Here is a 115,343-nt window from a genome sequence, read left to right as displayed (position 1 = left end):
CTGATCGGCAAGGTGCATGGCGTCCTCTATTGCGCGGGCGCCTACGATCCGATGCCCGCGCAAGAGTGGGATGCCGACAAGGTTGAACTGATCTGTGACGTGAACTTCATGGGGGCCATTCGTGTGGTCGGCCGTGTGGTGCCTCAGATGGTTGCTGCCAACGAGGGGCATATTGTGCTGATCGGCTCTCTCGCCGGTCATACGGGCCTTCCCGGCGCCACCGGTTATGGCGCTTCCAAATCCGCCGTTATGCATATGGCGGAAAACCTCCAGGCGGATCTGTTCCAGACCCCGATAAAGGTTCAGGTGATCAACCCCGGTTTCATCAAGACCCGGCTAACCGAAAAAAACGACTTCAACATGCCCATGATCCAGACCCCGGAAGAAGCGGCAGAGGCCTGCATAAAAGCAATGAAAAACGGGCGCTTCAGCACCAGTTTTCCGACGCCATTTGCTTGGGTGTTTACCATCGGCAAGCATCTGCCGCGAAAGCTGTTCCTGCGCCTGATGGGGGCCGGTAAATGAGCGCGCCACAGCATATCGTTATTATTGGCGCCTCCGGCGGTATCGGATCGGCATTGGTGGATCACTACGCGGCGCGCTCCCCCGCCAGCCTGACCGCAGTGGCCCGTAGCGCGTTGCCATCGCGCCCCGAAATCGACAGTCACCAGGTGGACATCACCGACGAAGCACAGCTTACCGAGCTGGCCGGCGCTCTGCGCAGCCGGGGGATTGCACCGGATCTTGTGCTTGTCGCAACCGGGGTGCTCTCCGATGAGACGGGTCTCAGGCCCGAAAAAAGCTACCGCCAGCAGGATGCCGAGGCCTTCCGGAAAGTATTTGAAATAAATACTTTCGCCCCCGCCAGCGTTGCCAAACACCTATTGCCGATCATGCCACGCAAAGGGCGTGCGGTCTTTGCAGCGCTGTCAGCGCGGGTCGGATCGATCAGCGACAATGGCCTTGGCGGCTGGCATGCCTATCGCGCATCAAAAGCGGCGCTGAATATGCTTATCCGCAACTACGCGATCGAGACAGCGCGCAGCAATGACCAGATGATCTGCGTCGGGCTGCACCCCGGCACGGTGCGAACACCGCTTTCGGGTCCCTTCTCCAAAAACGTCTCTGAGAGTGCTTTGTTCGAGCCGGCCCAATCCGCAGCATATCTGGCCAAGGTCATCGACGGCCTGTCCCCCGGTGACAGCGGACGGGTATTTGACTGGGCGGGCAAGGAAATCCCGGCCTGATAGGTGCCGGGCGGACAGGATCACCCTGTCCGGACTTGCCCAGCCGATCCGCATCATGCGACAGTTGGGCGATCCCGCACACCATGGCTTGCCCGCATCCCGATGTGCCTGCTGTCCACAGGAAATCGCCACCTTGAAATCTGTTCGGCTTCGCCTCCTTCTGCTCGCGCTCCTGCCGCTCAGCGTGGTGATGCCGCTGCTTCTGGTCGTGGCGATGGCCAGGTGGAACGCCGACTATGACAACGTCCTGATCGTCAACGTGGAAAGCGACCTGAAAATCGCTGACCAATACCTGCGGCAGCTACAGGCAAACAGCGGCGATGATCTGGCGGCCATCGCCAGTTCGACCCAATTTGCCAAGGTACTGCGCGCGCCGCTACAGGATCAGCTGAGGTTTCTGGATCAACGCAGACAGGCGCTCAGGCTCGATTTCCTCTACTACCTGCCGATGCGCAACATTGACCGTGATGCCCGCCGCTGGCCGGTCATCAGCCGCGCCGCCCAAGGGGATCTGGCCTCGGAAATCGACATCTTCGCTGCCGCAGATCTTGATGTGATCTCTGCCGACCTGCGCAACCGCGCCCGCATTCCGCTGATCGAAACCGAAGCTGCCGCGCCCACCACCCGCCCCGCCGAAGATCGCGGCATGGTGATCCATTCTGCCGCCCCAGTGACGACCCCCGGCAGCGAAGGCGTGCTGGTGGCCGGGAGGCTACTGAACCGGGATCTGGATTTCATCGATACGATCAACGCCTTGGTTTATCTCGGCGACAGTCACCGGATCAGCCGCAAGGGCACCGCCACGCTGTTTCTGGATGACACCCGTATTTCCACCAATGTCCGCCTGTTCGAGGATGTCCGCGCCCTTGGAACCCGCGTTTCGCAAGCCGTACGGGATGCTGTTCTTGGTGACGGGCAGACCTGGCTCGATCGCGCCTTTGTTGTGAACGACTGGTATATCTCCGGCTATCTGCCACTGACCGACAGTTTCGGAAAACGGGTCGGCATGCTTTATGTGGGCTTCCTTGAGGCGCCGTTTGCCGCGGCCAAAGTCTCCGCGTATTGGACCGTTGTTCTGTCTTTCCTATCGGTTCTGCTACTCTCGGCGCCGCTGTTTTTATGGCTGGCCAAAGGGATCTTTGCGCCACTGGAGCAGATGAGCCACACCATGGCCCGTGTGGAGCGTGGCGATTTGGCCGCCCGCAATGGAAATGTGGGGCGGCACGATGAAATCGGTCAGGTCGCGGCCCATCTTGATAGTCTGCTGGACCAGGTACAGGACCGCGATCAAAAACTGCGCGACTGGGCGGGTGAGCTGAACGCCCGCGTTGACCAGCGCACTGCGGAACTGCGCGCCGCCAATGAAAAACTGGAAGCCACCTATAAGCAACTGGTGATGAGCGAAAAACTCGCCTCGATTGGGGAGATCACTGCCGGTGTCGCCCATGAGATCAACAACCCGATCGCGGTCATTCAGGGCAACGTCGATGTGATGCGGATGACACTGGGATCTGCAACAGAGGAGGTGGAAACGGAGCTGGCACTGATCGACGATCAGATCCTGCGGATCAGCGCCATCGTCGGCAAACTGTTGCAATTCGCCCGCCCGACCGAATTCGGCACCTTTGAGGAACGCCTGGATCTGGCACCGGTGGTGTCCGACTGTTTGGTGCTGGTGGACCACGTGGTGACCAAACAGGACATCGCCGTTACCAAACAGTTCGGCGAGACACCGGCGGTCCGCATTGATCCCGGCGAGCTGCAACAGGTGGTGATCAATCTGATCCTAAACGCCGTGCAGGCGATGGAGGGCTCCGGCCAGCTCTTGCTGACCTTGCGCGAGATGGATCGGGACAATGTCAGCGGTGCCTGCCTCGAGGTTGCAGATACCGGATCAGGCATTGCGGCGAAAGATCTGCCCTCAGTCTTCAACCCGTTCTACACCACCAAACTGGGCGAAGGCACTGGTTTGGGTTTGTCGATCAGCCAGACCCTGATTCAACGCGCAGGCGGGGTAATCTCGGCCGAGAACCGTGTTGAAGATGGGAAAATCGTCGGCGCTGTTTTCTCAATCTGGTTGCCCGCGGTCGAGGCGACGTCCTAGGCACAAGACCCCAAGCCACAAACGGCAGGCGCATCGCCCGCCGCTCTCTCTCAGATCAAAGACCCCAGCTTGCGCATTTGCGATCCACCGTCTTGCGCGAGACACCCAGCCTGCGGGCTGCCTCTGCCCTGTTGCCCTCGCAGGCGTCCAGAACATGCATGATGTGGCGTTGCATCACCAGATCCAGCGTATCCATCGCGGCTGAACCAGTCACCGCTCCGGTGCCTGCAAACTCCTCTGGAAAGGCGCCCAGAATGACCGAGCGTTCGATCAGATTGCGCAATTCGCGCACATTGCCGGGCCAGTGGTAGCGGCTGAATTTCAGCAGGGTATCCGCGTCCAGTTCAAGCGCGGGCATCGCCAGCGTGGTGGAAAACTGCTCCATGAAGAGCGCGGCCAGTTCCACAATATCCTCAACCCGCTCACTCAGCGGCGGCATCTGGATATTCACAACGTTGATCCGGTGGTACAGATCCGCCCGGAACCGTCCTTCGGCCACCGCCTGTTGCAAATCGGCATTGGTGGCAAACAGGAACCGCAGGTTCAGCGGGATGTCGCGTTCGGCACCAACCGGGCGGATGCGCTGATCCTCCAGCACCCGCAACAGGGCCGCCTGCACCTGCTCCGGCATCTGCGCCACCTCATCCAGGAACAGCGTCCCCCCATCGGCATAGAGAAACAGCCCGTCCTGACGGCGGTCCTGCGCATCGACCACCCCGAACAGCTCATGCGCAATCCGGTCTGGGGCGATGGCGGCGCAATTCACCGCGACAAAGGGTTTTTCCGCCCGGTCCGACAGCGAATGCAGCGTCCGCGCGGCGATTTCTTTGCCCGTCCCGCTGGCACCCGTGAACAGAACTGGTGTGGGCAGAGGCGCCAGCCGGGTGATCATGTCACGCGCGGTCTGAATGGCAGGGGATTTGCCCAACAGCCGCCCCCGTGCTGCCGTGCCTTCGGCTGACAGCGCATGCTTCAGCAGATAGTTTTCCCGCCGCAGATGTTTGCGATCCAGCGCGCGAGCCACGGAATTCAGAATCTGATTGGCGCGAAACGGTTTCAGCACGAAATCCGCGACGCCGACCCTTAGGGCCTGAATGGCGGTTTCCAGATCCGCATAGGCGGTGACCAGCACCGTGTCCGCAAACAGGCCGACCTTATGCTGCTCCTGCACCCACTCAAGCCCGGTTTTCCCCGGCATGATATTATCAAGGATGATCAGGTCGAAATGCGCCTGATCCAAGATGTTCGAAGCCTCTGCAGCCGAAGCCGCCTGCTCCACCCGTTTGCAGCGAGGGGTCAGGATTTTGGTCATGAAATTGCGCATGCCAGGTTCGTCGTCGATCACCAGTATCGACGCACCGGCAAGGTTTTCCCCATATTCGTCGCGGGGTGGCGGTGCGGTTGTCAGCACGGTCAATCCAGTCGAACAGAAGGTCCGGAATGCACCTCTTGCGAGGCAAACCCTGCCTGATCCAGCGCAAAATTCGCACCGGCGGCAATCACGATGATGGCGGCAAATCCCGTCAACATGGCTTTCATTTGGTCACTTCTCCACCTTGGTTGCGCGTTTCAGAAACGCAATCAAATCACGCCGGTCCTGCGGATCGGTAATCCGCTGCATCGGCATTTTGGACCCCGGAATATAGTGATCCGGGCCCAGATCGAAGAGGGCATCAATCGTCGCCTCTCCCCAGATTATATCAGATCCATCAAGGACCTCTGAATAGCGGTAACCTGCCAGCGTTCCCGCCGGGCGGCCAAAGACATTGTAAAGACTTGGCCCCGCCTTGCGGCTGTCTTCGGGGCCAAGCGCATGGCAGATGGAACATTTGCGCATAAACTGCCGCTCTCCGTTGGTCATCGTGGCCGGATCCTTCAGGAACCCGCGATTGCCTGCCATCTGCGCCTCTGTCTCTCCCATCAGCGCGACTGGCCAGCCATAGGCCAGATCATCCAATCCCGCGGCCCAGACCGTCCGCCCGTCCGGTGCAAACTCCAGTGCCCAGACCGGCCCATCACGGGTGGCGCGAAAATCTGCGCTGATGCGCCAGGTCTCCGTATCTACCATCATGATATAGCCCTGCCCGTCCCCAACGGCGAGCCGTGCTGTACCTTCGTGATATGCCATCGCCAAAATAGGCCGCCGTTCCAGCGTAAAATCCGCTACCGGATCGCCGGTCTGACTGTCAACAACGCGGGTGGCACCATCCACAGCCCCATAGGCCAGCCAATCACCATCCGGCCCCAGCACCAGCTGGTTGATGCCAAAGCCCTGATCCACCAGCCGACGTGGCGAGCGGTCGGCATCCTCGTAGACGAGGATCTGCCCACTCATAGTGGCCGCATAGACAGCCCCGTCCGCTCCGACAGCCACATCGTTGACGCCGCTGCCAACCTTGATCCGCTGTTCGGAGCCATCGCCAAGCGGCCAAAGGCCGATTTCCCCATCCCAGCTGCCCGACACAAGGGTGTCACGGTCCGGTGTCACCGCAAGCGCCCGGATCTTGCCCAGATGCCGCCCGATCAACTCCCCTGTATTGCTGCCCTGAGGCCAGAGGTAGAGCGCAAAATCATCCCCTGCGGAGACCAACCGCCCGGCATCCATGAACGCAAGCGCGGTAACAGCCGCTTCGTGGGCCTCCAGCCAACGCGGGCTGCGGTCACGCCATAGGCCAATCGCATTGTCGAAACTGCCCGTCGCCACCTGCCCCTCCGGCGAAACCGCCAGCGCCATGACCGGCCCGCCGTGCCCCTTCAATGTGGTGAACTCATCTGCGTCAGCGTGATCACCGACGACCATCAGCGACAGCGCTGCCGCACCGCAAATAGCGCAGGTTTTGCGGGACACATCGGCGAGTGCTGACATGTGGCGGGCCACCGCCGGTCACTCTGCAGGTGTTGCGCCCTTGGCGCCACCGCTGCTCGTACCGTCCGGGGTGACTTCGCCCTTTTCACGCATCTCGTCCAACCAGAGAGAATGGTGCTGATGCGCCCAGGCTTCGTCGACATCGCCGCTGCCCATGGCGTCAAACGCGCCCTCCATACCAAGCGAACCGATATAGATATGTGCCAGAATGATCGCCATCAGCACAAAGCTGAGAATCGCGTGCCAGCTCTGCGCCAGCTGCATTTCCTCCTGCGGTGCCAGCTCAACCGGCAGCGTGCCATAGCCCACAAGCTGCGGCAGCCCCAGATCGTTCAAAATACCAAAAGTCTTGGCAAAGAGCTGGATTTCAAACGGGAACAGCAATGACAGGCCCGAGAGAGAAATAGAGGCGCCAAAGACAATCACCGACCAGAAGATCAGTTTCTGGCCAAAGTTGAATTTCTTGGCTGGCGGGTGTGATTTGCCCACGATGCCGCCCATTTGGCGGATCCACACCAGATCGGTCCGGTTCGGAATATTATGGGCGACCCACATGACAAACACCATGACCAGCGCCAGCATAAAGGCCCAGGAGACGTTGTTATGCACCCATTTGCTCCAGATCAGCAGGCCTGCATTGATCTCCTTGCCCAGATAGGGCGCGATCACCATGCGACCGAACAGGCTGGCCAACCCCGTGAGGCCAAGCAAGATAAATGACCCCGCCAGCATCCAATGGGCAAAGCGTTCAATGAACTGAAACCGTGTCACGCTGCGCCCGGTTGCGGGCTCGTCAATGCGGATGCGACCGCGCAGCAGATAAAACAGGGCCAGCGCCGCGATTGTTCCCAGCAGCAGCCAACCGCCATAGGTGCGCAGCGGTCCTTCCCGGAAGGTCAGCCAGCGCATACCTCCATCCTGCACAAGCACGGTGGCCACATCGCCCCCGGCCGAGACCCTTAGGTCAGCAGCATTATAGCGGATCGCGCGCCACAGCTCGGGATCTGATGCCCCGCCAAGCGTGCCCAGTTGCTCGGTCAACCCGGCCCCCAAAGCCGCGGCGCCCGTGTCATCGCTGCGAAAGCTGTCGTCGATCTTCTCCCCGCGCTGCCGCGCCAGAATATCCTCAAGCGTCTGCGCCCCGCCCGTGGCACTGCGGTCCGGCACAGTGTTCGCCGCAGGGGCATCCGGGGCGTCCTGCGCCGCAGCGATCCCAGCCATCAACGTCAGCTGCATCAGAATAGCAAAGGCGATGCGCAGCATGGGCCACACTCCTTCATGGGTTGTCTTGAAAACTGAATAAGTAAACAGGACGGCCCGCGCGGGCGGGCCATCCCATCATGTCAAAGGAGGCTGTGATCAGCCGCCCTTCTGGTCATAGGCTGTCCCCCAGCCCCAGGCACCGGAGCCGAAGCCGCGCGCCACAACACGTTCGCGGTAGACGGCTGAGACGACATCACCGTCCCCGGCCAGCAGTGCCTTGGTGGAGCACATTTCGGCGCAGATGGGCAGCTTGCCCTCGGCGATCCGATTGCGGCCGTATTTGGAGAATTCCGCATTGGAATGCGTCTCCTCAGGGCCACCGGCGCAGAAGGTACATTTGTCCATCTTGCCACGGCTGCCAAAGTTGCCTGCCTGCGGATACTGCGGCGCGCCAAAGGGGCACGCGTAGAAGCAATAACCGCAACCAATGCAGAGATCCTTGGAGTGCAGGACCACGCCTTCTTCGTTCTGATAGAAACAATCGACCGGGCACACCGCCATACAGGGCGCGTCCGAGCAATGCATACAGGCGACCGAGATCGACCGCTCACCGGGCTTGCCATCATTGATGGTCACCACCCGACGCCGGTTGATACCCCAGGGCACCTCGTGCTCGTTCTTACAGGCCGTCACGCAGGCGTTGCATTCAATGCAGCGTTCGGCGTCACAGAGAAACTTCGCTCTTGCCATATCTCTTTCTCCTTATGCTGCGCTGATCTTGCAGAGAGTACACTTGGTCTCCTGCATCTGGGTCACGCTGTCGTAGCCATAGGTCTGTGCGACGTTGCAGCTCTCGCCCAGAACATAGGGGTCAGCGCCATCGGGGTATTTGTCGCGCAAATCCTCGCCTTGGTAATGACCGCCAAAGTGGAACGGCATGAAGGCAACGCCCTCTCCGACCCGCTCTGTGACCATGGCCATGACTTTGACCTTGCCGCCCTCCGGGCCTTCGACCCAGACCTGAGACCCATCCCGAATGCCGATATTGTTGGCATCACGCGGGTGCATTTCGACAAACATGTCTTGCTGCAATTCTGCCAGCCACGGGTTGGACCGGGTCTCTTCGCCGCCACCTTCGTATTCGACCAGGCGACCAGAGGTCAGGATGATCGGATATTCCTTGGAGACGTCGTTTTTCTGGATCGACGCATAGAGGGTCGGCAGCCGGTAGGAATGACGGTCCTCATATGTCGGGTAGTCTTCGACCAGATCCCGGCGGTTGGTGTAAAGCGGCTCGCGATGGATTGGCACCGGATCCGGGAAGGTCCAGACCACGGCACGGGCCTTGGCGTTGCCGAATGGCGCACATTCATGCGCAATCGCAACCCGCTGGATACCACCGGACAGATCCGTCTTCCAGTTCACCTTCGCAACCTTGTCGTCATAGTCCGACGGGAAGGGCGACATGCTTTGTTCACCAACCTCATGCGTGTAGTCGGCAAAGCCGTCCACTCCGGCTGCCTTGGCGATGAACGCCCGCTCACTCGCGGTCAGCTCGGTATGCCAGCCTAGATCCTTCAGCATCTGATAGGTGAACTCAGGGTAGCCGTCCTGAATATCAGAGCCAGCAGAATAGGCACCCTCGGCCAGAAGGTTGTCACCATCCCGTTCGACACCAAAGCGCGCGCGGAAGGTCAGGCCACCTTCGGAGACAGGTTTGGACATGTCATAAAGGTTGGGCGTCCCCGGGTGACCCATTTCAGCGGTGCCCCAGCAAGGCCAGGGCATACCGTAGTAATCCCCGTCAGCAGGCCCACCAATGGCACGCAACGTGGTGCGGTCAAAAGTGTGCTGATTGGCCATATGCGTTTTCATCCGCTCCGGCGATTGACCGGTGTAGCCGATGGTCCACATACCCTTGTTGAATTCGCGCGTGATGCTTTCGACATTCGGTGTTTCGGCATCTTCCATCTCGATATTGCGGAAGAACCGGTCGCCCCAGCCGAATTTATTCGCGAACTTGGCGATGATCACATGATCCGGCAGGCTCTCGAACAGCGGGTCGACGATCTTGTCACGCCACTGCAGGGACCGGTTAGACGCAGTGACCGAGCCACGGGTCTCGAACTGGGTGCAGGCGGGCAGCAGATAGACACCATCGGTGCGATCATGCAGCACGGCAGAGACGGTGGGATACGGGTCGACAACGACCAGCATGTCCAGCTTCTCCATCGCCGTCTTCATCTCCGTCATACGGGTCTGAGAGTTTGGCGCGTGGCCCCACAGAACCATGGCCCGCACATTGTTGGGCTGGTCCATGTTATCCTTGTCTTCAAGGATACCATCAATCCAGCGACTGACCGGGATACCCGTCAGGTTCTGCAGCGATTTATCCTTGCCGTCGGCACCTTTGATGGTGTCGAACTGACCGGCAAGCCATTCGCCGTCCTCACCCCAGACACGGCCCCAATGCGCCCAGGCGCCTTTGGACAGGCCATAGTAGCCGGGCAAAGTGTGGCTCAGAACGCCAAGGTCGGTTGCGCCCTGCACGTTGTCATGGCCGCGGAAGATATTGGTGCCGCCGCCCGATGTACCCATGTTCCCCAGCGCCAGCTGAAGGATGCAATAGGCGCGGGTGTTGTTGTTGCCGGTCGTATGCTGGGTGCCGCCCATACACCAGATCACGGTGCCGGGACGGTTGTTGGCCAGCGTCCGTGCCACGCGCTTGAGCTGGCTACCGGGGGTGCCGGTCACACGTTCGACTTCCTCGGGCGTCCACTTGGCAACTTCTTCGCGGATCTGATCCATACCCCAGACACGGGTGCGGATGAATTCCTTGTCTTCCCAGCTGTTGTCAAAGATGTGCCACAGGATCCCCCAGACCAGCGCCACATCGGTGCCGGGACGGAAGCGCACATATTCATCGGCATGGGCCGCCGTGCGGGTGAAGCGCGGATCGCAGACGATCAGCGGCGCGTTGTTCTGTTCCTTGGCCTTCAGCACGTGCAACAACGAGACGGGATGCGCCTCTGCCGGGTTGCCGCCGATAATGAAGATCGCCTTGGAGTTATGGATGTCATTGTAGCTGTTGGTCATGGCGCCGTAGCCCCATGTATTCGCAACACCTGCAACGGTGGTCGAGTGACAGATCCGCGCCTGATGGTCGACGTTATTGGTGCCCCAATAGGCCGCAAACTTGCGGAACAGATAGGCCTGTTCGTTGTTATGCTTGGCCGAGCCGAGCCAATAGACAGAATCCGGTCCGCTTTCTTCGCGGATCTGCATCATGCCGTCGCCGATCTCATTGATCGCCTGTTCCCAGCTGATGCGTTTCCATTCTCCGCCTTCTTTCTTCATCGGGTACTTCAGACGGCGTTCGCCATGGGCGTGTTCGCGCACAGATGCGCCTTTGGCGCAATGGGCACCAAGGTTAAAGGGGCTGTCCCATCCCGGTTCCTGACCGGTCCAGACGCCGTTTTGCACCTCTGCCACGACGGTACAGCCGACCGAACAATGAGTGCAGACGGATTTGATGGTCTCAACGGCACCGGCCGCAGCGGTTGCCGCATTAGCCTTGGTGACAGATCCACCTGTGGCGCTGATGGCGGCAAGGCCACCAATGGCCAAACCGGATCCACGCAAAAACGCGCGGCGGTCAACAGAGCTTTCTGCAACCTTGGACAGGATACTGGTCCGCTGGGGGCGTCGCGCAACCCCGTTGGTCTTTTTCCTAAGCATATGTTCCTCCCTTGCTTCCCTTACGGGTTCGCTGGGTTATCGGGGGCCTTTGGCAGTCGGGCGTCACGCAACCAGTCGCCGTGGGCGTTCATACATCACCGGTGTGTCAGAACCGGAGGCTGTCGTAGTAGGCGCGGGTATGCGCGGTGTCCTGCATCACCTCTGATGTCAGGTCTGGCTCGGCCGCCTCGGCCGTTCCGCCGGTCGTTGCAACCGCCACCGCCGCAATCGGCGTTGTGGTCGCTGCCAGCTTGAGAAAGTCGCGGCGGCTGGTGGCCTCCTCGGTCTTTCTGGTCATGTGATCCTCCTCCTCAAATGGTTGGTTCACGGGGTTATGGGCCGGCGCACCGGCCCGGCTCAGGCGGATTGCTCCGCGCTCATCCGAAATCCTTCGGCTTCGATTTCCATGAACACCCGGCCCACAGCACCGACAGCGGCATAAAGAACCGAGTTCTTGGCCGCCTCCAGATCGGAAAAGAAATGCCCGGCCCAGGGGCCGATATGTTTGTTGAAGAACTGTTTCTGGTCGCTCAACGGCGCGGCGTCCCCAAATCTGCCCGCAATCAGTGCCCCCATCATCTCCATCAGAGAGGCAATGTTGTCCTCCGGCTCATAGACGTTCTGGGCGCGGGTCATGCCCCGTACCGCCATGTCCTGCCGCAGGGCCGCCAGCGGTTTTTCATTCAGGAAACCTGTCAGATAGTAACTGGCATAGGGTAACAGTTCACCGCGCCCCATACCGATGAACAGCTTGTTGAATTCTCGCTCTGCGGCCGCCGGCTTGGTCAGCTTGGCCAGTTTCGCCAGCGCGTTGATGGCAGTGCCAAGATCGCTGTCATCCCCAGTCAGCGACGCCATCTGGGTCAGCAGCATCTCATCCGGCGGCGTCGCCAGCATCAGCCCCAGAAAGTTGTAGAGATCCGCGCGCAAACGATCCTCGTCGCGCGGTGCCGCCAGTGGTTGGGCGGTTGTCTCTGTCTGGATTTGCTCGGCGGTCATAGGTGTCTCCTCAACACGCGTGGTCTTTGGGGCATCTCTTTGGGGAACCTGCTGCCAGCGGCCTGCATCAGACCGAGGCAAAGGCAGATGTGTCGCGGCGACATCATGTGACGCCCCCGTCGCCATGGGTTTCGGCTGCGAAACGGAAGCGCATCCGCCGCGTGGCCGTTGGCGCAGGTTCGAGGTCTGAGACCACTGCTACAGCCGCATCCGCTGACACCTGCGCGGCATCCTGTGGCTCCACCTCGACCGCGTCCTCGGCTGAGCGCAGTGCCGTTGTTGGCGGGCGAGTGGTGGACATCGCAACCGCGGTTTCATCACCTGGATCCTCCTCAAGCGCCGCCACATCGGCCTCCTGCACATCGGCGATGTCCGTCTCGTCCGTCGCAGCCTCGGCGGTGGCGGCCTCTTCGGCTTGGCGCGCCAGCTCCTCAACATGGGCCGTCATGCCCTTGCCCACCTGATACGCGGTCTGGAGGTTCTCGATCACCATGGCGCTGTCAGAGAAATCCTCGCCGTAGTCCAAAAGGCCATCGACATTTGCGAGCACCGGATTGCTGATCCACAAACGACGAAGCGCGCGGGTCCGCAGCCGCGCCGGAATGGTCTCTTTCAGGAAAACGCTGAAATCATCCCCCTGCTGCATCTGATCCGGATCCGGAAGGTTCAGCTCTTCCAGGATCTCGGCGTCGCTCTTCTCCTCAAGCGCCTGCACTTCTGCCGCGCGTGCGGCGGCTGCGGCCTCGACGACCTCCGCCTGCTGCTCTGCCGCGACCTTCGCGCGTCGTTGGGACCAGAAATTACCCCCGCTCATGACAGGCGCGCCTTCTTCATCGTGGGTGACCGATAAACGTCGGTCAGCTGCGAAATGCGCGGATCCCCAATGCCGTCCTCATTCGCATCGGTTTTCACCCGATCCCGGCGCCGTTTCTTGAACGGCTCATCATGGAAATGCAGCTGTGCGAAATCCCGGATCCAGGCCACCAGCCCATCTGGCATCGGCACTTTTTCAACAAGATCCTCGCCGTTGTCAGCATAGTCCTGCGCCTCGTAGGGCGAGGCCGTCACCAAGAGCACATCCAGCGGCCGCTCCTCCGATGCGCCATCGCGCAGGATTACATAGATACAAGGCGGCTCGGCGGTCAGACCGTGCAGATAGGCCTCAGCTTCACTCCGGTGCAGCTCCAGCGGCAATGTGGCGGCGTGAAACTCGCTGATCTCACCCGCTTCACGCAGCAGCTGCCAATCCGCTGGCGCTGCCCCAGGCAGAACCGAGGTCACCTTCCACGACCAGCGCGCCCAACGCGTCACACCCGGCTGGCGCCGCACCACGACACCCAGCGGCATCACACACGTCTTTGCACTGCGATCTACGGTTTCGGCCAAGTCAAAGCCCTGCTCATGAATTCGGATGCACCAACAGTGCCGCATTCCCGAGCCGTGCCGAAAGATAACTTTTGCTGATGGCGCATTAAATCAACATCAATGGTCAAATTGACCAGCCGGATATGGCACCGCAGGACAGCCCGGACGAAAAGTCTATTTCGACTAATTCACTCAGGCTTAACGCTGGGACAACTCAGGCTGCCTGTGCCGCGAATCACCGGCTTGATTTGCCGGGAACAGAGCCCCCTTCACGTTGCGAATTGCGGTTTACCTGCTTGCGCAAACATGCCTAGTCTGAGCGCAAGGCGGCGGATTTACGCTGCCCTGAGCGACCACTGAATACACGGGGAACCCATGCCTAAGACATTGATTTTATGTGATTGTGCTGGATCGCAATCTATCGATTCCGAGGCATTGTCGGGCAGCACCGGCCTGCCCTGCTCCAAGCTTCATTCAGCGCTTTGCACAGACGAGATCGATCAGGCCGCTGCTGCCCTGACGCAGGGGGATGCAATTATTTGCTGCGCGCAGGAGCACCGTATTTTCGAGGCTCTGGCAGAAGAAATCGACGCCCCCGCACCAGGGTTCACCGACCTGCGCGACCGGGCCGGTTGGACCGCAGATACCGCCTCAACACTGCCCAAAATGACCGCCTTGATCGCCGAGGCGACGCTCGCTCCTGCTTCGGCCAAGACAATCGATATCCATTCCGAGGGGCTGTGCCTGATCCTCGGCGCGCCGGATGTGGCCTTTGCAGCGGCCGAACGCTTGCAGGACAGCCTTGCAGTCACGGTGCTGCTCGACACCCCGCATGATCCACCGCACAGCCGCGCCTATGACGTGATTTCCGGCCAGCTGCGCCATGCCAAGGGCGCATTGGGGCAATTCGCCGTCACCATCGATCAGCTGCAACAGCTGGATGTCACCGGGCGTAGCTGGACATGGGGCGAGGCCCGGAATGGCGGCCAGTCGATCTGCGATATCATTCTGGACCTGCGCGGCGGCCAACCCCTGTTTCCGGCCCCTGAAAAACGCGATGGCTACCTGCGGGCCGACCCAAAATCTGCCCCTGCCGTCGCTGAGGCTACCTTGGCCGCCAGTCAACTGGTCGGCATTTTTGAGAAGCCGCTTTATGTGCGGACCGAACCCCTGCTCTGCGCCCATTCGCGCGCAGGTCAGACCGGCTGCACCCGGTGCCTGGATATTTGCCCGACCGGCGCGATCAGCCCTGCTGGCGACCATGTCAGTATTGATCCGATGATCTGTGCCGGCTGCGGCTCTTGTGCCTCGCTCTGCCCCTCGGGGGCCATCACCTATGATGCGCCGCCGACAGATGCGCTGATGCGGCGCATTCAGACCCTGACCAAAACCTATCTTGACGCCGGGGGCCGCGCGCCTCGCTTGCTGGTGGTCGACAATCACGGCGGCGAGATGATCCAGCTGGCCGCACGTTGTGGCCGTGGTCTCCCCGCTGATGTGATCCCGCTGAATGTCGAAGCCCTCAACAGCTTTGGTCACGCAGAGACGTTGGCGGCGCTGGCCGCAGGGTGTGGCGAGGTTTCCATTCTCCTCTCACCACGCGCCGAGCGCGACGTCCAAGAGCATGAAATCGCCCTCGCTGCGGCCATTGCGGGACCGCATGTCCATCTGTTGGATGTGGCGGATCCCGATGCCCTAAGCGATCATCTGTTTGACGTCGCCGCGCCCCAGGTACAGGTCGAAACACTACAACGCCCGATGGGCACACGCCGCCAGATCACCCGCCAGGCCGCCAAAGCACTGGTACCAACGGCGGAAACGCTGCCGCTGCCCGAAGGCGCACCCTATGGTGCGGTGTTGGTGTCGTCCGATAACTGCACGCTGTGCCTCTCCTGTGTCTCGCTCTGCCCCTCTGGTGCGCTTGGCGACAATCCGGACCTGCCACAGCTGCGGTTTCAGGAGGATGCCTGCCTGCAATGCGGTCTCTGCGCCACGATCTGCCCTGAGGATGCCATCACCTATGAACCGCGCCTGAACCTCACCTCGGATGCGCTGTCACAAGCGGTTCTGCACGAGGAAGAACCCTTTGCCTGTGTCGAATGTGGATCACTGTTCGGGGTGAAATCAACCATCGACAAAATCACCGAGAAGCTGGCTGGGAAACATTCGATGTTTGCCAACCCGGATGCCGCACGGATGATCCAGATGTGCGACGACTGCCGCGTCAATGCGCAGTTCCACCAGCAGAATTCTCCGTTCGCGGGCGCGGATCGCCCCAAGGTCCGCACGACCGATGATTATCTCAGCAAGCGCAAGGACCATTGAGCCCAACGGACCAAGAGACAATGACGCCCCTATTTATGCTCCAGCGGCGCGCCCAGGTCCGCCGGGCTCAGTACCGCCACATAGGCCAGGATGTTCTCCAGCTCATCCAGAGTGATCTCCACCGGGACGATCGGCGAGGGTCGCGCCTCGTCGAAGGGCGGCGTGACCTCAGCGACCTGGGTAAAGGCGGGGTGCGGGTTCAAGGCATAGAACGCCTGAAACCGCTGCTCCCAATCCGCAAGGCTGCGCAGAACGTAAAACGACGGAGTCGAACCGATGCTGTTGATCCGTCCACCCTCATCCACCGCATGGCATCGCCCACAATGGATCTTGGACAAATCATACCCAAGCCCGGCGTCCCCTTCCCATGCGACCACCTCGACCTGCGCGGCGGCCTGTTCTGGTACTTGAAACATCTGTGTGCCGTCGGGGGCAAAGGCTGCAAGCGTGCGCCTGCCCACGTCAGAGGTCAGCCAATCCGCAAACCGCTGCGCCCCTGTGTGATCCGGGGTGATCAACTCCAGATGCCAAACAACGCCTTGCCCCGCCATGACCGGTTGACCAGTCTGCCCCAATGCGACCTCAGCCGTGGCAACCGTATCGACCAGTTCAACGCGTACCTGCGTTTTCAGGGAAAATCGGGGCAGCATGAACCCCAGCACCCCGGTGTCGATCAGCGCCTGCGGCGCAATCAGCCGGACCCTGCGCGGATCACTCTGTGCCATGGCAATCACCGGCTGCATCGAAACGGCAAATACCAGCAAGACCAGTATTCCCGCATATTTGCGCAAAAGAGTGCATACCCAGACCATATGAAATGCTAGGAAACCATCTACATCTTCGTCAAGAACTGTTGCAGTCGGGGCAAACGCCACCGCAGGTAACCAACCACAAACAAGACAGCTTGAAACAAGCTGGTAACAGGAAGGAGCAACCCCGGCGTGGCCCTCACTCGTGAAATCGTCCTCGAAGCGCTCAAGACCATCAAGGATCCCGTGTCCGGCAGCGATATCGTCGCCGCAGGCATTGTCCGCGCGCTCAATATTGAAGAGGACACGGTCCGCTTTGTTCTGGAAATTGATCCGGCAAAATCCGACATCTACACGCCCGTGCGCGATGAGGCCGACGCCAAGGTGACGGCGCTGCCCGGTGCAGGCAAAGTCTCAGCCATGCTGACCGCACATTCTGCCAAGGCGCCCCCGGATCTGAAGGGGAGCAAACCGGCTCAGCCCCAAGGTCCGCAGAAAATCCCAGGCGTGGATCGTATTATCGCAGTTGCCTCTGGCAAGGGCGGCGTTGGCAAATCCACTGTTTCGGCCAATATTGCCTGCGCTCTGGCGGCTCAGGGACGTCGTGTTGGACTGCTGGATGCCGATGTCTATGGCCCCTCGCAACCGCGGATGCTGGGTGTCTCTGGCCGCCCTGCCAGCCCCGATGGCAAGACCATTCTGCCGATGCGCAACCATGGCGTCACCATGATGTCTATCGGCCTGATGACCAACGAGGATCAGGCGGTTGTGTGGCGCGGTCCGATGCTGATGGGCGCTTTGCAGCAGATGATGATGCAGGTGCAATGGGGTGCGCTGGACGTGCTGATCGTCGACCTGCCGCCGGGCACTGGCGACGTGCAGATGACGCTGGCACAAAAGGCCCATGTGGACGGCGCCATCGTGGTTTCCACCCCACAGGACGTCGCCCTGATCGATGCCCGCAAGGGCATCGATATGTTCCAGAAACTCAACGTCCCGATCATTGGCATGGTGGAAAATATGTCCACCCATATCTGCTCCAACTGCGGGCATGAGGAACATGTCTTTGGCCATGGCGGCGTTGCGGCCGAAGCCGAAAAACTGAACGTGCCGCTGCTGGCAGAAATACCGCTGCATCTGGACGTACGTGTGGCCGCTGATGGCGGCGCGCCCATTGCGGTCAGCAAGCCCGACAGCGCGCAGGCCAAGGCGTTCCACGATCTGGCCGCCGATCTGATCGCCAAGGGTCAGGCCTGATCCGGTGGCGGACATGAGCGAACTGAGCTTTCCGCCTCTGATGGCAGGGTTGGCCCTCAGCGGCGCGGAGGATCCCTTTGCCTTTGCCTGTCAGAAGGCGGTGCTGGGCTGTGACGCCGGGTTGGTCGTGCATAACCTCGCGCATGACCGTTTGCAGGCGGCTCTCGTCTTTGCGCCAGAGGTGGCATTGCAGCACGCGATGACCATGCTGCCTGTCTGCGCTATCGCGTTGCAAAATGCCCTAGGCGCGCTGGCCCCGCCAGAAGTTGCCGTGCACCTGCAATGGGACGGCGGGTTGCGTATCAATGGCGGTCGTTGTGGCCGGTTGCGCGCCGCCGCCAGCACCACCACCCCGTCCGAGGTGCCAGACTGGCTGGTCATTGGCCTCGACCTGCCACTCTGGCCGCCGAGCGACGGGGAAACCGGCGATCGTCCCGAAGACACCGCGCTTTATGCCGAGGGCTGCGCTGATGTGGATGCCGGGCAATTGCTGGAAAGCTGGGCGCGCCACGCGCTGCACTGGATCAACCGTTGGGAAGACACCGGAGCAGAACCGGTTCACAGCACCTGGCGCGGGTTGGCGCAGGACATCGGCGAGACCATAACCCACGCGGGCCGGACCGGTACGTTTCTCGGGGTGGATGAGGACTTTGGCCTGCTTTTGCGGGACGAGACCACCACCCACATGATTCCCCTCACCACGCTACTGGAGACCCCATGATGCAGCTTGCCCGCGCCATTCACTTCGACGAAAGCGATCAGAACGTCTTTGCCAGCCCGGCCCGCACTGGCGAGTGGTGCATTTCCGGCGGGTTTGAGTTTTCCAACTGGGAAGAGGCGGATCTGACCGGCAAACAGCGCCAGGCCTTCGCAAATGGCTGGATGGGGCTGGAAACCGGCGGGCGCGCCACCTTTGTCGCGGTGACCAAGATCGAAGAGGGAGAATTGGCCACGCTCACCGATTTGCTGGCACAGCATTTTGTCAGCTACTATGGGGCCCCGAATGCGGACACCGCCCGCCCCGTGGCGGAGGAAGAGCTGGCCCATATGGCCGACCTCTGCGCGGATCACGCGCCCAACACCCTGCTGACCGTCATGCGCGAGCTGACAGATGCCGGTGTCAAGGAAAGCTATCGCGCGATTGAGGCACAGGACGCAGGGCTGGAGCAGTTCGCCATTCACGTGACGGACGACTGAACGCGCACGGCACACAAGGAAAAACGCCGCGCAAACCCGCGCGGCGTCTTCTATTTCATACACCAATCAGGGCGTAAGATCACTGCTGGGCGTTGAACACAAACAGTGCTTCGCCGTTGATCTGATAGCTGTTGATCAGCTCTTTGGCTTTGTCCGACACCAGCCAGGCTTCCAGATCGGCCACCAGATCCGTCTTCACATGCGGGTGCTTGTCCGGGTTCACTGGCAGATAGGCATATTGATTGAACAGCACGGGATCGCCGGAATAGAGCAGTGCCAGATCGCCCTTGTTGGCAAAGTTGAGCCAGCTTGCCCGGTCTGACATGATGTAGCCCCCCATGCCGGAGGCTGTATTCAGCGCAGCGCCCATACCTGCCCCCACAGCATTGTACCAATCGCCAAACCCTTCCGGGGAGAGATCGGCAGAGTTCCACAGGCTCAGCTCTTTCTTGTGAGTGCCGCTGTCATCGCCACGGCTGACAAAGGCCGCTTCCGAGGCGGCAACCTTCTGCAAGGCGTCGGCCGCAGAGCCTGCCTTTGCAACGCCCGCCGGGTCCGCCTTAGGGCCAACAAAGACGAAATCATTATACATGATCTCCCGGCGATGGGTGCCATTGCCCCCGGCCAGAAACGCCTCTTCCGCCTTTTTGGAGTGCACAAGGATCGCATCCACATCACCCGCTTCGCCAAGGCGGATCGCCTGACCGGTGCCCACCACCAACAGCTGCACCTCCAGCCCCAGATCGGCCTTGATCTCAGGCAGTAGAACCTCGGCCAGACCGGAGTTGTGGAAGGAGGTGGTCACCGCCAGCTTCATCTCCTCCGCCAGCGCAGCTGTTCCCATCGCCAGCGCGGCCAAAGCCCCCAGCATAATCCGTTTCATTCGACAATATCTCCTCTTAGAAATGCGCGTCCCTGTTCGGTATGCGGCCGGGCAAAAAACGCCTCCGCCGCTGAAAATTCGGCAATCTGGCCATGCAGTACAAACAGCACCTCGTCTGCCAGCCGCTGCGCCTGTCCCATATTGTGGGTCGACATGATCAGCCGGGTGCCCGACGCTGCCGCTTCGGTCAGTATTTCTTCAATCTCGCGGGTGGCTCGCCCATCGAGCGAGGCACAGGGTTCATCCAGAAACAACAACTGCGGCTTACGAATGAGCGCGCGCGCCAGGGCCAGTTTCTGCCGTTCCCCGCCAGACAGCAGAACAGCAGGCCGTTGCAATGCATCCCCGCCAAGCCCGATCCGCTCGGCCCAGATCTCAGCCTCCGCCAGCGCGACCTTGCGCGACACGCGATTCAGCCGCAGCGGATATGCGATATTCTCCACCACCGAGCGGCGCATCATCACCGGTGTCTGGAAGACAAAGGCCTGGCGCCGCTGGGCTTCCGCCATAGGACAGCCCCAGCTGATCCGCCCCTGCCCAAGCCGCAGAATACCATGCAGCATCTTCAGCAACGACGTTTTGCCCGACCCATTCGGCCCGATCACGATGGTCGTCCCCTGCCCGTCCAGCCGCAAATCCACCGGGCCGATCAGCGTCTTGCCGCGACGACGCACCTGCGCGGTTTCGACCACCAGCGGGAAAAGAGTGTTCGCCCCAGTCACCAACGCCCCTCACTTTCGGTCTTGCCCAGCCAGTGAATGGTCAAATTCACCGCCACCGCCAGCGCGATCAGCACAAAGCCAAGGCCAAGCGCCATGGCAAAATCCCCCTTGCCGGTTTCCAGCGCAATCGCCGTCGTCAGCACCCGTGTGGCGTGGTCGATATTGCCGCCCACGATCATGATCGCGCCGACCTCGCCAATGGCACGCCCGAATCCTGCCAGCGCCGCCGTCAGCAAGGCCCGCCGCCCATCCCAGAGCAGCGTGCAGATCCGTTGGAATTGACTGGCGTTCAGGGAAATCAGCAGGTCGTGGTAATCGCTCCACAGATCCCGCAGCGACTGATGCGCAATGGAGGCCACCAGTGGCACAATAATGATCACCTGCGCGATGATCATCGCGGTCGGAGTGAACAACAGCCCCAGCACGCCAAACGGTCCGGCCCGCGACAGCATCACATAGACCACAAGCCCAACGACCACCGGCGGCAGCCCCATCAGTGCATTGAGCACTGCAATAGTTGCCCGCCGCAACCGGAACCGTCGAACCGCCAACAAGGCCGCCAAGGGCAGCGCAATGACTGAAGCCACCAGCAACGCGGTCAAAGTGACCCGAAGCGAGCGCAGCGTAATCTCCACCAGATCGCTATCCAGCGTGACCACCAGCCAAAAGGCCTGGACCAATCCTTCCCAGAGATCAGACATGGAAGCGGATTTTCTCCCCTATGGGACCGGTCTTACCGCTTCCCTCTACTGCGTGTTGGTTCTGTGCAAACCACAATATCGAGCCGCCCAATAGACAAAAACGTCACCCATCGCGAAATTTGGACAAATTGACCCTGCCCCGTTTGCGCTGACATCACCGGACGGACACAAGGTCTCTGGCAGAAGCATCCACGCGGGTTGCCGATCCTGCCGGATTGACGCCGATCAAAGGCAGGAATTCCGCCCTTGATCGCAATTAAGTCGGGACACTTGCTTGCGTGCTAAATGCGAACATGAAACAAGATTTTCCCAAAGTGCCATCTCTGGCGCAGCTTTGAGGAAATGCCATGTTCGATCTGCAAACCATGCGCGATCAGCTCGCCAACCACTATGACCTTGCGCCAAATCCGGCTCTGGCCGAAGAGATGTCCGGGATCTACGCCAATATGGACCGGGTGGTGAACCCGATCGATTGGGCCACCTACGCGCCTTATGTTGCGGCCATTCTGGCCCTCAAGAAAGAGCGCAACGCCGTCATTCTGGCACATAATTACATGACACCGGAAATCTACCACGGGGTTGCAGATGTGGTGGGCGACAGCCTGCAGCTCGCTATGGAGGCCACCAAAGTCGAGGCCGACGTGATTGTGCAATGTGGCGTACATTTCATGGCCGAAACCTCGAAAATCCTGAGCCCCGACAAGATCGTGCTGATCCCCGATATGGAGGCCGGCTGCTCGCTGGCGGAATCGATCACTGCCGACGGCATCGCCGAGATGCGCGCAAAATATCCCGGCGCGCCGGTCGTGACCTATGTGAACACCACAGCCGAGGTCAAAGCCGCCTCCGATATCTGCTGTACCTCCTCCAACGCGGCCCAGATTGTGGCGGCAATGGAGAGCGAGACTGTGATCATGACGCCGGATCAGTATCTGGCGCAGAACATCGCCCAGCAGGTCCCGCAGAAAAACGTCGTCTGGTGGGAGGGCTCCTGCATCGTGCACGAGCAATACACCGCCAAGGATCTGCGTGACTTCCGCGAATGGAACCCCGGCACCCGGCTGATCGCCCACCCTGAATGCCCGCCGGATGTGGTGAATGAGGCCGATTTCTCCGGCTCCACCAGCGGCATCATCAAATATGTCACCGACGAAAAACCCGAAAAGGCGATGCTGATTACCGAATGTTCGATGGCCTCGAACATCGCAGATCAGCTGCCCGAGGTGGATTTTGTCGGCCCCTGCAACATGTGCCCCTACATGAAGAAGATCACGCTGGAGAAGATCCTCTGGTCGCTGCACACCATGTCGGAACCCGTTGAGGTAGATCCAAAAGTGGCAGAGCAGGCCCGCGTGGCGGTGCAGCGGATGATTGATCTCAGCCAGAAACTGGGGATCTGATCCTTGGACACCCCCGGTGCCAAACTGACCGATACGGCCGCAAATCAAGCAGAAGCTCAGGTCAGGGTTCAGGCCCTGACCGAAGCCACCGCCAGCTGTGACACCGACCGTGTGATCATTGTAGGTGCCGGCATGGCCGCGCTCTATGCCGCGCTTGAACTGGCGCCGCGCCCTGTTCTGATGATCTCGCCCGAGACCCTCGGCGAAGGCGCGAGTTCCGCCTGGGCGCAGGGCGGCGTTGCCGCAGCGATGGATCAGGCCGACAGCCCTGCCGCCCATGCCACCGACACGGTGCGCGCCGGTGCCGGAACGGTTGATGCCGAGGTCGCCGCCATGGTCACCAAGGTGGCGCAAGATCACATTCTGGACCTGACCGACCTTGGCACGCCTTTTGATCGCACTGCTGATGGTGGCTTTGTCATGAGCCGCGAGGCCGCGCATTCCGTCGCCCGGGTCGTACGTGTCAAAGGGGATCAGGCCGGCAGGCAGATCATGGAAACCCTGATCGCCGCCGTGCGGGCCACCCCTTCGGTTCAGGTGCACGAGGGTACCCAGGCCGTGCGGCTGGAGGTGGCAGACGACCGCGTCACCGGTGTCTGGGTCAGTGACGCCAGCGGCACCTCCGTTCCCGTGCTGATCCGTGCGCCCGCGATCCTGCTGGCAGGCGGCGGTTCCGGGGGGCTGTTTGCGCACACCACCAACCCGCCCCGCATCCGGGGCCAGGTGATCGGCTTTGCCGCCCGCGCCGGTGCCCGCATTGCCGATCCTGAATTTGTCCAGTTCCACCCCACCGCTTTTGATATTGGTGAAGACCCGGCACCGCTTGCCACCGAGGCGCTGCGCGGGGATGGCGCCACGCTGATCAACAAGGACGGCATCCGCTTCATGCTGGCCGCGCACCCGGACGCCGAATTGGCCCCTCGTGACATCGTCGCCCGCGCGATTTTTGCCGAAACGCAGGCTGGCCGCCGCCCGATGCTCGACACGCGCGACGCCTTGGGCGCCGAGGTGTTGACCCGTTTTCCAACCGTCGCGGAAACCTGTGCGCGTGCCGGTATTGATCCCGTTGCGGACCCTATCCCCGTTGCGGTTGCGGCCCATTATCACATGGGCGGCATCGACACCGACATGCAGGGCCGCGCCAGTCTCGCCCATCTCTGGGTCTGTGGCGAAGCCTCTTCAACCGGGCTGCATGGTGCCAACCGCCTCGCCTCCAACGGTCTGCTGGAGGCGCTGGTCTATGCCCGCACCGCCGCCCAGGACATTGCCGAGGCACTGGGTCCTAACCCCACGGAGACGGCCACCCCGCCAGAAGTCTCGCTGAGTTTTGCTCCCGCCACCACGCCTGCCGCCCCCGCCAGCGCCGTCGCTCGCCTGCGCGAGACGATGACGGCCCATGTCGGTGTCCGGCGGGACGAAGCCGGGCTGAAAACCGCTCTTGTCACCATCGAACAGCTGCTGACAGAGCACGGTGACGACGAGAGCTTTGCCAATATGTGCGCCACCGCCACGCTGATCGCCGCCGCCGCATTGGCCCGCCGCGAAAGCCGTGGTGGCCATTTCCGCGACGACTACCCTGAGGCAGACCCTGCGCAGGCCCATCGCACCCACATCACCCTCACCGAGGCCCGCGCCATCCGTGCCGCCGCCGTTCAGGATCCGACATGACCCCGTCTTTCGCCACTCTCCCCGATCTGATCATCGAACCGCTTGTCCGCGCTGCCCTGCTGGAAGACCTTGGCCAAAGCGGTGATGTCACCACCCGTGCCGTGATCCCGGCAGAGACCACCTACGAGGCGCGGCTCAATGCGCGCGACACCGGCGTGGTGTCGGGTATGCAGATTGCCCGCATCGCCTTTCACCTTGTCGATCCGACGCTCAAGATCGAAACCTTGGTGCAGGATGGCCAGCCCTGCACTCCCGGCCAGACATTGATGACCATCGCAGGCTCGGCCGCGTCTATTCTGTCGGGTGAACGTGTGGCGCTGAATTTTGCGGGCCGCCTCTCTGGCATCGCCAGTCTGACGGCCTCCTTCGTAGCTGAAACCGCGGGCACCAAGACCCGGATCACCTGTACTCGCAAGACCACCCCCGGCCTGCGCATGGTAGAGAAACAGGCGGTTCTGCATGGCGGCGGCTACAATCACCGCTATGGGCTGTCCGATGCGATCCTGATCAAGGACAACCATATCGCCGCCGCTGGTGGCGTTGCAGCCGTTCTGCACGCCGCAAGGGCCAATGTCAGCCATATGATGAAGGTCGAAATCGAAGTCGATACCCTCGCCCAATTGCAGGAAGTTCTGGAAACCGGCGGTGCCGATGTGGTGCTGCTCGACAATATGGACACGCCAACCCTGACGAAGGCTGTGGCGATGGCTAAGGGCCACCTCGTGACCGAAGCCTCCGGCAATATGCGCCGCGACCGTATTGCTGAGGTCTCCGCCACGGGTGTTGACTACATCTCCTCTGGTGCGCTGACCCATTCCGCGCAGACGCTGGATCTTGGCCTCGACTTCTGAGCCGACACACCGGATCTGACGTGTAAACGGGGGCGCTGAGGCCCCCGTTTTTGTTTCGCCTGATGTATCTGCTCATCCCCCATCGGGAATGTTATATGCCGCCTCGCGGATTGGGGTGGCCGACAGCATGATCACGCTGCCCACGTCCAGATTGCGCACCTCATATTGCGCACCGCTGGCGCCCGCTTGCACATCTTCCGGCAGATGCGCGCAGGCCTCTGGTGTCATCGCGCAGATCACCACATCCCGCCCGGTCAGCTGCGTCAGACGGAAGGCCACCGACAGATCATGCTGCAGGCCCGACTTCTCCCCCGACGGCAGCGACAGATAGGTGCCACTGACATAGATCGGGCCATCCGCCGGTGTGATCTGCGCCACCATCCTGCGGCTGTCCGCCTGCCAGGCCGTCACATCGCGATGTTGCAGCACATTGAACGCCAGATAGATCAGCGCGACAAAGGCCAGAAGATTGCGCCCGATGCGGTCCCAGCCCGCGCCACGCGCCGCCAGCTCCTGCGACATGAGCCCCAGGAGCACCGCATAGTAGAGCCAAACAAACCCGGAGACACGCGGCGGCAGGGTGATACCGGTCTTGATCGTCTGCACAAAAATCAACCCCATCCCAAGGCAGATCCCCGCCAGCGGATAGATCGCGCGCCAGGGATCGGATTTGCCGACCAGCCAGACGGCCCAGCCAAACAGCGCCATCTGAAATACGGTCAGCGGCAGGAAGTGGAACGACACCAGCGACGCAGAGCTGGTCAGAAAGCTCCCGATCAGGCCCATATTCTCCATTAATGACGCCAGATCATGGGCCGGGTTCGGCGTCCGCCACTCCGCCATCGGGATGCCAAAGACACCGTGGAACAGATAGTTCAGCGTATAGATCGACGCCATCGCCAGTGCGAAACACAGGATGAATAATCCCAACAACGCCGCCAGATCCTTCGCTGAACGTTGCGTATCGGCGCGGGTCAGACACAGCGCCAGCAGGAAAAACGGATAGGTGGTATAGGCGGTCAGCGCCAGCGGCACAAAGGGCACCAGCAGCCAGCGACACGTCCGATCTGACAGATGCGTGGTCGCCAACGCATAGATGGCAAGGATCGCCATGCCGGGGATCAACGTATTGAACCACAGTGAAATCAGCAGTGCCGGCGCAGACAACCCGGCAATCAGCGCCACCGCGCCCTTGCGCCATAGCGCCGCCTCCCCCCCCAGCGCATTATGCGCAAGGCATCCCAGAACCACCGCCCAAAGCGCGTTGTAGATCAGGTAGTTGCCCCAGCTTGGCAGCAGTGTTTCGCGCAAATGCCACAGATAGTTGACCCAACGCCCCTCAGTCAGGGTTTTAACGTAGTAGGTTTCCGCATCGCCAAACAGCGCAGGGTAATCATCGTGACGGATCAACGGGTCCGGCAGTTGAAACGCTGCCGCAATCAGCAGCCCGACAAAGGCCACCGCGATCGTCGCTGCCAAGGGCCAGACACCCTGTCGTGGCGCCACTACCGGGCTGTCCATCACCAGTGTCATCAGATTGTCCCTTTTGCTGAACCGGCACTCACCAGACCCGCAGCCCGTGCCTGTCGCGCAATGACAGCCGCACGCGCCTGGGCGATCTTAGTCACCATCGCCTCGGGCATCGCAGAGACAACACCCCGGCGCAACCGCCAGCCAATACTGCCTGCAGGCTGCACCTTCTGGCCTGCCGGGATCTCGGTTGCCAGGACCTCCTCAGGCAGGTCCACGCGCCCGGCCTCATTCACATAGAGAACCGTATTGTAACGATACCAGGGCTCCACGCCCGCCGCCTCTTTCAGGGCCGGGCGCACGCAGTCAAACGCGCGATAGCCCCGCGCGGCAAAGAGGTCCTGCCAAAAGGACAGCGGCTGTTCATTGATATGAAACTCGCCGCCCTGCCCCGGAACAGCCGCCGAAAACAGCACCCGGTCGGCATGGCGTGTCAGCCCCGCAACCAAGGTTTCGGAGGCCGCCGTCGGCAGATGCTCACCAACCTCCAGACTCTGCGCCAGCTCGAACCGCCGCCCCAGATCAAAATCTCCGGTCAGATCCGCCGCATGGTAACACGCCGCCGGGATCGCCAGACGGGCACGATCCACATAATCACCGTCCACCCCGGCGATGTCCTCAACGCCGGAACTTGCCCATTCACTCAGCCAGACACCGCGCCCGCTGCCCAGATCCAGCACGCTCCGCGCGCCAAGCCAGGGCTGCACCGCCGCGATCAGCGCCTTCGCCGAGCTGCGCGCGCCTGCCTCGATGTAGTCGTAGAATTCATTCGAATACACATGCGACATTTCTTGCCACTCCTCTTTAAGCGCCGTGTCCGGCGTAGACCCAGATCTTGAAAAACAGGTAGTTCTGCACCGGCAGCCAGACTGCGGCGGTGGTCGCCGCCAGCCACTCCGGCCAGCCCAGCATCGGACCGATAACACCCGTCAGCAGCGCCGAGGTGACAAACCCCAGCCCAACGGTACACCCAAATCGCAACGCCTGATCCGGCTGGCCAAGCCTCTGGCGGAAGGTCCAGACCGTCTGGCCGACATATTGGACAAGAACCGCCAGGCCAAAGGCCAGCGCATTGGCAACCCCCGCCACCAGGCCGATCTGCAGGAACCCAAGGAACAGCAAGACGTAAATCGCCGCAACCGAGACACCAACGATGGCAAAGCGGATTAACTGGCCGATGTCCTTCTGAACGGCGGCGCGGATCATGATGCTTCTTTTTGGGCGGGTTCCGTGGCCCGTGACTCACCCACCCGGCCCTCGCCGGTGAAATCCACCGCATAGGCGGCCGGGTGGCCAGTTTCCTGAGACAGGAAGTAAAGCGGCCGCTGCTTACTCTCCATATAGAGCCGTCCGACATATTCGCCGAGGATCCCCAGCGTCAGCAGCTGGATCGCCGAGAAGAAGGAGATCGCCAACAGAACCGAAGCCCAACCTGCAACCGTGTTGAACAGGATCAGCGAGCCAAAGACATAGATCGCCATCAGCACGGTCACCAGCAAGCTGAAGAACGCCAGCCGTGTGGCCATTTTCAGCGGTTTGGTAGAAAACCCTGTCAGCGCATCGGTGGCAAAGCGCAGCATCGCCTTGAACGGGTATTTCGTCTCGCCTGCCACGCGCGCCTCGCGGACATATTCCAACCCGATCTGGTGAAATCCGGCCCAGGCGAACATGCCGCGAATAAACCGTGCCCGCTCCGGCATTTTCAGCACCGCATCCAGCGAACGACGGCTCACCAGGCGGAAATCGCCGGTATCCTTGGGGATATCCACATCGGACAGCGTATTGAGAAAGCGGTAAAACAGATAGGCCGTCGCCTTCTTGAACAGGGTTTCCCCCTGGCGTTCAGCACGGCGGCCATAGACCACGTCATAGCCGCGATCCATCATCATCATCATGTCGGGCAGAATTTCTGGCGGATCCTGAAGGTCAGCATCCAGCATGAAGATCCGCGCGCCTGTCGCGGCCTCAAGGCCGGCGGTCAGCGCAACCTGATGGCCGCGATTGGCCGACAGGCGAATGCCCCGCACCACCGGATGACGCTTATGCGCAGCCTCCATAGCAGCCCAGGTCTCATCGCTGGAGCCATCATCGACCAGAATGATCTCAGCCCGCTCCGCCCAGGGTTCGATTGCCTGCACCAACCGATCCACCAACAGGGGGATGGACTCTTCCTCATTATAGCAGGGTACAACAACGGATAGATGCACCTTCTCGCCCCAATTCTGTTTATCGTCTGCTCACAACCGGGGGACCATCCGCCCGGCATTCCAGCGCGATGAAAACATCTCAAGGGGGTATTCTCACCCGAAATGGTTAACGCGCAGTTCCGTTTTTGGTCACAGAACGTGGCCAAACCGTGGCGAACTGGGGGTCAATCCGGGGAAAAACAGCGATTTTTAACAGGATTTGATGCGAAATCACAAACAATCGCGCGGCAGGCTCTCGCTCCATTCCTTAACGCAGACCTCGGTTTGTTTGGCACCTTCAGTGGCCACAACCTTGCGCCAGAGGTGGAACTCATCCCGATCACCGCGCATCTCATTGTCGGTATCGACCTGCACCTGCCAGTCACCGCGCGCGAATGTAAACCGCCACTGGCTGGAGAATGTCGCACTTTCCGGATCATCTGGATGGATTGCATAGCGCATGGACACATGGCTGCCGACCTCCATCCCATGCACCGGGTCAATCGCCGCGCCATAGTCATCAAATGTTTCCAGCACCAGCGTGCCGTCGGCCTCCTGATGGGTGTTGGATGTGCCAGAGGGCGCGCGCGTCACCTCTGCCTCATACGTCGGATACTCCCGCGCAGCGCCTGGCGCCTGCGCCGCGACCTCTTCAGCGACCGACCGTTCCGGCAGGATCAGTGCACAGCCCTCCAGATGCAGCGTCAGCGACACCGGCTCGGGCGAGGGCCAGACAATCGGCCAGTAAGACGTCGACAGCGACAGCCGCAGCTTATGGCCCGCCCGCAGGTGATGGGCACATTCATTAAGCGCAAACTCCACCTCATAGCGCTTGCCGGGCACCAAAGCCTCCGTGCGCTCATGACTGTCGTCATGGCACAGGTTGCGCCCCCGGTAGGTGATGCGCTGCGACACGCCATCCGGTGCCACATCACACAGCCGCGCCATCACCTGCGCCACGGGCTTGTCGACAGAAAACGCCAGCCGCACCCGCGCCCGCCCCAGCAGCTCCAGCGGGGCATCCAGTGGCAGCGTCTCAAAACAGGTGGACTGCGCATCATCCCCCGCCTGATCGCCCGGCAGTTCATTGTCAATCCGCATGCCCGCGCAGAAATAGCCGCTGGCGGCACCAAGGGTTGCCGGATTGGCCACAACAGCCTCACCCTCCTCCGGGGTGGCCTGCAACAGGCCCTGCGGCCCAAGATGATGCGTCACCTCCTGCACATTTGGGGACGGCCAAGCGGCCTCGGCAACCCAGCGGCCCTGCCGGGGTTTGTTCTCCTTGGTCGGGTTGAAATGCTCCTGCATATAAGTGCGATAATCCGGCAGGGCCTCTGCCTCGCTGTCTTCGCCCTTCAGCCAGCGATCAAACCAGCGCAGCACCTCTCCGTGAAAATCATGCGCCTCCAGCTTGGAAATATGCGCATAACGGTGCTCCCAGGGACCGATCAGTGCCTTCGCCGGGGCCTGCATATTGGCCGCCAATGCAGGCGGTGCATTCACGTAGGCATCCGCCCAGCCAGTGATCGCAAGCACCGGTGCCTGGATCGCAGACCAATCCTCGCAGACCGACCCGTGTTTCCAGAAATCATCCCGCTGCGCGTGGGACAGCCAGTCAGCCGCCATAAACGGCAGCGTTTCGATCCGCTCCACCCAGGCCGCGCGCCAGTCGGGGCGCAGATCTGGATCCAGCGGACGGGTTTGGTAGGCATGCATCTGCGACGCCCAGTTGGCATTATCGCTGAGCAGGCAGCCCCCCATAAAATGGATATCATCGGCATAGCGATCCACGGTTGAAGCCACGCTGACCACCGCCTTCAACGCCTCTGGCTGGCGCGCGGCCAGCTGCAACCCGTTGAAGCCGCCCCAGGAGATCCCGATCATGCCGATATTCCCATCGCAACAGGCCTGCGCCGCAAGCCAGGCCAGCACCGCCTCGCCGTCGCTCAGCTCCTGTTCGGAATACTCATCGTCAAACAACCCCTCACTGTCGCCCGTGCCGGCAATATCCACCCGCAGACAGACATAGCCCTCAGCCGCAAAAACCGGATGCGTGGTGGCATCGCGCGGCGCGGTACCGTCGCGCTTGCGATAGGGCAGATATTCCAGGATCGCAGGATAACGCCCCTCGGCCGCTGGCCGCCACATCCGCGCCGCCAGACGACGCCCATCTGGCAGCGGGATCCACAGATGCTCAACTCCGGTGATCTCCATTGGCATGGCGCGCCCTCTTCCTGTCTGGTTCGATCTCAAGCTGTTGCCGCCCACCCAATCGGTCGGCGATCCGGAGGTCTAGTCTCCCTGCGACATATCCTGCGCCACCGGCAGGATCGGCGCCGATTTCTCCAATGCCAGCTCCGCATCGGAAAACACCCAAGGGCCACGCACGCCCGGCACATCTTCCGGCGCGATCTGCATCTGGCGGTGCTTGATCTGCGGGTCGTCAAAGGCCTGCCCGATGGTATTGATTGGTCCCGCAGGTACGGTTGCAGCCTCCAGCGCCGCCAAAAGATCCGCCTGCCCCCACTGCGCCAGCGCCGCCGCCAGCATCGGTGTCAACTCGCCCCGGTTGGCCACCCGCAACTGATTGGAGGCAAAGCGCGGATCAGCCGCCAGTCCCGCCATATTCAGCACCTCACAGAGCCGCGCGAACTGACCGTCATTGCCCACGGCAAGGATCACATGGCCGTCGCGCACCGCCATCACCTGATAAGGCGCAATATTGGGATGCTCATTGCCCATCCGGGTCGGGCTGGTGCCGGTGGCCAGATAGTTCATGTTCTGATTGGCCAGCACAGCCGTGGCACAGTCCAAGAGCGACATGTCGATGTGCTGGCCGCGCCCGGTGCTGTGGCGCTGTTCCACCGCTGCCAGAATGCCGATAGTGCCGTAAAGCCCGGTGACAATATCGGTGATCGCCACGCCCACCTTCTGCGGCGCGCCCTCCGGCGCGCCAGTGATCGACATCAGCCCGGACATCCCCTGCAACAGAAAATCATAGCCCGCCCGCGCCGCATAAGGGCCATCCTGCCCAAATCCGGTGACCGAACAATAAATCAGACGTGGATTGACCGCTTTCAAACTGTCATAGTCCAGCCCGTATTTCGCCAGCCCACCGACTTTGAAATTCTCGATCAGAATATCGGCACCCCGGATCAGCTCCAGCACCGTCTGTTTGCCATCCTCAGTGCGAAAATCCGCAGTGACGCAGGATTTGCCCCGGTTCGCCGCATAGTAATAAGCCGCCGTTTTGTCACCATCGCGCTCAATAAAGGGCGGTCCCCAGCGACGGGTATCATCGCCCTCGGGGCTCTCGACCTTGATGACCTCCGCCCCCAGATCGGCAAGCGACTGGCCAATCCATGGCCCTGCGAGAATACGGGCCAGCTCGACCACCTTCAGACCTGCAAGCGGTGTCATGGGCTCTCCTGTCAGTGCACCCGCAATGTGCGAGGCATCCCTCTGCCAAGGCACGGCAGAGTGTTCTGACAGAGACTTAGCCTATCCCTTCCCCTGCGGGCAAATAATTTGATCAAATAATGAGGGGGTTTACATTAGATTTCGGTCAGCCATGCGGGACTAAACTGCCGTTCGCCGGTTCAGCTAGTATGGCTTCCGTGCAATTGCTGTCGCGAAAGCTTGATATCCGTAGAGTGAACCCAGTTCTGCACGGCGATCATGTTCTGCTACTAGCGCATCCGCTAGGTCTTTTCCAATGTCGCCACGTTCAACCATTTGCTTTGTTGTAACTTCGACCCATGGTCGCATTTGTTCGCGCGATGTGACGACTCGGCTGGTCACATCAAAGCTGGCGATCTCCATGCCAGCGTTTGCAATCAAGGTCCTTAATTTGCCGACGATGAACGCGTCAGTGACAAATTCGCGGACAAATTCTTGGGCGCAAATATTTAGCGGGTCATTTGGAATGCTACTGAATGTGGATTTTGAAAAATCCGCGTCGCATATGACAAGCGATCCGCCAGCCTTTAGTACTCTAAATGCCTCAGCCAAAAGAGATTCTGGATGCGTCACGTGCGTCAAAACAGTGTGCATGACCACTGCATCAACAGTTTTATCTTCAATCGGTAGCGACGCCCCATCCGCAACCACGAACGATAAGTTGGAATGGCCGCTTGATCGTTCAATCGCTTCGTTTACAAAGCCCTTTGACGGCTCGTACCCTACGACTTTCGTCGGATGTGCCAATGTTGCGATGCGCCGTGTGACCGCACCGGCACCAGCCCCGACCTCGATGGTTAGACTGTCGGCGGCGAAAGGCAGGCGGTCCAAATAGGACGCAACAATTTGCTCCATTGTGGGGTCGGATTGACGCACGTCCATCGCATCAGCGAACATTTTGACGAATTCAGGTCCAGCGGAATCCACGTCTTGAAAAGGGTCAGCCATCATCGCGCTCCAAATAGCCTAAATTCCCACTTTACAAGGAAAACTACGAAACTCAAAATGCCTGCTGAGGGCTCGAAGCAGACCAACACAGCTTGCGGCCCTAACAAAATATTTGGCGCAAGTTTTCACCGTGGATGCTCTCTCCCCGTGAACCTTCGCAACAGCAACTACAGTGCCAGCCCGCCCTGCCAGACTTGCTGCAGCTCCAGCGCGTTGTTCAGATGCAGCACGTCAGCGCGCGCGCCGGGGTGCAGCCGTCCCAGATCGGACCGCCCAATCAGGTCCGCAGGCCGGGCAGAGGCCATTTCCAGCGCGGTCTCCAGCGCGACTTCACATCCCTCAACCAAGGTTTTCACAGCCGTTGCCAGCTCCAGATGGGCGCCCGCAAGGGTGCCATCAGCCAGCGTCAACCGGTTGTCATCACGGCGGATTTCGCGACCATTCAGGGTAAAATGGTCAATGTCGGAGCCTCCGGTGGCCATGGAATCGCTAACCAGAAACACCTGCCCCGGTCCGGTCTTTGCCGCCAGTGCCGCCCGTATCGACGCTGGGTGCACGTGCACACCGTCAGCGATCAACCCCGCTGACAACCCGCCAAGATCAAGCGCTGCGCCGACAACACCGGGTTCGCGATTGCCGAGCTGGCTCTGGGCATTGAACAGATGGGTGACGCAGCGCGCGCCCGCCGCAACCGCCGCCACGCAATCGGCATGACTTGCATCAGTATGGCCCAGCGACACCAGCACGCCGGCCTCGCTCAACTGCCGGATCTGCGCCGGGGTCGCCGCTTCGCAGGCCAGGGTCACCTTCAGCACCGGCAACCGGCTGGCCGCTGCGCATAACATCTCCAGATCGGTCTCGCTCATCGGGCGTATCAATGACGCATCATGTGCGCCCTTGCGGGAGACCGCCAGATGTGGCCCCTCCAGATGCAGCCCGATGATGCCCGGAACCCCGGCGGCAATCGCCTCGACAGTCGCCTCAATCGCGCGGGCGACGAAATTCGGCGTATCGGTAATCAGCGTTGGCAGGATCGAGGTTGCACCAATCTTTGCGTGTGCGGCGGCAATGACCTGCAATTGCTCCAGATCGGGGGCGTCATTGAACATGACCCCGCCGCCACCGTTGACCTGCAGATCAACAAACCCAGCAGTCAGGATACCACCGTCCAACTCGGTGAGCTCGGCCCCTTCGGGCAGTTTGCCCATCGGCAGAACCGCCGCGATCTGATCGCCGCGCAACACCAGCGCAAAATCATCCTCCCACCCCACCGGGGTCAGAATACGCGCACCAGTCAGCGCACGCAGCGGATGCACATCTTCGGTCATACCGTTTCCGTCACTTTTTTCAGGTGGCGCGGCGCATCCGGGTCGATCCCGCGCGAAGCCGCAAAGGCCTCCACCATCGCATAGAAGGACACGATCAGGCTGATCGGATCGGTCAGCGCATGATCCGTACGCACATGATCGACCCGGCGCGCCGCCGTAACCTTATCCGTGGTGGCAAAGACCTGCGCGCCCTTGGCGGCGATCTGATCGGCAATGCCCGCCAGCGCGCCCTCGGCCGCATCTGCCGCCGCAAAGCCAAGCACCGGGAACCCCTCTTCCACAATGGACACCGGCCCATGCAAGACCTCCGCCGAGGAATAGCTCTCCGCGTGCAGCTGGCAGGTTTCCTTGAACTTCAGCGCCGCCTCATTTGACACCGCCAACGCCTGCCCCCGGCCCAATGTGAACAGGGAGGACCGCGCACCAATCGCGTCGCGCACTTCGGGCCAGTCAATACGGCAGGCGCGGTCCAACTGCTCCGGCAACGCGTGTAGCGCCGCCAGAACCGCCTGATTGCGGTCCCATTGCGCCAGCAACCACAGCCCCGCCACAGCCGAGGTCACAAACGTCTTGGTCGCCGCCACGCTCAGCTCAGGCCCGGCGTGAATGTCCAGCGTGTGATCCGCCGCCGCCGCAAGAGGCGAGGCCGCATCATTGGTCAGCGCAACCGATAGCGCGCCATCCTTACGCGCGCTGCCCGCCATAGACACGATGTCCGGGCTTTTGCCGGACTGCGACACCGCAAGGCTCAATGCGCCCTTCAGGCGCAGCGGCGCTTTGTAGATTGAGGCCACCGACGGCCCGACTGAGGCAACAGGCACCCCCAACATGATCTCGCTGGCGTATTTCAGATAGGTGCAGACATGGTCGGAGGAACCGCGCGCAACGGTCACCATGACATTGGGATCAAGGGCGCGCGCCGCATCCGCGACGGCCTCAATCTCAACCCGGCCATGGCTCAGCAGCCGGTCCACAGCCGTCGGGATCTCGTCGATCTCGCGACGCATTTTGGTGATATCTGTCATGGTCCCCTCCTCAGGGTCGCCAGGTTAGGTCGTCCCGAGCCGCAGCTCAGCGACAAAATCATAGGCATCGCCGCGATAGATCGAACGGGTGAACTCCACCACGCGTCGGTTGCGCAAATACGATGTCCGCACAATGCTAAGGCCCGCCATCCCCGGCTCGACCCCCAACATCTGCGCCTCTTGTTCGGGCAGGTTGATCGCTGAAATCCGCTGCAAGGCCCGCACCGGACGACTGCCGGATTGTTCCAGAACCTCATAGAGAGAGCCTCGCACAGCCTGCGGATTGGGCAGGATATCCACCGGCAGAGACGCGCGTTCGATCGCCATCGGACGCCCATTGGCCCGGCGCAGACGCGCGATCCGGGCCACGGCCTCCCCGGAGGTCAGCGCCAGGGCCATCACCTCTTCCGGTGACGGCGTATGAATGCCGCGTTCCAGCCATTCGACACTGGTGTCATAACCGCGCCGCTCCATATCCTCGGTAAACGAGGTCAGCTGCGACAGCGATTGCTCCACCTTGGGCGTGCCATCCGCCACAAAACTGCCCGAGCCCTGCCGCTGCACGACAATGCCGCGATCAACCAGATCCTGCATCGCCCGGCGCACGGTGACCCGCGACAGACCGGTGAGTGTTGCAATCTCCCGCTCCGCAGGCAGCGGTGCGCTTTTGGGCAAGAGCCCGGTTTCAATGCCATCTTCAATGCGCTGGCGCAGCCGCACGTAGCGGGGACCCGCCGCATCGTCCAGCCAGGCGGCCGGCGTCAGGAATTCCTCGACCGTCATACCACCTCCTGCGCGATCTCGCGGGCAAATCGGCGTGCCAGCTCCAACGCACCGTCCAGCGGTGAACCTTCGGCCCCGCGCAGGTAATCCGCCACATCCGCAGGCAGATAGGCGGCGTATTGCGCGGCGACACCCCCAATATGATAAACAGGTTCCTCAGGCCGGCGCCCCAGCGCCTGCAGCCCGTTGCACAGATACTCTGCGCCCTCCGCCATCAGCCGCCGCCCTGCCGCATCCCCCTCAACCGCAGCCTTGGCCACACGTGGCGCATAGGCGCCAAAGGCCACCGGCCGCGCGGTCTGGGCGAAACGGACAATCTTTGCCGTCTCATTGGAAAAATCACGCAAACAACTGCGCAGAAGCGGCGTCATCGGCTCAATCCCTTCGGCAGCTTGCAACGTCAGCTGTAACGCACGGCGCCCCAGCCAGCCGCCCGACGCCTCATCCCCCAGCACCGTACCATGCCCCCCGATGAGCGTGACCTGACCCGCCACCTGACGTCCCAAAAACGACCCAGTACCAACCCCGATCAGACTGGCGGTATCCTCCCCCAATGCGCCAACCACTGCGGGCATGCGGTCATCCTCCACCCGGACATGCGCCTGTGGCAGCGCCTCCGCGACACGCGCGGCAGACTCACCATCAATGACACCGGCCAACCCGGCATAAACCGGAATCTGATGAAACACCTCATCGGTCAGACCTGACTGCCGCTGCAAATCCGCCAATCCGGCACTCAGGGTCTCAACCGCCTGATCGGGCGCCGTATATACATTGGCACTGCCGCCAGTCACCACCAATTGCTGCGGCGGTGTCGCTCCTGATTTCAGCAGGGCAAAGCGGCAGGAGGTTCCCCCTCCATCCACGGCGATCAGATATGGAAAGCGCGAGTCGGTCATGCAATACCTATAAGATACCTTTCATCCAAAATAAAGACCTCTCTAACAGCAAGATCACCATGCAGCAGAGTAATTAGCTGAATTTACTACAAAAAACTCTCTCATAAATTAAATGGTAGACAAGTGGTATTGTATAGGTATTAAATACTTCTCATTCACCTGAGGGGGAGGAATCACATGGGATCGAGGAGCGACCACTCGCCCAAGACCGGCATATCTGCACAGGCTGAGGCGCAGCCAACGGCGCAGACAGAGACATTACACCCCGATGCTCAGGGGCTGGATCTGCGTGCCGATGCGGAGATTCTCGACACCCTGCTGACCGGTCAATTGCGTGCACTCGAAGCCGTTGCCGACGCCCGCCCGGCCATCGCAGCCGGTGCGACCCTGCTCACCAACAGCCTGCACAATGGCGGCCATCTGCATTACGCGGCCGCCGGATCTTCTGCCCTGATGGCACTGGCTGACGGTGCGGAACTGCCGGGCACCTTCGGCATCAGCGCCGACCAGATTTCCATTCATATGGCTGGCGGCATCCCCGCCGACGGACGTATGCCCGGCCATACTGAAGATGACGATGAGGCAGGTGCCAAAGCCGCTGCGACTGTTGCCGCAAATGATGTGGTCATCGCCCTTTCCGCCAGCGGCAGCACCCCATTCCCGATGGGCTTTGCCCGGACTGCGCAGGCCGCCGGAGCCAAGGTCATCGCCATTGCCAACAACGCTAACACACCACTTCTGAACCTGGCTGATGTGGCGATCTGCCTGCCCACCCCACCAGAGGTTATCGCAGGATCGACCCGTATGGGGGCCGGCACCGCACAAAAGGCCGCTCTGAATATGATGTCCACCTTGGCCGGTATCCGGATGGGGCATGTGATGGACGGTATGATGGTCAACCTCATTGCCGACAATGCCAAGCTGCGCCAGCGCGCGATCCGCATTGTCAGCACCCTTACCCAGCAGGACGCCGAGGCCGCGGCCCGCGCGCTGGATCAAACCGGCGGTGCGGTGAAACCCGCTATTCTGCTCCTGCAAGGGGCGACCTCGCCGACTGCCGCAGACACATTGCTGCGCCACTACAAGGACAACCTGCGAGCCGCGCTCGCACAGGTGTAACGGTCGGCCATGCGCCACCCAAGAGGTCACCAAGACCCTGATTACAAATACCAAACATGCAAACTGGGAGATACTGAATGACACGGAAACTCTTTACCCTCGCACTGCTCGGCTCGACCATGATCGGCGGCGCCGCAGCTGCTGAAGACGTCACGCTGACCATTGAGAGCTGGCGCAACGATGACCTCGCCCTCTGGCAGGATAAGATCATCCCCGCCTTTGAAGCGGCCAACCCCGGCATCAAGCTGAAATTCACCCCCTCTGCCCCGGCAGAATACAATGCGGTGCTAAACTCCAAACTGGATGCGGGCAGCGCCGGTGACCTGATCACCTGCCGCCCCTTTGATGCCTCGCTTGGCCTTTATGACAAGGGTCAGCTGGCCGATCTCTCCGATCTTGACGCCATGGGCAGCTTCTCCAATGTGGCAAAATCCGCCTGGCAGACCGACGATGGCGCCGCGACTTTCTGCGTGCCGATTGCTTCGGTGATCCACGGCTTCATCTACAACAAAGACGCCTTTGCCGAGCTGGGTGTGAATGTGCCCGAAACCGAAGATGAGTTCTTTGCGGCGCTGGAAAAAATCAAGGAAGACGGCAATTACGTTCCTTTGGCCATGGGCACAAACGACCAGTGGGAAGCGGCCACCATGGGCTATAACAACATCGGCCCAAACTACTGGAAGGGTGAGGAAGGCCGTCTTGCCCTCATCGCAGGTGAGCAGAAACTGACCGACGATCAGTGGGTCGCCCCCTATGAGACCCTGTCGAAATGGGGCGCTTACATGGGCGACGGCTATGAGGCGCAGACCTATCCTGACAGCCAGAACATCTTCACTCTGGGCCGCGCTGCAATCTATCCGGCGGGCAGCTGGGAAATCTCCGGCTTCAACACTCAGGCTGATTTCGCCATGGGCGCCTTCAGACCGCCGGTTAAAGCGGCGGGCGACACCTGCTACATCTCGGACCACACCGATATCGCGGTTGGCCTGAATGCCGCCTCCCCCAATGCCGAAGCTGCCAAAACCTTCCTGAACTGGGTCGGATCGGCGGAATTCGCCAGCATCTACGCAAATGCGCTGCCGGGTTTCTTCTCGCTGTCGAACCATGAGGTCGCGATGGAAGATCCGCTGGCGCAGGAATTCGTGTCCTGGCGTGGCGAATGTGAGAGCACCATCCGCTCCACCTATCAGATCCTGTCGCGCGGCACGCCGAACCTCGAAAACGAAACCTGGGGGGCCTCCGTCGCCGCGATCAAGGGCACCAAGGCAGCCGCTGATCTGGGCGCAGACCTGCAAGAGGGTCTGGCCAGCTGGTACGAGCCGCAGAAATAAGCGCGCCACCACCTGACTGACCTGACACTCAGGCGTCCGGGCGGCCACATGCGGCCCGGACCCGCCGACAGATGGGACACATCATGCAAAACACCCCTCATAAACCGCGCAGACGTTGGCATATCGCCGTTTTTCTGGCGCCCGCTGTGCTGGTCTATACGGCCATCATGATTTTCCCGCTGTTCAATACCCTGCGGCTCGCGCTCTACAGCGAAAGCGACCAGATCCGCCAATTTGTGGGCCTTGCGAATTTCGAGACCCTGTTTGGCAACCCCAATTGGTCGGAACAGTTCTGGAATGCGCTTGGCAACAACTTCTGGTTCTTCTTTGTTCATATGCTAGTGCAGAACCCTATCGGGGTGGCTCTGGCGGCAATCCTCAGCCATCCCCGGCTCCGGTTTGCAGCACTCTATCGCACCGCCATCTTTGTGCCGACCATCCTCAGCTTTGTCATCGTCGGCTTCGCCTGGAAGCTGATCCTCTCGCCGATCTGGGGCATCACCCCCGATCTCTTGGACGCCATCGGCCTGAAGTGGCTGTTTGCGCCCTGGCTGGGCAAAGAAGACTACGCGCTGACCACGCTGGCGCTGATCTCTGTCTGGCAATTTGTCGGCATCCCGATGATGCTGATCTACGCAGCCCTGCTGTCGATCCCGGAAGAGGTGATCGAGGCGGGTGAGGTTGATGGTATCACCGGCATGTCCGCCTTCTGGAAAATCAAACTGCCACTGATCCTGCCGTCCATCGGGATCATCTCAATCCTGACATTTGTGGGCAACTTCAATGCGTTCGACCTGATCTACACCACCCAAGGCGCGCTCGCCGGGCCGGATTTCTCCACCGATATCCTTGGCACATTTATGTATCGCACCTTCTTCGGCTTTCAGCTCCAACTGGGCGATCCGCATATGGGGTCCGCCATTGCCACCGCCATGTTCGCGATCATCCTGATCGGTGTCTGCATCTATCTCTTCGGCATCCAGACCCGTCTGCGCCGCTACCAGTTCTGAGGATCCGATGATGCATAAATCCCGTTCAAACCCGTTCAACAGCATCCTCGCCCATGGCGCGCTGATCACCTACACGCTGATCGCCCTGTTTCCGGTGTTTGTGATCTTGGTGAACAGCTTCAAAACCCGCAAAGCGATCTTTCGTGATCCGCTCGCGCTGCCCACGTCCGACACATTCTCGCTGGTCGGCTATCAGACCGTCCTGAAGCAGGGGGATTTCTTTCTTTACTTCCAGAACTCAATGATTGTCACCGTAGTCTCCCTCGCACTGGTGCTGCTGTTTGGCGCCATGGCCGCCTTTGCCCTCGCGGAATACCGGTTCAAGGGCAATATGCTGCTCGGCCTGTACCTCGCGCTTGGCATCATGATCCCGATCCGCATCGGCACCGTCGCCATTCTGGAGCTGATGGTGGACACCGGGCTGGTCAATACGCTGACAGCACTGATCCTTGTCTATACCGCACAGGGTCTGCCGCTGGCCGTGTTTATCCTGTCGGAGTTCATGAAACAGGTGAGCGACGATCTGAAAAACGCCGGCCGCATCGACGGGTTGTCGGAATACACCATCTTCTTCCGGCTGGTCCTGCCGCTGGTGCGTCCAGCCATGGCGACGGTCGCGGTTTTCAACATGATCCCGATCTGGAACGACCTCTGGTTCCCGCTGATCCTGGCCCCGGCCGAGGAAACCAAGACGCTAACGCTCGGCAGCCAAGTCTTCATCGGCCAATTCGTGACCGACTGGAACGCGGTGCTCTCGGCGCTGTCCATGGCGATCCTGCCGGTGATGGTGCTCTATGTGATTTTCTCACGCCAGCTCATTCGCGGCATCACCTCCGGGGCGGTCAAATGATGCTGCCGCGCAAACCATCCCCCTGCCCGGTAGTGATGCCGGGCCGCGTCGGACCAGCCCCCCTAGATGGCAGGGTTCTGTCATCTCTTGGTCCGGCGCACCCAACCGCCCAGCAGCTCAGCCGTCATTCAGGAGGCCGCCAATGACCCGCGTTCTGATTGCAGGCCTCGGTAATATGGGGTTTTCCCACGCTCTGGCACACCATTACGACGAAACCGCGCACATTGTCGGCCTCGTCAACCGCACTGGCGCGCCTGCACAGGCCCCCTTGCAGGACTATCCGGTCTATAGCGATTTCCATCACGCGTTGGTGCAGACCAAACCCGATCTGGTGGTCATCGCCACCTACTCCGACAGCCACGCGCCCTACGCCATCGCCGCGATGGAGGCCGGTGCGGATGTTTTTGTTGAAAAGCCGCTGGCCACCACGGTTGCCGATGCCCGCGCCGTAACCGATGCCGCCCGCCATCTGGGGCGCAAGCTGATGGTGGGCTATATCCTGCGCCATCACCCCAGCTGGCAGCGTCTCATCGCCGAGGCCCGCGATCTCGGCCCGCCTTATGTGTTCCGCATGAACCTCAACCAGCAGTCTGACGGTCCCACATGGGACACCCATAAGGCGCTGATGCAGACCACCTCTCCGATCGTGGATTGCGGTGTGCATTACGTCGATGTGATGTGCCAGATCACCGATGCCACGCCACAGCGCGTCCATGGCATCGGCCTGCGCCTGTCGGATGAGATCGCCGAGAATATGTATAACTACGGCCAGTTTCAGGTGAGTTTCTCCGACGGCTCCGTTGGCTGGTACGAGGCCGGCTGGGGACCGATGATGTCCGAAACCGCCTATTTTGTAAAAGACGTGGTATCCCCGAATGGTTCCGTCTCGATCACCGAAACAGACAAGAGCGGCTCGGACGATGTGGACAGCCATACCGCCGTCGGCAGCCTGATCGTACATCACAGCACGCAAGGCACCCCGGACCGACGCATCGACCTGCCCGCAGAGCCCGATCACAATGCCCTCTGCGCCGCTGAACAGGCCCATATGCTGCGCGTCATTGCCGACGACCTAAACATGGATCGGCATATGCAGGACGCCGTTGCCTCGCTGGCGATCTGTCTGGCCGCCGACCAGAGCATCCGCAGCGGCGCGCCTGTCGATCTGACATCTGACCTGACAGAGGCCGAGGCCACAGCGCCCGCCTCACCATCTCTGACCCCGAAGACCTGAAGGATTTCCGCCATGACCGCCCTACAGCTTACCAATGTCTGCAAATCCTTCGGCCCGGTCGAGGTGCTGAAAGACATCAACCTCACCGTTGAGGATGGCGAATTCGTGGTCTTTGTCGGCCCGTCGGGATGTGGCAAATCCACCCTTCTGCGGGTCATCTCCGGGCTGGAGGATGCCACCGCAGGCGAAATCAGCATCGGTGGGCAGACCGTCACCACCACGCCTCCCGCCAAACGCGGCATCGCCATGGTGTTTCAATCCTACGCACTTTATCCCCATCTCTCCGTGCGCGAAAACATGGCGCTGGCTCTGAAACAGGAACGTCAGCCCAAGGAGGAAATCACCGCCCGTGTCGCCGAAGCCAGCCGTATGTTGTCGCTGGAGAACTACCTTGACCGCCGCCCCTCGGAACTTTCCGGCGGTCAGCGGCAACGCGTCGCCATTGGCCGCGCCGTGGTGCGCGAACCCAAGCTGTTCCTGTTTGACGAACCGCTCTCCAACCTCGATGCCGCCCTGCGCATGAACACCCGTCTGGAAATCGCCCGCCTCCACCGCCAGCTGTCGGCCAGCATGATCTACGTCACCCATGACCAGATCGAGGCGATGACACTTGCGGATAAAATCGTGGTGCTGCGTGATGGCCGCATTGAACAGGTCGGCACCCCGATGGAGCTCTACAACAATCCTGCCAATCGCTTTGTGGCGGAATTCATCGGCGCGCCTGCGATGAACTTTGTTCCGGCGCAACGCCTTGGTGGCAACCCCGGACAATTCATCGGCATTCGCCCGGAATACGCCCGCATCAGCTCTGATGGCCCACTCACCGGCGAGGTGATTCACGTGGAAAAACTGGGCGGCGACACCAATATCCTGGTCGATATGGGCCAGGATCTCACCTTCACCGCGCGGCTGTTCGGCCAGCATGACACCAATGTCGGTGAGACTCTGCAGTTTGATTTCGACCCCGCCAACTGCCTCAGCTTTGATGAGGCAGGCCAGCGGATCTGATCCCAAGCCCCGCCTATCCGCAGTCACCATCGGTCAAGACGGCACTATTTGGGCTAGACAGCGCAAACTGCTATATTAGGGCGTTACAAATGCACATGTTAGCGCTAACTAGACGTCAGCGGTGCCCTTGAGTGATTCGCAACAGGGCAGAGATACCCGAGGGAGACGGACGATGACGCAGACCCAGACGCAAACCTGGCAACTTCTGGCACAGCATCGCGCGCAGACTGCCGATGTGTCTCTTCTGTCCCGCTTTGACGCCCCGGATCGCTTTCAGGCCTTCTCGGCAGAAACCGACGGTCTGCTGTTGGACTATTCCAAAACCGCGCTCGACACCACCGCCCTCTCGCTTCTGGAGCGGATCACGGCCGAGGCCGGACTGGCGGATCGCATCAGCCAGATGTTCCGTGGCGACAAGATCAACACGACCGAAGACCGCGCCGTGCTGCACACTGCCCTGCGGGCACAGACCGATGAACCGATCAAAGTCGATGGTGACGATGTCTTGCCCGCCATCCGCCAGACCTTGCAACAGATGGAGAGCTTTGCCGAGGCGCTGCGCGATGGCAGCATCCGTTCCAGCACCGGCGCAAAATTCACCGATGTGATCAATATCGGCATTGGTGGCTCCGACCTTGGCCCCGCCATGGCCACGCTGGCGCTGGCGCCCTACCATGATGGCCCCCGCTGCCATTTTGTGTCCAACGTGGATGGCGCCCATATTGCCGACACGCTGAAGGGGCTGGATCCGCAGACCACATTGGTGATCATCGCCTCCAAGACCTTCACCACCATCGAGACCATGACCAATGCCCGCACCGCATTGGGCTGGCTGCGTGCCACACTGGGGGATGGCACCTCTGCGCATCTGGCCGCCGTTTCGACCGCGCGAGACAAAACCTCAGCCTTTGGCATTGCCCCCGAACGGGTCTTTGGCTTTGCCGATTGGGTGGGGGGGCGCTATTCGCTCTGGGGGCCGGTGGGTCTGCCGATCATGATCGCCATCGGGGCCGAGAATTTCCGCCAGTTCCTGTCCGGCGCCGCTGCGATGGACCGCCATTTCCGCACCGCGCCGTTTCGCGAAAACCTGCCAGTGATGCTTGCCATGACTGGCGTCTGGCACCACAATATCTGCGGCTACGACAGCCGCGCTATTCTGCCCTATGACCAGCGTCTGGCCCGTTTCCCGGCCTATCTCCAGCAGCTGGATATGGAAAGCAACGGCAAGAGCGTCGCACTGGATGGCAGCCCCCTACCGCACGACTCTGGCCCTATCGTCTGGGGCGAGCCCGGCACCAACGGCCAGCACGCCTTCTACCAGTTGCTGCATCAGGGCACCCGCGTGGTGCCTGCCGAATTCCTGATCGCCGCTGAGGCACATGAGGGGGATCTGACCGATCACCACCAGCTGCTGGTCTCCAACTGCCTCGCCCAATCCGAAGCCCTGATGCTGGGCCGTGCTCACAAGGAGGCCCGCGCCATCGCCGCCAAACGTGGCTTTACCGGCGATGCGCTGGAACAGATGGCAGGCCATCTCTCCTTCGCCGGCAATCGCCCCTCCGTCACCCTCGCCTATCCGAAACTCACCCCCTTTGTGCTGGGTCAGCTCATCGCGCTCTATGAACACCGTGTGTTTGTCGAAGGTGTGGTCTGGGGGTTGAACTCCTTTGACCAATGGGGGGTTGAACTGGGCAAGGAACTGGCCGTCAGCCTGTTGCCGCTGGTCGACGGCTCCGCCCCGGCTGAGGCTTACGAGGCCAAAGACGGCTCCACCCGGGGCCTGCTGTCGAAACTCACCCATCCGCACCCCTAGCCACCAACAAGACCGCCAATTTCCCCTTCGAGCTGTCAGAGAGAGAGCCATGGTTTCCCGCGTCATTCCCGTCCAGTCCTTTGACCTCGTGCTGTTTGGCGCGACCGGTGACCTTGCCCGTCGCAAGATCCTGCCCAGCCTGTTTCACCGCTTCCAGATCGGCCAGTTCGCCGACGATTGCCGCATTATCGGCACCTCGCGCAGCGAGATGGATCGCCACGGGTTTCAGGAGATGGTCGCCGACGCCATTCGCACCTATGGCCAGCCGGGCGAGACCAGCGACGACGAAATCGCCGCTTTTGTGGATCTGTTGCACTATACCGCCGTGGACGCGCGCGGCGACAACGGTTGGCAGGCGCTTGGCGGTCTGCTGCGCGACGATGCCATCCGCGCCTTCTATCTCTCGGTCGGGCCCAGCCTGTTCCCCGATATCGCGGGTCGCCTGCGCTCCACCAGGATCGCCACCCCCGACAGCCGTATCGTTCTGGAAAAACCCTTCGGCCATGATCTGGCCTCGGCCCAGGCGCTGAACGCCGCCCTGCGCGCCAATTTCGAAGAGCACCAGATCTACCGGATCGACCATTATCTGGGCAAAGAGACCGTCCAGAACCTGATGGCCCTGCGCTTTGCCAATTCGCTGTTTGAACCCCTGTGGAATTCCTCCCACATCGACCACGTGCAGATCACCGTCGCCGAAAGCATCGGCGTCAAGGGGCGCGGCGAATATTACGACAAATCCGGCGCCATGCGCGATATGGTCCAGAACCATCTGATGCAGCTACTGTGCCTCACCGCAATGGAACCCCCCGCCCGCTTCACCCCCAACGCCGTGCGCGACGAAAAGGTGAAGGTGATCGAGGCGCTGAACCCCGTCGCGCCGGATCAGATCGCCCGTGGCCAGTATCGCGGCCCGGAGGGGGAGGCCTACCGCGACCATGCAGGCAACCCCGCCAGCACCACCGAAAGCTTCATCGCGATGAAGGTGGAGGTTGCCAACTGGCGATGGGCCGGCACGCCGTTCTATCTGCGCACCGGCAAATGCCTGCGCGCCCGCGAATCCGAAATCGCCGTCTTCTTCCGCGACCCGCCGCATAACATCTTTGCCGAGGACACCGGCACCGGCGGCATCAAGGGCAATGTGCTGGTGATCCGCCTGCAACCGGACGAAGGCATCACCCTGCGCACCACCATCAAGGACCCCGGTCCCGGTGGCATGCGCCTGACCGGTGCCAATCTCGACATGACCTTCGCCGACAGCCTGCCAGAGGCTGGCCGACCGCAGGACGCCTACGAACGGCTGATCATGGATGTGATCCGCGGCAACCAGACCCTGTTCATGCGCGGCGATGAGGTCGAGGCCGCCTGGGCCTGGGCCGACCCGATCATCGCGGGCTGGGCTGACAACAGCAATGACACGCCGCAACCCTATGATCCCGGCAGCTCCGGACCAGAGGATGCGCTGCTGCTGATGCACCGCGACAATCGCCGTTGGCGCGGCATTGGCTCCTGAGCCTGCCCGCCTGCGCTCCCGACACGATCCGACCAACCGGCACCTGACGACTGAAAGAGGCACCCGATGCGTTTGAACCAAACAGTCCGCGACGTCACAGACCGAATTATCGCCCGCAGCGCCAAACCCCGCGCCGCCTATCTCGACCGGATGCGCGCCGCCAAGGGCAAAGGCCCCGCCCGCGCCCACCTATCGTGCAGCGGTCAGGCCCATGCCTATGCCGCCACCGGCGAGGATCAGATGCCCCTCGCCGAAGGCACCGCCGGGCATCTCGGCATCGTCACCGCCTATAACGACATGCTCTCGGCGCATCAGCCGTTTGAAACCTACCCGCAGCGGATCCGCGACGCCGTGCGCCGCGTCGGCGGCACCGCGCAGGTGGCCGGCGGCGTCCCCGCCATGTGCGACGGCGTCACCCAGGGCGAGGCGGGGATGGAGCTCAGCCTGTTCTCCCGCGACACCATCGCCATGGCCACCGGCATCGCCCTCAGCCACAACGTGTTTGATGCCACCGTCTATCTCGGCGTCTGCGACAAGATCGTGCCGGGTCTGGTCATTGGCGCGCAGGTCTTTGGCCATCTGCCCGCCGTGTTCCTGCCCGCAGGTCCGATGACCTCCGGCATCTCCAACGATGACAAGGCCAAGGTCCGCCAGAAATTCGCCGCCGGTGAAATCGGGCGCGACGAGCTGCTGAAATCCGAGATGGCCGCCTATCACGGCCCCGGCACCTGCACCTTCTACGGCACGGCCAATACCAACCAGATGCTGATGGAATTCATGGGCCTGCACCTGCCCGGTTCCTCCTTCGTCAATCCCGGCACCGACATGCGCGCCGCCCTGACCGAGGAAGGCGCCCGCCGCGCTCTGGCGCTCAGCGCGCTTGGCAATGATTACACGCCGGTCTGCGATATTCTGGATGAACGCGCCTATGTGAACGGCATCGTCGGGCTGATGACCACCGGCGGCTCCACCAATCTGCTGATCCACCTGATCGCCATGGCCCGCGCCGGTGGCATCATTCTGGATTGGCAGGACTTTTCCGAACTCTCTGACGTGGTGCCGCTGCTGGCGCGGGTCTATCCCAACGGTCTGGCCGATGTGAACCACTTCCATGCGGCCGGCGGTCTGGGCTATGTGATCGGCCAGTTGCTGAACTCTGGTCACCTCCACGCCGACACGCGCACGGTCGCAGGCAGCGGGCTGGAGAGCTACACCGCCGAACCCTTCCTCAGCGACGATGGTCTGGTGTGGAAACCCGGCGCCGCCGAGACCCTCAACGACAAGATCATTCGCCCCGCCAGCGACCCCTTCCAGTCCACCGGCGGGCTCTCCCGCCTCTCCGGCAACCTCGGCACCGGCGTGATGAAGATCTCCGCCGTGGCCGAAGAGCACCGCGTGGTCGAAGCCCCCGCCCGCGTCTTTCATGATCAGGAGGAGGCCAAGGCCGCCTTCAAGGCGGGTGAGCTGGACAAGGGCGACGTGGTGATCGTGGTCCGCTTCCAGGGACCAAAGGCCAACGGAATGCCGGAACTCCACTCCATGACGCCCTTCCTCGGCATCATGCAGGGCCGCGGCCAGAAGGTGGCTCTGGTCACCGATGGCCGCATGTCCGGCGCCTCGGGCAAGATCCCCTCCGCCATCCATGTGGTGCCGGAGGCCCTCGACGGTGGCCCGATTTCCAAACTGCGCGACGGTGACATGGTGCGGGTTGATGCCCTCACAGGTACGCTAGAGGTCAAGGCCGAGGGCTTTGACGACCGCGACCCGGTGGTGGCCGACCTCTCCGCCTATCAGCACGGCACCGGCCGCGAGATGTTCGCACTGTTCCGCAATGCCGTCACCTCTGCCGATACCGGCGCCACCGTATTCTCGACCCTGATCGGAGACTGACCCATGGCCATCACCCCACAAGACGCCAGCACCCGTGCGCGCGATATCTGCCAATTGGCCCCGATCGTGCCGGTGCTGGTTGTCCATGACGTTGCCCATGCCCGCCCGCTGGCCGAAGCCCTGGTCGCCGGTGGCCTGCCCGCGCTGGAGGTCACCCTGCGCACCCCCGCCGCGCTGGATGTGATTGCCGAAATGGCCAAGGTCAAAGGCGGCGTTGTTGGCGCTGGTACGCTGATCACGCCGGAGGATGTCACCCGCGCCGTCGCGGCCGGTGCGCAATTCGGCGTCTCCCCCGGCGCCACCAACACGCTGCTGGACGCGGCTGAGGCCGCCGGTCTTCCAATGCTGCCCGGTGCCGCCACCGCCTCCGAGGCGATGCGCCTTCTGGATCGCGGCTATGACATGCTGAAATTCTTCCCGGCTGAGGCCTCCGGCGGCGCCCCCGCACTCAAGGCCATCGGCGCCCCCCTGCCGCAGATCAGCTTCTGCCCGACCGGCGGCGTCAGCCCGGACAATGCAGACAGCTACCTGTCACTGCCCAACGTGGTCTGCGCCGGTGGCAGCTGGGTCGCCCCGACCAAACTGGTTGAGGCAGGCGATTGGGACGCCATCCGCGACCTCGCCCGCGCCGCAAGCCAACTGGCACGCTGACCGCGCAGACCTGATGGCCCCCCTTCCCCCGCAGCCCCGTGCAATACGGCGCTACGGGGCAGTCATGCCCCTATGGGTCTCGAACCAGATCGATCAGGCCGGATGGCCGCTGGATTTTGGCGCATCGTCGCAAATCTCGTACCAACCGGGCTTTTCCGACACGAATTCATGAAACCGGTTTCTCGTTGCAATCTCGCTATCCAGCGCATTTGCGGCAATCGGGAAACTGTCCTCGTCTGACAGGATTTCCCCAAGCGAACTGCCGCAGACCCTGCAGAAACATCTGCCGTATTTGTAAGGCGGGGCTGGCTGGTACAGGGCCACCTGATCTTTGCCCTCAACCCAGCTCAGATCCTCCCGCTTGACAAAAACGATGGTACTCGCCCCTGCCTTTCGGCAACGCGAACAATGGCAGGTCCCCATCATGGATGGTTCCGCCCTCAGTCGGAATTTGACCGTTCCACAGCAACAGCTCCCCTCAATCATCTCAACAACCCTCCACTAGATAATCCACGAGAACATTACATGAACATATAATATCCGACAATCCCCAACGCAAAGCGCCACACCGGCAGTTGTAACCGGGTGGCGCCTTTTAGGAGATCAAATGTTGGACCGGGCCCTAGCCCGCCAGCTCGTCACGCCAGGGCGGATTGGCACCCGGGCGGGAAACGGTGACGGCGGCGGCCCGTGCGCCGTAGCCCAGACAGACGCGCAGCTGCTCGGGATCCATCTCACCGCTGGCCGCATCCGCCAGCACGCCGGCCTCGGTCGCGGCGGCCATAAACCCTGCATTGAACGTATCACCAGCCCCGACAGTATCCGCGACCACCGCCACCTGTGCGGGCACCTCGACCGTGGGGCCGGACCGCAGGAACCCTTTCGCGCCCTTGCTGCCCAGCGTCAGGATCACCAGCCCAGGCCCCATCCCGGCCTCCCCGGCCAGGATCTGGCGGATCTTCTCCTCAATCGGTGCATCGCCGGGATAGATCCAGTGCAGATCCTCATCCGAGACTTTGACAATACCAGCCCCCGCCACCATCGCCGCCAAGCGGCTGCGATAGGCCGCCTCTTCCTTGGCAAACCCGGCGCGCACATTAGGATCGATCATAATGATCCGGCGCCCCCGTTCGCGCGCCGCCAGCGCTGCATAGGTCTCTGCCGCAGCCCCATTACACAGAGAGATTCCGCCAAAAAACAACGTGTCCACATCCTCGGACAACTCTGGCAACCGGTCAGGACGCAGGCTGGCCCCGGCGGAATTCTCGTCAAAGAAATGATACTCCGCATGACCGTCGCGCAGATGCACAAAGGCCAGCGTGGAGGGCTGATCAGATCGTTCTGCAAACCCGTGATCCACATGCGACGCCACCAGCGCCGCCGCCAGCTGCTGGCCAAACAGGTCGCGCGACAGGCCGGTGAACAGCCCGGTCGTCTGCCCCAGACGCCCCAGCGCGATCGCCGTATTGAACACCGCGCCGCCGCAATGGGGCACAAACCCGGTCTGCGCATCCGCGCCATCCACCACCGGCACAGCCCCGGCAACCGGCGCCGGGATCATGTCGATCAGCGCCTCTCCACAACACAGGATCATTCTGTCTCACCTTTCCAGATCACATCCGCAGGCAGGGCCGCAGCGGCCACACGATCCGCGTTGGCCATGTCATTGCCCTCCGCCCGTGCCTCTGCCTCGGCATCGCTCAAACCATAGACCTGCCAGCGCGCCACAAGTCGCTTCCGCAATAGGTCGCGCGGGACATGGATCCGCACCGACAGATCCCAAAGCGCCGCCAGATCGCGCCATCCCGGCGCGTCAAACATCAGATAATTGCCCTCAACCACGGCGACCTCAACACCAGCATCGACCCGCGCCGCACCCGCGATGGCAATGTCCCGCGCGCGGTCGAATTCGGGGTAGATCACCTCTTCTTCTACCGCCATGGCCGCAATCAACCGCTGAAACCCGGCCTGATCAAAGCTCTCCGGCGCGCCTTTCCTATCACGCAGGTCCATCTCCGACAGCAACCGATTGTCCAGATGGAAGCCGTCCATCGGCACCACCGCAGCCCCTGTGCCATTGGCACAGAGCCCCTGCACCAGCAGCTCTGCCAGGGTGGATTTGCCACTGCCCGGCGCGCCTGCAAGCGCCACCAGACGCCGCGCGCGCCCCTCGGCCACCGGCAACGCCTGCACCTGCGCCACCAGATCCGCCAGTGATGTCACCTCTCGTGTCATGCTGCGGTCAGATCCTCGGAGGGTACCTGCGCGCCGGTCATATAGCCGACGGCATCCGACATGCTGTGCTGTTTGGGATCAATCACACACAGCCGCTTGCCCAGCCGATGCACATGGATGCGATCCGCGACCTCAAACACATGGGGCATATTGTGACTGATCAGGATGATCGGAATACCGCGCGATTTCACATCCTGAATCAGCTCCAGCACCCGACGGCTCTCCTTGACGCCCAGCGCCGCCGTCGGCTCGTCCAGAATGATTACCTTGGAGCCAAAGGCCGCCGCCCGCGCCACAGCCACGCCCTGACGCTGACCACCCGACAGGGTTTCCACCGCCTGATTGATGTTCTGGATTGTCGCCAAGCCCAGCTCGTTCAGCTTGTCACGGGCGATCTGCTCCATGCGTGCGCGATCCAGCTGCCGCAGCACGGACCCCCGCCAGCCGGGTTTACGCAGCTCGCGCCCCATGAACATATTGTCAGCAATTGACAGCGCAGGTGACATCGCAAGCGTCTGATAAACCGTCTCGATCCCCTCTTTGCGCGCATCAATCGGCGTGTGAAACTGTACACGACGCCCCTCCAGCCAGACCTCTCCGGCATCTGGAACCACCGCGCCGGACACCGCCTTGATCAGCGAGGATTTCCCCGCCCCATTGTCGCCGATCACCGCCAGGATCTCTCCCGGCATCAGATCAAAATCGCAATGATCCAGCGCGGTCACACGTCCGTAGCGCTTCACCAGACCGCGAGCTTTCAAAATAGGTTCCATCAGACAGACACCTTTCTGATCCATTGATCCACGGCCACCGCCGCAATGATAAGCAGGCCAATCAGCAGGTAGGTCCACTGTGCATCCGCCCCCAGAAGGCGCAGGCCAAGGGTAAAGACCCCAACGATCAGCGCGCCAAAAAATGTGCCCAGGATCGACCCGCGCCCGCCAAACAGTGAAATCCCGCCAATCACCACCGCCGTGATGCTCTCAATATTGGCGAGCTGTCCTGAGGTGGGCGAGACTGACCCGATGCGCCCGATCATCGCCCAGCCGGCAAAGGCACAGATCAGCCCCGACAGCATATAGACCGAGATCAGCACCCGCGTGACCTTCACCCCCGACAGCTCTGCCGCCTCCGGATCGTCGCCGACCGCATAGACATGGCGCCCCCAGGCTGTGTGGCGCAGCACATAGGCCAGCAGAACCACCAGTATGACCATGAAGATCACGCCGTAGGTGAAGACCGCGCCGCCAATCTTGATTTTCTCGCCAAACAGCTGCAGCAGCGGCGCCTCGGCAGCGATGGTCTGGCTGCGGATGGTTTCATTGGCCGAATACAAGAAGTTGCTCGCCAGCACGATCTGCCACATGCCCAGCGTCACGATAAAGGGCGGCAGTTTCATCCGCGCCACCAGCCAGCCATTGATAAAGCCGCAGATGGTGCCGCAGATCAACCCACAGGCCACCGCCACCTCGGGTGGCAACCCATAGCGAAAGGTGAATTGCCCCATCACCACCGAGCTGAGCACCATGATAGCCCCTACCGACAGGTCGATGCCTGCGGTCAGGATAACCAACGACTGCGCGCAGGCCACAATGCCGACAATGCCCACCTGTTGCAGGATCAGCGTCAGCGCAAAGGGGGAAAAAAACTTGCTGCCCAGCAGCAGCCCAAACACGATCACCGACAGCACCAGCACGATCAGCGGCACCAGCGACGGGGTCACATGCAGCATATGTTGAAAGCGACTGATAAAGGAGGTCTCTCCCTGGTCGAAATCCGCAACGGCCTCGGGGCTGCCGCTGGCCGCCGCTTCATAGCTTTGGGGCGTGGTCATAACTCTCTCCGTAAAATCCGGCGTCCTGTGGGGCACAGGCACCCACGACCAGAACGCAGCAGCAAAACAGATCCGCAGCGGCGCAGAGGGGGCGATGTTTCCACCGCCCCCATGGCTCGCCTTGATGGTCAGCGTCTACTGACGCCGCTCAAGCTCTGTTCGGCCTGCCTCTATAAGGGGGTCTGATGGGATCAACCCCAGCAGAGATTGGTCCCTTCGGCAGTGTCGATGCTGTCAACACCTTCTGCGGGCTGATCGGTCACCAGGGCCACACCGGTGTCAAAGAACGCCTTGCCCGGTGTCGGTGCGGGTTTCTCTCCAGTGGTGGCCCAGGCGCTGATCGCCTCGATCCCCTTGGAGGCCATCAACAGCGGATACTGCTGCGACGTGGCCCCGATCACACCGTCCTTGATGTTCTGCACGCCGGGGCACCCACCGTCCACGGATACAATCAGCACATCATTTTCGCGGCCAATCGACTTCAGCGCCTCATAGGCACCTGCAGCCGCCGGCTCGTTGATGGTGTAGACCACATTGATCATAGGATCCTTGGCCAGCAGGTTCTCCATCGCGCGGCGACCGCCCTCTTCATTGCCGGCGGTGATATCATTGCCGACAATGCGCGGATCCGTCTCGTCGCCCCATTTGTTGGGATCGCCCAGATCAATGCCAAACCCCTGCAGGAAGCCCTGATCGCGCAGCACGCCCACGGTGGGCTGACTGACAGCCAGATCCAGCATCGCGATCTTGGCATTCGCCGCCTCATCACCCAGGCTCGCCGCCGCCCATTTGCCAATCAGCTCACCAGCCAGAAAATTGTCGGTAGCAAATGTGGCATCGGCGGAATCAATCGGCTCCAGCGGCGTATCCAGCGCAATCACCACCAGACCAGCGTCGCGCGCCTGCTGCACTGCCGGTACAATCGACGAGGTATCAGAGGCGGTCAGCAGGATGCCCTTTGCACCATCCGCAATGCAGGTCTCAATCGCCGCAACCTGGGTTTCATGGTCGCCATCCACCTTCCCGGCAAAGCTTTTGAGCGTCATGCCCAGCTCTGCCGCCTTGGCCTCGGCGCCCTCTTTCATCTTGACGAAAAACGGATTGGTGTCGGTCTTGGTAATCAAACAGGCGGTCACGCCCTCGGCCGCAAAGGCGCTGCCGGTCATGGCCGCAAATCCAATGGCGGTACCCAATAGTAGCTTCTTCATGATGTCCTCCCTCAGCATCACAATGAAAATAAACAAGACGGTCGGGCCGCCATGTCGCCCATAGAGGGCCGTGATTCTGGCCTTCCTGTCAATAAGTAAATCAACTTGACTTATTAAATCGATATCCGCACTTTCCTTAGACCTCGAAGCGTGATTAGGGTCCGCCGCATGGAACAAGAGCAAGCCAGATCCCTGAGCGGCGGCGTCAATCAGACCGGCGTCCGCGTGTTCAATGAACGGCTGATCCTGTCCCTCCTTCAACGCAACGGGGCGATGCCCGGCAGCGCGCTGGCCCGCGGCACCGGCCTGTCGCCACAAACCGTCTCCGTCATCCTGCGCAAGTTGGAGACCGACGGGCTGCTGCAACGCGGAGAGACCCAGCGTGGCCGGGTTGGCAAACCCTCGGTGCCCATGGGGCTCAACCCCGACGGCCTGTTTTCCTACGGGCTGAAGATCGGTCGCCGCAGCGTTGAGGTGCTCTTGATGGATGTCTGCGGTGCGGTGCGCCAGCAGCTGCGATTGCGCTACCCCTACCCCACGCCTGCGGTGGTCTTTGATTTCCTGCGCGACAGCATGCGCCAGATCGAGGCCGCATTGCCCGCAGATCTGCATCCGCGCATCTGCGGCATTGGCGTGGCCGCCCCGTTCCAGCTTTGGACCTGGCACGCCCAGATCAACGCCCCGGCAGAGGCACTTGCGGATTGGCAGACGGTTGATTTCACATCTGAAATTGCACGTTTCAGCGCCCTGCCCGTACATGTGGTCAATGACGCCACCGCCGCCTGCCGCGCCGAACATATGTATGGGCGCGGCAAGGCCTACCGCGACTACGCCTATTTCTTTGTCGGGGCCTTTATCGGCGGCGGCGTGGTGCTGAACCACCGGGTGCTGGAGGGCAATCAGGGCAACGCCGGCGCGCTCGGCTCCCTGTCGATGCTCGGCCCCGACGGACGGGAGGCAAAGCTCCTCGATCTTGCCTCCATCCACCTCCTCGAACAGCGCCTGCGGGACGCGGGCAAAGATCCCGGCCAGCTCTGGCAGCTGCCGATGCACTGGTCCGGATTTGACGCCGAGGTCACCCCCTGGCTGGATCAGGCCGCAGACGCCATCGCCCGCGCCAGCCTCGCCACCTGCGCAGTGATCGATTTCGAAGCGGTGCTGATCGACGGCGCCCTGCCCGACAGCATTCGCGCAGCTCTGGTCGAGCGCACCCGCACAGCCTTGTCCACTCTCGACGCCCGTGGCCTGATCCCGCCCCGCATTGAATGCGGCGCCATCGGCCCCAACGCCCGCGCCATCGGCGCTGCCAGCGGTCCGATCATCTCGCAATATCTACTCGACACCAACTCCGTCTTCAACGCCGCCCTCTAATGGGGTGGCTCACCCCAGACAGTCGCGCGCAAAGACATCGTTGAGGTAAGACTGATCGTCGATCACGAACTGCGTTTCACCAACACGGTCAAACCCCTGCGACAGGTAGAACGCTTTGGCTGGAGTATTTTCGGCATTGCTGGCCAGCCAGACCCGCGCCGCGCCCTCCTCCGCACAATGGGCCAACGCCGCGCGCAGCAAGGCAGTCCCAATGCCCCGCCCATGGTGGCGCGGCTGCACATAGAGCGTCGTGATCTCCACGTCCGAACAGCCCGGTGTCGGCCCCGGACGCCCGCGACTGATGCGGATATAGCCATCAATGCCAACCCGGTTCTGCGAGACGATGACATGCTCCTGCGGATCAGCAAGCGTCTCGGCAAACCGCGCCGCCGTCAGCTCCGCCAGCGCATAATCGGCAAAGAACCCGCTCACCCCCTCGCGCAGATAGGTGCCGATCCAGACCTCTAGCGACAGCGCCGCCAGGCTCGACGCATCCGCCATATCAGCAACCCGCAGAGTAAGGTCCCGGTGGTCGGTCACAGCAATGGGCCCTTCGTAAGGGGGTCATTCCGCAGGAATGATCAGTTCATCAGGGTTGTGAGGCCCTGGCACATGACCTGCTGGAACAACTGAAGAGGCGCCCAGCACGTGCTTTTCCTGATCATCAAAGAATATATGAGCGTCCATTGCTTGCAGGATAGGCGCTTTGCTATTCGTACCAACGAAATGTGCTTCGTCTGCAGGTGTTCCCCAAGCTCTTAGTGTATACACGACACGTTCATGAGCTGGGGCGTTCCGGGCTGTCACGATGCCAATACGCACTTTACTTGCTCCACCTCCAGTCATGTGAATTTCTCGGAGTTTAGAGAGCTTTTTCAGAAAATTCCCAAAGGGGCCAACGGCCATGGGCTTCTCAGCATTCTTTTTCTCGTGTTCAAAGAATGCACCAAGCCCTTTTTCTTTATATATCTGGTCAGATTCAGGGCTAAAAACTACCGCATCACCGTCAAAAGCGATGCGGACCTCATCATCATAGTAAGTCCCCAAATCAACTTCTGGAGGGTTTACTAATCGTGCTGCAGCAGTTCCGGATGTCACAGCAGCTTGAACATCGGCTGTGTCATTCGATAGAAACAAATCTATGCCCCAAGACGGAATAAAGGGGGCAAGTGTACGACCGCTCGTGAAGCTTCCATGTTTAATGTTCAACCCATATTCCTTGATTGAATTGAACGCTCTTAGCGACAAATCAGGTGAGTTTTTTGAAAGTAATATAACTTCGACGTAAGGTTCACCTTCTGCATCGTTCATGCCAAGCAGCTTCTCAACAACTTTGAATCCAGACCCTTTTCTGATTACAGTTTTTTCCTGATCTCTCTGCAACTTTGCATAAGCTTCGACGCCATCTCGTACAAAAACACTGTGCTCTGCCTCAAGGTCGAAAAGAGCGCGGGTCGATATCCCTATTCGTAGAGGTTTTTTCCTAAGTTGATCTCGAATATCCAATGCTACCTCTTTGCTTCAACATTAATTTTAACTCACAAAAATAAACCTCAAAGGAGTTATAGCAACAAAAAACTCTCTAAATAGAAATTTATGCCCTCTCAAATCTCCTCCACATCCATCACCCCGTCCAGTGACTTCAGCGCGCCTTTGATCTGGGGGTTGATGGGGAAGGGCTGGCCCAGATCCATCTCAACATCACCGGGCAGGCCGGGATCCTGCAGGTACATATAAACCTCCCCGCGCGCGGCGTTGCGGGCGGCGGATTTGGCATCCTCCAGCACCTGTGCCACCGTCGCCACCGCACTCGCCTGCGAGATATAGACCCGCAGCGAACTGCGTCCGGCATCGGCAATCGCCGCATCCACCGGCCCGACAGAGCGCACCAAGAGTTTCAGCTGATCGCTCTCCATCGTGGCCTCTGCGGTGATCACCACCTTGGCGCCGGTTTCCAGAAATTCGCGTGATTTCTCCAGCACTTCGGAAAACAGCGTGACCTCATAGCCGCCGCTGGTGTCCGACAGCTGGGCAAAGGCAAAGCGATTGCCACGCGCCGATTTTCGTTCCTGCCGACCGGCGACAACACCGGCCATCTTGGCCATGAACGGGCCGCGCTCTGCTTTGGCCGTGACCTCGTCCAGCGTCATCACATCCTTGCGTTTCAGCGCAGGCATATAGTCGTCCAGCGGATGACCCGAGAGGTAGAACCCAATCGCCTTGAACTCCTCCGACAGCCGCTCAGCAGGCAGCCAGTCCGGGGTGCCGGGCAGACGCGGCTCTGGCAGGTCCTCCCCCGCCTCACCAAACAGCGACACCTGACTGGAATTGCGCTGATCATGCACCGCGGACGAATAATCGACCAATGCACCAAGGCTGTCGAACACCCGGCGGCGGTTGGGGTCCAGCTGGTCAAAGCCCCCGGCCCGCGCCAGCATTTCCAGCGGGCGTTTGCCGACCTTTTTCAGATCCACCCGGCGGGCAAAATCAAACAGCGTGGCAAAGGGTTTGTCTTCACCGCTCTCACGCCGCGCCGCCGTCACAAGGCGCATTGCCTCGACGCCGACGTTTTTCAGCGCGCCCAGCGCATAGACCAGCTCCCCCTTGACCACGTTGAAGGTCGCCTCCGAGCGGTTCACGCAGGGCGGCACATAGGGCAGGCGCAGACCTTTTTTGACCTCTTCGAAGTAAATCGCCAGCTTATCCGTCAGATGGATATCGCAGTTCATGACGCCCGCCATGAACTCCACCGGGTGGTTCGCCTTCAGCCAGCCGGTCTGGTAGCTGACCACCGCATAGGCCGCCGCGTGGGATTTGTTGAAGCCGTAGTTGGCGAATTTCTCCAAAAGGTCGAACACCTCCGACGCCTTCTTGGCCGGCACGCCGTTTTCCGCCGCGCCTTTCTCAAACTTCGGGCGTTCGGCGTCCATCGCCTCTTTGATCTTCTTACCCATGGCGCGGCGCAGCAGGTCGGCGCCGCCCAGCGTGTAGTTCGCCATCACCTGGGCAATCTGCATCACCTGTTCCTGATAGACGATAATGCCCTGTGTTTCCTCAAGGATATGGTCGATCAGCGGATGCACCGACTGGATCTTTCGCAGGCCGTTCTTCACCTCGCAATAAACCGGGATGTTCTCCATCGGGCCAGGACGATACAGCGCCACCAGCGCCACGATGTCCTCGATACAGGTGGGTTTCATGCGCTTTAGCGCGTCCATCATGCCGGTGGATTCCACCTGGAACACCGCCACCGTCTTGGCCCTTGAGTAGAGGTCATAGGTGACCGTGTCGTCCAGCGGAATGGCGTTGATCTGGTTCGCTGCCCCCTCCGGCGGATCATAAAGCTGGGTGCCATCGGCGGCCACATGCAGATCGCGGCCCGACTGGAAAATCAGATCCATCGCGTTCTGGATCACGGTCAGTGTCTTCAGGCCGAGGAAGTCGAACTTCACCAGCCCCGCCTGCTCCACCCATTTCATGTTGAACTGGGTGGCGGGCATGTCCGAACGCGGATCGCGGTAAAGCGGCACCAGCGCATCCAGCGGCCGATCGCCAATCACCACACCCGCCGCGTGGGTACCCGCTGATCGCAACAGCCCCTCAACCTGCATGCCGTATTTCAGCAGCCGGTCGACAACCTCTTCGTTCTCCGCCTCCTCACGCAGCCGCGGCTCTTCACGCAGACTGTCCACGATGGACATCGGTTTTACGCCCTCGACCGGGATCAGCTTGGACAGCCGGTCCACCTGACCATAGGGCATCTGCAAGACCCGCCCCATGTCGCGCACCGCCGCCTTCGACAGCAGCGCGCCAAAGGTGATGATCTGCCCCACCTTGTCGCGGCCATATTTCTCCTGCACGTATTTGATCACCTCTTCCCGGCGGTCCATGCAGAAGTCGATGTCAAAGTCGGGCATCGACACCCGTTCCGGGTTGAGGAAGCGTTCAAACAGCAGTGAATAGCGCAGCGGATCAAGGTCGGTAATCGTCAACGCATAGGCTACCAAGGAACCCGCGCCGGAGCCCCGCCCTGGCCCCACCGGAATGTCATGATCCTTGGCCCATTGGATGAAATCGGCAACGATCAGGAAATAGCCGGGGAACCCCATCCCCTCGATAATGCCCAACTCGAAGTCGAGCCGCTCCTGATAGTCCTCGACGCTCGCCGCATGGGGGATCACCGCCAGACGCTGTTGCAGACCCTCATTGGCGATACGGCGCAACTCGGCGACCTCATCATCGGCAAACTTCGGCAGGATAGGATCGCGGCGGTACGCCATGAACGCACAGCGCCTGGCGATCTCCACCGTATTCTCAATCGCTTCGGGCAGGTCGGCAAACAGCGCGACCATCTCTTCCTGGCTCTTGAAGTAATGCTGCGCGGTCAGACGCCGCCGTGGTTCGGCCTGATCGACATAGGCCCCTTCGGCGATGCAGATCATCGCATCATGGGCCTCATACATTTCTGTATTCGGGAAATAGACGTCATTGGTGGCGACCAGCGGCAGGTCCATCGCATAGGCCATTTCCACATGGCCGCGCTCGGTCGCCTGCTCCGCGTCGGGCTGACCATGCTCACCAGGATGGCGCTGCAACTCCACATACAAACGATCCGGGAACATCGCCTTCAGTCGCTGCATCAACGCCTCTGCCGCCGGACGCTGCCCCATCTGCAAGAGCCGCCCCACCGGCCCATCCGGCCCGCCACTCAGGCAAATCACATCCTCAGAATGGGCCCCCAGCTCCTCCAGCGTCACATGCGCCAGCTCACTGCCTTCCCGCATGTAGAGACAGGAATTCAGCTTCATCAGATGCTCATAACCGGTCTCGCTCTGCGCCAGCAGCACCAGCGGCGCCGGGGGTTTTGGCCGCTCACCGGGGGTTGGTTCGGTAAACCGCAGATCCACCTGACAGCCCATGATCGGCTGCACCCCGGCCCCGCTGGCCGCAACGGAAAACTCCAGTGCGGCAAACAGGTTGTTGCTGTCGGTCACCGCAATCGCGGGCATCTCGTGTTTTTTGCAGAGATCCGGCAGCTTCTTCAGCCGCAGCGCGCCTTCCAGCAGCGAATATTCGGTATGGGTGCGCAGATGAATGAATCGGGGAGCGTTTGTCATGTCGCCAAGCTACCGCCAGCACCGCCAAGGTTAAAGCGCTTCCGGCCCCCGGCGATCAACTTCCGGCACACGGAAGGTTTTTCCAAATGCCAAAAAATTAACCGCTCATTATTCCGCTTTCTTTGAAAGTCTTATCAAGATCCGCCCGAAACCTGCGGCAATTCGGCATTAAACCCTTCAAAAAGAACAGCATACACCGGCACACCGCAAGGATCTTGCGCCGCCGACCCGCTCCATGGCAGAGTCACTTTTCCTTGCCAGAACAACAGCCTGCTTTCTAGGCTATCGGCAACAGAGCAACCAAGGCCCGCCATGTCTTCTACGTCGCATCGAAGGGATGGCACCAAGGGAAAACCAAAGTAACGCGACGGGTTTCTGACATGACAATCACCTTTCGGCTGAACGGTGAAGAGGTCGCGCTGACGGAGGTCTCTCCGACGGCGACATTGCTGGACTGGCTCCGCGAAGACCGCGGTCTCACCGGCACCAAGGAAGGCTGTAATGAGGGCGACTGTGGCGCCTGCACGGTGATGGTCACCGATGACCATGGCGCCAAGCCGCTCAATGCCTGCATCCTGTTCCTGCCCCAGTTGCATGGCAAATCCATTCGCACCGTCGAAGGTGCCGCAGGTCCCGATGGCCAGCTGCACCCGGTACAAGAGGCGATGATCACCCATCACGGCAGCCAATGCGGCTTCTGCACTCCGGGGTTCATCATGTCGATGGTCACCGCTCATAAGAATGGTGCGCAGGATCACGACGACCAGCTTGCAGGCAACCTCTGCCGCTGCACCGGCTATGCGCCGATCATCCGCGCCGCCGAAGCCGCTGCTGAGGCTCCAGTGCCCGACTGGATCCGCGCGGAGAACTCTGTCACCTTTCCCGAAATACTCCGGGGGGAGGCCGCAGGCCGGGGGGCAGAGCCCCCTAATCAAAACAGCGCTGAGCCCCCTGCGTCTCTGCGCCCCACCTCCGCCGACCAACTGGCAGCCGCCTATGCTGCCCGCCCGGACGCGACGCTGATTGCCGGCGCCACGGATGTGGGCCTCTGGGTGACCAAACAGCTGCGCGATCTGCGGGATGTGATTTTTCTGGATGGCTGCGAAGACCTGAAAGAGATCGCTGAACAGCCCGACGGCAGCCTGCGCATCGGCGCGATGGTGGATATGAACCGCCTGCGCAGCGCCCTCGCCGCGCGCCATCCGTCTTATGGCGAAATGCTGCGCCGCTTTGCCAGCCAGCAGGTGCGCGCCGCCGCCACCATTGGCGGCAATATCGCCAATGGCTCTCCCATCGGGGACAATCCGCCTGCGCTGATCGCGCTGGGGGCCATGCTGCACCTCCGCCACGGCGACAGCCGCCGCAGCCTGCCGTTGGAGGAGTTCTTCCTCGACTATGGCAAGCAGGACCGCCAGCCCGGCGAATTTGTTGAGGCCATCACCCTGCCCGCGCTGCCTGCCGAACAGGCCGATGCCCTGCGCGTCTACAAGCTCTCCAAACGGTTCGATCAGGATATCTCCGCCGTTCTGGGCGCCTTCAACCTGACGGTCGACGACGGCCGGATCACCGCCGCGCGCATCGCCTTTGGCGGCATGGCGGGCGTGCCCAAACGCGCCAGCCATGTGGAGGCCGCCCTGATTGGCCAAGACCTGTCGGCAGCAACACTCGCCACCGCGCGGGGCGAATTTGCCCGCGACTTCACCCCGATGAGCGATATGCGCGCCTCTGCCGACTACCGGCTGGAGGCTGCCGCCAATATGCTCGCACGCTATTTTGACGATCTGGGCCAGATAAGCGCGCCCACTCATGTGCTGGAGGTGAAGTGATGGCTGTTGCAAAACCCCTCCCCCATGATGCGGCACGTCTGCATGTGACCGGTCAGGCGCGCTATGTCGATGATATCCCGACCCCGCGCGACATGCTGCATCTGGCCTTTGGCCTCTCGACCGTGGCCCACGCGGACATCACCGCACTGGAGCTGGATGCCGTCCGTCAGAGCGATGGCGTGGTTGCGGTGTTGACGGCGGAAGATCTGCCCTTTGACAATGACGTCTCACCGTCTGCCCATGACGAGCCGCTCTTGGCCAAGGGGTCTGTCCACTACATCGGCCAACCGGTGTTTCTGGTGGTGGCAACCTCCCATCGTGCCGCGCGGGTGGCCGCGCGCAAAGCTAAGATCAGCTACGCCGAACGCCCGGCCCTCCTGACGCTGGAGGATGCGCTGGCCGCCAACAGCCGGTTTGAAGACGGTCCGCGCATCTACACCAAAGGTGACGCAGGCAGCGCCATCACGTCTGCCGCCCATGTGGTTGAAGACACCTTTGATCTCGGCGGGCAGGAGCATTTCTACCTCGAAGGTCAGGCGGCCCTCGCGCAGCCGCAGGAAGATGGCGGCATGCTGGTCAACTCCTCGACCCAGCACCCGACCGAAATCCAGCACAAGGTGGCAGAGGCCATTGGCCTGCCGATGCACGCCGTCCGGGTCGAGACCCGGCGCATGGGCGGTGGCTTTGGTGGCAAGGAAAGCCAGGGCAACGCGCTGGCCGTCGCCTGCGCCATCGCTGCGCGCGCAACCGGCCGGACCTGCAAGATGCGCTATGACCGCGACGACGACATGACCATCACAGGCAAGCGTCACGCCTTCCGCATTTCCTATCGCGCGGGCTTTGACGCCGAAGGGCGCATTCAGGGGGTTGAGTTCACCCATCTGGTGGATTGTGGCTGGGCGCAGGATCTGTCACTGCCGGTGGCCGACCGCGCCATGCTGCACAGCGACAACGCCTATGCGATCCCCGCGATCCGCATCGAAAGCCACCGGCTGAAAACCAACCGCCAGAGTGCCACCGCTTATCGTGGGTTTGGCGGCCCGCAGGGCATGGTGGGCATCGAACGGCTGATGGATCACGCGGCCCATGTGCTGGGGCTGGACCCGGTCGAGCTGCGCCAGCGCAACTATTACGCGCCAATGCAATCCCCCACCGCGCCCTCGGGCGATCCCCACGACAGCTCCGCCTCTGCACCGGATGCGACAGGCGATCTTGCCTCTCGCGGTGCCCCGGCTGAGCCTGCCGATGTCACCGCACCCGCCAAAGATGTGCAGACCACCCCCTATCATATGCCGGTGGAGGACTTCGTCCTGCACGAGCTGACGGCAGAGCTGTTGGACACATCGGATTATGCCGCGCGCAGGGCGGAAATCGCCAAATGGAACGCCGGTAGTGACCGTCTCAAGCGCGGCATTGGGTTTTCCCCAGTGAAATTCGGCATTTCCTTCACGCTGACCCATCTCAATCAGGCCGGTGCGCTGGTGCATGTCTATCAGGATGGCTCAGTCCATCTGAACCACGGCGGCACCGAGATGGGGCAAGGGCTGTTTCAGAAGGTGGCACAGGTGGCCGCCAGCCGTTTTGGCATCTCGCTGGAAAAGGTGAAGATCACCGCCACCGACACCGCCAAGGTTCCCAATACCTCGGCTACGGCAGCCTCCTCCGGGACCGATCTGAACGGCATGGCGGTGAAGGCCGCCTGTGACACCATTCGCGACCGTATGGCGGCCTATCTCGCGGAGCGCTATCAGCAGCCGGTCGCAGCCGTGCGGTTTGAGGGTGATCGCGTCACCATCGGCAGCGAAGAGCTGAGCTTTGAGGCCGCGGCGATGGAATGCTACACCGGCCGCATCAGCCTGTCGTCCACCGGATATTACAAAACGCCGAAACTGGAATGGGACCGTATTCAGGGCAAGGGGCGGCCGTTTTTCTACTTTGCCTATGGCGCGGCGATCACCGAGGTTGTTGTTGATCGCCTGACCGGCGAAAACCGCATTCTGCGCGCTGACGTGCTGCATGATGCCGGCGCCTCGCTGAACCCGGCGCTTGATATCGGCCAGGTCGAAGGTGCCTATGTGCAGGGCGCGGGCTGGCTCACGACAGAGGAACTGGTCTGGGATCAGACCGGCAATCTGCGCACCCATGCGCCCTCGACCTACAAGATCCCCGCCTGTTCGGACCGGCCCGATGTCTTCAATGTCGCGCTTTGGGATGGTGAGAACCGCGAGGACAGCATCTATCGCTCCAAAGCGGTGGGAGAGCCGCCCTTCATGCTGGGCATCTCGGCCTGGCTCGCGCTCAGCGACGCGGTTGGGGCTTATGGGGGCGGCTATCCAGCCCTCAATGCGCCCGCAACGGCGGAAGAGCTCTGGCGGGCGGTGCGCCGCATCGCGCCGGGGGCCTGAGCGATGGGGTTTGATCTTCAGGATCTGCGCCGCAGGATCGGTGCCCATGGGCCGGTGGTGCGGGTGGTGATTGCCGCCATCCGCGGCTCTTCTCCGCGTGAGGTGGGCGCCGCCATGCTGGTCTGGGACGACGGCCAGTCCGGCACCATCGGCGGGGGCGCGCTGGAGCATGAGGCGGCTGAGGCAGCACGCGCCCAGCTGGCGACGGGACGGATGCGACAGCAGACCATCCGCGCGCTCGGCCCCGATCTGGGGCAATGCTGTGGCGGCTCTGTCACGCTTTGGAGCGAGATTTACCGCGCTGAAGACCTCGACAGCCTCGACGATGAGGTGATCCTGCGGGCGCTCCGGACAGACACAGACGAGCCGCCGCTTGCCCTGCGCCGCAAACTGGCCCTGGCCCGCAGTCAGGGGCAGCGCCCGGACCCGCAGCTGGCCGACGGCTGGCTGCTGGAACCGGTCCATCACCCCGAAACTCCGCTGTGGATCTGGGGGGCGGGCCATGTGGGCCGCGCCTTGGTCGATGTGCTGTCGCCGATGCCGGATCTGGATATCACCTGGGTCGATACAGGGCCTGAACGCTTTCCCTCTGACATCCCCGCAACAGTCACCGCCGTCCCGGTCGCGGAGCCTGCGGCATTGGTGCCCCATGCCCCTGAAAATGCACAGCATTTGGTGCTTACCTATTCCCATGCGCTGGATCTGGCGCTATGCCACGCCTTGTTGCTGCGCGGCTTTGCCTTTGCCGGGGTGATCGGATCTGCCACCAAATGGGCGCGGTTCCGGTCGCGACTGGCGGATCTTGGCCACCGGCCCGAGCAGATCGCCCGGCTGACCTGCCCCATCGGCGATCCCGCTCTTGGCAAGCATCCGCAGATGATTGCGGTGGGGGTTGCGGCAGAGCTTTTGCGCCTGGGCGCCACAGACGAGTTGAAGAAGGACAGACGCGCGTGACCCAACCTCTCCTGAGCCTGCAAGGTTTGACAAAGGCCTATCCCGGTGTTGTTGCCAACGATACGGTCTCCTTTGATATCGGCGCGGGAGAGGTTCACGCCCTGCTCGGCGAGAACGGCGCTGGGAAATCGACGCTGGTCAAAATGATCTATGGCCTCGTGAAGCCTGATAGCGGCAAGATGCTACTGCGCGGGGAACCCTATACCCCCGGCGAGCCGCGCCAGGCCCGCGCTGATGGTATTGCCATGGTATTTCAGCATTTTTCGCTGTTTGACGCGCTGAACGTGGCCGAAAACATCGCTCTTGGTATGGAAACCCCACCTGCGCTGCGCGATCTGGCGACGCAGATCCGCAAAGTGTCCGAGACCTACGGCCTGCCGCTGGATCCCTACCGCACGGTGGGCGACCTCTCTGCCGGCGAACGGCAACGGGTCGAAATTATCCGCTGCCTGCTGCAGGATCCCAAGCTGTTGATCATGGACGAGCCGACCTCTGTTCTGACCCCGCAGGAGGTGGAGATCTTGTTTGAAACCCTGCAAAAGCTGCGCGCTGAGGGCACGTCGATCCTGTATATTTCGCACAAGCTGGAAGAGATCCGCACGCTCTGTGATCATGCAACCATTCTGCGGCTGGGCAAGAATGTCGGTGAATGTGTGCCCTCTGAGACCTCGGCCCGCGATATGGCAGAGCTGATGGTGGGCACAGCGCTGCAAACCCCGGAACGCTCCGGCCGCGCGCTTGGCGAGGTGGCGCTGGATATCACAGGTCTGTCGGTGTCGGCACCGTCGGCCTTTGGCACCACGCTGAAAAATGTGCATCTGACCGTGCGCAAAGGCGAGATCCTGGGCGTCGGTGGTGTGGCCGGGAACGGTCAGGATGAATTGCTGGCGGTGCTGTCGGGTGAAACCACAACTGCGGCAGATGCTGTCACCCTGCATGGGGCACCGGTTGGCAATCTGGGCCCCGTGGCGCGCCGCCGACTGGGTATTCTGGCCGCCCCGGAGGAGCGTCTGGGTCATGCGGCCGCACCGGATATGAGCCTGACGGAAAATGCCATGCTGACCGCCGCCACCCGCGAAGGCCTGTCCAATCGCGGGTTCCTGAAATGGGGGGCGGCAGCTGAGTTTGCCAAACGGGTGATCACGGAGTTTGACGTGCGCACACCGGGCCCCGAGAATGCAGCCCGGTCGCTGTCAGGCGGTAACCTGCAGAAATTTGTCATTGGCCGCGAGGTCCTGCAGCGCCCTGACGTATTGGTGGTGAACCAACCGACCTGGGGCGTCGACGCCGCCGCAGCTGCCTCGATCCGCCAGTCCCTGCTGGATCTGGCAGCGGGCGGCACCGCCATCATTTGCATCAGCCAGGATCTGGACGAGCTGATGGAGATCGCCGACAGCTTTGCCGCCCTGAATGAGGGCCGGTTGAGCGCGCCGCGCCCCACTGCGGGTCTCAGTGTCGATGAGATCGGCCTGATGATGGGCGGCGCCCATGGGATGGAAGTGGCGCATGTGTGACGCTTTGACCTCCCGCCGAAGCGGTCTGCTGCTCGGGGCGGATGCCTCCGGCGGGAGTATTTTTGGAAAGATGACAGGCACGCGGGCACAGATCTGCGACCGGGGGGGACAATAGGAATGATCCGGCTAGAAAAGAGACCACAGCCATCGCGCGTCTGGTCGATGGCAACGCCTCTGGTGGCGGTGCTGGCCACCATGATTGCAGGCGGGCTGCTGTTCGCGGCCCTCGGCAAAGATCCGGTGGCGGCAATCCGCACCATCTTCTGGGACCCGTTGTTTGGCGAATTTGCCTTTTACTATCGCCCGCAGCTGCTGGTGAAGGGCGCGCCTCTCGTGCTGATCGCCATCGGCCTGTCCTTGGGCTTTCGCGCGGGCATCTGGAACATCGGCGCCGAGGGCCAATACATCATGGGCGCCATCTGTGGCGCCGGCGCAGGCCTTGCCTTCTACCCTTCGGACTCGGTCCTGATCTTTCCGCTGATGGTGGTGGCAGGCGCGCTGGGGGGCTGGGCCTGGGCGATGATCCCCGCAGTGCTGAAGACCCGCTTTGGCACCAATGAAATCCTGGTCTCGCTGATGCTGGTCTACGTGGCCGAACAGTTTCTCGCCTCGGTTTCGCTGGGATTGCTGAAAAACCCCGAAGGCTTCGGGTTTCCCGGCTCGCGCAACCTGCAATCCTGGGACAGCGCCCATAATGCCGAGCTGATCACAGGCACCGGCATGCACTGGGGCGTTGTGGCGGCGCTGATTGCGGTGATCTTTGCCTATGTGCTGCTCAATCGGCATATGCTGGGCTATCACATCCGCCTGACCGGTGAGGCCCCGCGCGCGGCCCGTTTTGCAGGCGTGAACCCCACCCGTCTGGTGCTGTTCTGCCTTGGCACCTCCGGCGCGCTGGCAGGCCTTGCAGGCCTGTTTGAGGTCTCTGGCCCCTCCGGTCAGATCTCCATCGATTTCAACGTGGGCTACGGGTTTACCGCCATTATCGTCGCCTTTCTGGGCCGGTTGCATCCGGTGGGTATTCTGCTGGCCGGCGGGTTGATGGCGCTGACATATATCGGCGGCGATATCGCGCAGTCCAACATGGGACTGCCCTCCGCCGCGATCCAGGTGTTTCAGGGGATGCTGCTGTTCTTCCTGCTGGCGTTCGACCTGCTCACCAATTTCCGCCTCACCCTGCGCAAGCGGGAGGTGGCGTGATGCCAAGGCCTGCATTCTGGTGGACCCTCGCGGTATTGGGCACCGTCCTACCCTGGCTGTTCTTTGCGTCATTCTTTGCCCAGAACGGCCTGTCGCCGGTTTTGTTCATCATCGCGCTGTTTGAGAATGGGGCTGCTGCGGGGTTTTCGACGGATATCCTGCTGTCGATTCCGATGTTCTGGATCTGGTCTTTCTTTGACGCCAAACGCGAAGGCGTCGACCTGTGGTGGCTGACCCTGCCTGCGGCCTTCACGGTTGGCCTCTCCCTTGCACTGCCGCTCTATTTTGCCCTGCGTGAAACGAGGAACGCCTGATATGGATCTTTCTGCAATCAACCCGGTCCTGCTCATCGCCTCGCTGATGGTGGCGGCCACACCCATCCTGATCGCTGCCATTGGCGAATTGGTGGTGGAAAAATCAGGCGTTCTGAACCTTGGCGTCGAAGGCATGATGATCACCGGCGCCATCGCCGGTTTCGCCACCGCGGTTGAGACCGGCTCCCCCCTGCTGGGCTTCTTTGCTGCCGCCTTTGCCGGGGCAGCGCTGTCGGTGCTGTTCGGCTTCCTGACCCAGTTTGCAAAGGCCAATCAGGTCGCCTCAGGTCTGGCGCTGACACTGTTTGGTCTGGGGCTGTCGGCGCTGATGGGGCAATCCTATGTCGGGGTGAAGCCGCCGCAAATGGGCGACATCCATATCCCCGTCTTGAGCGATCTGCCGGTGGTGGGTCCGATCCTCTTTGGCCATGATATCATTCTCTATTTCGGTATCGCGCTCACCGCCGCTGTCTGGGCGCTGCTGAAGTTTTCCCGTGCCGGGCTGATCCTGCGGGCGGTGGGTGAAAACCACGACGCCGCCCATGCGCTGGGGTACAAGGTGATCCGCATCCGCCTGATGGCGATCCTGTTCGGCGGTGCCTGTGCGGGCGTTGGCGGCGCCTACATCAGCCTTATCCGGGTGCCGCAATGGACCGAGGGCATGACCGCCGGTGTCGGCTGGATTGCGCTGGCGCTGGTGGTCTTTGCCAGCTGGAAGCCGTGGCGCGCGCTGCTGGGTGCCTATCTTTTCGGCGGGGTCACTGTGGTGCAGCTCAATCTGCAGGCCGCAGGCGTTGCCATCCCGGTCGAGTATCTGGCAATGTCGCCCTACGTGATCACCATTGTCGTGCTTGTTATTCTTTCCGCGGACAAGAGCAGCGCACCTGCCGCCCTTGGCCGCAATTTCCACGCCTCCCGCTGATCTGGCGGGCGGCGGAACCTCTGTCCAGGGTCCTCTCCTGGGCACAACAACCAAAACGGGGAGTCCGTAAAGATGAAACTGAATAAACTGCTGACCAGCGCCGCAGTGGCGCTTGGCCTGGCAACCGGCGCCGTGGCCGCAGACGACAAGACCAAAGTGGGATTTGTCTATGTTGGCCCGGTGGGTGATGGTGGCTGGACCTATGAACATGATCAGGGCCGCAAGGCCGTGGTTGCGGAATTCGGCGACAAGGTCGAAACCGTCTACGTCGAAAACGTGGCAGAAGGCCCCGATGCCGAGCGCGTGATGACCCAGATGGCGCTGGAAGGCGCAGATCTGATCTTCACCACCTCCTTTGGCTACATGGATCCGACCATCAACGTCGCCAAGAAATTCCCGAACGTGAAGTTCGAGCACGCCACCGGCTACAAGCGCGCCGACAATGTCTCCACCTACTCGGCCCGTTTCTACGAAGGCCGCGCAGTGCAGGGCCACATCGCGGGCAATCTCACCGAAAGCAATATCGTCGGCTACATCGGCTCCTATCCGATCCCCGAAGTGATCCGCGGCATCAACTCGGCCTATCTTCATGCCAAGAAAGTGAACCCCGATGTGGAGTTCAAAATCGTCTGGGCTTTCACTTGGTTTGACCCGGCGAAGGAAGCCGACGCTGCCAAGGTTCTGATCGAACAGGGCGCCGATGTGATCCTGCAGCACACCGACTCCACCGCGCCGCAAGCCGCCGCGCAGGCCGCTGGCAATGTCTACACCTTTGGCCAGGCCTCGGATATGGCGGAATACGGCCCCAAGCCGCGCGTCTCCTCCATCATCGATGACTGGGCGCCTTACTACATTGCCCGCACCCAGGCCGTGATGGATGGCAGCTGGGCCAGCACCGACACCTGGCACGGTATCGGCGACGGCATGGTGAAAATCGGCGAGATCACCGATGCGGTTCCCGCAGCGGTGAAGGAAGAAGCCCTGGCGCTCAAGGCATCGCTGGCTGATGGCTCCTACCATGCGTTCACCGGTCCGATCAAAAAACAGGACGGCTCCGACTGGCTGGCAGAGGGTGAAACCGCTGATGACGGCACACTTGCGGGTATGAACTTCTTCGTCGAAGGCATTCAGGGCGACATCCCGCAATAAGCGGCGCTGCCTTCTCAACGATGGAATGACACGAAAGGCCCGCCTCATCCGGCGGGCCTTTTTTCACAATGACCTTCAGTGGCATCTGCGAGGGCAAGCCTCGCCGGGTCCCATGACCTTCGCCTGTCACCTTTCCAAAAATACTCAAAATCCCAGGACGCAATTCGGCACTTCAGCCGCGATGGAACACCCGCAGTGCCAGCAGCACCCGTGATCCAGCAGTCACCAGACAGAGCGCGCCAAACACCCAGGCCATCGGCGCAAACCATTGCGGCAGCAGGCACAGGAGAACAAAGAACCCGATGGTCTCCGCCCCCTCCAACAGGCCCCCGGTGAAATAAAGCGTCTTCACCCCGCGCGCATCGCTCTTCATCTTGTGCTTTTCCGCCAGAACCGCGTAGCCCAGAAAACTGGTGCCGTTCACATAGAACGTCATCAACAGGAACGCACCCGCCACCGCATTCTGCGGCGGGTCCGCCAGCACAAAGGCGAGCGGCACCGCGCCGTAGAACAGGAAATCGCAGGTGATATCGAGATAGCCACCAAAATCACTTGGCTCACTGGCGCGCGCCACCGCCCCGTCCAGACCATCGGCCAGCCGTGACAGCAACAGCGGCAACAGCGCCAGGGCAAACAGGCCGCAGGTGATCATCACGGCCGACAGCAGCCCCAGCGCCAGCCCCAGCAGCGTCACCTGATTGGCGCTGATGCCGGCGCGGGCGATCACCTGCCCCTGCGCGTTCAGCACCGGATCAATCAGCGGGCGGATTTTTGAATCAAACATACTCTCCCCTACCGCGCGCACCGAGGCTTTGCCACTCACGATTATGATAGGCGGGATGCGGGATTTCTCGCAGATATCTTTGCGCCAATATCCGACATTTTGCGCTTTTGGTTGCGGCGAACTCATGCCACGCTGCGGCCCATGAACACCGATTTGATCAGCCTCGACGGCACCCCCGCCAGCGCCCTTGCCTTTGGCACCATGCAGTTTGGCGGCCGCGCCAATGCCGCGCAATCGGCTGCGATGTATGACGCCTGCCGCACCGCAGGGATCACCCATTTTGATACCGCATGGGTTTATACCGATGGGGCCAGCGAGGAGATCCTCGGCCAGCTGATCCGGGATGAGCGCGACAGCCTGCTGATCGCCACCAAGGTTGCTTATACCGGCGGTGCGGGCCCTGAGAATATCCGCCGCCAGCTCGACCAGTCGCGCACGCGACTGGGGCAGGATATGGTCGATATCCTTTACCTGCACCGCTACGATGCGGAGACGGACCTGCGCGATACGCTTGCCTGTCTGGCCGAGCTGCGTGCGGCGGGACAGTTTCGCTATCTGGGCCTGTCGAACTTTGCCGCCTGGCAGGTGATGAAGGCGATCCAGATCGGACAGGAATTTGATCTGCGCCCGGCGATCCTGCAGCCGATGTATTCGCTCATCAAACGTCAGGCCGAGGTCGAGATCCTGCCGATGTGCGCCGATCAGGACATCGCCGTTGCCCCCTATTCGCCACTTGGCGGCGGAATGCTGACCGGGAAATATGCCGCCGATCCGACCGATGGTGGCAGCCGGGGCCGGCTGGATGAAGACCCCCGCTACCGCGAACGCTATGGCCAGCGCTGGATGCTGGACAGCGCCAGCGCCCTGTCCGGGCTTGCTGCCGAGCTTGGGGTGGCACCTGCCAGCCTCGCTGTGGCCTGGGCGGCGGGCTATGGCCAGCAGGTCACGCCGATTATTTCTGCCCGCACGCTTGCGCAACTGCGCCCATCGCTGGCGGCGCTGGATATCGAAATGACGCCCGCGCTCTATGATCGCATCTCTGCGCTGTCGCCGCGTCCGGCGCCAGCCACCGACCGACTGGAGGAACAGGCATGAGCGATCCGATCCCCGATGTGCTGATCATTGGCGGCGGGCTTGCGGGCCTTAGCACGGCTGCGGCCCTCGCCCCCCGGCGCAGCACGCTCGTTCTGGAGAGCGAAAGCGCACTTGGTTATCATTCCTCCGGTCGCTCTGCGGCAATGTTTGAGGCGCATTACGGCCCCGCCCCGGTGCAGGTGCTGACACAGGCCAGCGAAACCCATCATCGCGACAACGGCTATCTCAGCCCGCGTGGCATGATGCTGGTGGCGGGCCCTGATCAGGCTGAGGCCTTTGCCGCTGACTGCGCCACCCTGTCACTGACAGAGATTACCGTGGAACAGGCGCTGGAGATGGTGCCGGTTCTGAACCCCGCCACCCTGGGCTTTGCCGCCTATCACGACACCGCCGAAGATCTGGATGCCGACCGGCTGTTGCAGGATTTCGCCAAGGTCACACGCAGCCACGGTGGCAGGATCCGCACCGATGCGCAGGTGATCGCCATCCGCCACGGCGCCGCGGATGACCTTTGGGAGGTTGATGTCGCCACGGGCACGGGGACTGGCAGGACCACCGAAACCCTGCGCAGCCGCCATATCGTCAATGCCGCTGGCGCCTGGGCCGATGAGATCGCCGCATTGGCGGGCCTCCCCCCGATCGGCCTGCAGCCCAAACGCCGCTCCATGGCGCGGCTGCCCGCGCCCGGTGGCCACGAGGTCACCACCTGGCCAATGATCATGGGCGTGGGGGAATGCTGGTACGCAAAACCGGACGCGGGCAAGCTCCTCGTCTCTCCCGCCGATGCCGATCCGGTCGCGCCGCATGATGCCTATGCCGACGATATGGTGCTGGCCGAAGGGCTGGCCCGCTATGAGGACATGGTGACAACGCCCGTGACCCGCGTTGAGCACAACTGGGCGGGTCTGCGCAGCTTTGTCGCTGACGGTGTGCCCGTTCTTGGTCCCGATCCGGATCAGCCCAGCTTTGTCTGGTGTGCGGGACAGGGTGGCTACGGTGTGCAGTCCAGCCCCGCTGCCGGGCGGGTGATTGCCGATCTGATCACCGGTAAGACCCCGGAAATCGACGCAGCCACGCTGGCCGCTCTCAGCCCCGGACGGTTGCGCTGATGGCTGTTCGCACTGTCCCCGGAGAGGCCTCGGTCGCGTTGCCTGAGGCAGGCGAGAAGCTGTTTGCCCCCTCAGCCGCGCGCAATCTGGAGCCGATCGCAGATCTACTGGCCCAGATTGCCCCGCAACCCGACGGTGCGGGTGGCCCCCGCCCCCGCGCGCTGGAAATTGCCAGCGGCACCGGCCAGCATATTGTCGGCTTCGCCCGTCGCTGCCCTCAACTGGAGTGGCACCCCACTGACGTGGACCCGGCGCGATTGGCCAGCATCAACGCCTACAGCGCCGACAGCGGTTGTAATAATATCGCCCCGGCCCGCCAGCTGGATGCCACCGAAGGGCCCTGGCCCAAGGATCTGGCCGCGTTTGATCTGGTCATCCTGTGCAACCTGCTGCATCTGATCAGCACGCCGGAAGCCAAAGCGCTGATCCGGGGAGCTGCCGATCATCTGGCACCGGGCGGTCGTTTCGTAATCTACGGGCCGTTCATGCGCGCAGGTGAGTTGATCAGCGACGGCGACCGCGCCTTTCATGCCAAACTGAGCAGCCATGACCCGGAGGTGGGTTACAAGGATGATTTCGAGGTGATGGACTGGCTACAGGCCAGCGGTCTGGAGATGGCGGAGGTCATCGAGATGCCCGCCAACAATCTGGCGCTGGTGGCCAGACGTCAATCCGGGTGAGAGCTGGCGCATAAGTAACCGCATCGGCCCTGCGCCAAGTCAGGCACCGGTCAGATATTCAGCTGCATCGTCGACTTGGTGCGGTCCATAGTGACAAAGGTGCGGAACTTACGAATGTTGTCATTCGGAAAAAACAGCCGTTGCGTCAACGCTTCATACTCCGACATGTCTCCAACGATCACCACCAGGACGAAATCCACTTCGCCGGTGACATAGTAGCATTGCTGGATTTCCGGAGCGTCTTGGAAGCTGCGCTTGATATCGTCGATCCGGCCCGCTGTCTCGGCCCTCAGTTCGACCTCCACCAGAATGGTCAACGGCAGGCCGACCGTTTTCGGCTCGATCTGGGCAGCCTGGGTCGAAATCACCCCATCCGCCTCCATGCGCCGGATACGCCGCTGGACCGATGCGGTCGACAGATTGACGATCTCGCCGATCTGACGCTGTGGCTTGGTGCAGTCCTGTTGCAGGATCCGCAAGATCGCCAGGTCATAGGAATCCAGCCCCTGTGATAAATTTTCTTTTCCCATGCCATATCTGTGCGCAATTTTTGCACAGCGGTCCATCATTTCGAAGCCAAAACCCATGGTAAGCGACATATTTTTGCACGGCCACAAAATAGGATCGTGCTATGCTAGACATATTCAGAACCACCAAACCAGATGTCTTTACCACCCGGCCAAGGTTGGGGCCGAAGGTCCGGTACGCTCTGCCTCGTCGCGGGTTTGACGAGGCTGCCCGAGAAATCAGCACCTGGGACGGCTACCAGCCGACCCCGATGCCAAATTTGACCAGCCTTGCGGACAGGCTGGGCATTCAGGCGATCCACTACAAAAACGAAGGACCGAGGTTCGGTCTGGGTAGCTTCAAAGCTTTGGGTGGGGCCTATGCTGTTCTGCGCGTGCTTCAGCGCGAGCTGTCAGAGACCACGGGCCGGGCCATCACCATCGAAGACCTGCACAGCGGCAGTTTCGCAGATCAGATTTCGGAGATCACCGTGATTTCGGCAACCGATGGCAATCACGGCCGGTCGGTGGCCTGGGGCGCGCAGCGGTTTGGGGCGGCGTGCCGAATTTACATCCATGCCGAAGTGAGCCCCTTTCGCGCCGAAGCGATGCAGGCGCTGGGAGCCGAGGTTATTCGCGTCGATGGCGACTATGATGCAACGGTTGCGCAGACCCGTATTGATGCCGAGAAACACGGCTGGAAAATTGTGTCGGACACCTCTTGGCCCAGTTATAGGCAGCCACCGCTGGATGTCATGGCCGGCTACGGTGTGATGGCGCGGGAAATCGTGAGAGACCTGCCTGAACCGCCAACCCATGTGTTCCTTCAGGGCGGCGTTGGCGGGCTGGCTGCATCGGTGATTGCAGTTTTCCATCAGGAATGGGGTAATGCCGCTCCACGCAGCATCATTGTCGAGCCGGAACTGGCGCCCTGTCTGTTTGCCAGCGGCAAGGCCGATGCGGCGACCGCTGTTGCGATCACCTCGGAAACGCTGATGGCAGGATTGTCCTGCGGCGAGCCTTCGCAGATTGCCTGGGATGTTCTGGGCGAGGCCGTCCATAGTTTCATGACCATTCCCGAAAGCCTGGTCGCCCCAGCCGTCCGATTGCTCGCAGGCGGAGAATGCGGCGATCCTGGCATCAACGCCGGCGAAAGCGCGGTTGCCGGCCTTATCGGGTTGATGTGCGCTGCGCTGGATCAAGACCTGCGCGATGAGCTGAAGCTGGATGCTGCCTCACGTGTTGTGATCATAGGCTCCGAAGGGGTCACCGATCCAACTGTGGTCAAGGCCATCATGGAGAGGCGTATCTGACGAGGTTTGTCAGCCCTGTCAGGATCGCGCTGTTGGGTCCGCTAGACGCGAAGAAAGCCCCGGCACTATGGCCGGGGCTTTCTTCATTTCTGATCCGGTGGGTTTTCTGGAAAACCCACGCTCCGTCAGACCTTAGCCGTTTTGACGGATGGTTTCGTTTTTCGGGTCATAGGGGCTGTCGCAGGTGACGACCGCCTCCCAGAGCTTGTCCTGCATCTTGACCTTCAGCTTGGTACCTTCCACCGCGACGTCGGGCTGCACATAGCCCATGCCGATGGATTTCTCGAAGGCTACCGAATAGCCACCGGAGGTCAGGCGGCCAACGCGGGTGACGCCGTCCTCAGCATAGAGCGCCTCATGGCCCCAAGGATCGGAATCTTCCGGCCCGTCGATCAGCAGGGTGCAGCATTTCACGCGCACGCCGGTCTCAACCAGCTTGTCTTTGCCGTGGAAGTCTTTCTCCAGATCAACAAAGCGCGGCAGGTCGGCCTCAAGCGGGGTCGCGTCGCGGCCCAGCTCGTTGCCGAAGGCGCGGTAGGATTTCTCCTGACGAAGCCAGTTCTGGGCGCGCGCACCGACCAGCTTCATGCCGTGCTTCTCGCCCGCTTTCTCCAGCAGGTCGAACAGGTAGTTCTGCATCTCGATCGGGTGATGCAGCTCCCAGCCCAGCTCGCCTGTATAGGCCACGCGGATCGCATTGACCGGGCACATGCCCAGTTCGATCTGACGGGCCGACAGCCAGGGGAACCGCTTGTTGGACAGCGCGGTTTCGGGGTCGGCGTCCACGATCACCTCTTTCAGCACATCGCGGGATTTCGGGCCTGCGATGGCAAAGACGCCCCATTGGGTGGTCACATCCTGGATCTCGATGTAGCCGAATTCTTCCATCTTGTCCTCGGCGGCCTTGCGCAGGAAGTCGGCGTCATACTCGGACCATGCACCGGCGGAGACGAGATAGTAGTTGTTCTCGCCATTGCGGACGATGGTGTATTCGGTGCGGGTGGTGCCAAATGCGGTCAGCGCATAGGTCAGGTTGATGCGGCCAACCTTCGGCAGCTTGTTGCAGGTGAACCAGTCGAGGAACTGGGTCGCACCGGGGCCCTTGACGACATGTTTGGTGAAGGCGGTGGCATCCACCAGACCAACACCTTCGCGGATGGCCTTGGCCTCATCCACGGCATGCTGCCACCAGCCGCCGCGGCGGAAGGAGCGAGCGTCGTGGTCAAAGTTGTCGGGGGCATCGACAGGGCCGAAATAGTTCGGGCGTTCCCAGCCGTTGACCCAGCCAAACTGTGCGCCGCGGGCCTTCTGGCGGTCAAACGCGGGTGCTGTACGCAGCGGGCGGGCTGCCGGGCGCTCTTCGTCCGGGTGGTGCAGAATGTAGACGTGCTCATAGCACTCTTCGTTCTTGCGCGCCGCGAACTCGGTGGTCATCCAGTTGGAGGAGTAGCGTTTCGGGTCGAGCGACGCCATGTCGATCTCGGCTTCGCCATCCACCATCATCTGCGCCAGGTAGTAGCCGGTGCCGCCAGCCGCGGTGATGCCGAAGGAGAAGCCTTCTGCCAGCCACATATTGCGCAGGCCCGGTGCCGGGCCGACCAGCGGGTTGCCGTCGGGGGTGTAGCAGATCGGGCCGTTGAAATCGTCCTTGAGGCCAGATTCGGCGCAGGAGGGCACGCGTTCTGCCATCGCCATATACTGGTCGGCAATCCGGTCCAGATCCAGTGGGAACAGGTCCGCCCGGAAGCTGTCGGGCACGCCATGCTCAAAGCGCGCAGGCGCGCCGTGCTCATAGATGCCAAGGATCCAGCCACCACGCTCCTCGCGGGCATAGGATTCATTGTCGGCGTCGCGGATCACCGGGTGCTCAGGGTTGCCTGCTTCGCGCCATTTGACCAGCTCGGGGTCCTTGTCCATGACAATGAAGGTGTGCTCGACCGGGATCGCCGGCATCTTGATGCCCAGCATCTTGGCGGTGCGCTGCGCGTGGTTGCCGGAGGCGGTGACAACATGTTCGGCGGTGATCACGACTTTCTCGTCGCTCTCGATCAGGTTGCCGCCCTTCTCGATCATCTTGGTGCAGGTGACTTCCCAGTGGGTGCCGTTCCAGTGGAAATCGTCGGCCTGCAGCTTACGGTGGATCTCAACGCCGCGCTGACGGGCCCCCTTGGCCATCGCCTGGGTCACGTCTGCCGGGTTAATATAGCCGTCTTCGGTATGGTAGATCGCGCCCTTCAGATCGCCGGTCTCGATCAGCGGCCAGCGTTCCTTGATCTGATCCGGGGTCAGCCATTCATAGTCCACGTCGCAGGTTTCTGCGGTGGAGGCATAGAGCATGTATTCGTCCATGCGATCCTGAGTCTGGGCCATACGCAGGTTGCCCACCACGGCGAACCCAGCGTTCAGGCCGGTTTCTTCCTCAAGGGTCTTGTAGAAATCGACCGAGTATTTGTGGATATGGGTGGTCGCATAGGACATGTTGAACAGCGGCAGGAGACCCGCCGCGTGCCAGGTCGAACCGGAGGTCAGCTCGTCACGCTCAATCAGCATGACGTCGTCCCAGCCTGCTTTGGCAAGGTGATAGGCGATCGAGGTGCCGACAGCGCCACCGCCGACGACCAATGCTTTGACTTGGGTTTTCATGGGCCCGCTCTCCGGAAAATGATGACTCGTTTGCAGGGAGTTATGCCCCGCCTGCAGATTTTGCGCCAAATCCATCCGACCCAAAACATGACAAAACCGACCTAGCGTCGCCCTGAATGCAGGTTTCTGTCCGCCCTCTGTCGGTTTTCGTGGTCATGGCCCCGATTTACCGCTTGGGTTTGCACAGGCCGCGATGCGCATGGCTTTGGTCCGGTCGGGGCACTGCCCTGCCGGAGTGTCGTTCTCTTATACTCTGCTGCGGCCGTTTGGTCGGTGCTGCAATACGGCCAGAATAACGAACAATAAGAAGTGGCGGCGCCGCCAGATGCGGAGGCGGGACGGGGCCATCTGCCCCGCACGCTGAACGTCGGTTGTGCGTGCCCCTGCCAAGGGCCCTGTTCCAAAGTGCCGGGGATGTCAGTCCCGGCAGTGATCGCGATCAGCTCAGATCATGACAGCTTCAGATTGGGCAAACGTAAGCCCAGCGTGCGGCAGCTTCGCAACGGGCCGCCTTCTGCACCTGCAAGGGCAGCGCCGTGAGTATTTCAGGAAAGGTGACAGAGCGAGGTCCGTCCTGTCACCTTTCTCTAAATACTCAAATTCCGACGTCAGACTGGCGCGCTGTGCTGTCGGCAGGCAGACCTCAAATCTCCAGAATCTTGCCGGGGTTGAGGATATTCTCAGGGTCCAATGCCGCCTTGATCGCAGCCATATAGCGGGTGGTCTCGCCCAGTTCCTGCTGCAGATAGGGGCGTTTGCCCTGACCGATACCATGTTCCCCGGTGCAGGTGCCCTCCATGGAGATCGCCAACTCATTCAGCCAGCCGACATAAACATCTGCGGCTTCCCGTTCCGCGTCGCTGTCCATGTCGATCAGCAACAGCGCGTGGAAATTGCCATCGCCCACATGGCCGACCATCGGCGCAAGAAGGCCCATCTCTTCGGCTTTCGCGCGCGCGGCGCTGACACATTCGGCCAGTTTGGAGATCGGCACGCAGACATCGGTGGAGATCCCCCTGGCGCCGGGGCGCAGCTGCAGGCTGGCCCAATACATATCGTGGCGCGCCTGCCAAAGCTTGCTGCGCTCCTCAGCGGTGGAGGTCGCCGCGATATCAAAACCGCCGAATTCCTCAGCGATCTGGGCGAAGGTATCCGCCTGTTCCACCACGCCCGCCTCTGAGCCGTGGAACTCCAGCAGCAACAGCGGCATTTCCGGCAGGTCGAGGCCGGAATAGGCATTGGCGGCGCGCACGCTCATCTCGTCCAGCAATTCGATCCGGGACACCGGGATGCCGTATTGGATGGTCATCATCACCGCGCGGCAGGCGTCATCCACACTGCGGAAGGCACAGCGCGCTGAGCGGATCGCCTCCGGGATGCCCTGCAGCCGCAGGGTCAGTTCGGTGATCAGACCAAGCGTGCCTTCGCTGCCGACCAGAAGGCGGGTCATGTCATAGCCAGCCGAGGATTTTTTCGCCCGCTGGGCGGTGCGGATCACCCCGCCATCTGCCATCACCGCCTCAAGCGCCAGTACATTGTCCTTCATCGTGCCATAGCGCACCGCATTGGTGCCTGAGGCGCGGGTCGCGGCCATACCGCCGAGCGAGGCATTGGCGCCGGGATCAATCGGGAAGAACAGGCCCTGATCGCGCAGATAGGTGTTGAGCTGCTCGCGGGTCACCCCCGGTTGCACCACCACATCCAGGTCTTCGGCATGGACGGCAAGGATCTTGTCCATCCGCATCATATCCACGCAGATGCCGCCCGCGGGGGCGTTGACATGGCCTTCAAGCGAGGTACCAGTGCCATAGGGGATCACCGGGACGCCGTAGTCGGCGCAGGTCCTGACGATCTCTGCGACCTCATCGGTGGAGGTCGGAAAGACCACCGCATCCGGTGGCTGATTGGTGATCCATGTGGTGGTGTGGCCATGCTGCTCGCGGATCGCCTGCCCGGTCTGCAGCTGCTCACCAAAGCGTTGTTTCAACACGTCAATCACCGCGTTGATACCGGTCTCATTGCGCGGCAATGCTGTGGCCTGCACCATGGTCTTATCCCCCAAATAGGCGTGTGCCGGACGATTGCCCGGCACTTCACCTGTTAACTTACACAGCGGTGCAAAGGTCCAGCAATACCCAGTAGTCGGTAGGGTATCGGACGCCCGGCCGGATGTGGCCGGGCGGCGATGTCACTCGCCAAGTGCGATGCCTTCGCGGCGCGGATCTGCGCCACCTTTCAGCCCGTCACCGATTTCGATCACATGCAGACCAGAGGTCAGGTCGCGGGCATTGACCTCAAACCCCATATCGATGAGCGGCTGAGCCATCTCCTCGGCACGGGTGCCCGCCTCCACATCATAGGTGCCAAAGCGGTTGACTGCGTGGGGCAGCGCCACCGCCTGCTGCACATCCATGCCCCAATCGGCCCAGGCGATGATCGTCTTGGCGACATAGCCGATGATGCGGCTGCCACCGGGGGAGCCTACGGCAAGCACCGGCTCGCCATCCTTCAGCACAATGGTGGGCGCCATGGAGGAGCGGGGGCGTTTGCCCGGCTCCAGCCGGTTGGCAATCGGCACCCCGTCGCGATGAGTGCGGAAGGAGAAATCCGTGAGCTCGTTGTTGAGCAGAAACCCGGCCGCCATCAGCCGCGAGCCAAAACCGTTTTCGATGGTGGTCGTCATCGACAGCACATTGCCATATTGATCGACGACGGAGATATGCGAGGTTGAGGGCAGTTCAATCGACTCGTCATCGGCCAGCAGCAGCGCATGGTCAAATTCCGGCGCGCCTGCGTTCACCTCCGGCAGGGCATCATCGCCGCTGAGCAGTGTGGCGCGCGTTTCGAGGTAGTCCTGCGCCACCAGCCCCTGTGTCGGCATCGGCACGAAATCGCTATCGGCCATGTACCGCCCCCGGTCGGCAAAGGCGAGCCGCGAGGCATCGCCGATCAACCGCCAGGCATCGGGGTTATCTGCGCCCAGTTCCGCCAGATCGTAATTGCCGAGCATGCCGAGGATCTGCCCCACGGTCAGCGCCCCGGACGAAGGTGGCCCCATGCCGCAGGCTTCGAACGCGCGGTAGGTGACGCAGACGGCGGGACGTTCCTTCACCTGATAAAGCGCCAGATCCATCGCTGAGAGAACGCCGGGATTGCCCTCGGCGCCGCGCACCGCGCTGGTGATCGCCTCGGCCACGGGGCCGGAATAGAACCCGCGCGCGCCCTCCGCTGCGAGACGGCGCAGGGTATCGGCATAGGCGGGGTTCTTCAGCATGCTGCCCACCGCCAGCGGCGTGCCACCGGGCAGGAAGTAATCGGCGGTATCCGACCAGCGCGACAGGCGGTCGGCGTCTTTCTCGATCAGACCGGCCAGCCGGGGTGAGACGGCAAAGCCATCTTCGGCCAGATCAATGGCTGCGGTGAACAGGCCGGGCCAGGCGGCGCGACCCCAGCGCCGATGCGCAGCTTCTAGCAAGGCAGGTGTTCCGGGGGTGCCGACAGAGCGGCCACCAACCACGGCATCGTAGAATTTCAACGGCTCACCTGCGTAGTCCTGAAACAGCGTCGGCGTGGCTGCCAGCGGCGCGGTCTCGCGGCCATCCAGTGTGGTCACTTCGCCCGTGGCCGCATCATACCAGACCAGAAATGCCCCGCCGCCAAGGCCTGAGGACTGCGGCTCCACCAGTCCCAGAACGGTCTGCACGGCCACCATGGCATCCGCAGCGGTCCCGCCTGCGCGCAGCACCTCTGCCCCCGCTGCCACCGCATGAGGGTTGGCGGCGGCCACCATCCAGTTGTCAGCCGTGACCGGGGTGCCTTCTTCCTTGGCCCCGATGGCGGCAGCGACCTCAGCGCTGATGGCCGAGAACCCGGCATCTGCGGTTTCGGCGGCACCTTCTGGCGCGACGGCATCTGCCGCTTCCTGCGCCATAAGCGGCAGGGCAGCGCCCAACGTCGTGATCCAAACCCCTGCAATCAGTGTTCGTTTCATCGTCCCTCTCCTCTCGTCTATGGTGATCTTCTGCGCATGCTGGCATTTCACAGAGCAACCCGGCAATGGTGAGATATCGCCACCGGCGCACAGATGCCTGTGCGTCCGCGACGTATTGACATAAGGATAACATTCCGAACAGAAAGGTTAAATTGGAACAACGATCCAATAATCTGACTAAAATCAGGGCATAATTCCAGATAAATCTCCCCAGATGGACAAATCTCCTTGTAGAAATTCCTACAACATGGAGGGGACAACCTGATCCGGTGGCCGGTGGCCGTCCTCGAATGTCTTGATATTCAAAAGAACTTTTTCACCCATCTCGAGACGCCCTTCGAGGGTGGCGGAGCCCATATGCGGCAGCAGCACGACGTTTTCCAACTCGCGCAGGCGCGGGTTGATGTCGGTGCCATGCTCGTAAACATCAAGACCCGCCCCGGCAATCTCACTGGCGCGCAGCATCCGTGTCAGCGCGTGCTCGTCGATCACTTCCCCGCGCGAGGTGTTCACGATAACCGCATCCGGTTTCATCAATTTCAGGCGCCGTGCGTTCATCAGATGGAAGGTCGACGGCGTGGAAGGGCAATTGATGGACAGCACATCCATCCGCGCCACCATCTGATCAAGACTTTCCCAATAGGTGGCCTCAAACCGCTGCTCGATCTCCGGGCGCAGGCGGCGGCGGTTGTGATAATGGACCTGCATGCCAAAGGCCGCTGCGCGTTTGGCCAACGCCTGACCGATACTGCCCATGCCCAGAATGCCCAGACGCCGCCCCGCAAGCCGCCCGCCCAAGAGCGCCGTCGGTGACCAGCCCTGCCAGTCACCTTTTTGCATGACGGCGAGGCCTTCTGGGATGCGGCGCACCACCGCCATGATCAGCGCCATCGCCATATCGGCGGTGTCATCGGTCAGCACGCCCGGTGTGTTGGACACCAGAATGCCGCGCTGGCGCGCCGTTGCCACATCAATATGATCAACCCCGGCGCCATAGTTGGCGATCAGTTTCAGCCGGTCTCCGGCCTGTGCCAGCAATGCGGCATCAATGGTGTCGGTCACCGTCGGCACCAGCACGTCGGCATCCTTCAGCGCGGTCGCCAGTTCGGCCCGGCTCATCGGCGTGTCGTCCTCGCGCAAGCGCACATCGAACAATTCGCTCAACCGGGTTTCAACCGGCTCCGGCAACCGTCGCGTTACGACAACACTCAGACGTTCTCTTGCCACTGCTGCTCTCCCTCGGCTTTGCAATCTCTCTGGCCTCATGGCATCGTGGCGCAGGACGCGGGCAGGCACAAGAACCATCCCGCGCCTCGGCCCATCTGACGCGGCTTTCTTTTTTCAGACCTCATCGCACCCGGACATCAGATCAGGGGCAGGTCGGCAAAAAAACGCAGCGCTTTCGGATTGGTCAGGCAGGTAACAGGCAGCAAAAAAGAAGCGAGCAGGCAGTGAACATTTCGGCATCTTATCTGCGGTCCCGGCTGGCCGTGGTCGCCATGATCATGATTGCAATGACCGGGGCGCTCATCCCGGTCGAGGGTGCCGCGCGCGATGAGCGTGGTCCGGTGACCAATCTGCCCCTGCCCCGCTTTGTGTCGATGAAAGCCGCAGAGGGAAATGTGCGCCGTGGCCCCTCCCTCACCCATAAGATCGACTGGGTGTTCAAACGGCGCGGCATGCCGCTGGAGATCACCGCTGAATATGGCCATTGGCGCCGCGTCCGTGACCGCGATGGTGCGGGCGGCTGGGTGCATTATGCGCTGCTGTCCGGTGCCCGAACCGTGCTGATCGAGGAAGACATGCTGACGGTTCACGCCCGCCCCGATAGCGGCGCGCCGGTCACGGCCGCCTTTGAGCTGGGCGTGGTGGCCCGATTGGGCAAATGCGAGGTCAGCTGGTGTTCAATATCGGCCGGCGGCTATCGCGGCTGGGCGCCGAAGGAAAAACTCTGGGGCGTGGCCCCGGACGAGCTGCGCGACTAACGCCCTCGCCGCATCAGGCAATCGCCTGCACCGGCCGGATCGCCAGACTGGTGCCACCAAGATCGCGAAAGCTCTTCTGTCGGCAGGAAAACACCAGAATTTGCAGATCATTGGCCTGTAGCGTCAGTGCATCAAACAGCGCCTCGATGCGCGCATCATCAGTATAGACCAGCGCATCATCCAGTATGACTGGAATGCCCTTGCCGGATTTGGCCAGCAACCGGGCAAAGGCCAGCCGCACCATCAGCGCCAATTGCTCCTGCGTGCCGCCTGACAGCTGGGTCAGCTGTTCCTCTGCCGCGCCGCGCGCCAGCTGACTGGGCAGCACGCTGTCGGCATCGACCTGCACCTGCGCCTCAGGCCAGAGCCTGCGCAACAGCGGCGTCAACTCTGCCATCAGAGGCCCAAGATATTGCGCCTGAGCGCCCGCCTGCGCGGCCTCCAGCGCCTGATCAAGACGGCGCAGGGTGGCCACTTCGAAATGCAGGGCCTGCTGCCGGGCCTCCGCGACGGCCAGCTGGTCTGTTACCTCCGCCAGCTCCTCCTCAACCGCGTGACTGGCATGGGCGCTGATGCGCGCATCCAAGACGGCCAGATCGCGCGCCAAATCCTGCAATCGGCTCTGTGCGGTCTCCACCACTGAGCGGGCCCGCTGACAGGCGGCGCGGGCCTGTTCCAGATCCGGGGCGGCAGCGGTCAGCCGGGCATCTTCGGCGCGGGCGTCAGTGACGGTCTGCTCCAAGGCAGGCATCTCGGCCCTGAGGGCGGCCAGCTCTGTTGTGGCGATCTCCGTCTCGCCAAGGGCCTGCGTGGCGCGGTCAAGATCGGCCTCCGCCGCTTTTGCCTCGGCAAGGGCGCCATGTGCGGATTGCTGGACGGCGCCCTCCTCGGTGCGCGCTTTGGCGAGATTGGCCTCCGCGCGCGTCTGAACGGCCTCCGCCTCCGCCAGTGCCGCCTCCAGGGTGGTGCGATCCGGCAGCGGGTCGCAGGTGGCGGTGATCTCCGGCTCCTGCTGCGGGTCAGCGCCACCGGGCAGGGCCGCGATCGCTGACACCAGAGCCTCGCGCCCCTCGGGGGCAAGTGCGCGCTGGGTGGCTTCGCCTTCCTTCAGCCGGGCGGTGGCGGCAAGGCGCGCCTGATGGGCGGCACGGGCCTGTGCCAAGGTCTCAAAATCCAGCTGTCCAAGGGCCGTTGCCAGCGCGGTTTCGGCCTCGGATACAGCCCCGGCGGCATCACTGCGCGCAGGATGCAGCGTGACCGTGGCAAGGCCCGGAACCTCAAGCTCACCGCCATCCGGCAACGCAATCTCGTCCCCCTCCTCGAAATTCTCACCGTTGAGGCGCAGCGTTGCGGTGCGGCCCGGCAGATACCGGACGCTGAGGGCCGCCGCAGAGGCGGCGCGGGCGTGCTGCGCCAGAGTGACGGCCTGCGCCAGATCCTCCAATTGGGCGAGCGCATCCGCATCGACGCCCTGCCCGGCCTGCTGGCGATCTTTGGCCAGTTCGGTCTGGCGCGCATCAAACTGTGCCAGACGCTCGCCCAGCTCCGTGCGACGCAGCTGCGCCTGTTCTGCGGCTTGCGCATGCAGGGCCGCCGCCACGGATTTCCGTGCCCGGGCGACGCTGTCGCGGGCCTGCGCAGCCGTCGCTTCGGCCTGTTTCAGCTGCTGGGCCGCCTCCGCGGCCTGATCTGCGGCCCCGTCACGCCGCTCTGCTGCCTGCATCAGGGCTGTGGTGGCGCGGGCGTGATCGGCAAGGCGGGCGGTCTGTGTTTCGATCCGGGCTGCCTGCCCGTCACGCTGCAACACGGCGAGATCAAGCGCGCGACGGGCCTGCTCGCATTTCTCGCGGTGACGTTCGGCGGCGGCCAGCGCGGTTTCGGCATGCCTTAACCGGGACTGGCGGGCGGCAGTTTCCTGCGGCGCGGCAAGCTCCGCCTGTTCGCGGCGCAAGAGTTGCCGCTGGTCCAGCAGTTGGCGCAGGTCGGCGACCTGCCCGGTCAGCGCATCGCGCCGCTCAGAGAGCGCGGCCACGCGGGCTTCTACCTCGGCGAGCGGGCCGCCCTTGCGGGCGCCACGGCTGGTGACCAAGCGGTCGAGATCGCTGCGCAGGCGGCGGCGCAGGCGTTCCATCTGCTGCCCGCCGGTCACAGCCTCCACCTCGCCACTGAGGGACGACATCAGGTCGCGCCGCGCCTCCAGCGTGTCCTTGGCATCGGCGAAATCGGTCAGCCCCTGCCGCAGCCAGAGCATCCCCACCGGACCATCCTTTGGCGGGGCGATAAGATCGCGCAGCCAGGCCTCGGCGGCATCGGCCTGATGCAGGAGCGTCCCCTCGCGCCAAATGCGCGCGGTGCCTTTGCCTGCTGATTTGGTAAAGCTTTTGGCGATGCGAAAATGGCTGTCCTGATGGGTCAGCTCGACCTCGACCTCAGGGTCGCCACCCGCATGAGGTGCCAGCGCGCGCACCTCTTTGTCCCAGGATTTCGCGTCCTTGAAGAACAGCGCGTGCAGAGCGTCAAAGATGGTGGATTTACCCTGCTCATTTGGCGCGCTCAGCAGGTTAAGACCGGGGCCGATACCGGTGATTTCCACCGGGTCGACAAAGCGGCGTACATTGGTCAGGCGAATGGAGGTGAGCTTCATTCCGCGCCCTCCCGCACGGCAGCATAGAGCCGATTCAGCGCAGCAGCGGCTACATCGCGGGCCTCCTCGGCGAGGGCGCTGTTCTGACTCTCGGCCATCAACGCCTCAGCAGCGACACGCAGCGCGCCAGAGGTGGAAATCTGGTCCAGATCCTCGGTCCGATGTTCGATCCGCACCCCCTCCTCATCAAGGCTGAGATGGCAAAACGCCGGAGCCTGCTCTTCAATAAAGCGCAACAGCTGCATGTGCTGATCTGCGGTGACCCAGCCCCGTGCGCGGATGCGGATCAGACAGTTGGGCCAGTCCTGCGGATCACCCGGCAGCGCCTCCCTGATGAGGGCACCGATATCCTGCCCCGGCGCCAGATCAAGCGCGAGATCCTGCCAGTGGTACTGTCCCACCTCAATCTGGCGCAGCTGTGGTGGCTGGCCCACTCCCGGCAGATCCACCAGAAGACAACTGCCGCGCCCCGGATGTTTGAAGCGATCCCGCTCCGGCGTGCCGGGGTAGCGGCTGTGGGCGTTCAGGGTGAAATCGCCATGCCAGTCGCCCAGTGCCAGATAATCCAGCCGGGCACTGCTGGCGCGGGTGGTGGCGATGGTCTCTGCCCCGTTTTGATCGCGGTCGAAATCCAGCACGGCACCATGGGCCAGGCCGATGCGCAGATGCCCTTCCGGCGTCTCGACGCTGTCCATCCAGGTGGTGCGATCCTGCCCGGCAAAACGGCGTTCACAGGGGGTGGGCAGCAGCGTGGCACCGGGGGCGATCTCAACCGGCGTGGGCTGCATCAGCAGGTGCACATTCTCCGGCGCGTGGCGCTCCATTTCTGCCCAGAGCGGCTCTGCTGCACCGCTGTCGTGGTTGCCGGGGATGATCCACCATTGCACCGGATCCGCTGCCGCCATCGCGGCCAGCGCCTGCCGGATTACCCGCGCCGATGGAGTTTCGGTGTCAAAGAGATCTCCCGCAATCAGCACATGCGCCGCCCCTTCTGCCGTGGCGGTTGCAGTCAATCGGGGCAGGATCCCCTGCCGGGCCTGTTGCAGCGCGGCGCGGGTTTCCTCATCGAATTGGCCAAACCGCTTGCCCAGATGCAGATCAGAGGTGTGCAGCAGGCGCAGACTGGTCATGCGGGGCAAGGTCCTTTGAAGCGGTAGAGAGAGCTGGGTGGAATGCAGAAGTGACAGAGCCGCGCCGGGGCGTCAACGCCGTCTCCGCGCAAGCATCGCAGCTACGCGTATGAGGGGCGGGGTGAAACCATTGACAGAGTGTGACTGACGCGGCAAAAATATTGGATATTTTTCAAAATAGGGATCAAAGCATGTTTGGTCGGCGCGCACGCTCGGAGGAAGATACGGTTGTCGCTGTGCTGGCCGCAGCGCTGCGGCGAGACATCTCCTTTGGTGTGCTGCGCCCTGATCAGAAGCTGAAAATCGAGGCACTGCGCCAGACCTATGGCGGCTCCAACCACTCCATGCGCGAAACCCTGCGGATGCTCAGCGCCGAAGGGTTAGTGGAGGCCACCGCCCAGCGCGGCTTTCGCGTGACCTCCGCAACTGAGGACGATCTGCGGGACATTCTGTTCATGCGGCTGGAGGTGGAGCGGCTGGGCCTGCGGCTGGGGCTGCAGCGCAGCGATGTACAGTGGGAGGGCCGGGTTCTGGCCGCCCATCATGCGCTGCGCCGCACAGAAGAGGCACTGCTGAAAGAGGCCAATGATGCGCTGGCGCTGGACTGGGACATGGCCTGTCGGAGCTTTGCTGCGGTGCTGGTGGAGGCCGCGCAATCGCCCCGGCTGTCGGATATGCAGCTGAAATTCTATGACCAATCGCGCCGGTTCCGGCTGGCACTTCTGCGGGAGGGGCGGCTGGATTTTACCGCCCGCGCACAGCAACAACAGGCGCTGGTGGAGGCGGTTCTGGCGCGCAACACAAATGCCGCCGTGGCGGCGCTGGAGACCTATGTGACGGGTGACATGATGACCGGCACGAGGGGCGTCTGACCCTGCCCGCGCCACGTGGGAACAGCAAACATTGGTGCCCGGATTGGTCCGGCACGACAATCACGAAGAGGGAGGAATAAGACATGACCCATTGGACACGCCGCCGCGCGCTTGCGGCTCTTGGCAGTGCGGGCGCCGTTGCGGGGCTGGCAACACCGGCACTGGCGAGCAAGCGCAAGATCGTGCTGGGGGCGCTGCGCTTTACCAGCCATTCGGCGAGCTTCATTGCGCAGGAGCGTGGCTATTTCGCCGATGCAGGGCTGGATGTGGAACTGCGGTTTTTCCAGGCGGCGGCGCCGATGTCGGTGGCGATTGCGTCGGGCGACGTCGACTATGCCGTCACCGCAATGTCGGGCGGGCTGATCTCGCTCGCGGACAAGGGCGCGATCAAGGTAATCGGCGGTGCCTTGTCGGAGGAGCCGGGCATTGACGGACAGAAGATCCTGGTCTCAGACGCGGCCTATCAGGCGGGCATCACCAGCCCTGCGGCGCTGGACGGTAAGAGCTTTGGCATGACCACGGCGGGATCGTCGTTCCACTACATGGGCTCGCGGATAGCGCAGAAGGAAGGTGTGTCACTGTCCTTCAAGCCGCTGCAAAAGGTCGGTGCGATCATCGGCGCGCTGAAATCAGGGCAGATTGATGCTTGGTCGATCGTGCCCCATATCGCCAAGCCGCTGGCGGGATCGGGCGCCGTGCATATCATTGGCGATGTGGCGGACTATCTGCCCGACTATCAGGTGACGACGGTGTTCACCTCGGCCAGCAACGCCAGCGGGGAACAGCAGATGACCAGCGATTTCCTGAGCGCCTACAGCCGCGGTGTAGCGGATTACAACGCCACCATGATCGACCGGGCCAGCGGTGATGCAGGCGTCGATCAGATGGTCGATCTGATCCACAAATATGTCTACGCAGATCGCCCCCGCGAGAAAGCCGCCAAGTCGATCATCAATGGCACCATGCGGCTGAACGAAGGGGCGGCGCTGAATACCGCCTCGCTGGCGGACCAGCTGGCCTGGTTCCAGTCCGAGGGTTTGGTTGGCAGCGATATCACGCTCGATACCGTGGTGGATCCCAGCTACGTCGACACCATCGGCTGACCTTTGTGCCGGGGCGCCCTGCCCCGGCACATCCTCTTGCGGAGCAACATCATGGATATTCGCCTGTCTGAGGTGGGTCATGCCTATGACAATGTCGCCGTACTACGCGACATCACACTGGATATACCCAGCGGCAAGATTGTCTGTATCGTCGGTCCCTCGGGGTGTGGCAAATCCACCCTCTTGCGGTTCATCGGCGGGTTGGAACGCCCCACCCAAGGCGAGGTCCTGCAGGTGGGGCAGCCGCCCGAGAGCAGCCTTAATCCGCTGACTTATGTGTTTCAGGATTTTGCTTTGCTGCCCTGGCGCACGGTCCGGGGCAATATCAGTCTCGTGCTGGAGGACCACGGCATTCGCGGCGCGGCCGCCGCACGGATCATCGACGATGTTCTGGCGCGCACCAAGTTGAGCGATTTTGCCGGGGCGCTGCCCAAACAACTGTCCGGCGGCATGAAGCAGCGGGTGGCGATTGCGCGGGCATTGGCGGTGAACCCGGCAGTGATGCTGATGGATGAGCCGCTGTCGGCGCTGGACAGCCAGACGCGTGAATTGCTGATGGATGATCTGGTGGCGCTGTGGACACGCACGCCCTTCACCGCCGTCTATGTGACCCATAATCTGGCCGAAGCGGTGCGTCTGGGCCATGCCATCGTGGTACTGTCCCGCCGCCCCGGTCAGATCCGCGAGATCGTGCATCTGGACACACCGCTGGCCGAACGTGCGTTCGGCGATGCCGATCTGGAACAGAAACAGAAATACCTGTGGCAGCTGATGCGTGACGAGGCGCGGGCGGCAGATGCGGAGCTGATGAATGTCTGACACCCGAATGGCCACAGTGCAGCCTGCCCCCAGCACGCAGACGCCCCAGCCACATGCGCCCGTACGCCCGGTCCAGTTTCGCGGCGGCGGCTTTGCACCACGCGGGGCCCGCTGGGTTGGGGCGCTGGTGTTTGTCCTGTTGCTGGCGTTGGCAGAACTGGGCACCCGTCAGGGCTGGATTTCCAATCTGACCCTGCCGCGCCCCAGCGATGTGCTGGCGACGTTGCGGGAGCTTTATGCATCGGGCCTGCTGTGGACCCATGTCAGCGTCTCGCTGTCGCGATTGGTTGTGGGCGCGGCCTTGGGGGCCAGCGTCGGCATTGGCGTCGGGCTGATGATCGGGCTGTTTTCCTATGTGCGTGCCGGGCTGGTGCCCTTGGTGGCGGCACTGTTTCCGATCCCGAAAATCGCGCTGTTGCCTTTGTTTGTGATCTGGTTCGGCATCGACGAAGCCTCGAAATACGCTCTAATCGCCTTTGGCACCTTTACCCCCACGGTGGTCGCCACCTATGGCGCGGTGGACAATGTGGACCGGACCCTGATCCGCATGGGGCAGAGTTTTAATCTGTCGTGGCTGTCGATTGTGCGCAAGATCGTGCTGCCGGGGGCGATGCCCGGTATCCTGTCGGGGCTGCGCATCAGTCTGGCCATTGCCATTATCCTGCTGGTGGCGGCTGAAATGCTGGGGGCAGAGCATGGGATTGGTGCGTATATTCTGGAGGCCGGGTCGCTCTATGATCTGGAACGGCTGTTTGCTGGTGTCGCCGTCCTGTCGGTGCTGGGCGTGCTCGTCAGCAGCCTGATCGGGCTGGTAGAACGCCGCCTGCTGCGCTGGCGCGGCTAGCGATGTGCGAGTCGCCAATACGGGACAAATTGCCCATATTGGCGGCATATCACCCCAATAATCTCAAAAGCGCGGCAATCTGCGCCCTACAAAGCCCATGCCGGCAATTGCACCTGCGCGCGACCTGATTTACACGGGGAGCCATATGAATGGCTGTTGTCCGTGCGGGCTGCCGGTCTGTCAGAGCAGATCTGACACAGAATGACCGCCCCCGCGTCCAAGCTGGACCGCAGCACCCCGTCCATCCGGTGCAGCGTCAATCGCTCACCCAAGTTTCCGATATCGCTGAAAAAAGGTTGTGGAATATGGCAGAAAATTCGACCCCCGACATTTTGTATACCATCGTAGACGAAGCCCCCGAGCTGGCCAGCGCCTCTCTGTTGCCGATCATCCGCAGCTTTGCCGCGGCGGCAGGTGTCTCCGTTGGAACCAAAGACATCTCGCTGGCGGGCCGCATCCTTGCGACCTTCCCCGAAGCGTTGAGCGACGCTCAGCGTCAGAGCAACGATCTGGCCGAATTGGGCCAACTGGTGAAGACCCCCGAGGCCAATGTCATCAAGCTGCCGAATATCTCGGCCTCGGTACCGCAGCTGACCGCCGCGATTGCCGAATTGCAGGCGCAGGGGTTTGGCATTCCTGACTACCCGGCAGATCCTGCAACGGATGCGGAAAAAGAGATCCGCGCGCGCTATGACACCATCAAGGGCTCTGCCGTGAACCCGGTGCTGCGCGAAGGCAACTCGGATCGTCGCGCCGCCCGTGCGGTGAAGAACTTTGCCCAGAGCAACCCGCATTCGATGGGCAAATGGTCTGCTGACAGCAAGACCAAAGTGTCGTCGATGCCCGGCAATGATTTCTATGCCAACGAAGTCTCCGCCACCATTTCTGCGGCGCAGGCCGGGACCGCGAAGATCGAATTCGTCGGCAAGGACGGCGCGGTTACCGTGCTGAAAGACAGCTGGCCGCTGGAAGAGGGCACCGTTGCCGATGCAACCTTCATGTCGGCCAAGGCGTTGTCGTCCTTCCTGAAGGATGCCATCGAAGACACCAAAGCCGACGGCACGATGTTCTCGCTGCACATGAAGGCCACCATGATGAAGGTCTCCGACCCGATCATCTTTGGCCACGCGGTGAAGGCATGGCTCGGCCCGGTCTGGGACAAATTCGGCGCCGAAATCGAAGCGGCTGGCGGCTCTGCCAATTCCGGCCTTGGCGCGGTTCTGGCAACCATCGACGGCCTGCCCAATGGCGATGCGATCAAGGCAGAGATCGCCGCGCTGGACCGTCCGTCCATGTATATGGTGGACAGCGACAAGGGCATCACCAACCTGCATGTGCCGTCCGATGTGATCATCGACGCCTCCATGCCTGCGGTGATCCGGGCCGGCGGCAAGGGCTGGGACGAAGCGGGCAACAAGGGCGACACCAACTGCGTGATCCCTGACCGCTGCTATTCCACCGTCTATGATGAAAGCATCAATTTCTTCAAAGCCAATGGTGCGCTGGACGTGACCACCGCCGGTTCCGTCGCCAACGTCGGCCTGATGGCGCAGAAGGCTGAGGAATACGGCTCTCATCCGACCACGTTTGAGGCACCTGCGGATGGCACCATCCGTATCGTGCTGGCAAATGGCGAGACGCTGCATGCGCATGAGGTCGAGGCAGGCGATATCTGGCGTTCCTGCACCGTGAAAAAGGCCCCGATCGAGAACTGGATCGAACTGGCGATGGACCGTCAGCGTCTGACCGGCTCCGAGGCAATTTTCTGGCTGGACGAGAACCGCGCCCATGACGCAGAGCTGATCAAATACGTGACGCCCGCGCTGGAAGCGGCAGGCAAATCCGACCTGTTCCAGATCATGGCCCCGCGTGAGGCGACCGCCCAGTCGCTGAAAACCATCACCGCAGGCAAGGACAGCATCGCCATCACCGGCAACGTGCTGCGCGACTACCTGACCGACCTGTTCCCGATCCTGGAACTGGGCACCTCGGCCAAGATGCTGTCGATTGTGAAGCTGATGAACGGTGGCGGGCTGTTTGAAACCGGGGCCGGTGGCTCTGCGCCCAAGCACGTGCAGCAGCTGGTTGAAGAAAACCACCTGCGCTGGGACTCGATGGGTGAGTTCTGTGCCCTGGGTGAATCGCTGAACTTCCTCGCCGACAGCAAAGGCAACGCCAAGGCTGGCGTGCTGGGCGCTGCTGCCGAGGCGGCGACGCAGGGCATTCTGGATCACAACCGCTCGCCCTCGCGCAAGGTGGGTGAGCCGGACAACCGCGCCAGCCACTACTGGTTTGCCCGCTACTGGGCCGAGGCGCTGGCCGCGCAGGGTGACGACGCCGCGCTGGCCGCGCACTTCGCGCCCATCGCGGCTGAACTGGCCGCCAAGGAAGAGGCGATCCTCGCCGAGCTGGCAGAGGTTCAGGGCAAGGCTGTGGATCTGGGCGGCTATTTCCACGCTGATCCGGTGAAAACCGCCGCCGTGATGCGCCCCAGCGCGACGCTGAACGGCATCATCGGCTGATCACGCATTGGCGTGATTAGGGCGACATACTGCCCTGAAACCATAAAAAACGCCCGGAGCGATCCGGGCGTTTTTTTCGTTCAGACTGCAAACCCTCGGGTGGAGGTGTCAGGGCGAGCGGCCCCCACGGGCGGGCGCCGCGGCCAGCGCGGATCAGCCGACCATGTCCAGCGCTTCGACCGGGTCGTCGCGTTTGGATCTCGCCGCCTCGACCAGCGCGCGGAAGAGGTTCAGATGGGCGGGCTGGTAGAACAGATGCTCAGGATGCCACTGCACCCCGACTGCAAACCGACGGCCCGGATCCTCGATCGCCTGAACCATGCCGGACTGATCGCGCCCGGTGACACGCAGCCCCTGCCCCAGGCTGCTGACCGACTGGCTGTGCAGCGCGTTGACCTTCAGCTCAGGCACCCCGAGGATACGCCGCAGCGTGCTGTTGTTGGTGATCGTGACCTTCTTGCGGGGGAGCACTGTCTTGTAGTTTTCCAACCCATAGAAGGCATAGGCATCCTGATAGAGCGCGCCCCCGCGGGCCACATTCAGCATCTGCGCCCCGCGACAGATCCCTAGAAGGGGCACATCCTGTTGGGTTGCCTGCCGCACGATATCAGCCTCAAGCGCGTCGCGGTCGGGGTCCAGACGGACCTCCGGCATGATCTGCCCCTTGTAGAGCGTTGGCGCGATGTCGTCTCCGCCACCAATGACCACACCATCCACCTGCGCCAGATCGGCGGCGCGGCCGCTTTGCCAGCGCACGGCGCGACCACCGGCCAGCCAGATGTTCAGGGCCATCAGGGGAAAGATCCGCCAGCCGCTGCGGCGCGAGACGGTGACTGCAATGATCGGTTTCATGCGGCGTCTCCTCGTGCTGCGGTGTTCAGAACCTCGGCCGCGTGTTTGGCCCATTCGCGGTTCAGCAGCTGTTCGCTGCGCGGGCGGCCCTGCCAGGCCTTGATCAGTTGGTCCAGCCGAGTGTCGCGGGCGATCTGTTCCAGCTCTGCCCAGCGGTTCCATTCCTGGCTGATCGACCACCCCGGTTGCCCCAGACGGCAATCCGGCAGACGGTAGTGATAGGCCGGACGGGCGGCGGTTTTGTCATCTTCGCCCAGCGCTTCGCGTACACAATCCGGCGCGTAATCGGCCAGCAGTGGCAGCAGATCCAGCGCGTGGTTTCTATCCGCTGCATGGTCGAGATAAAGAGTGCAGAGCGCCTCCATCGTCTGTGGCGGGTGCTCACAGAGGGCATCGATCAGCGCCGCCGGATAGGGCGCGATAAAGGGCTGCACCCGGCGCGACACGTCGATGCCCGGACTGCGGCGCAGCACCGGATCCAGCAGAGCAAAGGCGGTAAGCACCGGTACGATGTGATCCGCCGTCATATCCGCAACTTCGACGTTCAGATGTACGCCAAAGCCGTTCAGCATACCGTCTTGCGTGCCCGTGGCCCCCGCCTCTGCCAGTTTTGAACACAGACGATCCAGCTGCGGCAGCTGCGATTGCGCCAGCGGTGGCGTCACGATTTCGACAGGGATCAGCGGCTCCGCGAGGGAGAACAGCGCCTTGCCCAGCCCGTGGACTTCGGTCCGGTACCGGCTGTCCAGATAGACCTCGACATCGCCCAGCCGGGTGTTCTTGACATGGGGCTTGGGGCCGTCGATGTCATCCTGCGCGTGGATATCGCCGCCAAGTTCGCGCTGGACGATGTCCTGCGCCTCGGCGGCAGAGAGGCCGCCGAACTCGATCTCGACCCCGACCTTGCGATTATCGGCGGGGGTGCGGGCCCCAGACATCTGCGGCAGCGATTTGACAGCGCCCCGCGCATCCGCGCGTTCAGCCAACCGGCCGTCAAGGGGAGAGGCAAAACCCGCCTCGGTACTCAGATCACTTTCCAACATCATGGGCTCCGTGCTCGCTCACAGACCCAACGTCACCGATGCAAAAATGTTCCACCTCTGCGGGCGCGGGCGCGATCCTGTCGCGTTTTTTACGCTGGTTTGCTGATGGGTGCGGCCGGTCGAAATCCGCTGCGGTGTAAGATAGGCCCCGTCAGATCGACAGTCAGATCAACAGCATCCAGAGGCCGACAACCACCAGCAGCAGGGCAAACCCCCGGTTCATCTGGCGCGCCCGATCATCGCGGAAGATCTGTCGCGCAAGACCCTCGCCGATCCATGTCCAGATCGAAAACGCCACCAGATTGTTCAGCGTGAAGATCAGCGTGATAATCGTGACCAGCCCCAGCTGTCCCGAAGAAAGATGGGCCGCTGCGTCATCGGCTATGCGCGCGGGATCGGCAGGCACCAGAAACTGGCTGAACATCACCGCAATGATCACATAGGCCTTAGGGTTCAGCAGCAGCAACAGCACACCATCGCGAAACCGGGCCGGTCGGGCCTGAAGCTCTGCCTGCAGTCCACCGGCGCGCCACATGCCCCATGCGATCCATAGCACATAACCCGCGCCTGCCATCTTCAACCAAATAAACGCTTCCTGCGCCACCGCCTGAGCCGCCAGCGCCCCTGACCCGATCAGCAGCGTCACCGCAGCCGTAGCAGTATGATAGCCCGTTGTCGCAGGCAGGGTCGCGCGAAAACCAAACCGCGCACCATTGGCCGCAAAAAAGAGATTGCCCGGCCCGGGACTATAGGCCAGCGGAAACAATAACAGCACAAGCGCCAATACCATATCCAGAGTCATTTCCGTGGATCCTCTGCCAGCCTGCCGTCTCAAAATAGGCTGGACCGTGCAGCACGCGCGACCCGGATCCTGCGCAATCCTGCGGAGCGATTGACCGATCTAGGAACACTCTGCCTGATCGCGGCGTTTGTCTGTCAGAGAACCGCGGCACCCTGTCCCGGCAAGGCAGCCGCGCCGTTCAACCGACCCCGCCAGACTGGAGCTTCCAATGCCAACAATTTATGATGCAATCAAGGACGATCACGATACCCACCGCAAATTGCTGACCTCCATTCAGGACAGCAAGGTCGAGGCGCGCGGCGCCCTTTGGAAACGGTTTTACGAAGACGTCAAAAGCCACGCTGCCGCGGAGGAAGAGACCTTCTATTCCAAACTGATCAGCCAGACCTGGGGCCAGGATGCGGCCCGGCATTCCGTGCACGAGCACCAGCAGCTTGATGATCTAATGGAAGAGCTGAATGTGATGAAAATGTCTTCGGATTTGTGGATGACCAAGTTCGAACAGCTGAAGCATGAATATGAGCATCACATGGATGAGGAGGAGAACGAGGTCTTTACCCGCGCCAAAGAGGTGATTTCCGACGAGGAACTCGAAGGCTATGGTACCCGCTTCCAAAAACGCAAGGATGAGGAACGCGGATTGATCGACGAGAAACGCGAGGACAGTCTGGAAGACTGATCCGCCGACCGGAAACCCGCTTTCCGCCTCCCTCGCTCCTGACGCTGGCCTCTCGGCGCCGCGCGCATGGGACCGCAGATCACAGAGAGGCCGCCGACGCGCGGCCTCTTTCTTCGCCTAACGCGCAGGCCAGAGACTACAGCTGCCGGGCGAAGGCCAGCGTCGCCATTGCAGGCAGGGTCAGCAGGGCTTTTGCCGCATCGACGCGCGCCTCTGTATAGTACCCCGGCTCATGCAGAATATTGATGGTCGCAGCAAGCTCGCCGTCGATCAGTACCGGCAGGTTGATCACCGACCCGCAGCCCAACGCCCCAATCAGCTCCGCATCGGGGAAGACCTGATCGATCTCTTCCAGCGTATTCGCAACGAAACTGCGGTGCTGACCATGGACGATCTCAAACCAGTCATTCATTTCAATCGGCTTGGTGCCGGAGGTCGGGTAGTTCTCGGGATCATCGGTATAGGTGCGACAGGCCAGCATGGCGGTCATATCCACCGTCATCACGGTGAACAGCTTTGCCCCGACGGTGGCCTTAGTCAGTACGCAGAGGGCATCATACGCAGCCTCGGCAGTTGTGGCGGCGGCCAGTGCGTCGGTGAAATGGCGCAGCGCCTCTGTCGACAGGGGTACAGACACGGTCTCTGAGATATCTTCCGGCAGTCTATCGTCGGGCATTCGGTGGGATCCATCTTCTCTGGTAAATTGTCACGCGGTCGGCTCCGCGCCACCGCTGGCGGCATAGAGCTGCTGCGTATAAGCATCACTGAAGCCGCCGTCATGCAGCGCCTCAGCTGGGGCGATCTCAACAATGCGCCCCTTGTTCATCACCGCCATGCGGTCACACATGAAGCTGACAACAGGCAGGTTATGGGTGACCATCAGATAGGTCAGCCCCTGCGCGCGGCGCAGCGCCTTCAGCAGGTTCAGGATCTCGGCTTGCACGGACACATCCAGCGCCGATGTCGGCTCATCCAGCAGCATCACCTTGGGTTCCAGCATCAAGGCCCGCGCAATGGCGACCCGCTGGCGCTGCCCACCGGACAGCTGATGCGGATAGCGGAACCGGAATCGCTGGTCGAGGCCGACTGCGGCCAGCACCTCTGCGACGCGGGCGTCACGCGCGCCGATGCCATGCACCCGCAGGGGCTCCCGCAGCACCCAGTCGACCGGTTTGCGCGGGTGCAATGATCCGTAGGGATCCTGAAACACCATCTGGCAGGTTCGGGAAAACGCGCGATCAATCCCGTGGCTGCGCGGCTGACCTAGAACGGAGATCTCACCAGTCCAGTCAGGCGCAAGCCCGGCAATCGCCTTCAGCACGGTGGATTTCCCCGACCCGCTTTCGCCGACCAGCGCAAAGCTCTCCCCCTCAGCCACATCAAAGCTGACGCCCTGCACCACCCTCGTGTCGCCGTAGGAAATATCGAGGTTTCTCAGAGAAATCGCTGTCATGTGCCACTCCAGCTTGATCGGTCCAGCACAGGCAGCGTGTCGCGGGTTTCCTTCATCCGCGGCACCGCTGCCAGCAGACCTTGGGTATAGGGGTGGCTGGCCTTGTGCAGATCAGCGGCGGCGCAGCTTTCGACCACGCGGCCGGCATTCATCACCATGATCCGGTCACAGTAGCGCGCCACCAGATTGAGATCATGGCTGATCAGGATCAGGCCCATGCCCTTGTCCCGCACCAGATCATCAATCAAATCCAGCACCTGCGCCTGTACCGAGACATCCAGCGCCGAGGTCGGCTCATCTGCGATCAACAGATCCGGGCGCGGGATCAGCATCATCGCGATCATCACCCGCTGCCCCATGCCGCCGGAGACCTGATGGGGATACATCTGCGCCACCAGTTCGGGGTCGTTGATGCGCACCGCCTCCAACATCTCCAGCACACGGGCACGGGTGTCGCGGCGGCTGAGACGTTCGTGGACATCCAGCGCCTCGGCGATCTGTGCGCCGATGGTCATCACCGGATTGAGCGAGAATTTCGGATCCTGCATGATCATCGAAATCCGCGCCCCACGGATATTGCGCATCTGGCGCTCGCTGAGGGTTTGCAGGTCCTGCCCCTCCAGCGCCAGCCGGTCCGCCGTCATCTGGCCCGGGCGGCGGATCAGCCGCAGGATGGCGCGGCCGGTCATGGATTTGCCCGATCCGCTCTCGCCCACGATACCTAGGCGTTCGCGGCCCAGGGTTAGGTTCAGCCCCTTGACCACCTCAACCCGTCCTTTGGGCGTCGGAAAGCTGACGCGGAGGTTTTCAACCTCCAGCAAGGGGGCAGATGTGGATTGGCTCATGACTTGCCCCCCTGTTTGGGGTCCAGCACATCGCGCAAGCCATCGCCAAGGAAACAAAAGCCAAGGCTGACCACGATGATGGCAATGCCGGGCATGGTCGCAACCCACCATTGGTCCAGAATGAACACCCGCCCGCGCGAGATCATCGCGCCCCATTCGGGCAGCGGCGGCTGCGCGCCCAGACCCAGAAACCCAAGACCCGCTGCCGTCAGAATGATCCCCGCCATATCCAGTGTCACCCGCACGATCATCGAGGAGGTACAGAGCGGCAGCACATGGTGCAGGATAACGCGGCTGTGCGAGGCCCCCAGCAGGCGCGTCGCGGCGATGAATTCGGCGTTGCGGAAGGTCAGCGTTTCGGCCCGCGCAATACGGGCATAGGCAGGCCATGCGGTGATGGCGATGGCGATGATGGCGTTTTCGATCCCCGGCCCCAAGGCGGCGACAAAGGCCAGCGCCAAGATCAGCTTGGGCATCGACAGAAAAACATCGGTGATCCCCATCAGGATGCGGTCGATCCAGCCGCCGAAGTAGCCCGAAATCGCCCCGATGATCAGCCCCAGCGGTGCCGATATCACCGCCACCAGCCCCACGATCATCAGCGTGATGCGCGCGCCGTAAACCACGCGGGAGAAGATATCCCGCCCCAGCTCATCCGTGCCCATCCAATTGGCCCAGGAGGGCGGCAACAGGCGCGAAGATAGGTCCTGCCCCACTGGGCTTTGCGGTGCGATCCAGGGCGCAAAAGCCGCCGCAAGAATGAGGATCGTAATGATCACCGCCCCCAGCACCGCCAGCGGATTGCGCATCAGTGCGAGGATCATGCGATAGGCGCGCCCTGCGGTGGCCTGTGTCCGTGTGGCGGGCGAGTCGTCCAGCAACCAGTCGCGGCTCAGCATCACAGGCTCCTTGGGTCGAGAACCCGGTACAGCACATCCGAGATCTTGTTGATGAAGATGAAGACCGCGCCGATCACCAGCGTCGAGCCAAGCACGGCGTTCATATCCGCATTGAGCAGCGCCACGGTGAGGTAATTGCCGATGCCGGGCCAGCTGAATACGGTCTCAATCATCACAGACCCTTCCAGCAGAGCAGCATAAGAGAGGCCAATCACCGTGATCAGCGGCACCCGGATCGGTTTGAACCCATGCACCCAGATCACTTTCCATTCCGGCACGCCTTTGACGCGGGCGGTGGTGATGAACTCCTGACTGAGCTGGTCCAGCATGAAGCTGCGGGTCATACGCGCGATATAGGCAAGGCTGAAAAACCCGAGGATGGCCGCAGGCAGCACCAGATGCGAGAGCGCGTTCCAGAACACCTCGGTGTCGCCGACCAGCAGGCTATCGACCAACAACAGGCCGGTGACCGGATCAATCAATCCATCATAGAAGATGTCGACCCGCCCCGGTCCCGCGACCCAGCCCAGACCTGCATAAAACACCGCCAGTCCAACCAGCCCGAGCCAGAACGCAGGCACCGAATAGCCCAGCAGCGCAAAGACCCGGATGATCTGATCGACCCAAGTGCCCTGCCGCGCGGCGGCCCAGACGCCCATGGGCACGCCCAGTATCACGCCAATCAGAATGCCAAGCGTGGCCATCTCCAGCGTGGCCGGGAACACCCGTGCAAGATCGGAGACAACAGGTCGGTTGGTGGAAACCGAACGCCCCAAATCGCCCTGAAACACATCCCCCACGTAGGAGAAAAACTGCATCACCAGCGGCCGGTCCAGCCCCATGGCAACCCGCGCCACGTCATATTGTTCCTGTGTCGCACGATCCCCGACCACCGACAGCACCGGATCAATCGGCACCACACGGCCAATGAAAAACGTAATCGCCAGAAGCCCGAGAAAGGTCAGCGTCGACACGATGGCAAAACCCGCAAGCCCTTGCCCCCAGCGCAAAATTGCGCGCCCCGATCTTGCTGTGCTGGTCAAGATATCCTGCCCTCCACCTGGCCGTAGTGCACGGCGCGCTGCCGGCAGAGTACCGGCAAATCCATCTCCGGCATAAATATTATTTTTCGCAAAAGCAAAAAATTTTTTGCTTCACAATAATTATTTTCCTAAGCTGGGCAAAAGAGGATTAGACCGAAAGCCGCCAATGCCCCAGACCAGCGCCACCCCCAAACCCGCCAAGACCCGCAGCAGCGCAGGCCCTATGCTGGGCGCGCTGATCCGCAAGCGGCGCAAGCAGATGGGGCTGACGCTTCAGGCGTTGTGCGACACAGCCGGGGTGTCGGTCGGCTATCTCAGCCAGGTGGAACGCGACAATGCTACCCCCACGTTGGGTACGCTGGCACAGATTGCGTCAGCGCTGGAGGTGGGGCTGGAGTATTTCATCGCCACGCCCAAACCTTCGGATGCGCTGACGCGGGCGACAACGCGCACACAGTTTTCGCTGGCGGGATCGTCGATCACCTACGAGGCCCTTGGCGCGCAGTTTCCGGGCGCAGAGCTGTCCAGCTACATCCTGCATGTACCACCCGGATATGTGTCTGAGGAGGTCAGCCATGAGGGTGAAGAGATGCTCTATGTGCTGGAGGGCGAGATTGATCAATCACTGGATGGGCAGGTGTTCCGTCTGCGGGTTGGGGACAGCCTGCATTACAGCGGTCTTACCTCACATTCCTGGAGCAATCCCACCGAAGAGACCGCGCGGCTGCTGTGGACCGGTACGCTGAGCGTTTTGCACAGCAAGAACACCCCGAACCTGCCGTGACCGGGACCGCTCCCCAGTGGGCAGAGCCAATGCGGCAGACAACAAGACATTAAAACAGGGAGACACTGACATGAACCTCGTGAAATCCGCCTTGCTGGCCAGCGTGATGGCGCTGCCTCTGGCGAGCGGCGCTGTTGCTGACACGCCTGCCAATGCGCTGATTGTGGCGCAGAACATCGACGATATCGTCGCCATTGACCCCGCACAGGCCTATGAGTTCACCTCGGGCGAGCTGGTGACAAACCTCTACGACCGGCTGGTGCAATATGACGCCGAGGACCCCACAGTTCTGGCGCCGGGTCTTGCCAGCGACTGGGAGGTTAACGCGGAAGCCAAGACCATCCGCTTCACCCTGCGCGATGATGCGGTGTTCCACTCTGGCAATCCGGTGCGCAGCGAAGATGTCGTGTTCTCGTTGGCGCGAGTGATCAAGCTGAACCTGACCCCCGCCTTTATTCTGGCGCAGCTGGGCTGGACGGCGGAGAACGTCGATCAGATGGTCACGGCAGATGGCAATAGCATTACCATCAAATACGAAGGGGATTTCTCCCCCGCCTTTGTCATGAACGTGCTGGCCGCCCGCCCCGCCTCGGTGGTGGACAAAGAGGTGGTGATGGCCAATGCCGTGGACGGCGACATGGGCAATAACTGGCTGAATGAAAACGCCGCAGGCTCCGGCCCGTTCAAGCTGCAGGGCTACCGCCCGGCGCAAATGGTGCGGCTGGCGGCCAATGCGGATTACTTCAAGGGCGCGCCCAAGATGGAGAGCGTCATCATCCGCCATGTGGCCGAAGCCGCCACGCAGGAACTGCTGCTGGAATCCGGCGATATCGACATGGCCCGCAACCTGACCCCGGACCAGATCCGCGGCTTTGACAGCGACGCCATCAAGGTGGAGACCTACCCGCAGGCGGCGGTGCATTTCCTGTCCTTCAACCAGAAAACCGACAGTCTGACCGACCCTGCCGTCTGGGAGGCCGCGCGGTATCTGGTGAACTACAAGGGGATGACCGACACCATCATCAACGGGCAGATGGAGGTTCATCAGGCGTTCTGGCCAAAGGGCTTTCCCGGTTCCTACGATGAGACCCCGTTCGGCTATGACCCGGAGCGGGCCAAATCCATCCTCAGCGACGCCGGGATCGAGACCCCGATCACCGTCTCGCTGGATGTGATTAATGCAGCCCCCTTTACCGATATGGCGCAGTCCTTGCAGGCCAGTTTTGCTGACGCGGGGATCAACTTTGAAATCCTGCCTGGCACCGGCAGCCAGGTGATCACCAAATACCGTGAACGCAGCCATGAGGCGATGCTGCTCTACTGGGGTCCGGATTTCATGGACCCGCATTCCAACGCCAAGGCCTTTGCCTATAATTCCGACAACTCGGACGACAATTATGCGGCCACCACCACCTGGCGCAACGCCTGGGCCGTGCCGGAGGAGATGAACGCCAAGACCAAGGCTGCCCTCACCGAGGCGGACCCGGAGAAACGGCTGGAGATGTACCGCGAATTGCAGGCCGACGTGCAGCAAAGCTCCCCCATCGTGATCATGTTCCAGGCCGCCTATCAGGTGGCGATGGACGCGGATGTCTCGGGCTATGTGAACGGTGCTACCTCTGATTTTGTCTTCTACCGTCTGGTGGAAAAGAACTAATCCCCGGCGCCGATTGGCGCCTTGACCTGCCCCCTATCTGACGGGGGCAGGCTGCTCGGGCCGGTGCTGACATGAGCCGCCCCCTTTTTTTCATCTTCGGGCCCGATCTCCCGCCGCTGATGGGGCCGCCCGCGCTACAGGACATATGACCATGACCACGCCCCCCTATGCAGACCGGTTGACCCGGCTGCGCCACCGCATGACAGAGACCGCCACCGATCTGGTGGTGCTTGGCCCTTCCAGCCATATGATGTGGCTGTCGGGTGTGAACCCCCATGGCGACGAACGGCCCGTGGTGCTGATGGTCAGCCAGAGCCACGCGGGCTTTCTGATGCCGGGACTAAACGCCGATGCCGCGCGCAAATCCACCGATCTGCCGTTCCGCTGCTGGTCGGATGATGATGGGCCGGGTGCCGCGCTTACCGCGCTGCTCAATGACTGCGGTGCCACGGCTACTGGTCTGTCGGTGGTGCTGGATGAAACCATGCGCGCGGATTTTGCCCTACGGGTTTTGGATGCGATGGACGCGCCCAAACGGCGTTTCACCGATGATACCGTTGGCCTGTTGCGCGCGATGAAGGACGACGCCGAATATGACGCGCTGAAGGCTGCGCATCTGTTGAATGATGCCGCCGTGACCGAGGCGTTTTCTCGCCTTGAAGAGGGCATGAGCGAGCTGGATGTGCAAGCGGTCCTGCATGCCCATTACAAGGCCCATGGCGCAACCCCTGAGTTCACCATTGTCGGCTTTGGCGTCAATGGCGCCTTCCCGCATCACCACACTGGCGATACCAGGCTGACCCGCGATATGGCCGTGTTGGTCGACACGGGATGCCGGTTGAACGGCTACCCTTCAGACATGACCCGCTGCGGCTGGTTCGGCACACCGGAAGCGGAGTATGAGCAGGTGTTCGGAGTGGTCGAAGCCGCAGTTCAGGCCGCAGTTCAGGCCGCGACACCCGGCGTGCGCGCCAGCGAGGTCGACCGTGCCGCCCGCGACACCATTGCTGCCGCCGGATATGGCCCACAGTTCCTGCACCGCACCGGCCATGGGCTAGGCATCGACGTGCATGAACCCCCTTATATCACCGCCACCTCTGATGTTGAGCTGCGCGCAGGCAATGTGTTCTCGATCGAACCGGGGATTTACCTCAAGGACCGGTTTGGCGTGCGTCTGGAAGAGATCGTGATCCTGCGCGAAGACGGCGCCGAGATCCTGTCGGAGATGCCCCGCACCATGCAACGGCGCTGATACCAGATCATCTACCGAAAAAATCAGGCGCATCCCGCATTCGGGCTGCGCCTTTTCTATCCCCCGGCATCCAGATTGCCCCCTAAAGCGGCCGCTGGGCATTGATCAGGTCGGGCGCTCTAGCAGCTGATTGATAAGGATCAGCAGTTCTGCTGGCTCAAACGGCTTCGTCAATGTCGCCGTTGCGCCAAGATCCTTGGATGTGACCAGTAACTGCTCTAGTCCCGGACGCTGCGTGGCCCCGGACATCGCAATAATCGGCGGGATTTCGTACCCGTCGCGGGCAAGCCCTTGCAGGAAGGAAATAACCATCACGCCCCCATCCGGTATGGCGCGGTTGTTTTTCTTCACGATCAGATCGGTGATGACCAGATCAAAGTCATATTCCTTGTACTGGGCAATCGTCTCGGTCGCGTCCTCGCAGATGATGGGAAAGTGACCGGCCTGCTCCAAGGAGACCTGCAAAAGGCTGGCAAAGATCTCATCATCTTCCAGAACCAGTATGTTGGCCATATCCGTCGCTCCTCCGCAGCGTGGCGATACTGCCCCGAACGAGACATCGATGCACTGCCGTTTTTCCCGCAAACCTTTTACCCGGCGTCCGGGGCTTGATCAATTGCCGAGCTGCCATAACGGTTACAGAACCGGAGCTGAGGTCGGTTTTGCCTGACATTCCCGGCTGGTCACCTATAACATGGCGGCAATCCGCGATCCCAATCTGAGCCAGCGCGTTACGGAGCCTTCTACATGGCGAGACCAATCCGGTTCCTGTTTTCCTTTCTTGTGCTGGTGACTATGGCCTTGCCGGGCTGGTCGCAGGACGGCCCGAACCCGTTGCGCATCGGCTTCCTGTCGGTTCCTCCCTTTGCGCAGCGCGACAGCCAGGGCCAGGAAACCGGATTTCTGGTAGAGTTAGCGCAGGACCTCGCAACCGAGTTGGGGACCAGCATCACACTGGTGCCAGTGACTTCGAGCCGTGATTTCGTACAGGCGCAGGCCGAAGGGCGCACCGATCTGATTGCCGGTATCGCCCAACTGCCCGCACTGCGGAACAGCAATCTGTTCTCAACACCGATTTCCAGCGAAACACTCCGCCCCATGATGCGGACGGACACGGTGCAGGGCCGCTCCACCGCAACGCTGAGCGGAGTACGCGTGGGGATCGTGCCACCGGCGGTCGGCTCTGAACAGGAGGCGTTTCTTGCCCGCAATACCACGGTGAATTTCACGACACCCGAAGCCGCCGTCATGGCGCTGCTATCTCACCGGGTTGACGCCGTGCTAATCCCGGAACCTGTCGCATTCAATATCGCGAAGCTGGCCTCCGTCGATGGGCGGGTCAGCTTTCTCAACCCGCCCTTGCGCCAATTTGACCGGCTCGTCGCCCTCCATGAAAGCCGTGCTGATCTGATGCCAGACATCGAAGCCGCGCTTGACCGGATGAAGCAGGACCGGCGCCTCGACGCGCTGCTGCTGAAGTATTTTCTGGATATCCCGCTGCCTGCTCCGGATGTGCTGCGGGTGGGTGTCTACCCTTCTCCTCCCTATCAGGTGATCAATGCCGATGGACAGGTTTCCGGCTTCGCGGTTGACGTGCTGCGCGGCCTCGCCCGGCGCACCGGGTTGCAGCTGGAGTTTCAGACCATCAGCGAAGAGGCCTGGCTGCGCGGGCCACAATCGGACACCTACGACATCCTCCCCGCAGCCCAGATCACCGCCACCCGACAGGCACAGATGGATTTCGCGCATCCGATTTTGGCGGCGGAGCAATCCCTCTTTACCCAGGTGGATTTGGCCGATCGCATCACGCGACCGGAGGACCTTAGCGCGCGCCGGGTCGGGGTGCGTGCTGACAACGCCACTGCGCAGGCGATGGGGGCTGCACTAGACTGGCAGGTCGTCCCGATGGGCTCTGTGCCAGCCCTGCTGACCGCGCTGCAAACGGGACAGGTCGATGCGGTGGTCGATCACCCGGATAAGCTGCTGGTGGCCGCCGAAAACCTCCGGATGCGCGACGCTCTGACTGAGGTGCTGCCTGCACTGCTGAGTTATGAACGCGCACCGGCATTGCGTTTTGGCCTGGGTGACGTTCGTGACAAGCTGGATCTCGCTCTGCCGCAATATCTGGTCTCCGCCGAATATGCCGAGCTGCGCCGCAAGTATTTCGAGCCCCCCGTACTCTGGAATGCAGCGCGGCTGCGCCTGCTCGGCTATGCTATCGGTGGCGGGTTGCTGACGCTGTTGGGTGTGCTCGGTCTGAACAAACTGCGCACGCGCCGCCGCATCGCCGCAGACAAGGCCAGACGCGCCGCAGAGATTGCGGAGATCCGGGATGAACTGGAAGTGGTGCTGAACGCAGCCACCAGCGGAATTGTCGCCTTTGACCGTGCGGGGCAGATCATCCGGATCAACCACCCCGCCCGCCATATGCTGGGGGACATATCCGCCGAGACCCCGTTTGCCTGGCCCGAGGCGATCCGCTTTCTCGATAAGGACACCCTCTCCCCGTTGATTGCCAGCGCCGATCCGCTGCAGCGCGCCCGTTCGGGCCATGTCCTGTCAGGAGAAACCCATCTGCTGCGGCGCAGCGCCAACAGCGATGACCATCGATATGTCCGGGTCCGAAGCGCAGTTCCGAAAAACGAACACCAAGGTGTGGCCTTGGTGTTGGTGCTGGACGATGTCACCAACGAGGAACTAAACCGGCAGGTCAACGACCGCAGGAACAGGCTGGATGCGCTGGGTGAGCTGACGGGTGGTATTGCCCATGATATCAACAATCTGCTGGCATCGCTGCTCTATGCGGTGGATCTCGCAGGAACCGCAACCACCTCCGAGCACCGGGCGCGGTTCCTTGGCATTGCAACAACCACCATCAACCGGGGCCGACAGCTGACAACGCGGCTGCTGGCCTTTGCCAAACGTCAGCCCGGTTTTGCCATGGCCAAACCGGTTCAGGAAACTCTGACAGAGTTTCACGACCTGATCCGCCCGATGCTCGAGACGCGGATTGAGATACAGGTGCAGGAGGCCGATCCCGACTTGCTGGTCTATTGCGATCCTGCACAGCTGGAAACCGCGCTGATGAATCTGGTTCTCAACAGCCGCGATGCCATCATGAGCAGCGGTCACGGCACCCGCATCACCCTGAAGGCCCGGCCAGTAGCTGCCCCGCAAGACCGCCCGGGGGCCAAAAGCAGAAACGACGACAAAGGTCTGGGCACCTCTGCTGCCAATGCAAACCACCGCTATGTTGAACTCTCTGTCACGGATGATGGTCCGGGCATGAACAACGCCACGCTGATCCGCTGTACCGACCCGTTCTTTACCACCAAAGACGCCAATTCGGGCACCGGGCTAGGGCTGTCAATGGTGTATGGCTTTGCCCGCCACTCAAACGGCGATCTGCGGGTCTACTCCCAACCGGGCGGCGGCACCACTGTGCAATTGACCCTGCCGCGCGGCTCCGATCTGAGCCTGCCCAAAGCTGCCGCCCCTGACACCCCCCTTGAGAAAGGCGCCGGTGAGACCATTCTTCTGGCGGAGGATGAACCGGATCTTCGCCAGATGACCCGCGACATGCTCGTGACGCTTGGCTACCAGGTGCTGTCGGTCGGCTCAGCACAACAGGCGCTGGAGCTGTTACAGGACAGCAACCCGTTCGATCTGCTGCTGACCGATGTGGTGATGCCAGGCTCCATCGGCGGCTTTGAACTGGCCAACCGTATCCGCCAGGTCCATCCGGGAATGCCCGTGATCTACACCTCCGGCTTCACCGGATACACGCCGGATGAGATGGGCCCGGTCACGGCCCCGCTGCTGCAAAAACCCGTCCACCCGAGAGATCTGGCTGCGGCACTTGCTGCGGTATTGCGGGACTGATTGCCCGCTTAGATCAATGACACGAGACGCAGCCATCCAAAAGACATCGGTGCGTTAACTCTGAGCAGGCCGATGGGTTGTCCCGCATGGTAGCGACGGCCAGAGTGTTATGATGACACAGGAAGCTGGTTGAGTGCCAGCTCTGCCACTTTTCCCAAATCAGGCGCTGTAGCCCCGTCGCGCGCCTGCGCTGCAAGCCCCTGGATCAGAACCGCGACGTATTTCGCCAGTAGATCGGGCTCGGTGCAAGCAGGCATGTCCCCCTCTGTGATACCGCGTCGGATGCGATCTGCGATCATCGTCTCGCTGGCTTGCCTGTATCCTGTCAACAGCTCCTGAGCGCCTGCGCTGCCTTTTCCGCAATTGGTTGCAGCACTGACGAGCAGACAGCCTCTGGGTCTTTCTTCGGCGCAGAATGCCTCAATGGCCTCTGCCACGTAGCGGCGCAATGCCTTGGCGGTGGTTGTTTCCTCGTCAAGGGCACGCGGGGCGTAGGCTGCAATGCTTTGCGCGTAGTGGGCAGCGCACTGTTCAAACAACGCCTGTTTGTTGCCGAAGGCCGCGTAGATGCTGGGAGGGTTCACCCCCATGACGGCGCTGAGGTCGGCCATGGATGCCGCCTCATACCCCCGCTCCCAGAACAGCAGCATCGCCTGCTCAATCGCGTGTTCGGTATCAAAACTCCGCTGCCGTCCCAAGGTCACCTCCATTTAATTTATCGATCACTACACAAAAATACTTGACCAGACAAGCGGCTCATTATTTAACGATCACTACAAATAAAGGAGGCACAAATGAAGGCTGCAATTATCGAGACCTTTGGCGATGTTAACGTCTTTCGAATGACGGAACTGCCGCGCCCGGATCCCAAGTCCGGGGAGCTGCTGATCAGGATCCACGCATCCAGTGTGAACCCGGTGGATGCTGGTGTCCGCTCAGGGCAGATCCTGCCTGATGACACGGCCCATTTTCCGATGGTCCTGGGCTGGGATGCCGCTGGTACGGTCGAGGCGCTTGGGTCAGAAACTGATGGCTTCGCGCCCGGCGATCGGGTGATGGCCATTTCGCCTCAGCCGGGTTCATTGGTCGGCACCCATGCGCAATTTGCCGCGCTGCCAGCCAGCCAGGTTGTAAAAATCGCGGATGCGGTCCCCATCACAACTGCCGCAGCGGTACCGCTGATCGGCAGCACCGCCTTGGCGGCGCTTCAGGCGCTGGATCTGGCACCGGGTGCCCTTATCCTGATCAACAATCCCAAGGGGGCGGTCGGCGCAATAGCTGCGAAAATTGCACCCTTGCTGGGGTTCAAACTGGCGCCCCCGGATGCGCTCGGTGTCGATGGGGCCATTGATGTACGCGGTTGCCAGCACGCGCAAAAGGCGTTTGCAGCTGTCAAGGATGGCGGCGCCTATGTGACCATCGTTCCAGAATGGTGGAAGCCGGGAGGGGTCTTCACCCCCGCGCGCGGCATCACGCCTGTGACAGTTCAGAACCCGGCCAATCAAGACCTTCTGGCGCCCTTGGCAGACTGGCTGGCACAAGGCGACCTGATCCCCGAGGTCGAAGAGATACTGCCGCTTGATCAGATATCAGAGGCACACCGCAGGCTGGAAACCCCTGGACTTACCGGCAAACTCGTCCTGGATCATGCCATTTTCTGATACCAGCGGCGACGGGCACAGGCGGAGTTCTCCGCCTGTGCCCGTGATTATTCTGCCCGAGGAAAGCGGTACATCGCCCGGATTACCAGCGGATCTCCAACGCCTCTTTCAGTCCTTTCTTCATTGCACCTGCCTCCGGTACTCCTGCACCGGCAGGCCGCCAATGCCCCAATCCTCCAGCGGCACCTCACTGATCACCACAAATGTGGTCGCCGGGGACTTGCCCAGAACGTCCTGTAATAGACCGGTGACGCCGCTGATCAGCTGTGCTTTCTGCTCAGCGCTGGGACCAGTGCCATCGGGACCACCCTCGCGGGTCACCTTGATATTCACATAAGGCATCATTCAGTCCTTTCCTGGTACATAGGAGAACACTTTCGCAACGATACGCCATTCGGCACCGTGACGAACAAGAGTAAGAAGGTCATGGAAATCACGTCCCATCATGGTCATACGGGCGCTCACGCAGGCCAGCCGATCGCTGGCAAAGGCCACCTCCAGAACCTCCTCCTCGCGCTGCTCGCCGCGCCTGGCCGGCGGCTCTCTTCCATCCACGCGGGCCATGTAGGTCTCAAGATCAAGGTACAGCTCATCTCCTTCGGTAGCGCAGACATATGCCAGCTGCGGGTGAAAGACGTCGCGCAGCATGGCGCTATCGGCTTGATGGAGGCCCTCGAAATAGGTTTCCATCAACTTACCGACCTCTTTGTGATCAACAGGCGTCATTGGATCAGCCCCTCTGCACGCATCGCCGCCTGAGCAGATTGGCGGGCGGCTGTTCGGCTCACAAAGGCCGCGAGGTAGGGCCAACGCGCCAAGTCGATACCGGTGAAATTGGCCCAGTTCGAGACTACGAACAAATAGGCATCCGCAACAGAGAACTGATCCGCAACCAACCATTCGCGGCCATCTTCCAGCTGCGTCTCGATCAGATCGAATTTGCCCGCAACAGCAACGCGCGCTTCGTCCTGACCAGCCTCACTGGTGCCTTCGCGAAACAGCGGGCCGAACGCTTTGTGCAGTTCGGTCCCGATCCAGTTCAGCTGTTCCTGCATCCGGGCGCGCGCAAAGGTCCCCGCCGCTGGCACCAGGCCAGCCTCCGGGTGGCTGTCGGCGATATACTGCAAAATGGCCGGTCCTTCGGTAAGAATGCTGCCGTCCTCCAGACGCAACGCCGGAACGTAACCTTTTGGATTGATTGCGAGGTAATCTGCACCACCTTCGGTCCGACCCGCGGCAGTATCGACAGCCTCGATTTCAAAGGGGCGGCCGGTCTCCTGCAGGGCAATATGGCTGGCCAGTGGGCAGGCTCCGGGTTTGTAGTAGAGTTTCATGACGATCTCCTATGATGATGCCCACTGGTTACCGTCTCGTATGATCGATTGATAATATTGTGTTCTCATAGTAACGATTAGAAAAATGGATCATGTTGCACCGCCATGAAACACGACCAGCTCATCGCTCTCGACGCAATTGTTTCAACCGGCACCTTCCGCGGCGCCGCTGAGCGTCTGCACAAATCACAATCCGCCATCAGCCACACAATCCGCCAGTTAGAAGAACAACTGGAGCTGGAGCTGTTCAACCGCGAGGCCTACCGCCCGGTCCTCACCCCGGCAGGGGAAATTTTCTACCGCGAAGCGTCTAGAGTGCTACGCCAGATGCAAGGGCTGCGCACCACTGCGGCCCGGCTGCGCGCTCGTGAAGAGCCGGAGTTGACCATCGCCGTCAGCGCCACAATGGATCTGGACCTTCTTTTGCCGCCCCTTGCAGACACCGGGCAACGCCACCCGGCGACCCACCTGCGGCTGCGGATGGAAATGATGGGTGGTCCGATTGCCCGCCTGCTGGAGGGCACGGCCGATATCGCGCTTGCCTCGCTGGCCGGGGTGCCGCTCGATACTGTGGAGGCGGAACCAGTCGGAGAGGTCACGATCCGACCGGTCGCCAGCCCAGATCTGGGCCTGCCCGCCACCTCCCGCGCCTTGGCAGCCAACGAAATGCAGGGTCATGTGCAAGTGGTCGCCGCGGACTCCGGCACAGCGGTCCATGAGCAAAGCCGCGACCTGTTGGCAGGCGGGCTGAAATGGACCGTATCCGATCTTGCCGCCAAGAAAAAAGTGATCCTCGCAGGCTTTGGCTGGGGCGGCTTGCCCGACCACATGACGGTTGAGGAACGGCGATCCGGGGACCTGCTCTCCCTCAACCTAGAGGGTTTCCCCCTGCGCCGGACCACACTCTTCAAGATGAGGCGCAGGGACCAGGCGATCGGTGTTGTTGCTGATGAGCTTTGGAATAGGATCGGGAGCCTTACCCCGACCTAACGCGCCTTATATTTCTGTAGTGTTTCCGGGCATCTCTGGCTACAAACGCGAGAAGCGCCCCTTGGGGCGCTGTTGCGTTATTGCTTGGTATATTTGGTTGCGGGAGTAGGGTTTGAACCTACGACCTTCAGGTTATGAGAGCGCTTAGGGCGATCTGCACGGTCTGCCACGACTTGCGCCCACCTACCCTATCTTATTGGTATCACTCGTTTTTCATTGACGCCAAACT

At 61.7% G+C, this 115,343-nt stretch carries 101 protein-coding genes (1 of these 101 running past the window's edge); 46 read left to right on the top strand and 55 right to left on the bottom strand.

From position 1 onward, the window contains the following. The 3 genes from INHI_RS0100510 to INHI_RS0100500 form a co-directional block, all read left to right on the top strand. Positions 1 to 525: the 3' portion of an SDR family NAD(P)-dependent oxidoreductase gene (locus tag INHI_RS0100510; protein WP_014875655.1), read on the top strand. It extends 207 nt beyond the left edge of the window; the window shows 525 of its 732 coding nt (coding positions 208-732); the start codon falls outside the window, past its left edge; the stop codon is at positions 523 to 525. Then, on the top strand, positions 522 to 1,247 hold the full coding sequence (locus tag INHI_RS0100505; RefSeq protein ID WP_014880951.1) for an SDR family NAD(P)-dependent oxidoreductase: 726 nt from the start codon (positions 522 to 524) through the stop codon (positions 1,245 to 1,247). The genes INHI_RS0100510 and INHI_RS0100505 overlap by 4 nt, the downstream gene beginning before the upstream one ends. A 133-nt stretch (positions 1,248 to 1,380) precedes the next feature. Further along, positions 1,381 to 3,351 (top strand): sensor histidine kinase, encoded by a 1,971-nt coding sequence (locus INHI_RS0100500; RefSeq protein ID WP_027246335.1) that lies wholly within the window; start codon positions 1,381 to 1,383, stop codon positions 3,349 to 3,351. A gap of 55 nt (positions 3,352 to 3,406) precedes the next feature. Here the strand turns inward: INHI_RS0100500 and INHI_RS0100495 are convergent, their stop codons facing one another. The 10 genes from INHI_RS0100495 to INHI_RS0100450 form a co-directional block, all read right to left on the bottom strand. Continuing rightward, positions 3,407 to 4,768, bottom strand: coding sequence for a sigma-54-dependent transcriptional regulator (locus INHI_RS0100495; RefSeq protein WP_027246334.1), 1,362 nt, complete (start codon positions 4,766 to 4,768; stop codon positions 3,407 to 3,409). Then, positions 4,765 to 4,890, bottom strand: coding sequence for a hypothetical protein (locus tag INHI_RS21355; RefSeq protein WP_024096159.1), 126 nt, complete (start codon positions 4,888 to 4,890; stop codon positions 4,765 to 4,767). Before INHI_RS21355 ends, INHI_RS0100495 begins: the two co-directional genes overlap by 4 nt. Before the next feature lie 4 nt (positions 4,891 to 4,894). After that, a complete protein-coding gene (locus INHI_RS0100485) occupies positions 4,895 to 6,217 on the bottom strand; it encodes a c-type cytochrome (protein ID WP_036766715.1) in 1,323 nt (440 codons plus the stop codon). 18 nt (positions 6,218 to 6,235) lie between these two features. Further along, positions 6,236 to 7,480, bottom strand: coding sequence for a formate dehydrogenase subunit gamma (locus INHI_RS0100480; protein WP_027246332.1), 1,245 nt, complete (start codon positions 7,478 to 7,480; stop codon positions 6,236 to 6,238). Between the two features lie 96 nt (positions 7,481 to 7,576). Next, positions 7,577 to 8,170: a formate dehydrogenase FDH3 subunit beta gene (gene fdh3B, locus INHI_RS0100475; RefSeq protein WP_014875661.1), complete on the bottom strand. Its 594-nt coding sequence runs from the start codon at positions 8,168 to 8,170 to the stop codon at positions 7,577 to 7,579. Between the two features lie 12 nt (positions 8,171 to 8,182). Next, positions 8,183 to 11,158, bottom strand: a complete 2,976-nt coding sequence (locus INHI_RS0100470; protein WP_027246331.1) for a formate dehydrogenase subunit alpha — start codon at positions 11,156 to 11,158, stop codon at positions 8,183 to 8,185. 106 nt (positions 11,159 to 11,264) lie between these two features. Then, the gene (locus INHI_RS0100465; protein ID WP_014875663.1) at positions 11,265 to 11,456 is read right to left on the bottom strand and encodes a twin-arginine translocation pathway signal protein; all 192 of its coding nucleotides are present in this window, start codon (positions 11,454 to 11,456) and stop codon (positions 11,265 to 11,267) included. 59 nt (positions 11,457 to 11,515) lie between these two features. Then, positions 11,516 to 12,157, bottom strand: coding sequence for a TorD/DmsD family molecular chaperone (locus tag INHI_RS0100460; RefSeq protein WP_027246330.1), 642 nt, complete (start codon positions 12,155 to 12,157; stop codon positions 11,516 to 11,518). A 103-nt stretch (positions 12,158 to 12,260) separates the two neighbouring features. Further along, positions 12,261 to 12,971, bottom strand: coding sequence for a DUF3306 domain-containing protein (locus tag INHI_RS0100455; protein ID WP_014880958.1), 711 nt, complete (start codon positions 12,969 to 12,971; stop codon positions 12,261 to 12,263). Then, positions 12,968 to 13,504, bottom strand: a complete 537-nt coding sequence (locus tag INHI_RS0100450) for a DUF3305 domain-containing protein (RefSeq protein ID WP_027246329.1) — start codon at positions 13,502 to 13,504, stop codon at positions 12,968 to 12,970. Before INHI_RS0100450 ends, INHI_RS0100455 begins: the two co-directional genes overlap by 4 nt. Positions 13,505 to 13,897: 393 nt before the next feature. Here INHI_RS0100450 and INHI_RS0100445 point away from each other — a divergent pair, with 393 nt between their 5' ends. Then, a complete protein-coding gene (locus INHI_RS0100445; protein WP_027246328.1) occupies positions 13,898 to 15,847 on the top strand; it encodes a 4Fe-4S binding protein in 1,950 nt (649 codons plus the stop codon). A gap of 29 nt (positions 15,848 to 15,876) precedes the next feature. Here INHI_RS0100445 and INHI_RS0100440 read toward each other — a convergent pair whose 3' ends face one another. Then, the gene (locus INHI_RS0100440) at positions 15,877 to 16,611 is read right to left on the bottom strand and encodes a hypothetical protein (RefSeq protein ID WP_254656802.1); all 735 of its coding nucleotides are present in this window, start codon (positions 16,609 to 16,611) and stop codon (positions 15,877 to 15,879) included. Between the two features lie 177 nt (positions 16,612 to 16,788). Here INHI_RS0100440 and apbC point away from each other — a divergent pair, with 177 nt between their 5' ends. From apbC to INHI_RS0100425, 3 genes are read left to right on the top strand one after another with little or no spacing between them, the layout of a single operon-like run. Next, positions 16,789 to 17,853, top strand: a complete 1,065-nt coding sequence (gene apbC, locus INHI_RS0100435) for an iron-sulfur cluster carrier protein ApbC (protein WP_027246326.1) — start codon at positions 16,789 to 16,791, stop codon at positions 17,851 to 17,853. 13 nt (positions 17,854 to 17,866) lie between these two features. Then, positions 17,867 to 18,574 carry a DUF4444 domain-containing protein gene (locus tag INHI_RS0100430; RefSeq protein WP_027246325.1) on the top strand — a complete coding sequence of 236 codons (708 nt, stop codon included), beginning with the start codon at positions 17,867 to 17,869 and terminating at the stop codon, positions 18,572 to 18,574. After that, positions 18,574 to 19,050 carry a DUF6505 family protein gene (locus INHI_RS0100425; protein WP_027246324.1) on the top strand — a complete coding sequence of 159 codons (477 nt, stop codon included), beginning with the start codon at positions 18,574 to 18,576 and terminating at the stop codon, positions 19,048 to 19,050. The genes INHI_RS0100430 and INHI_RS0100425 overlap by 1 nt, the downstream gene beginning before the upstream one ends. Before the next feature lie 79 nt (positions 19,051 to 19,129). On the opposite strand, the gene INHI_RS0100420 is transcribed toward INHI_RS0100425, so the two are convergent. The 3 genes from INHI_RS0100420 to INHI_RS0100410 are packed head-to-tail and all read right to left on the bottom strand — an operon-like array spanning position 19,130 to position 21,356. Next, positions 19,130 to 19,933 carry an ABC transporter substrate-binding protein gene (locus INHI_RS0100420; RefSeq protein ID WP_027246323.1) on the bottom strand — a complete coding sequence of 268 codons (804 nt, stop codon included), beginning with the start codon at positions 19,931 to 19,933 and terminating at the stop codon, positions 19,130 to 19,132. Further along, positions 19,930 to 20,655: an ATP-binding cassette domain-containing protein gene (locus INHI_RS0100415; RefSeq protein WP_014880966.1), complete on the bottom strand. Its 726-nt coding sequence runs from the start codon at positions 20,653 to 20,655 to the stop codon at positions 19,930 to 19,932. The genes INHI_RS0100420 and INHI_RS0100415 overlap by 4 nt, the downstream gene beginning before the upstream one ends. Next, a complete protein-coding gene (locus INHI_RS0100410; protein WP_027246322.1) occupies positions 20,652 to 21,356 on the bottom strand; it encodes an ABC transporter permease in 705 nt (234 codons plus the stop codon). The genes INHI_RS0100415 and INHI_RS0100410 overlap by 4 nt, the downstream gene beginning before the upstream one ends. 347 nt (positions 21,357 to 21,703) lie before the next feature. Here INHI_RS0100410 and nadA point away from each other — a divergent pair, with 347 nt between their 5' ends. From nadA to nadC, 3 genes are read left to right on the top strand one after another with little or no spacing between them, the layout of a single operon-like run. After that, positions 21,704 to 22,756 (top strand): quinolinate synthase NadA, encoded by a 1,053-nt coding sequence (gene nadA, locus INHI_RS0100405; protein WP_027246321.1) that lies wholly within the window; start codon positions 21,704 to 21,706, stop codon positions 22,754 to 22,756. Between the two features lie 3 nt (positions 22,757 to 22,759). Then, entirely contained in the window at positions 22,760 to 24,424 is a 1,665-nt protein-coding gene (locus INHI_RS0100400; RefSeq protein ID WP_027246320.1) for an L-aspartate oxidase, read from the top strand. Continuing rightward, the gene (gene nadC / locus INHI_RS0100395) at positions 24,421 to 25,275 is read left to right on the top strand and encodes a carboxylating nicotinate-nucleotide diphosphorylase (RefSeq protein WP_014880970.1); all 855 of its coding nucleotides are present in this window, start codon (positions 24,421 to 24,423) and stop codon (positions 25,273 to 25,275) included. The genes INHI_RS0100400 and nadC overlap by 4 nt, the downstream gene beginning before the upstream one ends. Before the next feature lie 72 nt (positions 25,276 to 25,347). Here nadC and INHI_RS0100390 read toward each other — a convergent pair whose 3' ends face one another. The 11 genes from INHI_RS0100390 to INHI_RS0100340 form a co-directional block, all read right to left on the bottom strand. Beyond that, the gene (locus INHI_RS0100390) at positions 25,348 to 26,808 is read right to left on the bottom strand and encodes a hypothetical protein (protein WP_027246319.1); all 1,461 of its coding nucleotides are present in this window, start codon (positions 26,806 to 26,808) and stop codon (positions 25,348 to 25,350) included. Continuing rightward, entirely contained in the window at positions 26,808 to 27,593 is a 786-nt protein-coding gene (locus tag INHI_RS0100385) for a class I SAM-dependent methyltransferase (protein ID WP_027246318.1), read from the bottom strand. The genes INHI_RS0100390 and INHI_RS0100385 overlap by 1 nt, the downstream gene beginning before the upstream one ends. A gap of 16 nt (positions 27,594 to 27,609) precedes the next feature. Then, positions 27,610 to 28,011: a GtrA family protein gene (locus INHI_RS0100380; protein WP_027246317.1), complete on the bottom strand. Its 402-nt coding sequence runs from the start codon at positions 28,009 to 28,011 to the stop codon at positions 27,610 to 27,612. Continuing rightward, the gene (locus tag INHI_RS0100375) at positions 28,008 to 29,012 is read right to left on the bottom strand and encodes a glycosyltransferase family 2 protein (protein ID WP_027246316.1); all 1,005 of its coding nucleotides are present in this window, start codon (positions 29,010 to 29,012) and stop codon (positions 28,008 to 28,010) included. Before INHI_RS0100375 ends, INHI_RS0100380 begins: the two co-directional genes overlap by 4 nt. A gap of 210 nt (positions 29,013 to 29,222) precedes the next feature. Beyond that, positions 29,223 to 31,211, bottom strand: coding sequence for a CocE/NonD family hydrolase (locus INHI_RS0100370; protein WP_027246315.1), 1,989 nt, complete (start codon positions 31,209 to 31,211; stop codon positions 29,223 to 29,225). 72 nt (positions 31,212 to 31,283) lie between these two features. Next, a complete protein-coding gene (locus INHI_RS0100365) occupies positions 31,284 to 32,411 on the bottom strand; it encodes a CaiB/BaiF CoA transferase family protein (protein WP_027246314.1) in 1,128 nt (375 codons plus the stop codon). 183 nt (positions 32,412 to 32,594) lie between these two features. Continuing rightward, complete coding sequence (locus INHI_RS20655; RefSeq protein ID WP_158524932.1) at positions 32,595 to 33,398, bottom strand: class I SAM-dependent methyltransferase; 804 nt, start codon at positions 33,396 to 33,398, stop codon at positions 32,595 to 32,597. Between the two features lie 167 nt (positions 33,399 to 33,565). Further along, positions 33,566 to 34,726: an N-acetylglucosamine-6-phosphate deacetylase gene (nagA, locus tag INHI_RS0100355; protein WP_027246313.1), complete on the bottom strand. Its 1,161-nt coding sequence runs from the start codon at positions 34,724 to 34,726 to the stop codon at positions 33,566 to 33,568. Next, positions 34,723 to 35,751, bottom strand: coding sequence for an SIS domain-containing protein (locus INHI_RS0100350; RefSeq protein WP_014880978.1), 1,029 nt, complete (start codon positions 35,749 to 35,751; stop codon positions 34,723 to 34,725). The genes nagA and INHI_RS0100350 overlap by 4 nt, the downstream gene beginning before the upstream one ends. Positions 35,752 to 35,775: 24 nt before the next feature. Continuing rightward, the gene (locus INHI_RS0100345) at positions 35,776 to 36,534 is read right to left on the bottom strand and encodes a GntR family transcriptional regulator (protein ID WP_014880979.1); all 759 of its coding nucleotides are present in this window, start codon (positions 36,532 to 36,534) and stop codon (positions 35,776 to 35,778) included. After that, a complete protein-coding gene (locus INHI_RS0100340; protein WP_014880980.1) occupies positions 36,531 to 37,433 on the bottom strand; it encodes a glucosamine kinase nucleotide-binding domain-containing protein in 903 nt (300 codons plus the stop codon). Before INHI_RS0100340 ends, INHI_RS0100345 begins: the two co-directional genes overlap by 4 nt. A 177-nt stretch (positions 37,434 to 37,610) precedes the next feature. On the opposite strand from INHI_RS0100340, the gene INHI_RS0100335 reads away from it, so the two are divergent. From INHI_RS0100335 to eda, 10 genes are all read left to right on the top strand, one after another. Further along, the gene (locus INHI_RS0100335; protein WP_051338914.1) at positions 37,611 to 38,552 is read left to right on the top strand and encodes an N-acetylmuramic acid 6-phosphate etherase; all 942 of its coding nucleotides are present in this window, start codon (positions 37,611 to 37,613) and stop codon (positions 38,550 to 38,552) included. Positions 38,553 to 38,629: 77 nt separating this feature from the next. Further along, a complete protein-coding gene (locus INHI_RS0100330) occupies positions 38,630 to 39,883 on the top strand; it encodes an ABC transporter substrate-binding protein (protein ID WP_027246311.1) in 1,254 nt (417 codons plus the stop codon). Positions 39,884 to 39,966: 83 nt separating this feature from the next. Further along, a complete protein-coding gene (locus INHI_RS0100325; RefSeq protein WP_014875690.1) occupies positions 39,967 to 40,893 on the top strand; it encodes a carbohydrate ABC transporter permease in 927 nt (308 codons plus the stop codon). Positions 40,894 to 40,903: 10 nt separating this feature from the next. Next, positions 40,904 to 41,743 carry a carbohydrate ABC transporter permease gene (locus INHI_RS0100320; RefSeq protein WP_027246310.1) on the top strand — a complete coding sequence of 280 codons (840 nt, stop codon included), beginning with the start codon at positions 40,904 to 40,906 and terminating at the stop codon, positions 41,741 to 41,743. A gap of 142 nt (positions 41,744 to 41,885) precedes the next feature. Continuing rightward, positions 41,886 to 42,977, top strand: a complete 1,092-nt coding sequence (locus tag INHI_RS0100315) for a Gfo/Idh/MocA family protein (protein WP_027246309.1) — start codon at positions 41,886 to 41,888, stop codon at positions 42,975 to 42,977. Positions 42,978 to 42,989: 12 nt separating this feature from the next. Beyond that, entirely contained in the window at positions 42,990 to 43,985 is a 996-nt protein-coding gene (locus INHI_RS0100310; RefSeq protein ID WP_027246308.1) for an ABC transporter ATP-binding protein, read from the top strand. Between the two features lie 172 nt (positions 43,986 to 44,157). Next, positions 44,158 to 45,798, top strand: coding sequence for a glucose-6-phosphate isomerase (gene pgi, locus INHI_RS0100305; protein ID WP_027246307.1), 1,641 nt, complete (start codon positions 44,158 to 44,160; stop codon positions 45,796 to 45,798). Between the two features lie 49 nt (positions 45,799 to 45,847). Then, complete coding sequence (gene zwf, locus INHI_RS0100300) at positions 45,848 to 47,308, top strand: glucose-6-phosphate dehydrogenase (protein WP_027246306.1); 1,461 nt, start codon at positions 45,848 to 45,850, stop codon at positions 47,306 to 47,308. A gap of 66 nt (positions 47,309 to 47,374) precedes the next feature. After that, positions 47,375 to 49,198 carry a phosphogluconate dehydratase gene (edd, locus tag INHI_RS0100295; RefSeq protein WP_027246305.1) on the top strand — a complete coding sequence of 608 codons (1,824 nt, stop codon included), beginning with the start codon at positions 47,375 to 47,377 and terminating at the stop codon, positions 49,196 to 49,198. A 3-nt stretch (positions 49,199 to 49,201) separates the two neighbouring features. Beyond that, on the top strand, positions 49,202 to 49,849 hold the full coding sequence (eda, locus tag INHI_RS0100290) for a bifunctional 4-hydroxy-2-oxoglutarate aldolase/2-dehydro-3-deoxy-phosphogluconate aldolase (RefSeq protein WP_027246304.1): 648 nt from the start codon (positions 49,202 to 49,204) through the stop codon (positions 49,847 to 49,849). Between the two features lie 93 nt (positions 49,850 to 49,942). On the opposite strand, the gene INHI_RS0100285 is transcribed toward eda, so the two are convergent. From INHI_RS0100285 to INHI_RS0100260, 6 genes are all read right to left on the bottom strand, one after another. Beyond that, positions 49,943 to 50,335: a GFA family protein gene (locus INHI_RS0100285; RefSeq protein WP_027246303.1), complete on the bottom strand. Its 393-nt coding sequence runs from the start codon at positions 50,333 to 50,335 to the stop codon at positions 49,943 to 49,945. 136 nt (positions 50,336 to 50,471) lie between these two features. Next, positions 50,472 to 51,443 (bottom strand): carbohydrate kinase family protein, encoded by a 972-nt coding sequence (locus tag INHI_RS0100280; protein ID WP_027246302.1) that lies wholly within the window; start codon positions 51,441 to 51,443, stop codon positions 50,472 to 50,474. Beyond that, positions 51,440 to 52,084: a nucleoside/nucleotide kinase family protein gene (locus tag INHI_RS0100275; RefSeq protein ID WP_027246301.1), complete on the bottom strand. Its 645-nt coding sequence runs from the start codon at positions 52,082 to 52,084 to the stop codon at positions 51,440 to 51,442. The genes INHI_RS0100280 and INHI_RS0100275 overlap by 4 nt, the downstream gene beginning before the upstream one ends. Further along, positions 52,081 to 52,857, bottom strand: coding sequence for an ATP-binding cassette domain-containing protein (locus tag INHI_RS0100270; RefSeq protein WP_014875700.1), 777 nt, complete (start codon positions 52,855 to 52,857; stop codon positions 52,081 to 52,083). Before INHI_RS0100270 ends, INHI_RS0100275 begins: the two co-directional genes overlap by 4 nt. Next, complete coding sequence (locus INHI_RS0100265) at positions 52,857 to 53,918, bottom strand: ABC transporter permease (RefSeq protein WP_014875701.1); 1,062 nt, start codon at positions 53,916 to 53,918, stop codon at positions 52,857 to 52,859. The genes INHI_RS0100270 and INHI_RS0100265 overlap by 1 nt, the downstream gene beginning before the upstream one ends. 191 nt (positions 53,919 to 54,109) lie before the next feature. Next, positions 54,110 to 55,126, bottom strand: coding sequence for a sugar ABC transporter substrate-binding protein (locus INHI_RS0100260; RefSeq protein WP_014875702.1), 1,017 nt, complete (start codon positions 55,124 to 55,126; stop codon positions 54,110 to 54,112). A gap of 168 nt (positions 55,127 to 55,294) precedes the next feature. Between INHI_RS0100260 and INHI_RS0100255 the strand changes: the two genes are divergently transcribed. Beyond that, positions 55,295 to 56,497: an ROK family transcriptional regulator gene (locus INHI_RS0100255; protein WP_027246300.1), complete on the top strand. Its 1,203-nt coding sequence runs from the start codon at positions 55,295 to 55,297 to the stop codon at positions 56,495 to 56,497. 9 nt (positions 56,498 to 56,506) lie between these two features. Here INHI_RS0100255 and INHI_RS0100250 read toward each other — a convergent pair whose 3' ends face one another. From INHI_RS0100250 to dnaE, 3 genes are all read right to left on the bottom strand, one after another. Next, a complete protein-coding gene (locus INHI_RS0100250) occupies positions 56,507 to 57,037 on the bottom strand; it encodes a GNAT family N-acetyltransferase (RefSeq protein WP_027246299.1) in 531 nt (176 codons plus the stop codon). Between the two features lie 24 nt (positions 57,038 to 57,061). Further along, on the bottom strand, positions 57,062 to 58,003 hold the full coding sequence (locus INHI_RS20110) for a 5'-nucleotidase (protein ID WP_036766705.1): 942 nt from the start codon (positions 58,001 to 58,003) through the stop codon (positions 57,062 to 57,064). A 98-nt stretch (positions 58,004 to 58,101) separates the two neighbouring features. Further along, positions 58,102 to 61,614: a DNA polymerase III subunit alpha gene (dnaE, locus tag INHI_RS0100235; RefSeq protein WP_027246297.1), complete on the bottom strand. Its 3,513-nt coding sequence runs from the start codon at positions 61,612 to 61,614 to the stop codon at positions 58,102 to 58,104. A gap of 380 nt (positions 61,615 to 61,994) precedes the next feature. Here dnaE and xdhA point away from each other — a divergent pair, with 380 nt between their 5' ends. From xdhA to INHI_RS0100195, 8 genes are all read left to right on the top strand, one after another. Next, a complete protein-coding gene (gene xdhA / locus INHI_RS0100230) occupies positions 61,995 to 63,440 on the top strand; it encodes a xanthine dehydrogenase small subunit (protein ID WP_027246296.1) in 1,446 nt (481 codons plus the stop codon). Continuing rightward, positions 63,440 to 65,845, top strand: a complete 2,406-nt coding sequence (gene xdhB, locus INHI_RS0100225) for a xanthine dehydrogenase molybdopterin binding subunit (RefSeq protein WP_027246295.1) — start codon at positions 63,440 to 63,442, stop codon at positions 65,843 to 65,845. Before xdhA ends, xdhB begins: the two co-directional genes overlap by 1 nt. A 3-nt stretch (positions 65,846 to 65,848) precedes the next feature. Beyond that, positions 65,849 to 66,799, top strand: coding sequence for a xanthine dehydrogenase accessory protein XdhC (xdhC, locus tag INHI_RS0100220; protein WP_027246294.1), 951 nt, complete (start codon positions 65,849 to 65,851; stop codon positions 66,797 to 66,799). After that, positions 66,796 to 68,313, top strand: a complete 1,518-nt coding sequence (locus INHI_RS0100215) for an ABC transporter ATP-binding protein (RefSeq protein ID WP_027246293.1) — start codon at positions 66,796 to 66,798, stop codon at positions 68,311 to 68,313. The genes xdhC and INHI_RS0100215 overlap by 4 nt, the downstream gene beginning before the upstream one ends. Before the next feature lie 117 nt (positions 68,314 to 68,430). Next, positions 68,431 to 69,513 (top strand): ABC transporter permease, encoded by a 1,083-nt coding sequence (locus INHI_RS0100210; RefSeq protein WP_027246292.1) that lies wholly within the window; start codon positions 68,431 to 68,433, stop codon positions 69,511 to 69,513. Beyond that, complete coding sequence (locus INHI_RS0100205) at positions 69,513 to 69,827, top strand: DUF2834 domain-containing protein (RefSeq protein ID WP_027246291.1); 315 nt, start codon at positions 69,513 to 69,515, stop codon at positions 69,825 to 69,827. Before INHI_RS0100210 ends, INHI_RS0100205 begins: the two co-directional genes overlap by 1 nt. Before the next feature lies 1 nt (position 69,828). Then, positions 69,829 to 70,749, top strand: coding sequence for an ABC transporter permease (locus INHI_RS0100200; RefSeq protein WP_014875712.1), 921 nt, complete (start codon positions 69,829 to 69,831; stop codon positions 70,747 to 70,749). A gap of 72 nt (positions 70,750 to 70,821) precedes the next feature. After that, a complete protein-coding gene (locus tag INHI_RS0100195; protein ID WP_027246290.1) occupies positions 70,822 to 71,898 on the top strand; it encodes a BMP family ABC transporter substrate-binding protein in 1,077 nt (358 codons plus the stop codon). 172 nt (positions 71,899 to 72,070) lie between these two features. Here INHI_RS0100195 and INHI_RS0100190 read toward each other — a convergent pair whose 3' ends face one another. Next, on the bottom strand, positions 72,071 to 72,682 hold the full coding sequence (locus INHI_RS0100190; protein WP_027246289.1) for a CDP-alcohol phosphatidyltransferase family protein: 612 nt from the start codon (positions 72,680 to 72,682) through the stop codon (positions 72,071 to 72,073). A gap of 141 nt (positions 72,683 to 72,823) precedes the next feature. Between INHI_RS0100190 and INHI_RS0100185 the strand changes: the two genes are divergently transcribed. Genes INHI_RS0100185 through INHI_RS0100175 form a run of 3 tightly spaced genes read left to right on the top strand, consistent with a single transcriptional unit; the run spans position 72,824 to position 75,566 of the window. After that, a complete protein-coding gene (locus tag INHI_RS0100185) occupies positions 72,824 to 73,777 on the top strand; it encodes an aldo/keto reductase (protein ID WP_027246288.1) in 954 nt (317 codons plus the stop codon). Further along, the gene (locus INHI_RS0100180) at positions 73,774 to 74,886 is read left to right on the top strand and encodes an NAD(P)/FAD-dependent oxidoreductase (RefSeq protein WP_036766702.1); all 1,113 of its coding nucleotides are present in this window, start codon (positions 73,774 to 73,776) and stop codon (positions 74,884 to 74,886) included. The genes INHI_RS0100185 and INHI_RS0100180 overlap by 4 nt, the downstream gene beginning before the upstream one ends. Then, positions 74,886 to 75,566: a DUF938 domain-containing protein gene (locus INHI_RS0100175; RefSeq protein ID WP_027246286.1), complete on the top strand. Its 681-nt coding sequence runs from the start codon at positions 74,886 to 74,888 to the stop codon at positions 75,564 to 75,566. The genes INHI_RS0100180 and INHI_RS0100175 overlap by 1 nt, the downstream gene beginning before the upstream one ends. A gap of 50 nt (positions 75,567 to 75,616) precedes the next feature. Here the strand turns inward: INHI_RS0100175 and INHI_RS0100170 are convergent, their stop codons facing one another. Continuing rightward, complete coding sequence (locus INHI_RS0100170; protein ID WP_027246285.1) at positions 75,617 to 76,096, bottom strand: Lrp/AsnC family transcriptional regulator; 480 nt, start codon at positions 76,094 to 76,096, stop codon at positions 75,617 to 75,619. Positions 76,097 to 76,197: 101 nt separating this feature from the next. Between INHI_RS0100170 and INHI_RS20105 the strand changes: the two genes are divergently transcribed. Beyond that, positions 76,198 to 77,385, top strand: a complete 1,188-nt coding sequence (locus INHI_RS20105; RefSeq protein WP_051338913.1) for a diaminopropionate ammonia-lyase — start codon at positions 76,198 to 76,200, stop codon at positions 77,383 to 77,385. Between the two features lie 132 nt (positions 77,386 to 77,517). Here INHI_RS20105 and INHI_RS0100160 read toward each other — a convergent pair whose 3' ends face one another. The 4 genes from INHI_RS0100160 to INHI_RS0100145 form a co-directional block, all read right to left on the bottom strand. After that, entirely contained in the window at positions 77,518 to 80,028 is a 2,511-nt protein-coding gene (locus tag INHI_RS0100160) for a GcvT family protein (protein ID WP_027246284.1), read from the bottom strand. A gap of 643 nt (positions 80,029 to 80,671) precedes the next feature. Then, positions 80,672 to 82,075, bottom strand: coding sequence for an FAD-binding oxidoreductase (locus tag INHI_RS0100155; protein WP_027246283.1), 1,404 nt, complete (start codon positions 82,073 to 82,075; stop codon positions 80,672 to 80,674). A 141-nt stretch (positions 82,076 to 82,216) separates the two neighbouring features. Beyond that, on the bottom strand, positions 82,217 to 84,019 hold the full coding sequence (ggt, locus tag INHI_RS0100150; protein WP_027246282.1) for a gamma-glutamyltransferase: 1,803 nt from the start codon (positions 84,017 to 84,019) through the stop codon (positions 82,217 to 82,219). A gap of 240 nt (positions 84,020 to 84,259) precedes the next feature. Continuing rightward, positions 84,260 to 85,246: a 2-hydroxyacid dehydrogenase gene (locus INHI_RS0100145; protein ID WP_027246281.1), complete on the bottom strand. Its 987-nt coding sequence runs from the start codon at positions 85,244 to 85,246 to the stop codon at positions 84,260 to 84,262. 272 nt (positions 85,247 to 85,518) lie between these two features. On the opposite strand from INHI_RS0100145, the gene INHI_RS0100140 reads away from it, so the two are divergent. Next, on the top strand, positions 85,519 to 86,004 hold the full coding sequence (locus INHI_RS0100140) for an SH3 domain-containing protein (protein WP_371816088.1): 486 nt from the start codon (positions 85,519 to 85,521) through the stop codon (positions 86,002 to 86,004). 13 nt (positions 86,005 to 86,017) lie between these two features. Here the strand turns inward: INHI_RS0100140 and INHI_RS0100135 are convergent, their stop codons facing one another. Further along, a complete protein-coding gene (locus tag INHI_RS0100135; RefSeq protein WP_027246279.1) occupies positions 86,018 to 88,648 on the bottom strand; it encodes an AAA family ATPase in 2,631 nt (876 codons plus the stop codon). Next, entirely contained in the window at positions 88,645 to 89,778 is a 1,134-nt protein-coding gene (locus INHI_RS0100130) for a metallophosphoesterase family protein (RefSeq protein WP_027246278.1), read from the bottom strand. The genes INHI_RS0100135 and INHI_RS0100130 overlap by 4 nt, the downstream gene beginning before the upstream one ends. 191 nt (positions 89,779 to 89,969) lie before the next feature. Here INHI_RS0100130 and INHI_RS0100125 point away from each other — a divergent pair, with 191 nt between their 5' ends. The 5 genes from INHI_RS0100125 (at position 89,970) to INHI_RS0100105 (ending at position 95,938) form a co-directional block, all read left to right on the top strand. Further along, positions 89,970 to 90,650 carry a GntR family transcriptional regulator gene (locus INHI_RS0100125; protein ID WP_014875726.1) on the top strand — a complete coding sequence of 227 codons (681 nt, stop codon included), beginning with the start codon at positions 89,970 to 89,972 and terminating at the stop codon, positions 90,648 to 90,650. Between the two features lie 83 nt (positions 90,651 to 90,733). Further along, positions 90,734 to 91,753, top strand: a complete 1,020-nt coding sequence (locus tag INHI_RS0100120) for an ABC transporter substrate-binding protein (RefSeq protein WP_027246277.1) — start codon at positions 90,734 to 90,736, stop codon at positions 91,751 to 91,753. Positions 91,754 to 91,804: 51 nt separating this feature from the next. Next, positions 91,805 to 92,572, top strand: coding sequence for an ABC transporter ATP-binding protein (locus INHI_RS0100115; protein WP_027246276.1), 768 nt, complete (start codon positions 91,805 to 91,807; stop codon positions 92,570 to 92,572). Continuing rightward, positions 92,565 to 93,416, top strand: a complete 852-nt coding sequence (locus tag INHI_RS0100110) for an ABC transporter permease (RefSeq protein ID WP_036766701.1) — start codon at positions 92,565 to 92,567, stop codon at positions 93,414 to 93,416. Before INHI_RS0100115 ends, INHI_RS0100110 begins: the two co-directional genes overlap by 8 nt. Before the next feature lie 305 nt (positions 93,417 to 93,721). Then, a complete protein-coding gene (locus tag INHI_RS0100105) occupies positions 93,722 to 95,938 on the top strand; it encodes an NADP-dependent isocitrate dehydrogenase (protein ID WP_027246274.1) in 2,217 nt (738 codons plus the stop codon). Positions 95,939 to 96,091: 153 nt separating this feature from the next. On the opposite strand, the gene INHI_RS0100100 is transcribed toward INHI_RS0100105, so the two are convergent. From INHI_RS0100100 to INHI_RS0100090, 3 genes are all read right to left on the bottom strand, one after another. Then, positions 96,092 to 96,790, bottom strand: coding sequence for a gamma-glutamyl-gamma-aminobutyrate hydrolase family protein (locus INHI_RS0100100; RefSeq protein WP_027246273.1), 699 nt, complete (start codon positions 96,788 to 96,790; stop codon positions 96,092 to 96,094). Next, positions 96,787 to 97,833 carry an amidoligase family protein gene (locus INHI_RS0100095; protein WP_027246272.1) on the bottom strand — a complete coding sequence of 349 codons (1,047 nt, stop codon included), beginning with the start codon at positions 97,831 to 97,833 and terminating at the stop codon, positions 96,787 to 96,789. The genes INHI_RS0100100 and INHI_RS0100095 overlap by 4 nt, the downstream gene beginning before the upstream one ends. Positions 97,834 to 97,996: 163 nt before the next feature. Continuing rightward, on the bottom strand, positions 97,997 to 98,635 hold the full coding sequence (locus INHI_RS0100090) for a LysE family translocator (RefSeq protein ID WP_027246271.1): 639 nt from the start codon (positions 98,633 to 98,635) through the stop codon (positions 97,997 to 97,999). Between the two features lie 208 nt (positions 98,636 to 98,843). Between INHI_RS0100090 and INHI_RS0100085 the strand changes: the two genes are divergently transcribed. Then, positions 98,844 to 99,314 (top strand): hemerythrin domain-containing protein, encoded by a 471-nt coding sequence (locus INHI_RS0100085; protein ID WP_027246270.1) that lies wholly within the window; start codon positions 98,844 to 98,846, stop codon positions 99,312 to 99,314. Between the two features lie 136 nt (positions 99,315 to 99,450). Here the strand turns inward: INHI_RS0100085 and INHI_RS0100080 are convergent, their stop codons facing one another. Genes INHI_RS0100080 through INHI_RS0100060 form a run of 5 tightly spaced genes read right to left on the bottom strand, consistent with a single transcriptional unit; the run spans position 99,451 to position 103,554 of the window. Then, positions 99,451 to 99,990: a hypothetical protein gene (locus INHI_RS0100080; protein ID WP_036766699.1), complete on the bottom strand. Its 540-nt coding sequence runs from the start codon at positions 99,988 to 99,990 to the stop codon at positions 99,451 to 99,453. Positions 99,991 to 100,020: 30 nt separating this feature from the next. After that, a complete protein-coding gene (locus INHI_RS0100075) occupies positions 100,021 to 100,767 on the bottom strand; it encodes an ABC transporter ATP-binding protein (RefSeq protein WP_027246268.1) in 747 nt (248 codons plus the stop codon). Further along, positions 100,764 to 101,612: an ABC transporter ATP-binding protein gene (locus tag INHI_RS0100070; protein WP_027246267.1), complete on the bottom strand. Its 849-nt coding sequence runs from the start codon at positions 101,610 to 101,612 to the stop codon at positions 100,764 to 100,766. Before INHI_RS0100070 ends, INHI_RS0100075 begins: the two co-directional genes overlap by 4 nt. Next, a complete protein-coding gene (locus tag INHI_RS0100065; RefSeq protein ID WP_027246266.1) occupies positions 101,609 to 102,511 on the bottom strand; it encodes an ABC transporter permease in 903 nt (300 codons plus the stop codon). Before INHI_RS0100065 ends, INHI_RS0100070 begins: the two co-directional genes overlap by 4 nt. Then, a complete protein-coding gene (locus INHI_RS0100060; RefSeq protein WP_375543760.1) occupies positions 102,511 to 103,554 on the bottom strand; it encodes an ABC transporter permease in 1,044 nt (347 codons plus the stop codon). The genes INHI_RS0100065 and INHI_RS0100060 overlap by 1 nt, the downstream gene beginning before the upstream one ends. Before the next feature lie 166 nt (positions 103,555 to 103,720). Here INHI_RS0100060 and INHI_RS0100055 point away from each other — a divergent pair, with 166 nt between their 5' ends. From INHI_RS0100055 to INHI_RS0100045, 3 genes are all read left to right on the top strand, one after another. Then, positions 103,721 to 104,338: a helix-turn-helix domain-containing protein gene (locus tag INHI_RS0100055; protein WP_027246264.1), complete on the top strand. Its 618-nt coding sequence runs from the start codon at positions 103,721 to 103,723 to the stop codon at positions 104,336 to 104,338. 70 nt (positions 104,339 to 104,408) lie between these two features. Continuing rightward, a complete protein-coding gene (locus INHI_RS0100050; RefSeq protein ID WP_027246263.1) occupies positions 104,409 to 105,995 on the top strand; it encodes an ABC transporter substrate-binding protein in 1,587 nt (528 codons plus the stop codon). A 151-nt stretch (positions 105,996 to 106,146) separates the two neighbouring features. Further along, complete coding sequence (locus INHI_RS0100045) at positions 106,147 to 107,247, top strand: M24 family metallopeptidase (protein ID WP_027246262.1); 1,101 nt, start codon at positions 106,147 to 106,149, stop codon at positions 107,245 to 107,247. A 105-nt stretch (positions 107,248 to 107,352) separates the two neighbouring features. Here the strand turns inward: INHI_RS0100045 and INHI_RS0100040 are convergent, their stop codons facing one another. Beyond that, the gene (locus INHI_RS0100040; protein WP_014875743.1) at positions 107,353 to 107,760 is read right to left on the bottom strand and encodes a response regulator transcription factor; all 408 of its coding nucleotides are present in this window, start codon (positions 107,758 to 107,760) and stop codon (positions 107,353 to 107,355) included. A gap of 234 nt (positions 107,761 to 107,994) precedes the next feature. Between INHI_RS0100040 and INHI_RS0100035 the strand changes: the two genes are divergently transcribed. After that, the gene (locus INHI_RS0100035) at positions 107,995 to 111,129 is read left to right on the top strand and encodes a transporter substrate-binding domain-containing protein (protein WP_027246261.1); all 3,135 of its coding nucleotides are present in this window, start codon (positions 107,995 to 107,997) and stop codon (positions 111,127 to 111,129) included. Positions 111,130 to 111,236: 107 nt separating this feature from the next. Here INHI_RS0100035 and INHI_RS0100030 read toward each other — a convergent pair whose 3' ends face one another. Next, positions 111,237 to 111,833, bottom strand: coding sequence for a TetR/AcrR family transcriptional regulator (locus INHI_RS0100030; protein WP_244915687.1), 597 nt, complete (start codon positions 111,831 to 111,833; stop codon positions 111,237 to 111,239). 90 nt (positions 111,834 to 111,923) lie between these two features. Here INHI_RS0100030 and INHI_RS0100025 point away from each other — a divergent pair, with 90 nt between their 5' ends. Further along, entirely contained in the window at positions 111,924 to 112,790 is an 867-nt protein-coding gene (locus tag INHI_RS0100025; RefSeq protein WP_027246259.1) for an NADP-dependent oxidoreductase, read from the top strand. 120 nt (positions 112,791 to 112,910) lie between these two features. Here the strand turns inward: INHI_RS0100025 and INHI_RS0100020 are convergent, their stop codons facing one another. The 3 genes from INHI_RS0100020 to gstA are packed head-to-tail and all read right to left on the bottom strand — an operon-like array spanning position 112,911 to position 114,124. Further along, positions 112,911 to 113,132: a tautomerase family protein gene (locus INHI_RS0100020; protein ID WP_027246258.1), complete on the bottom strand. Its 222-nt coding sequence runs from the start codon at positions 113,130 to 113,132 to the stop codon at positions 112,911 to 112,913. Between the two features lie 3 nt (positions 113,133 to 113,135). Beyond that, positions 113,136 to 113,516, bottom strand: a complete 381-nt coding sequence (locus INHI_RS0100015) for a nuclear transport factor 2 family protein (RefSeq protein ID WP_027246257.1) — start codon at positions 113,514 to 113,516, stop codon at positions 113,136 to 113,138. Beyond that, entirely contained in the window at positions 113,513 to 114,124 is a 612-nt protein-coding gene (gene gstA / locus INHI_RS0100010; protein ID WP_027246256.1) for a glutathione transferase GstA, read from the bottom strand. Before gstA ends, INHI_RS0100015 begins: the two co-directional genes overlap by 4 nt. 105 nt (positions 114,125 to 114,229) lie before the next feature. Here gstA and INHI_RS0100005 point away from each other — a divergent pair, with 105 nt between their 5' ends. Beyond that, on the top strand, positions 114,230 to 115,114 hold the full coding sequence (locus INHI_RS0100005; protein WP_027246255.1) for a LysR family transcriptional regulator: 885 nt from the start codon (positions 114,230 to 114,232) through the stop codon (positions 115,112 to 115,114). Positions 115,115 to 115,343: the final 229 nt, after the last annotated feature.

The sequence above is a fragment of the Phaeobacter inhibens DSM 16374 genome (assembly GCF_000473105.1).
GTDB classification, from domain to species: Bacteria; Pseudomonadota; Alphaproteobacteria; order Rhodobacterales; family Rhodobacteraceae; genus Phaeobacter; species Phaeobacter inhibens.
The sequence above is the reverse complement of the archived record's forward strand: the minus strand, read 5'-3'. Positions and strand labels throughout refer to the sequence as shown.

Excerpts from the sequence above, each read along its gene's own strand:
- INHI_RS0100505 (WP_014880951.1), top strand. The coding sequence starts at position 522 with ATGAGCGCGCCACAGCATATCGTTATTATTGGCGCCTCCGGCGGTATC.
- INHI_RS21355 (WP_024096159.1), bottom strand. The coding sequence starts at position 4,890 with ATGAAAGCCATGTTGACGGGATTTGCCGCCATCATCGTGATTGCCGCC.
- INHI_RS0100485 (WP_036766715.1), bottom strand. The coding sequence starts at position 6,217 with ATGTCAGCACTCGCCGATGTGTCCCGCAAAACCTGCGCTATTTGCGGT.
- INHI_RS0100480 (WP_027246332.1), bottom strand. The coding sequence starts at position 7,480 with ATGCTGCGCATCGCCTTTGCTATTCTGATGCAGCTGACGTTGATGGCT.
- fdh3B (WP_014875661.1), bottom strand. The coding sequence starts at position 8,170 with ATGGCAAGAGCGAAGTTTCTCTGTGACGCCGAACGCTGCATTGAATGC.
- INHI_RS0100470 (WP_027246331.1), bottom strand. The coding sequence starts at position 11,158 with ATGCTTAGGAAAAAGACCAACGGGGTTGCGCGACGCCCCCAGCGGACC.
- INHI_RS0100465 (WP_014875663.1), bottom strand. The coding sequence starts at position 11,456 with ATGACCAGAAAGACCGAGGAGGCCACCAGCCGCCGCGACTTTCTCAAG.
- INHI_RS0100460 (WP_027246330.1), bottom strand. The coding sequence starts at position 12,157 with ATGACCGCCGAGCAAATCCAGACAGAGACAACCGCCCAACCACTGGCG.
- INHI_RS0100455 (WP_014880958.1), bottom strand. The coding sequence starts at position 12,971 with ATGAGCGGGGGTAATTTCTGGTCCCAACGACGCGCGAAGGTCGCGGCA.
- INHI_RS0100450 (WP_027246329.1), bottom strand. The coding sequence starts at position 13,504 with ATGCCGCTGGGTGTCGTGGTGCGGCGCCAGCCGGGTGTGACGCGTTGG.
- INHI_RS0100445 (WP_027246328.1), top strand. The coding sequence starts at position 13,898 with ATGCCTAAGACATTGATTTTATGTGATTGTGCTGGATCGCAATCTATC.
- INHI_RS0100430 (WP_027246325.1), top strand. The coding sequence starts at position 17,867 with ATGAGCGAACTGAGCTTTCCGCCTCTGATGGCAGGGTTGGCCCTCAGC.
- INHI_RS0100425 (WP_027246324.1), top strand. The coding sequence starts at position 18,574 with ATGCAGCTTGCCCGCGCCATTCACTTCGACGAAAGCGATCAGAACGTC.
- INHI_RS0100420 (WP_027246323.1), bottom strand. The coding sequence starts at position 19,933 with ATGAAACGGATTATGCTGGGGGCTTTGGCCGCGCTGGCGATGGGAACA.
- INHI_RS0100410 (WP_027246322.1), bottom strand. The coding sequence starts at position 21,356 with ATGTCTGATCTCTGGGAAGGATTGGTCCAGGCCTTTTGGCTGGTGGTC.
- nadA (WP_027246321.1), top strand. The coding sequence starts at position 21,704 with ATGTTCGATCTGCAAACCATGCGCGATCAGCTCGCCAACCACTATGAC.
- nadC (WP_014880970.1), top strand. The coding sequence starts at position 24,421 with ATGACCCCGTCTTTCGCCACTCTCCCCGATCTGATCATCGAACCGCTT.
- INHI_RS0100390 (WP_027246319.1), bottom strand. The coding sequence starts at position 26,808 with ATGACACTGGTGATGGACAGCCCGGTAGTGGCGCCACGACAGGGTGTC.
- INHI_RS0100385 (WP_027246318.1), bottom strand. The coding sequence starts at position 27,593 with ATGTCGCATGTGTATTCGAATGAATTCTACGACTACATCGAGGCAGGC.
- INHI_RS0100380 (WP_027246317.1), bottom strand. The coding sequence starts at position 28,011 with ATGATCCGCGCCGCCGTTCAGAAGGACATCGGCCAGTTAATCCGCTTT.
- INHI_RS0100370 (WP_027246315.1), bottom strand. The coding sequence starts at position 31,211 with ATGCCAATGGAGATCACCGGAGTTGAGCATCTGTGGATCCCGCTGCCA.
- INHI_RS0100365 (WP_027246314.1), bottom strand. The coding sequence starts at position 32,411 with ATGACACCGCTTGCAGGTCTGAAGGTGGTCGAGCTGGCCCGTATTCTC.
- INHI_RS20655 (WP_158524932.1), bottom strand. The coding sequence starts at position 33,398 with ATGGCTGACCCTTTTCAAGACGTGGATTCCGCTGGACCTGAATTCGTC.
- nagA (WP_027246313.1), bottom strand. The coding sequence starts at position 34,726 with ATGACCGAAGATGTGCATCCGCTGCGTGCGCTGACTGGTGCGCGTATT.
- INHI_RS0100350 (WP_014880978.1), bottom strand. The coding sequence starts at position 35,751 with ATGACAGATATCACCAAAATGCGTCGCGAGATCGACGAGATCCCGACG.
- INHI_RS0100345 (WP_014880979.1), bottom strand. The coding sequence starts at position 36,534 with ATGACGGTCGAGGAATTCCTGACGCCGGCCGCCTGGCTGGACGATGCG.
- INHI_RS0100340 (WP_014880980.1), bottom strand. The coding sequence starts at position 37,433 with ATGACCGACTCGCGCTTTCCATATCTGATCGCCGTGGATGGAGGGGGA.
- INHI_RS0100335 (WP_051338914.1), top strand. The coding sequence starts at position 37,611 with ATGGGATCGAGGAGCGACCACTCGCCCAAGACCGGCATATCTGCACAG.
- INHI_RS0100330 (WP_027246311.1), top strand. The coding sequence starts at position 38,630 with ATGACACGGAAACTCTTTACCCTCGCACTGCTCGGCTCGACCATGATC.
- INHI_RS0100325 (WP_014875690.1), top strand. The coding sequence starts at position 39,967 with ATGCAAAACACCCCTCATAAACCGCGCAGACGTTGGCATATCGCCGTT.
- INHI_RS0100320 (WP_027246310.1), top strand. The coding sequence starts at position 40,904 with ATGCATAAATCCCGTTCAAACCCGTTCAACAGCATCCTCGCCCATGGC.
- INHI_RS0100315 (WP_027246309.1), top strand. The coding sequence starts at position 41,886 with ATGACCCGCGTTCTGATTGCAGGCCTCGGTAATATGGGGTTTTCCCAC.
- INHI_RS0100310 (WP_027246308.1), top strand. The coding sequence starts at position 42,990 with ATGACCGCCCTACAGCTTACCAATGTCTGCAAATCCTTCGGCCCGGTC.
- pgi (WP_027246307.1), top strand. The coding sequence starts at position 44,158 with ATGACGCAGACCCAGACGCAAACCTGGCAACTTCTGGCACAGCATCGC.
- zwf (WP_027246306.1), top strand. The coding sequence starts at position 45,848 with ATGGTTTCCCGCGTCATTCCCGTCCAGTCCTTTGACCTCGTGCTGTTT.
- edd (WP_027246305.1), top strand. The coding sequence starts at position 47,375 with ATGCGTTTGAACCAAACAGTCCGCGACGTCACAGACCGAATTATCGCC.
- eda (WP_027246304.1), top strand. The coding sequence starts at position 49,202 with ATGGCCATCACCCCACAAGACGCCAGCACCCGTGCGCGCGATATCTGC.
- INHI_RS0100285 (WP_027246303.1), bottom strand. The coding sequence starts at position 50,335 with ATGATTGAGGGGAGCTGTTGCTGTGGAACGGTCAAATTCCGACTGAGG.
- INHI_RS0100280 (WP_027246302.1), bottom strand. The coding sequence starts at position 51,443 with ATGATCCTGTGTTGTGGAGAGGCGCTGATCGACATGATCCCGGCGCCG.
- INHI_RS0100275 (WP_027246301.1), bottom strand. The coding sequence starts at position 52,084 with ATGACACGAGAGGTGACATCACTGGCGGATCTGGTGGCGCAGGTGCAG.
- INHI_RS0100270 (WP_014875700.1), bottom strand. The coding sequence starts at position 52,857 with ATGGAACCTATTTTGAAAGCTCGCGGTCTGGTGAAGCGCTACGGACGT.
- INHI_RS0100265 (WP_014875701.1), bottom strand. The coding sequence starts at position 53,918 with ATGACCACGCCCCAAAGCTATGAAGCGGCGGCCAGCGGCAGCCCCGAG.
- INHI_RS0100260 (WP_014875702.1), bottom strand. The coding sequence starts at position 55,126 with ATGAAGAAGCTACTATTGGGTACCGCCATTGGATTTGCGGCCATGACC.
- INHI_RS0100255 (WP_027246300.1), top strand. The coding sequence starts at position 55,295 with ATGGAACAAGAGCAAGCCAGATCCCTGAGCGGCGGCGTCAATCAGACC.
- dnaE (WP_027246297.1), bottom strand. The coding sequence starts at position 61,614 with ATGACAAACGCTCCCCGATTCATTCATCTGCGCACCCATACCGAATAT.
- xdhA (WP_027246296.1), top strand. The coding sequence starts at position 61,995 with ATGACAATCACCTTTCGGCTGAACGGTGAAGAGGTCGCGCTGACGGAG.
- xdhB (WP_027246295.1), top strand. The coding sequence starts at position 63,440 with ATGGCTGTTGCAAAACCCCTCCCCCATGATGCGGCACGTCTGCATGTG.
- xdhC (WP_027246294.1), top strand. The coding sequence starts at position 65,849 with ATGGGGTTTGATCTTCAGGATCTGCGCCGCAGGATCGGTGCCCATGGG.
- INHI_RS0100210 (WP_027246292.1), top strand. The coding sequence starts at position 68,431 with ATGATCCGGCTAGAAAAGAGACCACAGCCATCGCGCGTCTGGTCGATG.
- INHI_RS0100205 (WP_027246291.1), top strand. The coding sequence starts at position 69,513 with ATGCCAAGGCCTGCATTCTGGTGGACCCTCGCGGTATTGGGCACCGTC.
- INHI_RS0100200 (WP_014875712.1), top strand. The coding sequence starts at position 69,829 with ATGGATCTTTCTGCAATCAACCCGGTCCTGCTCATCGCCTCGCTGATG.
- INHI_RS0100195 (WP_027246290.1), top strand. The coding sequence starts at position 70,822 with ATGAAACTGAATAAACTGCTGACCAGCGCCGCAGTGGCGCTTGGCCTG.
- INHI_RS0100190 (WP_027246289.1), bottom strand. The coding sequence starts at position 72,682 with ATGTTTGATTCAAAAATCCGCCCGCTGATTGATCCGGTGCTGAACGCG.
- INHI_RS0100185 (WP_027246288.1), top strand. The coding sequence starts at position 72,824 with ATGAACACCGATTTGATCAGCCTCGACGGCACCCCCGCCAGCGCCCTT.
- INHI_RS0100180 (WP_036766702.1), top strand. The coding sequence starts at position 73,774 with ATGAGCGATCCGATCCCCGATGTGCTGATCATTGGCGGCGGGCTTGCG.
- INHI_RS0100175 (WP_027246286.1), top strand. The coding sequence starts at position 74,886 with ATGGCTGTTCGCACTGTCCCCGGAGAGGCCTCGGTCGCGTTGCCTGAG.
- INHI_RS0100170 (WP_027246285.1), bottom strand. The coding sequence starts at position 76,096 with ATGGGAAAAGAAAATTTATCACAGGGGCTGGATTCCTATGACCTGGCG.
- INHI_RS20105 (WP_051338913.1), top strand. The coding sequence starts at position 76,198 with ATGCTAGACATATTCAGAACCACCAAACCAGATGTCTTTACCACCCGG.
- INHI_RS0100160 (WP_027246284.1), bottom strand. The coding sequence starts at position 80,028 with ATGAAAACCCAAGTCAAAGCATTGGTCGTCGGCGGTGGCGCTGTCGGC.
- INHI_RS0100155 (WP_027246283.1), bottom strand. The coding sequence starts at position 82,075 with ATGGTGCAGGCCACAGCATTGCCGCGCAATGAGACCGGTATCAACGCG.
- ggt (WP_027246282.1), bottom strand. The coding sequence starts at position 84,019 with ATGAAACGAACACTGATTGCAGGGGTTTGGATCACGACGTTGGGCGCT.
- INHI_RS0100140 (WP_371816088.1), top strand. The coding sequence starts at position 85,519 with ATGATCATGATTGCAATGACCGGGGCGCTCATCCCGGTCGAGGGTGCC.
- INHI_RS0100135 (WP_027246279.1), bottom strand. The coding sequence starts at position 88,648 with ATGAAGCTCACCTCCATTCGCCTGACCAATGTACGCCGCTTTGTCGAC.
- INHI_RS0100130 (WP_027246278.1), bottom strand. The coding sequence starts at position 89,778 with ATGACCAGTCTGCGCCTGCTGCACACCTCTGATCTGCATCTGGGCAAG.
- INHI_RS0100125 (WP_014875726.1), top strand. The coding sequence starts at position 89,970 with ATGTTTGGTCGGCGCGCACGCTCGGAGGAAGATACGGTTGTCGCTGTG.
- INHI_RS0100120 (WP_027246277.1), top strand. The coding sequence starts at position 90,734 with ATGACCCATTGGACACGCCGCCGCGCGCTTGCGGCTCTTGGCAGTGCG.
- INHI_RS0100115 (WP_027246276.1), top strand. The coding sequence starts at position 91,805 with ATGGATATTCGCCTGTCTGAGGTGGGTCATGCCTATGACAATGTCGCC.
- INHI_RS0100110 (WP_036766701.1), top strand. The coding sequence starts at position 92,565 with ATGTCTGACACCCGAATGGCCACAGTGCAGCCTGCCCCCAGCACGCAG.
- INHI_RS0100105 (WP_027246274.1), top strand. The coding sequence starts at position 93,722 with ATGGCAGAAAATTCGACCCCCGACATTTTGTATACCATCGTAGACGAA.
- INHI_RS0100100 (WP_027246273.1), bottom strand. The coding sequence starts at position 96,790 with ATGAAACCGATCATTGCAGTCACCGTCTCGCGCCGCAGCGGCTGGCGG.
- INHI_RS0100095 (WP_027246272.1), bottom strand. The coding sequence starts at position 97,833 with ATGTTGGAAAGTGATCTGAGTACCGAGGCGGGTTTTGCCTCTCCCCTT.
- INHI_RS0100090 (WP_027246271.1), bottom strand. The coding sequence starts at position 98,635 with ATGACTCTGGATATGGTATTGGCGCTTGTGCTGTTATTGTTTCCGCTG.
- INHI_RS0100085 (WP_027246270.1), top strand. The coding sequence starts at position 98,844 with ATGCCAACAATTTATGATGCAATCAAGGACGATCACGATACCCACCGC.
- INHI_RS0100080 (WP_036766699.1), bottom strand. The coding sequence starts at position 99,990 with ATGCCCGACGATAGACTGCCGGAAGATATCTCAGAGACCGTGTCTGTA.
- INHI_RS0100075 (WP_027246268.1), bottom strand. The coding sequence starts at position 100,767 with ATGACAGCGATTTCTCTGAGAAACCTCGATATTTCCTACGGCGACACG.
- INHI_RS0100070 (WP_027246267.1), bottom strand. The coding sequence starts at position 101,612 with ATGAGCCAATCCACATCTGCCCCCTTGCTGGAGGTTGAAAACCTCCGC.
- INHI_RS0100065 (WP_027246266.1), bottom strand. The coding sequence starts at position 102,511 with ATGCTGAGCCGCGACTGGTTGCTGGACGACTCGCCCGCCACACGGACA.
- INHI_RS0100055 (WP_027246264.1), top strand. The coding sequence starts at position 103,721 with ATGCCCCAGACCAGCGCCACCCCCAAACCCGCCAAGACCCGCAGCAGC.
- INHI_RS0100050 (WP_027246263.1), top strand. The coding sequence starts at position 104,409 with ATGAACCTCGTGAAATCCGCCTTGCTGGCCAGCGTGATGGCGCTGCCT.
- INHI_RS0100045 (WP_027246262.1), top strand. The coding sequence starts at position 106,147 with ATGACCACGCCCCCCTATGCAGACCGGTTGACCCGGCTGCGCCACCGC.
- INHI_RS0100040 (WP_014875743.1), bottom strand. The coding sequence starts at position 107,760 with ATGGCCAACATACTGGTTCTGGAAGATGATGAGATCTTTGCCAGCCTT.
- INHI_RS0100035 (WP_027246261.1), top strand. The coding sequence starts at position 107,995 with ATGGCGAGACCAATCCGGTTCCTGTTTTCCTTTCTTGTGCTGGTGACT.
- INHI_RS0100025 (WP_027246259.1), top strand. The coding sequence starts at position 111,924 with ATGAAGGCTGCAATTATCGAGACCTTTGGCGATGTTAACGTCTTTCGA.
- INHI_RS0100020 (WP_027246258.1), bottom strand. The coding sequence starts at position 113,132 with ATGCCTTATGTGAATATCAAGGTGACCCGCGAGGGTGGTCCCGATGGC.
- INHI_RS0100015 (WP_027246257.1), bottom strand. The coding sequence starts at position 113,516 with ATGACGCCTGTTGATCACAAAGAGGTCGGTAAGTTGATGGAAACCTAT.
- gstA (WP_027246256.1), bottom strand. The coding sequence starts at position 114,124 with ATGAAACTCTACTACAAACCCGGAGCCTGCCCACTGGCCAGCCATATT.
- INHI_RS0100005 (WP_027246255.1), top strand. The coding sequence starts at position 114,230 with ATGAAACACGACCAGCTCATCGCTCTCGACGCAATTGTTTCAACCGGC.